Below are 86,546 nucleotides of genomic sequence, written 5' to 3'. Positions count from 1 at the left end.
GGCGCCGGCCCTGTTCGGTGCGCCGGCCCTGTTCGGTGCGCCGGCCCTGTTCGGTGCGCCGGCCCTGTTCGGTGCGCCGGCCCTGTTCGGTGCGCCGGCCCTGTTCGGTGCGCCCGCCCTGTTCGGTGCGCCCGCCCTATCCGGCGCGCCCGGCCTGCTCGTACTGGCGCGCCAGCCCGTCGAGCAGTGCGGTGAGCCCTGTCTCGAAGGCCCGCTCGTCGATCTTCTCCTGCTGGTCGGCGAGGAGATGGGCCTGCCCGAGGTGGGGATAGTCGGCGGGGTCGTAGGCGGTGGCGTCGTCCACGAAGCCGCCGGCGAAGGAGCCGAGCGCCGAGCCCATGATGAAGTACCGCATCAGCGCGCCGATCGACGTGGCCTGCGCGGGCGGCCAGCCGGCGGCGACCATCGCGCCGTAGACGGCGTCCGCGAGCCGCAGCGCGGCGGGCCGGCGGCCGGGGCCGCGCGCGAGGACCGGGACGATGTTCGGGTGGTCGCGCAGGGCGGCGCGGTAGGAGACGGCCCAGTCGTGCAGCGCGGTCCGCCAGTCCCGGTCGTCCTCGAAGACCGACAGGTCGACCTGGGCGCTCACCGAGTCGGCGACCGCCTCCAGGATCTCGTCCTTGGTCCGGAAGTGGTTGTACAGCGAGGGCCCGCTCACCCCGAGTTCCGCCGCGAGCCGGCGGGTGGAGACGGCCGCCAGACCCTCCGCGTCCACCAGCTCACGCGCGGTCGCCACGATCCGGTCGGTGCTGAGCAGGGGCTTGCGCGGTCGGGCCATGGCGCACATAGTAGGGCTGCGCACGGAAACTAGCAGTGCTAATTTAAAGGTACGGCTTTCAAGGTGCGGACTCCTTTCGGATTGGGTGGGGTGACTCGGCGTGAACCTGGAGCTCAGCGAGGAGCAGACGGCCGTACGGCAGCTCGCCCGGGACTTCGTGCGGCGCGAGATCGCCCCCCATGTCGTCGCCTGGGACCGCGCCGAGGAGGTGGACCGGTCGATCGTGAAGAAGCTCGGCGAGGTCGGCTTCCTCGGGCTCACCGTCCCCGAGGAGTACGGCGGCAGCGGCGGCGACCACCTCGCGTACTGCCTGGTCACCGAGGAACTCGGGCGCGGCGACTCCTCGGTGCGCGGGATCGTGTCGGTCTCGCTCGGCCTGGTCGCCAAGACCGTCGCCGCGTGGGGCACCGAGGAGCAGAAGCGGCGCTGGCTGCCCGGCCTCACCTCCGGCGCGTACGTCGGCTGCTTCGGCCTCACCGAGCCGGGCACCGGATCGGACGCCGGCAACCTCGCCACCCGCGCGGTCCGCGACGGCGACACGTACGTCATCAGCGGCACCAAGACCTTCATCACCAACGGCACCTGGGCCGACGTGGTGCTGCTCTTCGCCCGATCCACCGACGCCCCGGGCCACAAGGGCGTCTCCGCCTTCCTGGTGCCCACCGACACCCCCGGCCTGACCCGCCGCACCATCCACGGCAAGCTCGGCCTGCGCGGCCAGGCCACCGCCGAACTCGTCCTCGACGGCGTGCGGGTCCCCGCCACCGCCATGCTCGCGCCCGAGGGCAAGGGCTTCTCGGTCGCCATGTCGGCCCTGGCCAAGGGCCGGATGTCGGTGGCGGCGGGCTGCGTGGGCATCGCCCAGGCGGCGCTGGACGCGGCCGTGCGGTACGCGGGCGAACGTGAGCAGTTCGGCAAACCCATCGCCCAGCACCAGCTCGTCCAGGAACTGATCAGCGACATCGCCGTGGACGTCGACGCGGCCCGGCTGCTGACCTGGCGGGTGGCCGACCTGATCGACCGCGGCCTGCCGTTCGCCACCGAGTCCTCCAAGGCCAAGCTCTTCGCCTCCGAGGCCGCCGTCCGCGCCGCCAACAACGCCCTCCAGGTGTTCGGCGGCTACGGCTACATCGACGAGTACCCGGCGGGCAAGCTGCTGCGCGACGCCCGCGTCATGACTCTCTACGAGGGCACCAGCCAGATCCAGAAGCTGGTCATCGGCCGGGCGCTCACGGGCGTCTCGGCGTTCTGAGTACCTCAGCGCGCCGCCGCCGCGGGGTCTGAGTATCCGGGCGGATGCGGCGCGTGCAGGCTCCGGCCGATCCTTGCCCCATGAGTGAGACATCGGGCAAGCCGCAGAACACCGCCGCCTTCTACGGCCAGGCGGTCGCCTCCTTCGCCGTCGCCATGGGCGCGACCGCCATCGGCATCTTCAAGCTGCACGCGGACGCCTGGGTCCGGGCCTTCCTCGCGATCGCCGTCCTGTACCTGGTCACCTCGGCCTTCACCCTGGCCAAGGTCATCCGTGACCGGCAGGACGCGGCCGCGCGCACGTACAGCCCCTTCGAGAAGCTCTGACCGGGCCGTTGGGGAACCACCACTAAGCGCTCGCTCAGCTTCGGCGGTATGGTGTACCCCGTGCCGGTGAGAGGGGCGAACGAGCGATGAGTACGGCGGAGCAGACGGTCGGCGGAGAGCCGCAGCCGTGGGGCGAGGTCACGCCCGACGCGGCCCGGCGGCTGCTGGTCGCCGCGGTGGAGGCGTTCGCCGAGCGGGGCTACCACGCCACGACGACCCGCGACATCGCGGGCCGCGCCGGCATGAGCCCCGCCGCGCTCTACATCCACTACAAGACCAAGGAAGAGCTGCTCCACCGCATCAGCAGGATCGGCCACGAGAAGGCGCTGGAGATCCTGCGGACCGCGGCCGAGGGCGAGGGCGGCGCCACCGAGCGGCTCGCGGACGCCGTGAGCTCCTTCGTCCGCTGGCACGCCGGCGGGCGCACCACCGCGCGGGTCGTGCAGTACGAACTCGACTCCCTCGGCCCCGACGCCCGCGCGGAGATCCTCGCACTGCGCCGCCAGGTCGACGCCCAGGTGCGCGGCATCATCGAGGACGGCGTGGCGACGGGCGAGTTCGACGTGCCCGACGTCCGCGGGACCACCCTCGCCGTGCTGTCCCTGTGCATCGACGTGGCCCGCTGGTTCAACGTCGACGGCTCCTGGACACCGGACGAGATCGGCGACCTCTACGCCGACCTCGTCCTGCGGATGGTGGGGGCGAAGTAGCCCACGGGCGGCACGGGGGTGCGCGCCACCGGGCACCGCACTAGAGGTAGTAGCGGGACACCGACTCCGCCACGCACACCGGCTTGTCGCCGCCCTCGCGCTCCACGCTGAAGGCGACGGTCACCTGGATGCCGCCGGGCACGTCGTCCACGCCGGTGATGGCGGCGGTGGCGCGCAGCCGGGAGCCGACCGGCACGGGGGAGGGGAAACGGACCTTGTTGGTGCCGTAGTTGACGCCCATCCTCACGCCCTCGACCTTGATCAGCTGCGGCCCGAAGAGGGGCAGCAGCGACAGGGTCAGGTAGCCGTGCGCGATGGTCGTCCCGAAGGGGCCGGCGGCCGCCTTCTCCGGGTCCACGTGGATCCACTGGTGGTCGCCGGTCGCCTCCGCGAACAGGTCGATCCGCTTCTGGTCGACCTCCAGCCAGTCGGTGTGCCCCAACTGCTCGCCCACCGCCGCCTTCAGCTCGTCGGCGGACGTGAAGATCCTCGGCTCTGCCATGTCCCTGGCCTTCCGGTCGCATGTCGCGTCGGCGCGACACCAAATGTCTAAGCGACTGCTTAGCATGGTCGGGCGGGAGGCCCCTGTCAACGGATCGGGGGTGTGGCGCGGTCGGTAGGGTTCGAGGGGTGCCCCAGATTCCCGAGAAGATCCACGAGCTGACGGTCGGCCAACTCAGCGCCCGCAGCGGCGCCGCGGTCTCCGCCCTGCACTTCTACGAGGCCAAGGGGCTGATCAGCAGCCGCCGCACCACCGGCAACCAGCGCCGCTACTCCCGCGACGCGCTGCGCCGGGTCGCCTTCGTACGGGCCGCGCAGCGCGTGGGCATCCCGCTGGCCACGATCCGCGAGGCGCTCGCCGAACTGCCCGAGGAGCGCACCCCGACCCGCGAGGACTGGGCCCGCCTCTCGGCGGCCTGGCGGTCCGAACTGGACGAGCGGATCACGCAGTTGAACCGCCTGCGCGACCACCTCACCGACTGCATCGGCTGCGGCTGCCTGTCCATGGACACCTGTGTCCTGTCCAACCCGGACGACATCTTCGGTGACCGGCTCACCGGCTCCCGGCTGCTGGTCGAACGACGCGGCCCCCGCCCCCGCGGCGGCTCCGACGGGGAACCCGAAGGCGCCGCGCCCAACGGCCGGGACCCCGACGGCCGCGCACCCGACGGTCGCGCACCCGCGGGCCGCGCACTTGGCGGCCGGGCGTCCGAGGGTCGGGCGTCCGACGGCCGCGCACCCGACGGCCGCGCACCCCACGGCCGCTCACCCCACGGCCGCGCACCCCACGGCCGCTCACCCCACGGCCGCGCACCCGGCGGCCGCCCACTCGGCGACGGTGCACCCCAGGGACGCGCACCCGACGAGTACGCCCCGCGCGACTGCTGACCCGCGGATCCGGCGGGCGGGCCGGGTCGGGTCGGGTCGGCGGAACGGGCGACGCGTTCCACGGCGTCCGGGAGGAACAGGGGTGCGGCATCCCCGGCGCACCCCCGTCGCGCTAGGCCGACACCAACAGCCTCCCGCGCCTGGCGTCCGCCAGGGCCTCGGGCGTGAGCACGGGCCGCGGTACGAGAATTCCGCAGGCCGTGCAGACCGGACCGGTCGATGGTTCATGGTCCAGTTCGTACTTCCAGACGAGCCGCTCACCGCCGCACACCGGGCACTCCGCGCCCGGGTCCCGCTCCAGGGCGGAGGTCAGGCGGCGCAGCACCTCCCCGAGCGGTTCACGCGGGTGGACCCGCGGGTCGTCGCACCACGCGACCCCGAACCCGCCCCAGGTCAGCCGGTGCCAGTCGTCCACACTGCCCGGCCGGCGCAGCCCGTCGTGCTTCTCCTTCTTGCGCCGCTCGGCGAACTCGACCTCGTAGCCCAGCCACACCGACCGCGCTTCCTCCAGCTCGTCCAGTGCGGCCACGAGCCGCGCTGGATCGGCGGAGCGGTCCTCGGGGCCGAACCCCGCCCGGGAGCACAAATGGTCCCAGGTCGCCCTGTGCCCGTAAGGCGCGAACCGTTCAAGGCACTTGCGCAGTGAGTAGCGCCGCAGCGCCAGATCGCTGCGCGGATCTCGCACCTGTCTCGCCAGACTCCGGAAACCGGCCATCGCCCTGCACCTCCGTCACACCTGCACCTGTACTTCGGTCACTTCGGTGTCGTCGTACGGACTTCGCCGAATAGACGTATCGACAAGCGATTTGGCTCCATCCGTTTTCCGATGCCCTCCATAAGCCTTCGTACCGACTCCAAAAAGTGACGCATGTTCATCTTCACTCGCGGGGATACCGGCGGTAACGTCCAGCCCCACCCCCCGTCGGTAGGAGCACCCATGCCACGGCGTACCCCAGGCAGCACCCTTCTCGACAGACTGAGAACTCCCCACGGACTCCCCGGGTTCCTGAAGTCCGCAGCCATATGCGTCCTGATTGCCGGTCTTTTGTCTCCGCTTTCCCAGGCGGCGGCCGCGGCCGAGACGACAGCCGCCAACGACTACTGCGGCGGACAGTGCTCCGACATCCTGCCGCCCGGCGAGAACGGCAACGCCACCCTCGCGCAGGTCCTGCTCAACCAGGCCTTCGGCACCCAGCCCGCCCACGCCGACGACCAGCTCGGCCCCTACGCCAACCTGGCCAAGGGCTACTCCACGCTCACCGACGCGAAGATCAACACCTTCTTCAACGACGCCTCCTTCGGGGTCCCGTCCGATCAGGTCGCCTCCTCCGAGAAGCCGGGCGGCCGCGGTGACGTCACGATCGTCCGCGACAAGAAGACGGGCGTGCCGCACATCACCGGTACCACCAGATACGGCACGGAGTTCGGTGCCGGGTATGCCGCGGCTGAGGACCGGCTGTGGCTCATGGACGTGTTCCGTCACGTCGGGCGCGGCCAGGTGACCTCCTTCGCGGGCGGCGCCCCCTCCAACCAGGGGCTGGAGCAGGAGTTCTGGCGCAACGCGCCCTACACCGAGGCCGACCTCCAGGCGCAGATCGACAGCGCGGTCGCCGCGGCCGGCACCCGCGGCCAGCAGGCCCTCGCCGACGTCAACGCCTACGTGGCCGGCATCAACTCCTACATCGACGCCTCCGACAGCGGCCGGTACTTCCCCGGCGAGTACGTGCTGACCGGGCACAAGGACTCCATCACCAACGCCGGCACGATCGACCACTTCAAGACCACCGACCTGGTCGCGCTGGCCTCCGTCATCGGCTCGCTCTTCGGGTCCGGCGGCGGCGGCGAGGTCAACAACGCGCTGTCCCTGCTCGCCGCCCAGGCCAAGTACGGCGTGAGCGAGGGCACCCGGGTCTGGGAGTCCTTCCGCGAGCGCAACGACCCCGAGGCCGCCCTCACCGTCCACAACGGCGAGAGCTTCCCGTACGCCACCAAGCCCGACTCCCCGCAGGGCGAGGCGCTGCCCGACGCGGGGTCCGTCACCCAGGAGCCACTGGTCTACGACCGGACGGGCAGCGCTGCCGGCGCGAGCGCGACCGGCACGTCCAGCGCGGCGGCCACCACCGCCGTCACCTCGGCCCGGCGCGGGATGTCCAACGCCCTGGTGGTCAGCGGGAAGGCCACGGCGAGCGGGCACCCCATCGCCGTCTTCGGCCCGCAGACCGGCTACTTCGCGCCGCAGCTGCTCATGCTCCAGGAGATCCAGGGCCCGGGCCTGAGCGCCCGAGGCGCCTCCTTCGCGGGGCTGAGCATGTACGTCGAACTCGGCCGCGGCCAGGACTACGCGTGGAGCGCCACGACATCCGGCCAGGACATCATCGACTCGTACGCCGTCGAGCTGTGCCAGGACGACAACCACTACCTGTACCACGGCACCTGCACGGCCATGGAGCAGGTCCAGCAGAAGAACGCCTGGAAGCCCACCACGGCCGACGGCACCGCGGCCGGCTCGTACACCATGAAGGTGTGGCGCACGAAGTACGGTCCGGTCGAGTACCGCGCGACCGTCGGCGGCAAGAAGGTCGCCTACACCACTCTGCGCTCCTCCTATCTGCACGAGGCCGACTCGATCATCGGCTTCCAGATGCTCAACGACCCGGACTACGTGAAGAGCCCGCAGACCTTCCAGTCGGCGGTGCAGCACATCAACTACACCTTCAACTGGTTCTACGCCGACTCCACACACACCGCGTACTACAACAGCGGCGACAACCCGGTGCGGGCGAGCGGTGTCGACGCCGAGTTCCCGGTGTGGGCGCAGGCGGCCTACGAGTGGCGGAACTGGGACCCGGCGACCAACACCGCCGACTACACACCGGCGTCCGCCCACCCCAACTCCGTCGACCAGGACTACTACATCTCCTGGAACAACAAGCAGGCCAAGGACTACACGACCGCCTCCTGGGGCGACGGGTCCGTGCACCGCGGCGACCTGCTGGAGGACCGGGTCAAGAAGCTGGCCGCCGCCGGCGGGGTCACCAGGGCCTCACTGGCCAAGGCCATGGCGGACGCGGCCCTGGCCGACCTGCGGGCCGAGGACGTGCTGCCGAACCTCCTCAAGGTGGTCAACAGCTCCACGGTGACGGACTCCACCGCGGCGGCGGCCGTCGCCAAACTGTCGGCGTGGGTGTCGGCGGGCGCCAAGCGCACGGAGACGTCGGCCGGTTCCAAGACCTACGCCGACGCCGACGCCGTACGGCTGCTGGACGCGTGGTGGCCGCTACTGGTGAAGGCCGAGTTCGAACCGGGCCTCGGCAGCGACCTGTACACCGCCTTCGGCACCAACCTGCCCGTCGACGAGACACCGTCGGCGGCCCACGGCCCGACCGGCGCGCACGCCGGAAGCTCCTTCCAGTACGGCTGGTGGAGCTATGTCGACAAGGACATCCGGTCCGTGCTCGGCGAGACGGTCCAGGGGCCGCTGGCCCAGAAGTACTGCGGCGGCGGCAGTCTCACCGCCTGCCGTGACCTGCTCATCAGCTCCCTGAAGGAGGCCGCGGGCAAGACCGCCGCCCAGGTCTACCCCGGCGACGCCCTGTGCTCGGCGGGCGACCAGTGGTGTGCCGACTCGATCGTCCAGCGGACGCTCGGCGGCATCAAGCACGGCAACATCAGCTGGCAGAACCGGCCCACCTTCCAGCAGGTCGTGGAGTTCACCTCGCACCGGTGACGGGCGGGAGGTGACCGGTGACGTTCACCGGTCGCCGGTGGCGGCGGGCCCGATGCGGCCCGCCGCCACCACCACCCGCGCCAGCTCCGGGTGCACGATGTCGCTGTGCGCCCCGGACGGGGCCCCGCCCCGGCACACCACGGCGGCCGCGTCGATGTTCACGCACCCCGAGGTGGGCAGCGTGGTGCGCAGCGCGTCGGCGAGCGTCCACGCGCGCGTGCCCGGCACCGCCTGCACGCCGTCGTGCCCCATCGCACCCCATCTGGCACCCAGCACCCGGCCGAGGCCGAAGCCCGCGACGCCCTGCGCGTCGTCCGCCATCCGCGAGGCGAGCGGATAGATCGTGCCGAGAGCCGAGTCGAAGTGGGAGTAACAGCACACCAGGGGCCCGTCGATGCGGTGCTGCAGCCCTTGGAGCACCCCTCCCGCGCGCGGGTCGTGCGGCAGCCGGGCGGCGAACGCGTAGTGCGAGAAGGCCCCTTGGAGCAGCGTCACCGACTTCACGGTGCGCACCCCCTCCGGCAGCCCGCGCAGCGCGAACGACACCAGCCTGCCGCCGAAGCTGTGCCCCACCAGGTGCACCCGCACCTGCGGTGCCACCGCCGCGAGCCGGCCGACGAACGGCCCGAGTCCGCGCTCGCCGACGGTTCCCGCGCGCCGCTTCATCGCGTAGTACGTGGCCTGCCGCAGCAGTTCGTGGGCGCCCTCCCACGGGTCGGGCAACGCGAAGGAGGGCGCGCCACCGTCGGGGCCGTCGTCCGCGGGGCGATCGAGCCGGACCAGCGCCTCGGCGAACTGCTCGCAGGCCGCCGTCGTGGACCCGGAGAACATCTCCGGCTCGCCCTGCGGCACGCCCTCGGCCAGGGTGTCCGCCGCGAACAGCGCCTGCGGCCCGGGCGGTACGACGTCGACGAGCATCCGCACCAGCCGGCCGAACTCCTCCAGCCCTTCCTCGCCGGGCGGCCGCTGCTCCAGCAGCCGGTCGATCCGGTCGATCACGGTCGCCCGGCCCGGGAAGGTGTCCAGCAGCGCCTGCCGGGTGTCCTTGTCGAGCGCCGGCCGCCGGGTCGTCGCGGCGGCCACGGAGCGCGGGAAGTCGGGGATCGGCTCGTCCGAGAACCGCATCGACGGCCACACCACCCCCGCGTACCCGAGCCGGGCCGTCGGCGCGAGGCCGGGGAAGGGCGCGAGGAAGCGGCTGTAGAGCCGGGTGGCGCCGGTGCGGTCGCTGTTCCAGCCGTGCGCGAACACGACGAGGTCGCGCACACCGCGCTCCCCGGCCCCGGCGAGCAGCCGGTCACGCTGCGCCGCGTCCGGGTCCCCGTCCGCGTCGAAGGTCAGCTCCCAGTAGGGAGTCACACTCATCGCCGGTTCCGTCATGGCTCATCCCCTCGTCCCCGCAGTGGTGCGATGTGGGCGCATCGTCCTGCTACGGGGCGAGGTTGGCCATACGTCATGACTCATCCGGACGAGTCAGCCATAAAGGAGATACTCCCGGCGCACTGTCCGGAAGGCCGCAAGCTCCGTCCGCCAGCCCGCCGCCACCTCGTCGGCGTCCGCGCCGGCGTCGATCGCGGTGCGCACCCACGTCGAGCCGGTCAGCTTGTCGATCCAGTCGTCGGAGCGCCAGGCGAAGCCGCTCCACACCTTCTTCGCGGTGACGAGGAGGGTGATCGCGGTGTGCACGGGGTCGAAGGCCGCCCGGTCGTGCACATGGATCTGCACGCCTCCGACGGTCGTGCCCTGGAACTTCGAGAACGTCGGCGCGAAGTACGCCTCCCGGAAGCGCACCCCGGGCAGCGCGAGCTCGTTCGCCGCTGCCGCCCAGCGCCCGTCGATCCCGTCCGCGCCCAGCAGCTCGAACGGCCGGGTCGTCCCGCGCCCCTCCGACAGGTTCGTCCCCTCGAAGAGGCAGGTCCCCGAGTACACCAGCGCGGTGTCGGGCGTCGGCATGTTGGGGCTCGGCGGCACCCAGGGCAGCCCCTGCGTGTCGTAGAACTCCGACCGCCGCCATCCGGTCGTCGTCACGGTGTCGAGCTGCACCGGCGTGGCCAGGAACTCCCCGTTGAACAGCCGCGCCAGCTCGGCGACGGTCATCCCGTGGGCCTGCGCGATCGGCTGCCGTCCGACGAAACTGGCGAACTCCCTGTGCAGCACCGGTCCCAGGGCGGCCCGCCCGGTCACCGGGTTCGGCCGGTCCAGGACCACGAACCGCTTGCCGGCCAGCTGGGCCGCCTCCATGCAGTCGTACAGCGTCCAGATGTACGTGTAGAAGCGGGCGCCCACGTCCTGGATGTCGAAGACGACCGTGTCCACGCCGGACGCGGTGAACACCTCGGCCAGCGGCCGGCCGCTCTTCAGGTACGTGTCGTACACGGGCAGCCCGGTCGCGGGGTCGTCGTGGCGGCCCTCGGAGCCGCCCGCCTGGGCGGTGCCGCGGAAGCCGTGCTCGGGCCCGAACACGGCGACCAGGTTCACCCGTTCGTCGGCGTGCATGACGTCGACGATGTGGCGCGCGTCCCGGGTGACGCCCGTCGGGTTGGTGACGACGCCGACCCGCTGTCCGTCGAGCCGGTCGTAGCCGGCCGCGGCGAGCCGTTCGAAGCCGGTGCGGTGCCGCCCGCGGTGACCGGCCGCGGCCGCCGGGGGAGCGGGTGCCACTGCCGCGGCCGTCGCCGATGCGAGCAGACCTCGTCTTGACAGGCCCATGGGGTGACCTCCGTAGGGGGTGGACGGTGTGGGGGCGGCCGCCGGTGTCCGCGCGGTTTCCCGCGCCCTTCAGGGTGCTGCAATCACCCTTCCCCTCACACATACCGACCGGTTAGTCTGGCGCGGTAGAGCAGTGTCGCGCCGAAGGAGACCGATGGTGGGAGCCGTGCAGGATGCCGGAGTGGTCGTCACCGGAGCGGGAGGCGGCATAGGGGCCGCACTGGCCCGCCGCTTCGCGGCCGGCGGGGCCCGGGTCGTCGTCAACGACCTGGACGCCGGCCGGGCACGGGCGGTCGCCGAGGAGATCGGCGGCACCGCGGTCCCGGGCGACGCCTCCGCGATCGTCGCCGACGCCCGCGACGCGCTCGGCGGCACGATCGACGTCTACTGCGCCAACGCGGGCGTCGCGTTCGGCGGCCCGGACGTCGCCGACCTCGCCGACGAGGGGGCCTGGGCGGCCTCCTGGGACGTCAACGTGATGGCACACGTCCGCGCGGCCCACGCCCTGCTCCCCGCCTGGCTGGAGCGCGGCAGCGGCCGCTTCGTGTCCACCGTGTCCGCGGCCGGACTGCTCACCATGATCGGCGCCGCGCCCTACAGCGTCACCAAGCACGGCGCCTACGCCTTCGCCGAGTGGCTGTCGCTGACCTACCGTCACCGCGGCCTCAAGGTGCACGCCATCTGCCCGCAGGGCGTGCGCACCGACATGCTGGCCGCCACCGGCAGCGCCGGCGACCTGGTCCTCCAGCCGACCGCGATTCCCCCGGAGGAGGTGGCGGACGCCCTCTTCCAGGGCATCGAGGAGGACCGCTTCCTGATCCTGCCGCACCCCGAGGTCGCCGCGTACTACCGGGCCAGGGCCGCCGGACCGGACCGCTGGCTGACCGGCATGAACCAGCTCCAGCAGAAGTGGGAGGCGGGCCAGTGACCGACTCCCCGTACGCCGCCCGCCCCTGGGTGGACCTCCTCAACGACGCCCAGCGCGCCCCGGTCCACCCCGCCGCGTCCCTCGTGCACGCCCTGCGCCGGTCCGTCGCCGAGGCCCCCGACCGTGCCTGCCTCGCCTACTTCGACGGCCGCCTGAGCTACCGCGAGGTCGACGAGCTCAGCGACTCCGTCGCCGGTCACCTCGCCGCCCGCGGACTGGAGCGCGGCGACCGGGTGGCCGTCCTGCTGCAGAACTCCCCGCACTTCGTGCTCGCCGTCCTCGGCGCCTGGAAGGCCGGCGCGACCGTCGTCCCGGTCAACCCCATGTACAAGTCGGCGGAGGTCGCCCACGTCCTGCGGGATGGCGAGGTGGCCGGGCTGATCTGCTCCGACCGGGCGTGGGAGTCGTATCTGCGCGAGACGGCGGCCGACTCGCCCCTACGGATCGTGCTGACCGGCTGCGAGCTGGACTTCCAGACCCGCGGCGACGCGCGCGTGCTCACCTTCGAGCGGCTGCCGCAGGCCGACGACGCCGACGACCTGACGGCCGTCGCCCGGGCCGGCCACAAGGCGCCCGAGGGCCGCGACGCCGAGCCCCTGGACCTCGCGCTGATCAGCTACACCTCGGGGACCAGCGGCAAGCCCAAGGGCGCCACCAACACCCACGGCAACATCATGTACAACGCCGAACGGCAGCGGACCGGTCTCGCCCTGCCCGACGGGCCCGTGTACTACGCGCTTGCGCCCCTGTTCCACATCACCGGCATGGTCTGCCAGTTCGGGGCCTGTCTGAACAGCGCCGGCACGCTCGTGCTGACCTACCGCTTCGAACCGGGCGTGGTCCTCGACGCGTTCGCCGAGCACCGGCCGCACTACACGGTCGGCCCCTCGACCGCCTTCATGGCGCTGGCCGCCCAGCCGGCCGCCACCCCGGACCACTTCTCCTCCTTCGTCAACATCTCCTCCGGCGGCGCGCCGGTGCCGCCCGCCCTGGTGGAGAAGTTCCGGGCGGGCTTCGGGCCGTACATCAGGAACGGCTACGGCCTGACCGAGTGCACCGCCCCCTGCGCCTCCGTGCCGCCCGGCCTGGAGGCGCCCGTCGACCCCGCCTCGGGGACGCTCGCCGTCGGCCTGCCGGGACCGGAGACGGTCGTACGGATCGTCGACGAGCAGGGCGCGGAGGTGCCCTTCGGCGAGCAGGGCGAGATCCTCGTCCGCGGACCGCAGGTCGTGCCCGGTTACTGGCGGCGCCCCGAGGCGACCGCCGAGGCCTTCCCGGACGGCGAACTGCGCACCGGCGACATCGGGTTCATGGACCCGCAGGGCTGGCTGTACGTCGTCGACCGCAAGAAGGACATGATCAACGCCTCCGGCTTCAAGGTGTGGCCGCGCGAGGTGGAGGACGTGCTCTACACCCACCCGGCGGTGCGGGAGGCGGCCGTCGTCGGCGTGCCCGACGGGTACCGCGGGGAGACCGTGAAGGCGTACATCAGCCTGCGGCCGGGCGCCGACACGGACCCGGACGCGCTCGCCGCGTACTGCAAGGAGAGACTGGCCGCCTACAAGTATCCGCGTCAGGTGGAGATCCTGCCCGACCTGCCGAAGACGGCGAGTGGGAAGATCCTCCGGCGGGAACTCCGTTCCCGCCCGCGGAACGACCGGTAGACCGACGCGGGAAAAGCAGCAGAAAGCCCGGAAGGCAGGTGGCGGCACAGTGCCCAGGACGACGGACGGTGACGGTACGCCCGTCCCGCAGCGGCTGCTCGCCGCCGCCACACGGCTCTTCGCGGAGCGGGGCTACGACCGGACCTCCGTGCAGGAGATCGTGGAGGCGGCCGGCGTCACCAAGGGGGCGCTGTACCACTACTTCGGCTCCAAGGACGACCTCCTGCACGAGGTCTACGCGCGCGTGCTGCGCGTCCAGCAGGAGCGGCTCGACGCCTTCGCGGACGCCGACGAGCCGATCGAGAGGCGGCTGCGGGGCGCGGCCGCCGACGTGGTGGTCACCACCATCGACAACCTCGACGACGCCTCGATCTTCTTCCGCTCGATGCACCACCTGAGCCCCGAGAAGAACAAGCAGGTGCGCGCGGAGCGCCGGCGCTACCACGAACGCTTCCGCGCGCTGGTCGAGGAGGGCCAGCAGGCGGGCGTCTTCACCAAGGAGATCCCGGCCGACCTGGTCGTGGACTACCACTTCGGCTCGGTCCACCACCTGTCGACCTGGTACCGCCCCGACGGCCCGCTCACCCCGCAGGAGGTCGCCGACCACCTGGCCGACCTGCTGCTGCGGGCGCTGCGGCCGTAGTTGTCGCACCTGTTGTACGAGCACGGGTAAGGGGCGACCGCCCAGGCGGTCGCCCCTTACCCGTGTGTCACAGGTACTTCTTCAGCTCCCGCCGCGCCAGCGACCGCTGATGGACCTCGTCCGGCCCGTCCGCGATCATCAGCGTGCGGGCGCCCGCGTACAGCTCGGCCAGCGGGAAGTCCTGGCTCACACCGCCCGCGCCGTGCAGCTGGATAGCCCGGTCGATGATGCCGACGACCGTCCGCGGGGTGGCGATCTTGATGGCCTGGATCTCCGAGTGGGCACCCCGGTTGCCCACGGTGTCCATCATCCAGGCCGTCTTGAGCACCAGCAGGCGCAGCTGCTCGACGGCCACCCGCGCGTCGGCGATCCAGTTGTGCACCACGCCCTGCTGGGCCAGCGCCTTGCCGAAGGCGTCGCGGGACACCGCCCGCCTGCACATCAGCTCGATCGCCCGCTCCGCCATGCCGATCAGCCGCATGCAGTGGTGGATGCGGCCCGGGCCGAGGCGGGCCTGGGCGATGGCGAAGCCGCCGCCCTCCTCACCGATCAGGTTCGCGGCCGGTACGCGCGCGTGGTCGAAGACGACCTCGGCGTGACCGCCGTGGTAGTGGTCCTCGTAGCCGAAGACCTGCATCGCCCGCTCCACCGTGACGCCCGGGGTGTCGCGCGGGACCAGGATCATCGACTGCTGGCGGCGGATGTCGGAGCCGTCCGGGTCCGTCTTGCCCATCACGATGAAGATCTTGCAGTCGGGGTTCATCGCGCCGGAGATGTACCACTTGCGGCCGGTGACGAGGTACTCGTCGGCGCCGTCGGGGTCCCGCTCGATGTGCGTGGTGATGTTGGTGGCGTCCGAGGACGCCACCTCCGGCTCGGTCATCGCGAACGCGGAGCGGATCTCACCGGCGAGCAGCGGCTCCAGCCACTGCTTCTTCTGCCGTTCGTCGCCGAACTGCGACAGCACCTCCATGTTGCCGGTGTCCGGCGCCGCGCAGTTGGTCGCGGTGGGCGCCAGCTGCGGGGAGCGGCCGGTGATCTCGGCGAGCGGGGCGTACTGGAGGTTGGTGAGACCGGCGCCGTACTCGGTGTCGGGCAGGAACAGGTTCCACAGGCCCTGCCTGCGGGCCTCCGCCTTGAGGTCCTCGACCACGGCCGGGGTGTCCCACGGGGAGGCGAGCCGCTCCCGCTGCTCGTGCGCCACCTGCTCGGCCGGATAGACGTACTCGTCCATGAAGGCGAGGAGCTTTGCGCGCAGCTCTTCGGTGCGTGCGTCGAACGCGAAGTCCATGACGATCAGTCCTCCCGGGGACCTTCGTGAAGCGTGGTCAGGCCGTGCTCGATGAAGACGGGGACCAGGTCGCCGATGCGGTCGAAGCCCGGCCCGACCGTCTGGCCCAGCGTGTAGCGGTAGTGGATGCCCTCCAGGATCACGGCGAGCTTGAACCAGGCGAACGCCGTGTACCAGGACACCGCGGAGACGTCACGCCCCGAGCGGGCGGCGTACCGTTCGATCAGCTCCGCGGGGCTCGGGTGTCCGGCGGCCTCCGCGGTGGTCGAGACGGGCGAGTCGGAGGTGCCCAGCGGCATGCTGTACATCACCAGCAGCCCCAGGTCGGTGAGCGGGTCGCCGAGGGTCGACATCTCCCAGTCGAGGATCGCCCTGATCCGGTCGTCGTCGCCGATCAGGACGTTGTCGAGCCGGTAGTCGCCGTGTACGACGGCCGGCGCGGGGGAGCGGGGCAGCTCCCGGCCGAGCGCCGCGTGCAGTTCGTCGATGCCGGCCAGCTCACGGTTGCGGGAGGCGTCCAGCTGCTTGCCCCAGCGCCGCAGCTGCCGGTCCAGGAAGCCCTCGGGGCGGCCGAAGTCGGCGAGACCGACCTCGGCGGGGTCCACCGCGTGCAGCTCGACGAGGGTGTCCACCAGGGACAGCACCGCGCCCCGGGTGCGTTCGGCGCCCAGCGGGGCGAGCTGGTCGGCGGTGCGGTACGGCGTCCCCTCCACGAACTCCATGACGTAGAAGGGGGCCCCGAGCACCTCCTCGTCCTCGCACAGCAGCACCGGGCGCGGTACGGGCACGCTCGTCGGGTGCAGCGCGCTGATCACCCGGTGCTCGCGCCGCATGTCGTGCGCGGTGGCCAGGACGTGGCCGAGCGGCGGCCGCCGTACGACCCACTTCGAGGTGCCGTCGGAGACCGCGTAGGTGAGGTTCGACCGTCCGCCCTCGATCAGCCGGCCGGTCAGCGGGCCGTGCACCAGGCCGGGCCGCTCGCCGTCGAGCAGGCGGCGCAGCCGGTCCAGATCGAGTCCGGGCGGGTGATCGGGGCTCATGGTTCTCCTTACGTGTGCGGGACCTCAGCCGCGTGGACCGTCCACGCGTGCGTGCACGGGGCCACGTCCGCGTGAACGGGACACGACCAATGATGCCGACCGGTCGGTATGTCGTCCAGAGGGGAGACGGAACGTGATCGGAGCCACGATAGGCCGACGGCGCCCCGCGCGGAGCGGCGGGGAGCTGTCGGCATGGCGCGCCGGCGGGCTCCGGTCGGCTCAGTGGTCGTCCCGGTGACCTTGACGGCCTCGGACGGGCGGCCACGCGAACGGCGCATATCGGGGCATCCGGCTTGCGCGGCGTCCGTGTACCCCGGAGGGTCGGTGGCATGAAGGGCATCAGTTACACGCGGTACGGCGGACCTGAGGTGCTGGAGTACGGGGAGGTGCGCGACCCGAAGGTCGGGCCCGACAACGTGCTGGTGAAGGTCCGGGCGGCCTCCGTCAACCCGGTCGACTGGAAGTGCCGCGAGGGATATCTCGACGGGCTCCTGGACGCCGTCTTCCCCGTGATCCCCGGCTGGGACGTCTCGGGGGTCGTCGTGCAGCCCGGAGCGGCCGTGTCGGAGTTCGCCGTCGGGGACGAGGTCATCGGCTACGTGCGCGAGGACTTCCTGTGCCGCGGCACCTTCGCCGAGTACGTCTCCGCGCCGGTACGCACCCTCGCGCGCAAGCCGCGCAACTTCTCCTTCGAAGAGGCCGCCGGTCTGCCGCTGGTGGGGCTCACCGCCCACCAGGTGCTGCACAAGGTGCTCCATGTCAGGAGGGGCGACACGGTGCTCGTGCACGCGGCTGCCGGCGGGGTTGGCTCGATCGCCGTCCAGCTGGCCCGCCACGTCGGCGCCCGGGTGATCGGCACGGCGAGCGAGGCCAACCACGACTTCGTGCGCCGGCTGGGCGGTGAGCCGGTGACGTACGGCGAGGGTCTGGCCGAACGGGTGCGGGGACTGGCGCCCGAGGGGGTGGACGCGGCCTTCGACACCATCGGCGGCGAGACGCTGAAGGTCTCCGCCAACCTGCTGGCGCCCGAGGGCCGCCTGGCGTCGATCGCCGACCCCGAGGTCGTCGACTACGGCGGCCGCTACCACTTCGTACGCCCTGACGCCGAGGACCTGCTGCGGCTGACCGAGCTGGCGGAGTCCGGCGTGATCGCGGTGCACGTGTCCGACACCTTCCCCCTGGAACGGGCGGCGGAGGCCCACCGACTCAGCCAGGAGGGCCACACCAACGGAAAAATCGTGGTCTCGGTCACATGGGAGGCAGAACCGCAGCCGCAGCAGACGCCGTGAAGGGTCGCAGTGAGGGCGCGCCCGACAGGGGCGCGGGGAACCGCGCGACCAGCCACAACGGCGCCGCACACGACCGACGACACATCGCACCGCGCACATCGCACCGCGCACATCGCACCCCGCGCAACACACCCGCCCCCGCCCGGCACGGCTAAAGCACCAGCGCCCCCCCGCACACCGCCAGCGCCACCGTCAGCAGGGCCGCCGCCGTGGCGTGCCGCGGCGAGATCGACCCCGGGACGGCCGTGCCGCTCAGGACCCGGATGCGGTGGTGGGCGACGAGCAGGAAGGCCAGCCACAGCGCGCAGCACAGGGCGCACACGGCCAGCGAAACCGGAGAGGGCCCGCCGCGCAGGGCCGACTTCACGGCGAGCAGCGCGGCGACGGTGCCGGACAGGGTCGTACGCCGCCACGCCAGCCGGGTGCGTTCCGGCTGGAGGCCGGGGTCCCGGAGGGCCTCCGCGGCTTCGCTCACCCCTCCCACCCGAGGAACACGACGACGACCATGGCGACGGCCACCACCGCGACCACCAGGCTCAGCAGCGCCGGGAAGCGCGACACCGGAAGGTCCTCGCCCCGGCGCATCGCCTGCTCGCACCGCACCCAGTGGTTGACCGCGCGCAGTGAGCACAGCACGCCCGCCCCGAGCAGCGCGAGCGCGAGCCCCACCCGCCAGCCCCAGCGCAGGTCCGGCAGGAACTGGTCCACGGCGAAGCCGCCGCCGATCAGCGCCAGCGCCGTGCGCAGCCAGGCCAGGAAGGTGCGTTCGTTCGCCAGCGAGAACCGGTAGTCGGGCGTACCGCCCTCACGGCGGACCTCCTGGGGTGCGAACCAGAGCCGGGCGTTCCGTACGAATTCGATCACTCGGTGACCCTATCGAGCCGTTTTCCGCCCGTGGCGTGTGCCAAGGGTGCGGTACGCCACCCCGGCCACCGCCGCGCTCAGCCCCGCGCCCTGAACTCCGTCAGCCGCTCGTACGCCGCCAGGCCGTCCGGCACCCACTCCCACTCCGTGAGGCGGCCGCGCACCTCGTCCTCGGTGAGGAAGTCGTGCCAGGCCACCTCCTCGGTCTGGGGGTCGACCGGCAGGTCGCAGCGGACCTCGTACACCGCCGACCACCAGGTGCGGCCGGCCCCGTCGTCGTAGAGGAACTTGAAGAGGAAGGCGGGGCGGGGCAGGCCCGTGACGCCCAGTTCCTCCTCGGCCTCGCGCAGCGCGGCGTCGTCGTAGGACTCGCCGGCGCCCACCACGCCCCCGACGAACATGTCGTGAAGGGAGGGGAAGACCAGTTTGGTGGGGGTGCGGCGGTGCACGAAGAGGCGGCCCCGTGCGTCCCGGGCCTGGATGAAGACGCAGCGGTGGCGCAGGCCGCGCGCGTAGGCCTCGCCGCGCGGGGAGCGGCCGGTCACCCGGTCGTGCTCGTCGACGATGTCGAGGATCTCGTCAGCAGCGCTCATGCCCTCATCCAAGCAGGCCCCGCCGCGGCCGGGTCAGCGCGGCTGGAGGTCGCGGCGCGGGGACGGCACCGCGACGCCCCTGGGCATCGCGGGGTGCAGTCCCAGCAGGACGATGCCCGAGACCACCGCCGCGAGCCCGGCCGCCTCCCAGGCCAACGCGCCGGTGTCGGTGTGCAGCCGGTCGCCGAGGAAGCCCACGCCGCAGACGATGCCGGCCAGCGGCTGGGCCGCGGTGAGCGCGGGCAGGGACATGCGCAGGGAGGCCGTCTCGAAGGCGCTCTGGACCAGCAGCAGCCCGGTGACGCCGAGCGCGAGGACGGCGTACGGCTGCCAGCCGGTCAGCAGTTCCGCCATGCCGCCCTCGGAGAACCGCTGCCCGCTGACCCGGGTCAGCGCGTCCTGCAGCCCGTAGAGCAGGCCCGCGGCCAGGGCCAGCAGGAGCGGGCCGGAGCTGAGCCGGGAGCGTTTCGCGTACGTGGTGAGCAGCAGGGCGAGTCCGACCATGACGCCGATGATCAGCCAGTGGCGCAGCGGGTCGGTGACGGCGCTGCCGCCGCGCGGCTGGCCCGCGACGATGAACGCGGTGACGCCGCCCGCGAGCAGTGCGAGGCCGGCCCAGCCCTGGCGGCCCAGCGGCTGTCTGGTCTGCCGGCGGGAGAGGGCGAGCGCGAAGAGGAGGTTGGTCGCCAGCAGCGGTTCCACGAGGGACACCTCGCCCTGGCCCAGCGCGATCGCGCCGAGCACCATGCCGGCCACCATCAGCCCTGTGCCGCCCAGCCAGCGCGGGACCTTCACCAGGTCCAGGAGCAGGCGGGGGGAGAGGAAGTCGCTCAGTGGTGCCTGCTGGGCCGCGTTCTGCTGGAGCACGAACCCGAAGCCAAGGCAGCAGGCGGCGCTCACGGCGAGAATCAGAACCAGTAGGGACACGCTTCGTACCTCGATCGTCCGGCCGGGTTACGGGTGCGGTGGGGCCGACTGTAGCGTCCCAGCGCCCGGCGTGGTCCTGGGAGTACCCGGATTCGGGCAGTCGACCCGGTCGCGGTGCCCGCGGGTTCCGGGCGGCGGCGCGACCTGTCCAGCCATGGTGCGGTGCCGGAGCGCGAGATGCCATGGCGTGGGCCACAGCGTGACAAGGAGCGCATGCGCCGGGAGGGGTCCAAGCACCTCAACTTCCCCTGCCGTCACACTGGTTGACGTGTGAAACACCTGGCTCACCCTTGACGCCAAGCTATGGCTGGGGGTTTGCTGTGCGTGATCAGTTGATGGCAAGCCGACAACAGACGACGAGCCACGTCGCGTGAGGAAGTCTCCGCGGTGTCCCCACCTCCGCCACCCCTGGGCCGCGGCCGCAGACGCGCCGCCAGGGCACTCGACGCCGCCCTGGACGACGCCGAGCTCGTCACCGCACGGGCCGCGTTGGCCCAGGGCCGCTGGCAGGCCGCCCGCACCCTGCTCGCCCACACCGGGGACGACTGGGACCGGCGCGGGCACCGGCTCGCGGTCCTCGCCCTGGAGCCGTACAGCGCCCCCTGGGCCCGCGACTGGCTGCTCGCCGAGCCCGAGTCCGCCGACGCCTCGGCGCTGCTGGCCCTCGCCCTGGTCCAGCGCGCCCTGCGCGGCAAGGACGAGCCGGTGCTGGCCCGCGAGGCCTGCCGCGGCGCCGCCGCCCGTGCGCCCGCCGATCCCACCCCGTGGCTCGGCCTGCTCATGCTGGAGTGCGTCCTGGGCGCCGAGGACGCGGCCCTGCGGCTCTTCGGCGAGGTCCGCGAGCGCTACGCCGACCATCACCACGCCCACCACCTGATGATCGCCCGGCTCGCCGAGCGCCGGGCCGGCGCCGGCCCGGACCCGCTGCACGAGGTCTACGACTTCGCCAACGCCTGGGCCGAGCAGGCGCCCGCCGACTCGCCGCTGGCGATCCTGCCGGTCGTCGCGCACGCCGAGCGCTACCGCGCGCTGGCCGCCGCCGGGCACGAGCCCGCCGAGCCGGCCGGCTCCGCGCACTGGACCGGGCGCCGGGCCCGCCAGGTGATGAAGGCCGCCTTCGACTGGTGGCTGGAGTGGGAGCACGACGGACATCCGCGCCGTCTGGTCGACCTGAACTTCCTCGCCCACGCCAAGGTCTGCGAGGGCCGGGGCGCGGAGGCCGCCGCCTTGTTCCACCGCATCGGCGACCATCCGACCGCCGCCCCCTGGGCCTACCCGGACCGTGATCCCTACACCGCCTTCCGTGCCGCACGCGAGACCGCGCTCGGCATGGCGTAGAGCCCACCCCGCAGCTTCCCGCAGCTCCACCGACCCAGCCCGACCCCCGCGGCCCCACCCCGCCGCGATCCCCCGAGCAGAAGGACGGTCTCCATGACGACGGGCAGTTCCAGCACGAGCAGACCCACCGCCGACGACGGCATCAGCACGTTCAGGGGGCGGGAGCGCGCGCTGAGCGCCGACCGCCTCGGCACGGGGGGCCTGCTGCTCTCCGTCCTCGCGGCGACCGCCCCCCTCATGGTCGTCGCGGGTGTCATGCCCACCACATTCGCGGTGATGGGCATCGTCGGACAGCCGCTCCTGTTCGTGGTCCTCGGCGTGGTCCTGGTCCTCTTCAGCGTCGGCTACGCCGAGATGAGCCGCCACGTCCACAACGCCGGCGCGTTCTACGCGTACATCTCCCGCGGCCTCGGCGCCACGGCCGGCGCGGGCGCCGCCCTGGTCGCCCTCGTCGCCTACAACGCCCTCCAGGTCGGCATCTACGGCATCTTCGGCTACGAGGTCTCCGGACTGTTCGACACCTACGCCGACCTGCGGATCGCCTGGTGGATCCCGGCCCTGGCGGCGGCCCTGGTCGTCGGCGCCCTCGGCTGGCTGAAGATCGACGTCAACGCGCGCGTGCTGGGCGTGCTGCTGGTGATCGAGGTGGCCCTGGTCGTCGTCTTCGACATCGCCGCCGTCGCCGACCCCGCGCGCGAGGGCCTGTCCCTGCACGCCTTCAACCCGGACACCCTCAGCGGCGCCGGCGTCGGCACCGCCCTGTGCTTCTGCATCGCGGCCTTCCTCGGCTTCGAGCAGGCACCCGTCTACGCCGAGGAGACCAGCCGGCCGCACATCCTCGTGCCGCGCGTGATGTTCCTCGCCGTCGGCGGGGTCGCCGTCTTCTTCGCGCTCAGCAGCTGGGCCCTGACCGTCGCCGCCGGACCCTCGGCGATCGTCGGCGAGTCGCAGAAGCAGAGCGCCGGCCTGCTCTTCTCCCTCACCGACTCCCGGCTCGGCGGCACCTTCACCGACGTCCTGCACGTCCTGTTCGTGACCGGCATGTTCGCGGCCCTGCTCAGCTTCCACAACGTCGTCGCCCGGTACGCCTTCGCCATGGGCCGCGAGGGACTGCTGCCCGCCGCCTTCGGCCGGACGACCGGCGCGAGCGGCGCGCCCGGCACCGGCTCGCTGCTGCAGACCGCGGTCTCGGTGGTGACGGTGACCGCCTTCGCGATCGCCGACGACAAGCCGGCCGGCGACCCGACCGAACCCGTCCTGCACCTGTTCACCTGGTTCGGCAACGTCGGCGCCCTCGGCGTGATCGTGCTGATGGCGGCGGCCTCCGCCTCCGTCGTCGTGTTCTTCGCCCGCCGGGGCGCCGCGGGCGCGCAGGCCTGGCGGCTGGTGACCTCCGTGGTCGCCGGGATCGCCCTGCTGGTGATCGCCGGCTACACGGTCAGGGACTTCGACGTGCTGGTCGGCGCCGGCCCCGACTCCGTGCTCAGCTGGCTGCTGCCCGGGATCATCGGACTCGCCCTGGTCGTGGGCCTCGCGCAGGGGCTGCTGCTGCGCTCCCGCCGGCCCGAGGCGTACGCCCGGATCGGCCTCGGCAACGAGGCGTTCCAGCTGGACAAGGCCGCCGGGAAGGCGCCGTAGCCCGGCCGCCGTCTGAGAGCCGCGTAAGAAGTGCTTACGGAACCCTGACGAGCACCCGCCCGCCCTGGCCCCGCCGGGGTGGCGGGTGTTCGAATGGGGGAGTGAACCAGCAACAGCCCGAGGAGCGGGGCACGCCCGTGGGCCGCCGCGTCGTCCTCGGCACTCTGGGCCTCGGCGCCCTCGGCATCGTCGCCGCGCCCACCCTGCAACGCGGTCTGGAGGCCTTCCTCGGCAGCGCCGCGGACAAGGACCCCACCGGCCTCACGGGCCTGCTCCCCAACGGCGGCGGCTTCCGCTACTACTCGGTCACCTCCTCGGTTCCCCACAAGGACGCCGAGAACTACCGCCTGACCGTCGACGGCCTGGTGGACCACCCGAAGGACTACACCCTCGCCGACCTGCGGGCGCTGCCCCAGACGCGGCTGGTGAAGGACGTCCAGTGCGTCACCGGCTGGCGGGTCCCCGGCACCCCCTTCGAGGGCGTGCGCCTGTCCCGTCTGCTGGACGCGGCCGGGGTCCGCTCCTCGGCGGGCGCGGTGCGCTTCCGCTGCTTCGACGGCGCCTACACCGAGTCCCTCACCCTCGCGCAGGCCCGCCGCTCCGACATCCTGGTGGCGCTGCGCATGCAGGACAAGGACCTCGGGCACGACCACGGCGGCCCGGTCCGCCTGTACGTGGCCCCGATGTACTTCTACAAGTCCGCCAAGTGGCTCTCCGGCATCACCGTCACCGAGGACGTGAAGCCCGGCTACTGGGAGGAGCGCGGCTACGACGTCGACGCCTGGGTCGGCCGTTCGAACGGGCGGGACGATGAGCGTACGAGCTGAGGCGGCCACGCCGTCGGTCTCCCTGATCCGCCGCTTCGGCCGGGCCCAGCGCTGGGTGCACCGCACGACGGCCGCCCTGATGGGCGTCTGCGTGGTCACGGCGGCCTGTCTGTACGTGCCCCAGTTCGCCGAGCTCGTCGGGCGCCGCGAACTGGTCGTCCGCGTCCACGAGTGGGCGGGGCTCGCCCTGCCCGTGCCCGCCCTGGCCGGACTGGTCTCCCGCGGTTTCCGCGCCGACCTCGGCTTCCTCAACCGCTTCGGCCCGCACGACCGGGTCTGGCTGCGCGCCGCCCTGCACCGCGACAAGCGGCGGTCGTCGCGCCCGGCGGGCAAGTTCAACGCCGGGCAGAAGATCTACGCCGCCTGGATCGCCGGGGCGACGCTCGTGATGCTCGGCACCGGCCTGCTGATGTGGTTCACCCACCTCACCCCGCTGATGTGGCGCACCAGCGCGACCTTCGTCCACGACTGGCTGGCCCTGACCGTCGGGATCGTGGTGGCCGGCCACATCGGCATGGCGCTCGGCGACCCGGGAGCCCGCCGGGGCATGCGCACGGGCTCGGTGAGCAAGGAGTGGGCGGACCGGGAGCATCCGCTGTGGCGGCCGTGAGCGCGTCCGAGGGGGCCTGAGCACGTCCGGCCCGGGACCGCGGCGGCAGCCCGGCGGTCCGCGTGCCCCCTTCGCGGCGACCGGGCGCCCCCGTTCTCAGCCCTCGCCGAAGTCCAGCAGCACCTTGCAGGACCGGCTCCGGTCGGCCGCCAGGGCGAACGCCGGCTCCGCTTCCGTGACCGGGAGGACCGCGCTGATCAGGGAGTCGAGGGTGGACTCGGCCGCGAGCAGGTCGAGCGCCCGGCCGAACTCGTCGTCGAAGCGGAACGCCCCGCGCAGTTCGATCTCGCGGCTCACCACCAGGTTGCCCGCGAACGGACTGGGCCCGGGCGGCAGCATGCCCAGCTGCACCACGACCCCGCCGCGCCGCACCCGCCGCAGACAGGTGTCGAGGCCGGCGGCCGCCCCGGACGCCTCCACGGCCGCATCGGCCTCCGCGGGCCATCCGGCGTCGTCCGGGTCGTCCGCCCGTACGACGGTGTCGGCGCCTGCGCCACGGGCGTATCCCAGGGCCGCCGGAAGCAGGTCGGTGACCGTCACGTGAGCGGCGCCGGCCGCCTTGGCCGCCGCGACCACCAGACAGCCGATCGGGCCCGCACCGGTGACCAGGACGTGCCTGCCGGTGACGTCCCCGGCCCGCCGCAGCGCGTGCAGGGCCACCGAGAGCGGTTCGGCGAGGGCGGCGCGCCGCATCCCGAGGCCCTCGGGGAGCGGCCGCAACTGCCGTACGGGTACGGCCAGTCGGGCCGCGAACCCGCCCTGCACGTGGGGAAAGCGGGCCGCGCTGCCGAGGTGGCGGGTGTCCCGGCAGACGTTGCGCCGGCCGTCCGCGCACTCCGGGCAGACCCCGCACGGCGTGGCCGGGTGCACGGCGACAGCCGTACCGACCAAGGGTTCTGACGGCCCGTCACCCACGGCGACGACCGTCCCCACCACCTCGTGCCCGAGCACCATCGGCTCCCGGAGCCGGAAGTCCCCGACCCCGCCGTGCCGCCAGTAGTGCAGATCCGACCCGCACACCCCGCCGTAGCGGACGGCGACGAGCGCCCGGCCGGGGCCGGGCACCGGTACCGGCAGCTCCTCGACCCGCAGGTCTCCCGGACCGTGGATCACACAACCCAGCACGGCACGGCTCCTCTCACAGCACGCTCGTCATACCGCCGTCGACGTACAGCACCTGTCCGCCGACGAAGTCCGCGGCGGGCGAGGCGAGGAAGAGCAGTCCGCCCACCAGGTCCTCGGTGCGGCCCCAGCGGCCGGCCGGGGTCCGCCCGCGCACCCAGGCGCTGAACTCCTCGTCCTCCACCAGCGGTCTGGTCAGCTCGGTCTCGATGTAGCCGGGGCCGAGACCGTTGACCTGCACGCCCGAGGGACCCCAGTCCGCGCACATGCCCTTGGTGAGCATCTTCAGCGCGCCCTTGGTGGCCGCGTAGGGCGCGATGCCGGGCCGGGCCACCTCGCTCTGCAGCGAGCAGATGTTGATGATCTTGCCGTGGCCGCGTTCCGTCATCCTGCGGGCCGACTCCCGGCCCACCAGGAACGCGCTCGTCAGGTTGGTGTCCAGCACGCGGTGCCAGTCGGATTCGCTGAACTCCAGGAGCGGGGCCCGCAGTTGCATACCCGCGTTGTTGACCAGGATGTCCAGCGGGCCCACCCGCTGTTCGACGTCGGCGATCCCGGCCGCCACCGAGGCGCCGTCGGTCACGTCGAACACCGCGGTGCGGACGTCGCCGGGCAGTTGTGCGGCCGCCTCGCCGAGACGCCCACCGTCCCGCCCGTTGAGGACGACCGTGCAGCCCGCCTCCAGCAGCCCGCGGGCCAGGGCCAGGCCGATGCCCCGGCTGGAGCCCGTGACCAGGGCCGTACGACCGGCGATGTCGAACAGCGGATGACTCATCGCCGTACCCCTAGACGACCAGTGAAAGGAGCATGACCAGGCCGCCGGCGACCACCGAGATGATCGTCTCCATCACGGACCAGGTCTTGAGGGTCTGGCCGACACTCAGCCCGAAGTACTCCTTGACCAGCCAGAACCCGGCGTCGTTGACATGGCTGAAGAAGAGCGAGCCGGAGCCGATTGCCAGGACCAGCAGGGCCGTGTGCGCCGTCGACATGTCGGCGGCGAGCGGGGCGACCAGACCGGCCGCCGAGATGGTGGCCACGGTCGCCGAACCCGTCGCCAGGCGGATCGCCACCGCGATCAGCCAGGCAAGGAGCAGGGCCGGGATCGACCAGTCCTTGGAGATCTCCAGGATCATCTGGCCCACGCCGGAGTCGATCAGCGTCTGCTTGAAGCCGCCGCCCGCACCGACGATCAGCAGGATGCTCGCGATGGGCGCGAGGCCCGACTCGACGGTCCGCGAAAGCCGTTCCCTGCTGAACCCGGCGGGCCGTCCCAGCGTGAACATGCCGACGATGACCGCGGCGAGCAGGGCGATCAGCGGGGAGCCGATCACGTCGAAGACACGCTGCACGGAGTGTGTCGGGTCGTCCACGACGATGTCGACCAGTGCCTTGGACAGCATCAGGACGACCGGCAGCAGAACGGTGGCGATGGTGGCGGCGAAGCCCGGGCGGTTCTCCAGCTCCTCGGACGGGCGCTGCGGAACCATGCGGTCGGGGACCGGGACGTCCACCCAGCGGGCGGCGAACTTCGAGAACACCGGACCGGCGATGATCACCGTCGGGATCGCGACGAGGATGCCGAGCGCCAGCGTCACCCCGAGGTTGGCCTTGACCGTGTCGATGGCGACCAGCGGGCCGGGATGCGGCGGGATCAGGCCGTGCATCACCGACAGCCCCGCGAGGGCAGGGATGCCGATGCGCATCAGGGAGTAGTTGCCGCGCTTGGCGACCATCAGCACGACCGGGATCAGCAGCACGATGCCGACCTCGAAGAACAGCGGCAGCCCGATCACCGAGGCGATCAGCACCATCGCCCACGGCATCGAGCGGCCCCCCGCCTTCGCGAGGATGGTGTCGACGATCTGGTCCGCGCCGCCGGAGTCGGCGAGCAGCCTGCCGAGGATCGCGCCGAGGGCGATCAGCACGCCCACGCCGGCGACCGTGGTGCCGAGGCCGGTGGTGAAGCTGACGATGACCTTGTCGAGCGGGGCGCCGGCGAACGCGCCCAGCGCCAGCGACCCGATGGTCAGCGCCAGGAACGCGTGGACCTTGAACCGCGTGATCAGCAGGACGATGACGGCGATGCCCGCCAGCACGGCTATGCCCAGCTGGGCGTGGCCGGCCGAGGTGATCGGATCGACGGTGTCCGCTGCCAGCATCTCGACGCTGAGTCCGGTCACGGGGATGTCCTTCTACAGGTGTGGGAGGGGAGGGAGGCCGGGGAGAACGGAGTGCGTGTGGAAGGGGAGCGGCCCGTCAGTGCAGGGGCTCGGGAAGACCGGCGAGAGCCTTCGCGGCCCGCTCGGTGATCTCCTCGGGGCTCCCGGAGACGTCCACGGCGACCCCGGCCTCGTCCGCGCCGAGCGGCTGGAGCGTGGCGAACTGCGAGTCCAGCAGCGCCGTCGGCATGAAGTGACCCCGCCGGTGCGCCATCCGGTCCTCGATCAGCCGCCGGTCGCCCGCGAGGTGCACGAACGTGATCCGGGGGGCCGCGGCCCTGAGCCGGTCACGGTAGGACCGCTTCAGCGCCGAGCAGCTGACCACGCCGCCCAGCCCGGCCCGGCGGTGCGCCCAGGAGCCGATGGCGTCGAGCCAGGGCCACCGGTCCGCGTCGTCGAGCGGGGTACCGGCCGACATCTTGGCGATGTTGGCCGGCGGGTGGAAGTCGTCGCCCTCGGCGTACGGGACGCCCAGCCGGGCCGCCAGCAGGGGACCGATCGTGGTCTTGCCGGTGCCCGCCACGCCCATCACCACCACCACGTGCGGGGTACGCATCACTGCCTCGCTGTCTCCTCGACGGCCGACGCCGCCATCCGGCGTCGGCCACACTGAAACGCATTAGGTACGACGAATTCAAGTGTCTGTGACAAATAAGTCTGACTTTTTGGGGCGTGAGCTGCCCCGTACTCTGAGTGCATGAGCACACCGGGCCGGGGTCTGCACGGCCATGTACTGGACACCCTCGGCCCCGCGATCACCGCGGGCGAGCACCCGCCCGGCAGCGTTCTGCGGACGGACGAACTCGCGCAGCGCTTCGAGGTGTCACGTTCGGTGATGCGCGAGGCGGTCCGCGTCCTGGAGTCCATGCACCTGGTCGAGTCCCGCCGCCGGGTCGGTGTGACGGTGCGCGCCGAACGCGAGTGGAACGTCTACGACCCGCAGGTCATCCGCTGGCGGCTGGCCGGCGCGGACCGCCCGCGGCAGCTGCGCTCACTCACCGTGCTGCGCTCCGCGATCGAGCCGGTCGCCGCGGGCCTCGCCGCCCGCCACGCCACCGCCGAGCAGTGCGCCGAACTCACCGAGTGCGCCCTCGGCATGGTCGCCCACTCCCGCGGCCACCGCCTCCAGGACTACCTCGTCCACGACGTGGCGTTCCACCGGGTGATCCTCGGGGCCTCGGGCAACGAGATGTTCGCCCGCCTCGGCGACGTCGTCGCGGAGGTCCTCGCCGGCCGCACCCATCACGAGGTCATGTTCGAGGACCCCGACCCCGCAGCCGTCACCCTGCACGTCCAGGTCGCCGAGGCGGTCCGCGAGGGCGACGGGCCCCGCGCCGAGAAGTTGACCAGGGAGATCACGGTGGGAGCGCTCCAGGAACTGGACATCCTCGCGCCGTGACGGCCCTCCCGGCCGCCGGCCGGGTCAGTCCAGGAACTCCCCGTCGACGTACACCCACGCCCCCTCGACCCGCTCGAACCGGCTCCGCTCGTGCAGGTGACCGCCCCGGAACGACGCCCGGAAGGTCACCGTCCCCGTCGAGTGGAAGGCCGAGCCGTCCTCGGTGGCCAGGATCTCCAGACCGGTCCACCGCATGCCCGGATCGGGTTCGGCCCGCGGCGGCCGCGTCCGCGGATGCCAGGTCCGCAGCAGATACCCCTCGTCCCGACGCACGAAGGCGCTGTAGCGCGACCGCATGAGCGCCTCCGCCGTGGGCGCGGCCCCCTCACCCCGGTGGAACCGGCCGCAGCACCGCGCGTACGTGTCGGGCAGGCCGCAGGGGCAGGGCTGTTCGGTGACGGAGGCGGAGCCGTGCTGCCGCCCCGGGCGCGGGGTACGTCGGGACATGGCGTCCATCCTGCCGCACCCCGCCCCGCTACCGCTCCGGGCCCCGGGGCAGCGGCGGCAGCGCCGTGCCGTACACCCAGGCGTCGAACAGCTCCTCGTGCGACTCGGCCGCGAACCGGGCCACATGCGCGGTGAAGGTCGCCGTGGTCACCGAGCCGCCCCGGTGCAGACCGGCCCAGCCGCGCAGCATCCGGAAGAACGCCTCGTCACCCAAGGCGCAGCGCACGGCGTGCACCGTCAGCCCGCCCCGCTCGTAGAGCCGGTCGTCGAACATCGACTTGCGGCCCGGGTCGGCCAGCTTCAGGTCCTGCGGCAGCGAGGACAGCGACCGGTGCGCGGCGGCGGCGAGTTGCTGGGCCGAACGGCCGCCCGAGCGCTCCGACCACAGCCACTCCGCGTACTTGGCGAACCCCTCGTTCAGCCAGATGTGCCGCCAGTCCGCGATGGACACACTGTTGCCGAACCACTGGTGCGCCAGCTCGTGCGCCACCAGCCGCTCCGAACCCCGCGCCCCGTCCACGTGGTTGGCGCCGAACAGCGACAACCCCTGTGCCTCGACCGGGACATCGAGCTCCTCCTCGGTCACCACGACCGCGTACTCGTCGAACGGGTACGGCCCGAAGAGCTGTTGGAACAGGTGCATCATCCCGGGCTGCCGCGCGAAGTCCCGGGAGAACTCCGGCAGCAGATGCGCCGGGATGTGCCCGTGCTGCGGCACCCCGCCGAGCCCGGGATCGCCCAGCAGCACCGTCTGGTACTTCCCGATCGACAGGCCGACCAGATAGCTGGACGTCGGCGCCGACTGCTCGTACACCCAGGTCGTCGTGCTCGCCTTCGTCGTCCGGGTCAGCAGGCGCCCGCCCGCCACCACCGCGTACGCCGAGGGCGTGGTGATCGAGATCTGGTACGACGCCTTGTCGGCCGGCCGGTCGTTGCACGGGTACCACGACGGCGCCCCGACCGGCTGGCTCGCCACCAGCGCCCCGTCCGTCAGCTCCTCCCAGCCGAGACCGCCCCAGGGGCTCGCGACCGGTTTGGGATTGCCCGACCACTGCACCTCGACGGTGAACGTGGCCCCCGCCCGGACGGGCTTCGCGGGACGGATGCGCAGCTTGCCGCCCCGGTGCGTGTAGTGCGGCTGCCGGCCGTCCACCCGGACCCGGCCCACCCGGAAGTCGGCCAGGTTCAGCTGGAACTCGGCGAGTGGCGCACGCCCCGCTATGGCGTTGATCCGGGCCGTCCCCGACAGGCGGTTGGGGCCCGGTCGGTAGTCCAGCGCGAGCTCGTAGCGGTGCACCCGGTAACGGGGATCACCGTTGGCCGGGAAATACGGGTCCGCGCCCACGGACTGCTGAACTGCCACTGCTGCGTCTGCTCCCTGCGCTGTGCTCGTACGTGGTGCCGGATCGCGAGATCGCGCACCGTCCTCCGGCCCCTGACGAGCCGCGCTCAGGGGCGCCATGCCTCGATCGGGTTGCCGAGCCAGCGGGTGTCGTCGGGGACGGACTCCGCAGCCATCACGAGCGACGCGGGGCCCAGGGTCGTACGGGCTCCGACGGTGCTGCCGGGCAGGACGATTCCGCCAGGGCCCAGCGTCGCGCCCTCACGGAGGACCACAGTATCCGTCCGCAAGATCCGGTCGTGGAAGAGGTGTGTCTGCAGGACGCAGCCGCGGTTCACGCTCACCGCGTCCTCCAGCGTCACCAGGTCGGTCTCGGGCAGCCAGTAGCTCTCCACCCAGGCGCCCCTGCCGATGTGCGCGCCGAGGCCGCGCAGCCACGCCGTCAGCACGGGCGTGCCCGGAACGGAGCCGGCCAGCCACGGCACGGCCACCACCTCCACGAACGTGTCCGCCAGCTCGTTACGCCACACGAACCCGCTCCACAACGGGTGCTCCCCGGCCCGGTGCCGGCCCACCAGCAGCCACTTCGCCACGATCGACACCAGGGCCGCCGCGGCCCCCGCCCCCAGCAGAACCAGGCCGGACAGCAGCGGCGCCCACGCGCCCAGCGCACACAGGGCGGCCACCGTCAGCACGGCCAGCGCCGCCGAACAGAACACCGGCACGATCCGGCACAGCTCCACCAGCGCCCGCGCCCACAGCAGCCGCGCCGGCGGGTCGTACGTCCGGCTCTGATCACCGCCGGCCGAACTGCGCGGCAGCTTCATCGGCGGCAGCCCCAGATACGAGCTGCCCTTCTTCGCCTTCTTCGGCGTCGCCGACAGCACACCCACCAGGCCGCCGTCGGGCACGCTGCGCCCCGGCGCGGTCATCCCCGAGTTGCCGAGGAACGCCCGTCGCCCGATCTCCGCGCGCCCGATCCGCACCCAGCCGCCACCGAGTTCGTACGGCGCGGTCAGCGTGTCGTCGGCCAGGAACGCGCCCTCGCCGACCGTGGTCAGGCTCGGCAGGGCGAGGACGGTCGACACCTCGGCGCCCCGCCCGATCCGCATCCCGAGCAACCGCAGCCACACCGGCGTGACCAGTCCGGCGTACAGCGGGAACAGCGTCTCGCGCGAGCGGTCCATCAGCTGGGTGACGGTCCACGCCTGCCAGCCGATCCTGCTGTGCGTGGGATGCGTGCCCTCACGCAGCCGGACACTCAGCAGCCGCACCGCGACCAGCAGCAGCACCGCGTACGCCAGCCCGAAGGCGAGCGTCGCCGGCACCAGGGCGAGGACCGCGCCCCGCAGGGCCTCGGCCGGCGTCCCGCCGGGCGTCACGAACAGGCGCGCCACAAGGAGGGCCGCCCCGCCCGCGACCACCGGCAGCCCGGTGAGCGCGAGACCCGTCAGGCCGTACATCACCCGCCAGTACGTGCCCCGGCGCGGCCGCTCCCTGGGCCAGTTGCGCTTGGCCTTGCCGAGCTTGACCGCGGGCGCGCCCGCCCACCGCTGACCGGTGGGAACCTGCCCGGTGACGGCCGAGCCGGGCGCCACCTCGGCGCGCTTGCCCACCCGGGCTCCGGGGAAGAGCACGCCACGCGTACCGACCACGGCGTGCGCGCCCACCCTGACCGGGCCGATCTCCAGCCGGTCACCGTCCAGCCAGTAGCCGGAGAGGTCCACCTCGGACTCGACGGCGGCACCCCGGCCCAGGCGCAGCATGCCGGTCACCGGCGGCAGCGAGTGCAGGTCCACGTCCGGACCGACCCTGGCGCCCAGCGCCCGCGCGTACCGCTCCAGCCAGGACCCGGTCAGCGAGGTCGCCCCGCTGAACTCGGCCAGCCGCTCCGCCGCCCACAACCGCAGATGCACCCCGCCACCGCGCGCGTACCGGCCCGGCCGGACACCCCGCAGCAGCAGCCGCGCCCCGCCCGCGGCGATCGCGAGCCGTCCGGGCGGGCTGAACAGCAGCACGCCCGCGCCGGCGACCAGCCACCACGGGGCGGTCGGCAGCCAGGCGTACCCGGGCAGCAGGTTGCCGAGCGCGGCCAGCGGCACCCACCAGCGCAGCCCCAGCAGCGTGAACAGCGGCACCAGGGCGAGCGTCTGGATCACCTGGGCGCGCACCGGGACCGGCGCGATCTCCCGGGCCGCGCCGTCGTCCTGCGCGGACTTCTCCAGGCGGCGGGCCAGCTTGCGCAGGGTCGGCTGCTGGTAGATGTCCAGGACGGCGGCGCTCGGATAGCGGGCGCGCAGCCTCGTGGTCAGCTGGGCGGCGGCCAGACTGCCGCCGCCGATGGCGAAGAAGTCGTCGCGGGAACCGGTGACCGGGATGCCGAGGACTTCCGTCCACTGCTCCGCGAGCCACGCCTCGGTTCCGTAGAGCCGCTCGGCCGGGCCACCGGTCTCCAGGCCCTCCAGCGGCCACGGCAGCGCGGCCCGGTCCACCTTGCCGCTCGTGCGCGTCGGCAGGTCGCCGACCGGCGCGAGCAGCGGGACGAGCGCGGCGGGCAGAGCGGCGCGCAGCTTCTCCACGGCCGCGGCCTGGTCCCAGCCGTCCTGGGTGACGACATAGCCGACCAGCAACTGGTTGCCGCCGCGCGCACTGCGCACGGCCGCCGCGGCGCCCGCCACCCCGGGCAGCGCCTGCAGGGCGGCGTCCACCTCACCCAGCTCGATACGGCGGCCGCCGAGCTTGATCTGCTCGTCGGCCCGCCCGAGGAACACCAGGCCCTCGGGTTCCGCCTTGACCAGGTCACCGCTGCGGTACGCCCGCTCCCAGCCCAGCGACTGAAGCGGCGCGTACTTCTCCGCGTCCTTCTCGGCGTCGAGGTACCGGGCCAGCCCGACCCCGCCGATCACCAGCTGCCCGCTGCCGCCCATCGGCACCGGCTCACCGGCGTCGTCGACGACGGCCAGCTCCCAGCCGTCCAGCGGCAGCCCGATCCGGATCGGCTCCGCACCGGACAGCAGCGAGGCGCAGGCCACCACGGTCGCCTCGGTGGGCCCGTAGGTGTTCCACACCTCGCGCCCCTCCGTCACCAGGCGCTGCGTCAGCTCCGGCGGGCAGGCCTCGCCGCCGAAGATCAGCAGGCGTACGTCGTTGAGGGTCTCCGGCTCCCACAGGGCCGCCAGCGTGGGCACCGTCGACACCACGGTGATCTCCTGCTCGACCAGCCAGGGCCCCAGGTCGGCCCCGCTCCTGACCTGCGAGCGCGGCACCGGCACCAGACAGGCTCCGTAGCGCCAGGCCAGCCACATCTCCTCGCAGGAGGCGTCGAACGCGACGGACAGCCCGGCCATGACCCGGTCGCCGGGCCCGATCGGCTCCTCGGTCAGGAACAGCGCGGCCTCGGCGTCCACGAAGGCGGCGGCGCTGCGGTGGCTGACCGCGACGCCCTTGGGTCTGCCGGTGGAGCCGGAGGTGAAGATGATCCAGGCGTCGTGCCCGGTCCCGGGCCGGGCGGCGGCGGAGCCGGAGGAGCCGTGGACGGTGATCTCGTGACCGGCGCCGATCACGGCCCGCACGTCCGCCTCCCCGAAGACCAGCTCGGCGCGCTCGTCGGGGTCCTCGGCGTCCACCGGGACGTAGGCGGCTCCGGCGGCCAGGACGGCCAGGACGGCGACGTAGAGGTCGTTGGTGCCCGAGGGGACGCGGACGCCCACCCGGTCGCCGAGGCCGACACCCGCGGCGGCGAGGTCACGCCGCAGGTTCTGCACCTCGACGGCCAGCGCCCGGTAGGTGAGGCGGACCGTGCCGTCGTCCAGGGCGAGCTCGTCGGGGTGGGAACGCACGGACGCGTCGAAGATGTCGACGAGGGTGCGCGGGGAGGCGGCCGGTCCGCCGGAGAAGCGTGCCGTGTCGCCGAACCGTTCGCGTATCTCTTCGTCGAGCAGACCGAGAGCACTGCTCTCGTGTATGGCTGCCATCGGGTCCTCGCGTCTCGATCCCGGAGCCATCCGGGGCGCTGGCGGGCCCGCACCCACAGGTCTGCCTGGGGTTGTCCGGCACCAGCTCCGTAACAAGCCGGAAATTTTAGTACGAAGCTAGGTCCGCCCTCCCGGATCGGCCACCCGGGACGACCGTCCGGGACCGGTCGGCGGCGCGCCGCACCCGGCGTGACCTGGTGATCTTGACCGCGGGGGAGAGATGGCCCACATCGGGCGCAAAGGGGCCCTCGCGGGCCTGGAGTGACGAATCCCCCGGCCGCTGAGCGGCCGGGGGATTCGGCTGGTGTCCGAGGGGGGACTTGAACCCCCACGCCCGATAAAGGGCACTAGCACCTCAAGCTAGCGCGTCTGCCATTCCGCCACCCGGACAAGGTGCGTGCCGTGCGGAGTTTCCCCCGCGGCGACAGGTGAAACATTACCAGGCTTCCGGGAGTGACCGATCACCCCGCCCGGCCCCCCGCGCCCCCGCCCCGCGTGAACGGCGTGTGACGGGCCGGGACCGGTCTTGGGGCGCGGGCCGGGAGCGGGGGAGGATGAAGGCGACCACCAGCAGGGACAGCGGGAGGAAGCAGCGTGAGCGAGACGGACACGGCCAGCAGCGTCACCGGCCAGGACGAGGTCGTGGACCTCTGCCGCGAGCTGATCCAGATCGACACCAGCAACTACGGCGACCACTCGGGACCGGGCGAACGCAAGGCTGCCGAGTACGTCGCCGAGAAGCTCGCCGAGGTCGGCCTCGACCCGCAGATCTTCGAGTCGCACCCGGGCCGCGCCTCCACCGTGGCCCGCATCGAGGGCGAGGACCCCTCCAGGCCGGCGCTCCTCATCCACGGCCACACCGACGTCGTACCGGCCAACGCCGACGACTGGACCCACCACCCCTTCTCCGGCGAGATCGCGGACGGGTGCGTGTGGGGCCGCGGCGCCGTCGACATGAAGGACATGGACGCGATGACCCTCGCGGTCGTCCGCGACCGGCTGCGCAGCGGACGCCGGCCGCCCCGCGACATCGTCCTCGCCTTCCTGGCGGACGAGGAGGCCGGCGGTACGTACGGCGCGCGGCACCTCGTCGACAAGCACCCCGGCCTGTTCGAGGGCGTCACCGAGGCCATCAGCGAGGTCGGCGGCTTCTCCTTCACCGTGAACGAGCAGCGCCGGCTCTACCTGATCCAGACGGCCGAGAAGGGCATGCACTGGATGAAGCTGACCGTGGCCGGCACCGCCGGGCACGGGTCGATGATCCACCGCGACAACGCCATCACCGAACTGTCGGAGGCCGTCGCCCGGCTCGGCCGGCACACCTTCCCGGTGCGGGTCACCCGGACCACCCGGGCCTTCCTCGACGAGCTCGGCGACGCGCTCGGCACCGAACTCGACCCGGAGAACATGCAGGGGACGCTCGCCAAACTGGGCGGCATCGCCAAGCTCATCGGCGCGACCCTCAGCAACACCGCCAACCCCACGCAGCTGAACGCCGGTTACAAGGTCAACGTCATCCCGGGCGAGGCCACCGCGCACGTCGACGGACGGTTCCTGCCCGGCTTCGAGGAGGAGTTCCTCGCCGACGTCGACCGCATCCTCGGACCCCACGTGCGGCGCGAGGACGTGCACTCCGACAAGGCGGTCGAGACGACCTTCGACGGCACGCTCGTCGCGGCCATGCAGTCCGCGCTGCTCGCCGAGGACCCGGCGGCGAAGGCCATCCCGTACATGCTCTCCGGCGGCACGGACGCCAAGTCCTTCGACGACCTCGGCATCCGCGGCTTCGGTTTCGCCCCGCTGAAGCTGCCGCCGGAGCTGGACTTCGCCGGCATGTTCCACGGCGTCGACGAGCGGGTGCCGGTGGACGCGCTGCGGTTCGGCGTGCGGGTGCTCGACCGGTTCATCGACGCGTCCTGAACTCCCGTAATTCGACCGCGCGTACGGAACCGACTGAGAAGAGTGAATGCGACCATAAGCTCGTAGCTCCATTACTCCTTCCTCGTTACAGGTGATGCGATCCGCTGCTTGGGATCGCATTGCCAACAAGGAGGAATAATGATCAAGAAGGTCGTCGCTGCTGCGGCTGCCACTGGTGGGCTGGTTCTCGCGGGAGCGGGCCTGGCTGTCGCCGACGCGGGTGCCCAGGGTGCTGCCGTGCAGTCCCCGGGTGTCCTGTCCGGCAACGTCGTTCAGGTTCCCGTGCACATCCCGGTGAACGTCTGCGGCAACACGGTCTCCGTGATCGGGCTGCTGAACCCCGCCTTCGGCAACACCTGCGTCAACCACTGACGTTGTGCCTCGCCCCGTGAGGGCCTGAGCCGGCCGGCCCCGGAACGCACGCCATGCGCTCCGGGGCCGACCGGCCTTTTCGGAATGCCGGGAAAGCCATGAGGATTTCGGTCTCCGCTCCCGGTTTCCGGATGTCGGATTTCGCTACACAAGGTCGAAGGCAGGGATTCAGTAATGCGACAGGTCACCCGCAAGGGTCTGATGACCGTGGCGGCCGCGACCGGCGTGCTCGCCGCCGCCGGGGGCGCCGCCCACGCCGACTCGGGCGCGCTCGGCTCCGCCTCGAACTCGCCGGGCGTACTGTCCGGCAACACCGTGCAGGCGCCGGTGCACGTGCCGGTGAACGCCTGCGGGAACACGGTGAACGTCGTCGGGGTGCTGAACCCCGCGATGGGCAACAAGTGCGCCGACCGCAGCGGCGGCAACGGCCCGGCCGGGGGATACGGCGGCTCCGGCGCCCACGGAGGCGGGTACGGAGGTCACGCGGGCCACGGGGCCCACGGAGGTTCCGGGGGCTCGCACGCCGGCGGACACACCGGTGGCTCTCCCGGCGTCGGCTCGGGCAACCACGTCGAGGTGCCGATCGACGCCCCGGTGAACCTCTGCGGCAACAGTGTGGACGTCATCGGCATCGGCAACCCCGCGATGGGCAACGACTGTGCGGACGACGGGGGTTACGGAGGTCACGGGGGCGGCCAGGGCGGCCATCACTGGGGCCATCAGTGGGGCGGCCACGGCGGCCATCACGGCGGCGGCCACGGTCACGACGGCTGTCACGAGCACGGCGGGCACGGGCACGGCGGGCACCACGGGCACGGCGGGCACCACGGGCACGGCGGGCACCACGGGCACGGCGGCGGTCACTCCACCCCGCCCGGAACGCCGGGTCACCCCGGCACCCCCGAGCACCCGGGCCACCCCGGCACCCCGAACCAGCCCGGTCACCCCGGTCTCCCGGGAACCCCGGCCGCCCCCGGAGGGCACGCGCCGGGCGGCTCCTCGCACGTCAGCCGGCCGGGCGCCCCATCCGTCGTCCAGCCGCAGGCCGCCGCGCAGCTCGCCCACACCGGCAGCGACCTGCCGATGGGCCTGGTCCTCCCGGTGGGCGCGGGAGCGCTGCTGGCGGGGGCGGTCCTGTACCGCAAGGGACGCGCCGCGGCGTGACCACGCGAGGGACGCGCCCCGGGGTGATCACCGCAGGGCAGGCACCCGGGTGCGACCGGGTGCGAACCCGGTGAACGAACACCGCGCTCACCGCACTCCCACGGGCGGTGAGCGCGGGGGTACGGGCCTCGCCTCGGCGGGGCCCGTCATGCTGTACGCCGTCTCACCAGGTGGCACGGACCTGGCGGATGATCCGCCGTCGCAGCCGCACCCTGCGGCTGCCGTCACGGAGCAGACTCAGGCGGTCCAACTCCCAGTGTCCGTACTCTGCGTGGTCTGTCAGCAGGCGTGTCGCGTCCTTGCGGGAGACCCCGCGCGGTACGTACACGTCGACAAATTCGTATTCCGGCATCGCATCTATTGTGCGGGCACACGCCCGGTACGGATAGCGTCTGCACTATGTCTGATGCTGCGCAGCCCACCGCTGCCGAGGTACGCGCCGCCGCCGAGGCGGTCAAGACCGCGCTCGACCGCCACCTGGCCGCGGTCGAACGCAGGTCCGGGGAGGACGATCCCGCCGTCTACGAGGCGTTCAACCAGCTGGCCGCCGCCGCCGAGGTGTACGACGAGCTGCTCTACGACCGCTACGACGAGGTCACACCTTTCGAGATCCCCGGTGCGGACGACTCGCTGCCGCCCTACACGGGCCCCGAGGAGCCCAACGCGCTGAGCGTGCTGATCCGCCGCGACTACGCCGTGGTGGAGCCGCAGCGGCTGCTGGCCCAGGCCGAACGGATCGAGGCGGTCGACGACATCGGCACGGAACCGGAGACCTCCGCCACCGTCCACGGGGCGCTGGGCATACTGTTCGGCGAGTTCGAGGCCGACGAGATCGCCTCCCGGCACAAGGAGTTCGGCCTGGAGGAGGGCGACTCCACGCTCTGGGTGACGGCCGCCGACGAGTCGGCGGAACCCGGTGAATGGCTGGCGGCACCCTTCGAGCAGATCGACCCGCAGCGGGTGGTCTGCCGCTTCGACGTCAGCGCGGTGTTCGACGACGAGATCGACGACGACGTTCACCTCGTGGAGGCCGAGGAGGACGAGGACCTCGAAGAACTCGAGGAGGGCGTGGACGACGACGCCGACGACGACCTGGAACCGCACGACGCGGACCGCTGAACGGGCGCGCCGGCCGGTAGGACGACGACTGCGGCGGCACCTGGGCCCAGGCCCGGTGCCGCCGCCGTACGTCCAGCCGTCCGTCGTGTTCAGCCGGCCGCCGGGACCTGTGCGCCGAGCAGGGCGGGCAGCCGGGTCGTGCGGGGCTTCGCCGCCACCTCCGCCACCGCCTTCGGCAACGCCTGCTCCACGCCGTGGACCACGGACAGATGACGGTCCGCCCGGCCGAACGCCGTGTACACCCAGGGGCGGCTGAGCGACTGCGCCGCGTCCCCGGGCAGCACCACGACCGCCGCGGACCACCGGCACCCGACCGCCTGGTGCGCGGTCAGCGCCCACCCGTGCCGCACGCTCTGCTCGACCCGCTCCTTCGGTACGACGACGGTCTCGCCCCCGCACGACAGGTGCAGCCCCTCGGCGTCGGCCTTCTCCACCCGGCCGGGCAGCGTACGTCCCGGAGCGGGCGAGTAGGCGATCCGGTCGCCGGGGTCGAAGCCGCCGAACCGGCCGGGCCCCGGGTTGAGCCGTTCCTTGAGCGCGGTGTTCAGCACCCGGGTGCCGGCCGCGCCGCCGTGCCCGGGGGTGATCACCTGCGTCTCCTCCGCCGGGATGCCGATCGCCCGCGGCACTGAGTCCGCGACCAGCTGCACCGTGCGATGCACGGCCTCGCCCGCGTCCCGCACCGGCACGATCACGACCTCCTTGCCGGGCGCGTCGACCTGGTTCAGCTCGCCGACGCCGATGCCGGAGACCAGCTCGCCGAGCGGCCCCGGGTCCGGCCGCCGCGAGGCGACCTGGGGGCAGACCCGCGCCGCCAGCAGGTCCGCGAAGACCCGCCCCGGTCCGGCCGACCACAGCATCGCGGGGTCCCCGGCGAGCACCAGCCGGGCGCCGTCCGGCAGCGACTCCGTGACCAGGGCCGCCGTCTCGACATCCAGCTGGGGCGCGTCGAGGACGACGAGCAGGTCCAGGTCCAGCGCGCCGTCCGTGTCCCGGCCCGGGCCCTCGACGCCGGCCAGCAGCCCGGCGACCGTGGCGACACCGGGGCCGGCGCCGTCGGGGGTGCCATCCGGTGCGGCGGCCCGCGCGGTCAGGGCCGCGAAGCGGGCGCGGCCGAGCGGGGTGTGGGCCGCGGCCCAGGCCCGCAGCCCCAGTGCGTGCGCGGCGCGCAGCAGCGCCGCCGGTTCGGCCAGGGACGCCTCGGCGCCGGTGTGCAGCACCAGGCCGTGGCCCGCGACCGCGCGGATCAGTTCCACGCCGGCGCCGTCGGCGGACGCGGCGGCCCCGTCCCAGTCGGCGGCCGAACCGTCCTCCTTGGGAACGGAGTTGATCAGCCGGGCCAGGCCGTCGGCGAGGCTCTCCTCGGCCAGGGCGTACCGCTCCAGGCCGACGAGGACGCGCACCGGCCGCTCCTCGTCCTCGTCCTCGGCCGCCTCGGTCTCCCGCCGGCCGGGCGCCCCGGACTGTTCCAGTGCGTCCTGGAAGAGCAGGGCCTCGCCCTCCGCGACGGTGTCCTGCACGGCCGCGTCCGGGTCCGGCACGGCCTGGCGGCCCAGCGCGGCGACGAGCGCCGGCAGGTCCAGCGCGGTGTGTCCGGCCAGCGCCGCCTGCTCCAGCAGCCAGACGGTCAGCGACCGGCCCCGCCGCTCGTCCCGCGGTCCGCTCTCCGCGCCGAGCAGGGCCCGCGCGAACCCGTCGGCCTGCTCCGGCCGCACCCCGCCGACCCGCAGCAACTGCCAGGGATCGGCCCGCAGCAGGTCGTCCGCGCCCTCGCCCAGGGCGGCGACGACCTGCGGGGCGAGCGCCTCGGGCGCACCGCCGTCGGTCAGAACGCGCCGTACGGCACCGACGGTCTCCGGCGCGGCAGCCGAGGGCGCGGCGGCCTGCGCCACCACCGGCTGGGGCCTGGGCTCGGGGGCCGCCCGGCGCGGTGCCGGGGCGGGTTCACGGAATGCGGTGGCGACGGGCTTCTCCCCGCTCTCCACGGCCCGTACGGCCGCGAGCAGGTCGGCCGCCGTGCCGCTGAGCTTCGTCCCGCTCGCCACGGGCTGCTTCCGCTCGGCTTTGCGCCGCTCGATCCGCTCCCGCTCCACCCGCTGTGCGGCCAGCTCGGCCTCGGCCTCGGAGAGCTTCGCGGCGCTCTCACCCTCGCCCGCGCCCTCAGCCGGGGAGGCACCCTCGCCCTCGCCCGCGCTGTCCTCCCCGGTGTCACCGGTGTCACCGGCATCGGCGACCGGAACGGCCCCCGCGTGCTCGCCCGCGCCGTCACCGTCGCCCCCGGCTTCCGGCGCGCCGTCCCCCGCGGAGGCGTCCGGCGCTCCCCGCCCGGTGTCGAGAGCGCCCTCCGTGTCGAGAGCGTCCTCGGTGTCCTGAGCGTCCTCGGTGGGCTCCGGCTCCGTGCTCACAGCGTGCTCCAGTCGTGATCGGGATAGCGGTGCAGCGGCGCCGACACATCGTCGAGCGCCCGGCAGATCTCGTCAGGAAGACTAAGGGCCTCCACTGACAACGCCGCCGTGAGCTGCTGCGCGTTGCGCGCTCCGACGATCGGCGCGGCCACACCGGGCCGGTCGCGGACCCAGGCGAGGGCCACCTGGAGCGGGGTCACGGCCAGGCCGTCCGCCGCGGTCGCCACGGCGTCCACGATCCGGCTGGCCGTGTCGTCGAGGTACGGCGCGACGAAGGGCGCCATGTGCGCCGAGCCGCCCCGCGAGTCGGCCGGCGTCGCCTGGCGGTACTTGCCCGTCAGGACCCCGCGGCCGAGCGGCGAGGAGGGCAGCAGGCCGATCCCGAGGTCCAGGGCGGCCGGCAGCACCTCGCGTTCGACGCCGCGCTGGAGCAGTGAGTACTCCAGCTGCGTGCCCGCCAGCCGGGTCCGGGTGCCCGGGGCCGCGAGCTGCCAGGTCGCCGCCTTGGCGAGTTGCCAGCCGCTGAAGTTGGACACCCCGGCGTAGCGGGCCCGGCCGCTGCTGACCGCCAGGTCGAGGGCCTGGAGTGTCTCCTCCAGCGGTGTGACCGGGTCGAAGGCGTGGACGTGCCACAGGTCGACGTAGTCCGTGCCGAGCCGGGTGAGCGAGTCGTCCAGGGCGGCGAGCAGGTGGCCGCGGGAGCCGTCGGAGCGGCGGTCGGGGTCCGGCACGCTGCCGGCCTTCGTGGAGATGACGAGGTCGCGGCGGGGGACGAGCCCTTCCATGAGGCGCCCGAGCAGGTACTCGGCGTCTCCGTCGCCGTACACGTCGGCGGTGTCCACGAGGGAGCCGCCCGCCTCCCAGAACGTCTTGAGGAGGTCCGCCGCGTCGTGCTCGTCCGTGTCCCGGCCCCAGGTGAGGGTGCCGAGCCCGATGCGGGACACGCGCAGGCCGGTACGACCGAGATGCCTCTGCTCCATGGTCGCCGAGATTACTGGCCAGAGCCTGTCGCGTGGGTGCCTGTGGACAACCGGTTTCCCCGCCGTGACCGGCGCGGGACCGTTCCGGGAGCGGCCGCGGGCGACCGGTCCGCGCCCCGACCGCGGCCTGCCCCGATCCGCACCCCCGCGCTATGGTTCCGCCCAAGGGACGTTACTGATCGGTAAGGGGAGTCGGCATGGAGCTCGGGATCAACCTCGGCTACTGGGGCGCCGGAATGGACGGGGACAACCTCGCCGTGGCCCAGGAGGCCGACCGGCTCGGGTACGCCGTCTGCTGGGCCGCCGAGGCGTACGGCTCCGACGCGGCCACCGTGCTCGCCTGGGTCGCCGCCAAGACCGAGCGCATCGACGTCGGTTCGGCCATCTTCCAGATCCCGGCCCGCCAGCCGGCGATGACCGCGATGACCGCCGCCACGCTCGACTCGCTGTCCGGCGGCCGCTTCCGGCTCGGTCTCGGCGTCTCGGGCCCGCAGGTCTCCGAGGGCTGGTACGGCGTCAAGTTCGACAAGCCGCTCTCGCGCACCCGCGAGTACGTCGAGATCGTGCGCAAGGCGATGACGCGCGAGCGGCTGTCCTTCGAGGGGGAGCACTGGACGCTGCCGCTGCCGGGCGGCCCCGGCAAGCCGATCAAGCTGACCGTGCACCCGGAGCGCGAGCACATCCCGCTCTACGTCGCCGCCATCGGGCCGAAGAACCTCGAACAGACCGGTGAGATCGCCGACGGGGCCCTGCTCATCTTCCCGTCCGCCGACCACATCGAGGACACCGCGATCCGGTACCTGCGCGCGGGTCGCGAGAAGGCCGGCAAGACCCTCGACGGCTTCGACGTCTGCCCCACGCTGCCGCTGGCCGTCGGCGAGGACAAGGACGTGGCCCGGCTCGCCGACACCTTCCGCCCCTACACTGCGCTGTACGTCGGCGGCATGGGCAGCCGAAAGCAGAACTTCTACAACCAGCTCGCCCAGCGCATGGGATACGAGAAGGAGGCCGCCGAGATCCAGGACAAGTACCTGGCCGGCGACAAGCAGGGCGCCGCTGCCGCCGTACCGCACGACCTGATCGACAGGACGACCCTGCTCGGCAGCGTCGACCGGATCGCGGACCGGATGAAGGCCTACGCGGCGGCCGGGGTCACCACCCTGACCCTCGCGCCCGCGGGCTTCACGCTCGACGAGCGGATCGCCTCGCTGCGGGCCGGCACCGAGGCCCTGGAGCGCGCCGGACTGGCGTGACCCGACGGCCGCGCGACGCGGCCGTGGCGCAGCGAAGTTTCCGCGGCCGTGGTGGGGGCTCGGGGGTCTTCCCCGCCACGGCCGTCACACGGAACAACGCGCGGCGGGCCGCCCGGTTACGCCCCCGTCGTGACCGTGGCGCTCCTCCTTTTGGCGCAGTCGTCCGACACAGCTGTTGCGGCGCCTCTTCCACCGCATTTGACTCGATCTCCGGGGATTCCCGCGGAATCGCCCAGAACGCTGCGGAGAGGTGCTCACGATGCTTTCGGCGAAGAGTCTGTTCCGGGAGATCCTCGACGACGACGAGTCCTTCCGGCTGTTCTGCTCCATCGCGGCCGGCGGGGAGGCGCAGGGCGGCTGGGAGAACGGGCGCATCGCCGCCCTCGTCCCGGCCGCCGCACGCGAACTCGCCCCCAAGATCACCCGGCACGGCGCCGACGAGGACAAGCACGGGCGGATCTTCCACGCCCTGCTGAGGAAGCGCGGTCTGCGGCCCGTCCCCGTGCCGCCCGAGACCGACTACACGATGCTCCTGGAGAAGCACGGCATCGGCCTCGCGCACGAGCGGCTCCGGGACGACCGGCCGCTGAGCGTGCGGGACGTCGTCGTCTACCTCGCCCACAGCCGCGTCACCGAGCAGCGCGCCTCCGAACAGATGCGCCTGCTGCGCAGACACTTCGCCGGCCACCCCGACATCGGGCGCGCCGTGCGCATGATCTCCGACGACGAGGACAACCACCTCGCGTACTGCCATGAGGAACTGCTGCGCCTCGCGTACGCCGGACACGGCCGCGCCATCCAGCGCGCGCTGCGCGAGTGCGCGCTCGCCGAGATCCGCGTCTACCGGGACGTCAGCCTCGCCGTGATGGACCACATGGGACGCATCCTCGGCTGGCCGCGGACCAAGGCAGCCGTCCTCGCCGCCGGTATCCACGCCGTGTACGCCTACGAGCGGCTCGCGGGCTGGCGCCGGATGGTCAGCCTGCGCATGCCCGAGCGCCGCGACGCGCTCGGCGGACCAGCGGTCACCGCCCCCGGGTTCGCCTGACGCGGCAGCACCGCCGTCCCGCGCTCCCTCGACCCGCACCGCCGTCCCGCGCGCCTACATCCAGCCCCGGCGCTTGAACAGCCGGTACAGCCCGTACTCCAGCACGACCATCACCGCAATCACCGCGGGATAGGACCAGACCCAGTGCAGCTCCGGCATGTGGTCGAAGTTCATGCCGTAGACGCCCGCGATCATCGTGGGCACCGCGGCCATCGCCGCCCACGCGGAGATCTTCCGCATGTCGTCGTTCTGCCGGACGCTCATCTGCGCGAGATGCGCCGACAGCACGTCCGAGACCAGCCGGTCCAGGCCCTCCACGGACTCGTTCACGCGCGTGAGGTGGTCGTTGACGTCCCGGAAGAAGGGCCGCGCCCTGTCGTCGACGAAGGGCACCTCCGCGCTGAACTGGCCGACGCCCGACAGCCGCGTCAGCGGCGTCGTCAGGGGTCCGGTGGCGCGGCGGAACTCCAGGATCTGCCGCTTGAAGGTGTAGATCCGCGACGCGGTGTTCCGCGAGCCGCCGCCACTGGGCGAGAAGACCTCCGTCTCCAGCTCCTCCAGGTCGGTCTGCAACTCGGTCGCCACGTCCAGATAGTGGTCGACGACGGAGTCCGTGACCGCGTACAGCACCGACGTGGGGCCCTTGCCGAGCAACTCGGGCTCCCGCTCCAGCCGGTCCCGCACGGCACCGAGCGAGGAGCCCTCGCCGTGGCGGACGGTCACCACGAAGGAGTCGCCGATGAACAGCATCAGCTCACCGGTGGAGACGGCGTCGCTGTCCGGCTCGTAGACGACCGGTTTGAGGACCAGGAACAGCGAGTCGTCGTACACCTCCAGCTTGGGCCGCTGATGGGCCTTCAGGGCGTCCTCCACGGCCAGCGGATGCAGCCCGAACTCCTCGGAGACGTGGTCGAACTCCTTCTCCGACGGCTCGTGCAGGCCCACCCACACGAACGTGTCGCCCTCGGCGCGCGCCCGGTCCAGGGCGTCCGAGAGATCCTCGGAACCCTCCGTCCGGTGCCCGTCCCGGTAGATGGCACAGTCGACGATCACGAACCGTATTCTCCTTCCGCCCGGCGGCCGCCACCATCAGGCGGACGCCTACGCTGGTTCGCATGCCCACTCTGATCCTTGTCAGGCACGGACGCTCCACCGCCAACACCGAGGGACTCCTCGCCGGGTGGACGCCCGGGGTCGCCCTCGACGAGCGCGGCGTGGCCCAGGCCGCCGCGCTGCCCGGGCGGCTCGCCGGGCTGCCGATCGCCGAGGTCGTCGCCAGCCCGCTGCAGCGCTGCCAGGAGACGGTCGCCCCGCTGCTCCGGGCCCGTCCCGGACTGCCGGCGCACGCCGAGGAACGGATCGGGGAGTGCCACTACGGCGACTGGTCGGGCCGCAAACTCGCCGACCTCAAGGACGAGCCGCTGATGGAGGTCGTGCAGGCGCACCCGTCCGCGGCCGCGTTCCCCGGCGGTGAGTCGATGCGGGCGATGCAGACGCGGGCTGCCGAGGCGGTGCGCGAGTGGAACGCGCGCGTGGAGCGCGATCACGGCGCCGACGCGGTCTACCTCATGTGCTCCCACGGCGACGTCATCAAGTCCCTGGTCGCCGACGCGCTCGGCCTCCATCTCGACCTCTTCCAGCGCATCGCGGTCGAACCGTGCTCCGTCACGGTGATCCGCTACACCCGGCTGCGGCCGTTCCTCGTCCGGCTCGGCGACACCGGCGACTTCGCGTCACTGGCCCCGCGCGAACAGCCGCCGGCGGACGACGCCCCGGTCGGGGGTGGTGCGGGCGCACCGTGATCGTCGGGCGCAGTAGGGTGAAGCGGTCGCAAGCGCGCCGTACCTGCCCCGCGGTGACGCGGAGACGGGGCCGGCCGGTCCCATGCCGATCCACGATTCCACTGGAGACAGGACGTGTCCCGTCAGGTGTTCCTCTACGACCCCCCGGACCGTTTCGTGGCCGGTACGGTCGGACTGCCCGGACGCCGTACCTTCTTCCTCCAGGCCACCGCCGGTCCCCGGGTGACCAGCGTGGCCCTGGAGAAGACGCAGGTCGCCGCGCTCGCCGAGCGCATGGACGAACTCCTCGACGAGGTCGTACGCCGTAGCGGCGGCAACGCGGCGGTCCCGGCCGTGGCCCCCGCCGACGTCCCCGACACCGCGCCCCTGGAGGCGCCCGTCGAGGAGGAGTTCCGCGTCGGCACCATGGCGCTGGCCTGGGACGGCGAGGAAGAGCGCATGATCGTCGAGGCGCAGGCCCTGGTGGAGCTCGACGCCGACACCGACGAGGACCTCGCCGAGGCGGAGGAACGTCTCCTCCAGGACGAGGAGAACGGCCCCCCGATGCTGCGGGTCCGGCTCACCGGCGTACAGGCGAGGTCCTTCGCCAAGCGCGCCCTGGACGTCGTCAACGCGGGGCGCCCGCCCTGCCCGCTGTGCAGCCTCCCGCTCGACCCGGAAGGACACGTATGTCCGCGCCAGAACGGATACCGCCGCGGAGCGTGAGGCCCGGTCCGCTGCCGCCCGCCGAACTCCTCGCAGAGGGCGAGCTGACCGTGCGCGGCCGCATCCGCGAGGCGTCCAACGCGGCGCTGTACTGCGCGGTGAGCCTCGACGGGCAGGAGGCGTTCTGCGTCTACAAGCCGGTCGCCGGCGAGCGCCCCCTGTGGGACTTCCCGGACGGCACGCTGGCCCAGCGCGAGGTCGCCGCCTACGAGGTCGCCGAGGCGACCGGCTGGGGTCTCGTACCGCCCACGGTGCTGCGGGAGGGCCCTTACGGCGAGGGGATGTGCCAGCTGTGGATCGAGGTGACGCCCGAGACCGAACTGCTCGCCCTGGTCGACGGCGAGGAACCCGGTCCCGGCTGGAAGGCGATCGGCTTCGCCGAGGTCGGTGAGGGGAAGACGGCCCTGCTGGTGCACGCCGACGACGAACGGCTGCGGCGGATGGCCGTCCTCGACGCCGTGATCAACAACGCCGACCGAAAGGGCGGCCACCTGCTGCCCACCGAGGGCGGCCTGCTGTACGGCATCGATCACGGCGTCACCTTCAACGCCGAGAACAAGCTGCGCACGCTGCTGTGGGGCTGGGCGGGCGAGCCCCTGACGGACGAGGCGATCACGGTCCTCAAGGGCCTCCAGGAGGCGCTGACGGCCTCGGGCGCGCTCGCCCGGCGGCTGACCACGCTGATCACCGGAGCCGAGCTGGACGCCACCCGGGCCCGCGTCGACGCCCTGCTGGCCTCCGGGAAGCACCCCGAGCCGAGCGGGGAGTGGCCGGCGATCCCCTGGCCGCCGGTGTAGCGCGCGGGCGGGCGTTTTCCGGCGCATCCGGACAGAGCGGACGCCGCTCGAATCCGCAGCACAGGTGCCGGTACCGCGCAAGATCGCCTTACCGGCCGTCCGGACCGGTCCCGTTCGTATACGCCACTCGTGGCCGGTTACGCTCATGACATGCATGCCTGGCCCGCTTCCGAGGTCCCCGCCCTGCCTGGTCAGGGCCGCGACCTGAGGATCCACGACACCGCGACCGGCGGTCCGGTCACCCTCGACCCCGGTCCCGTCGCCCGTATCTACGTCTGCGGCATCACTCCGTACGACGCGACCCACCTGGGTCACGCGGCGACCTACAACGCGTTCGACCTCGTCCAGCGCGTGTGGCTCGACACCAAGCGGCAGGTTCACTACGTCCAGAACGTGACCGACGTCGACGACCCGCTCCTCGAGCGGGCCGAACGCGACGGCATCGACTGGGTGGCCCTCGCCGAGAAGGAGACCACCCTCTTCCGCGAGGACATGACCGCCCTGCGGATGCTGCCGCCGCGGCACTACATAGGCGCCGTCGAGGCGATACCCGGCATCGTGCCGCTCGTCGAGCGGCTGCGGGACGCGGGCGCCGCCTACGAACTCGACGGGGACGTGTACTTCTCCGTCGAGTCCGACCCGCACTTCGGCGGGGTGTCCCACCTGGACGCCTCAGCGATGCGCCTGCTGTCCGCCGAACGCGGCGGCGACCCGGACCGCCCGGGCAAGAAGAACCCCCTCGACCCGATGCTGTGGATGGCCGCCCGCGAGGGCGAGCCCAGCTGGGACGGCGGTTCCCTCGGGCGCGGCCGGCCCGGCTGGCACATCGAGTGCGTCGCCATCGCCCTCGACCACCTCGGCATGGGCTTCGACGTCCAGGGCGGCGGATCCGACCTCGCCTTCCCGCACCACGAGATGGGCGCCTCCCACGCCCAGGTGCTGACCGGCGAGTTCCCCATGGCCAAGGCCTACGTGCACGCCGGCATGGTCGCCCTGCACGGCGAGAAGATGTCCAAGTCCAAGGGCAACCTCGTCTTCGTGTCGAAGCTGCGGGAGGACGGCGTCGACCCCGCCGCCATCCGGCTCGCGCTGCTCGCCCACCACTACCGCGCCGACTGGGAGTACACCGACCAGGTCCTCCGGGACGCCGTCACCCGCCTCGGGCGCTGGCGCGCGGCCGTGTCCCGGCCCGACGGTCCGTCCGCCGAGGCGCTCGTCGAGGAGATCCGCGAGGCACTCGCCGCCGACCTGGACGCCCCCGCCGCGCTGGCCGCCGTGGACCGCTGGGCCGCGCGCCAGGAGGAGCACGGCGGCACGGACGAGGGCGCGCCGGGCGTCGTCTCCCGTGCGGTGGACGCGCTGCTGGGCGTGGCGCTGTAGGGACCCCGGGCTCGGGCAGGCACCCGGGCACTGAGCCAGAGGGGCGCTTCTCCGTGGAGATCACGGGGAAAGCGCCCCTCTTTCGTCGTGTCACCCGGAGCCCGGGGCCCAGAGCCCGGAGCCCGGATTTCGCGATCGAGTCCTGCAACGGACCGTGCGGCCGGCCCTCCGCTCAGTCCTCGGGCGGCTCGTCGTCGTCCGTGCCCGGCTTCGGGGGCTTCGGCGGCTTGGCGCGCGGACCCGGGTTGTCCCGCAGGTAGGGCGGGGCGTCACCGCCGTCCGCCGTGGCGTGGCCGCCGGAGCCCGCCGGACCGGACCCGTCCCGGCGCCGCAGATACCGCTCGAACTCCCGCGCGATCGCCTCGCCGGACGCCTCCGGCAGCTCCGCGGTGTCCCGGGCCTCCTCCAGCGACTGGACGTACTCGGCGACCTCGCTGTCCTCGGCGGCCAGTTGGTCCACCCCGACCTGCCAGGCACGCGCGTCCTCGGGCAGCTCGCCCAGCGGGACGCGGATGTCGATCAGGTCCTCCAGGCGGTTCAGGAGGGCCAGCGTCGCCTTCGGGTTGGGCGGCTGCGACACGTAGTGCGGTACGGCGGCCCACAGCGACACCGCCGGGACGCCCGCGTGCGTGCACGCCTCCTGGAGGATGCCGACGATGCCCGTCGGGCCCTCGTACTTGGTCTCCTCCAGGTCCATCCGCTGGGCCAGGTCCGGGTCGGACGTGACGCCGCTGACCGGGACCGGACGGGTGTGCGGGGTGTCACCGAGCAGGGCGCCCAGGACGACCACCAGTTCCACGCCCAGTTCGTGTGCGAAACCGAGGAGCTCGTTGCAGAACGAGCGCCACCGCATGGACGGTTCGATGCCCCGGACGAGCACGAGATCGCGCGGCTTGTCGCCGCCGACCCGGACCACCGAGAGGCGGGTCGTGGGCCAGGTGATCTTGCGCACCCCGCCGTCCATCCACACCGTGGGACGGTTCACCTGGAAGTCGTAGTAGTCCTCGGCGTCCAGCGCCGCGAAGACCTCGCCCTTCCATTCCTTGTCCAGATGCGCGACCGCGGTGGAGGCGGCGTCGCCGGCGTCGTTCCAGCCCTCGAACGCGGCCACCATGACCGGGTCGATCAGCTCGGGAACCCCCTCGAGCTCGATCACCCAGCGCCTCCTTCCGACGTGCCCTCGCGTACGCCCCAACCTTACGGCGTGCGCAGGGGGCGCCCGCAGCCCCCTTGCACGGGGGAGTGAACGGATCACTGCCCCGATAGCCACCCCGGAACACCCCTCAGTCATCCGAGCTGTGACGGCAGCCGCGGAAGCCGTCGTCCGAGCCGCCAGGCCAGGGGCTCGCCGCGTGCGTGCGGACCGGCCGCCCGGGACGGAGGGTGCGGTGCGGTCTCGCCCGGCCGTGCGGGGGCGGCACGGACGGGTCACGCGCGCGTGCGGCGGTGGGCGAACCCGCGCCGCCCTCACGGCCGTACGGGCGCTCACAGTGTCGAGCGCAGCCACTGCTCGACGCTCGCGATGTGCACGGTCGCCCAGGACCGCGCCGCCTCCGCGTCCCGGTCCCGCAGCGCGCCCAGGATCGCCCGGTGTTCACGCAGGGTGCCGGTGACGGCGTCCTCCTGGGTGAGGCCGCGCCAGATCCGCGCCCGCGTGGTGGGGCCGGAGAGTCCGTCGAGCAGGGAGCACAGCACCGAGTTGCCGGAGCTCTGCACGATGCCACGGTGGAAGTCGAGGTCGCAGGCGACGAGTTCCTCCACCGAGGGCGCCTCGCCCAGCTTGTCCATCTGGGCGTTGAGCGCGTCCAGTTGCTGCTCGCTGATGCGGGTGGCCGCCATCGCCGTGGCGGCCGGCTCCAGAATGCGCCGTACGGCGAGGAACTCCAGGACGGTGTCGTCGCGGTGGAAGTCCACGACGAAGCTGAGCGCCTCCAGCAGCAGTTGCGGATCGAGGCTGGTCACGTAGGTGCCGTCGCCCTGCCGCACGTCCAGGATCCGGATCAGGGACAGCGCGCGTACCGCCTCCCGCAGGGAGTTGCGGGACAACCCCAGCTCGGCGGCGAGTTCGCTCTCCTTGGGCAACCGGTCGCCGGGACGCAGCGCGCCGGAGACGATCATCCCCTTGATCTTCTCGATCGCCTCATCGGTGACTGCCACGGCCGCCTCCCTGTCGCCCGGACATCGGATGTCTCAGCACATTATGGGGCCTGTTCAGGCGACTGTTGCCAGATCGGCGATCACGGGCCGCCCGCCGGGCGTCGCCGGTACCGGCGACGGGCCTCGCCGACGCCCGATCCGGCCCGGCGTCCGCCGGTCGGCGCCGGTGTCCTGCACGCGTCCAGCGTCTCGACGGGTGAGACGCGAGAATCCTGGCCGCCTCCGCCTCCGCCTCCGCGTCCGAGGCATCGGGGGAGCGCCCGGGGGCGCTTTCCCGCCCTGCTGGGCACAGGCGTCCGGCAGGAGGCGTACGGCGCGTGCGAGCGAGGGGCGGCCCCCCTGACGGGAGCCGCCCCTCGCTCTGCGCGGACGCCGGGGCGCCCGCTCCTCGCCTGCTTCTCGGCGCCTACTTCTTGTCGAGCAGGTCCTGCACCTTCGCCCGCACGTCGTCCGTGGCCAGACCGCGGATCGTCAGGGTCGTACGGCGGCGCAGCACGTCGTCCTGCGTCTCGGCCCACTCGTGGTCGCGGGCGTAGACGACCTGCGCCCAGATCTCGGGCGCGTCCGGGTGGACCCGCTCGGCCAGTTCCGGGTTCTCGTTCGCCAGCCGGGCGATGTCGAAGGCCAGCGAACCGTAGTGCGTCGCCAGGTGGCGCGCGGTGTCGGCCGCCATCCGCGGACCCGGCGCCGGGTTGTCCACCAACAGACGGTGGGCCACGGCCCGGGGGTTGGCGACGCCCGGCAGCGGCAGCTTCTTCGGCAGCGAGGCGATCGGCTCGAAGTCCTCACCCAGCGGGTGACCCGGCAGCGCCTCCAGCTTCTGCATCACCGTACGGCCGATGTGCCGGAAGGTGGTCCACTTGCCGCCGGCCACGGACAGCATGCCGCCCCTGCCCTCGGTCACCACCGTCTCGCGCTTGGCCTTCGCCGTGTCACCGGGACCACCCGGCAGCACTCGCAGACCCGCGAAGGCGTACGTGATGAGATCCCGGCTCAGCTGCTGGTCACGGACGGAGAACGCGGCCTCGTCGAGTATCTGGGCGGTGTCCTTCTCGGTCACCGCCACGTCCGCCGGGTCACCCTCGTACTCCTCGTCGGTCGTGCCGAGCAGCAGCATGTCCTCCCAGGGCAGGGCGAAGGTGATGCGGTACTTGTCGATCGGGGTGGCCAGCGCGGCCTTCCAGGGCGAGGTGCGCTTCAGCACCAGGTGCGCGCCCTTGGACAGCCGGATGGACGGCGCCGCGTTCGCGTCCTCCATCCTGCGCAGGTGGTCGACCCACGGGCCGGTCGCGTTGAGCACGAGCCGGGCGTTGACGCCGAACTCGTCCCCGGAGGTGCGGTCGCGCAGGTCGGCGCCCGTCACCCGGCCCTTGGTGAAGCGCAGACCGGTCACCTCGGCGTGGTTGAGGACCACCGCGCCCGCCTCGACGGCCGCGCGGACCGTCATCAGCGCCATGCGGGCGTCGTTCATCTGGTCGTCGCCGTACACGGCCACGGCCTTGAGGTTGTCGGTGCGCAGCTCGGGCACGTCCTGCGCGGCCTTCGCCGGAGACAGCAGGTGCCCGACGCCGTCACCGAACGCCGACAGCGCGGAGTAGGCGAACACGCCCGCCCCGAGCTTCGCCGCGCCGTGCGGCCCGCCCTTGTACACGGGGAGGTAGAACGTGAGCGGGTTCGCCAGGTGGGGAGCCACCTGACGGGAGACCGCACGGCGCTCGAAGTGGTTCTCCGCCACCAGCTTCACCGCGCCGGTCTGCAGGTAGCGCAGACCGCCGTGGAGAAGCTTGGAGGAGGCGGAGGAGGTGGCGCCGGCGAAGTCGCCGGCGTCGACCAGAGCCACCCGCAGACCGGACTGCGCGGCGTGCCAGGCGGTGGAGATGCCCAGAATGCCGCCGCCGATCACGAGAAGGTCGTACGACGCCTTGGAGAGCTGCTCCCGGGTCTCGGCGCGGCTCGGGAGGGAGCCGGAGGCCGGGTGCGTCCCCAGGGCAGGCACGGACTGCAGGGTGGACTGACTGGTCATGTGGGGTTCTTACTCCTCGTCCTCGAGCCAGCCCATGGTCCGCTCGACGGCCTTGAGCCAGCTCTTGTACTCACGGTCGCGGGTTTCCGCGTCCATGCGGGGGGTCCACTCGGCGGCCCGTCGCCAGTTCGCGCGCAGGTCGTCGGTGCTGTTCCAGAAGCCGACGGCGAGGCCGGCGGCGTAGGCGGCACCGAGGCAGGTGGTCTCGGCGACCATCGGACGCACCACCGGCGCGTCCAGGAAGTCGGAGAGCGTCTGCATCAGCAGGTTGTTGGAGGTCATGCCGCCGTCGACCTTGAGAGCCGCGAGTTCGACGCCGGAGTCCTTCGTCATGGCGTCGGTGATCTCACGGGTCTGCCAGGCCGTGGCCTCCAGGACGGCGCGCGCGAGGTGCGCCTTGGTGACGTACCGGGTGAGGCCGGCGATCACACCGCGGGCGTCGGAGCGCCAGTACGGGGCGAACAGACCGGAGAAGGCCGGCACGAAGTACGCGCCGCCGTTGTCCTCGACCGAGAGCGCGAGCGTCTCGATCTCGGCGGCGGTGGAGATCAGGCCCATCTGGTCGCGCATCCACTGCACCAGCGAACCGGTGACGGCGATCGAGCCCTCCAGGGCGTAGACCGGCGCGGCGTCGCCGATCCGGTAGCCGACGGTGGTCAGCAGCCCCGAGTACGAGTTGATGATCTTCTCACCGGTGTTCAGCAGCATGAACGTGCCGGTGCCGTACGTCGACTTGGCCTCGCCCTCCGCGAAGCAGGTCTGGCCGAACAGGGCCGCCTGCTGGTCACCGAGCGCGGAGGCGACCGGGATACCGCCGAGCAGGTCGCCCAGCTTGCCGCCAGTGACCTCGCCGTAGACCTCGGCGGAGGAGCGGATCTCCGGGAGCATGTTCATCGGGACGCCGATGGACTCGGCGATCTTGTCGTCCCACTCCAGCGTGTGCAGGTTCATCAGCATGGTGCGGGAGGCGTTGGTGACGTCGGTGTAGTGCTTGCCGCCGTTGACACCGCCGGTCAGGTTCCAGATGACCCAGCTGTCCATGGTGCCGAAGAGGATGTCGCCCGCCTCGGCGCGCTCGCGCAGCCCCTCGACGTTGTCGAGCAGCCAGCGGGCCTTGGGGCCGGCGAAGTACGAGGCGAGCGGCAGGCCCGTCTCGCGGCGGAAACGGTCCTGGCCGACGTTGCGGCCGAGCTCCCGGCAGAGGGCGTCGGTGCGGGTGTCCTGCCAGACGATGGCGTTGTGGACGGGCTCGCCGGTGTTCTTGTCCCAGAGGAGCGTGGTCTCCCGCTGGTTGGTGATGCCGATGGCCTTGATGTCGTCGCGGGTGATGCCGGCCTTCGCGATGGCTCCCGCGACGACCTCCTCGACGTTGGTCCAGATCTCGGTGGCGTTGTGCTCGACCCAGCCCGGCTTCGGGAAGATCTGCTCGTGCTCCTTCTGGTCGACGGAGACGATCCGGCCGTCGCGGTCGAAGACGATGCAGCGGGACGAGGTCGTGCCCTGGTCGATCGCGGCGATGAACGGGCCGGCGGTGTGCGCGTCGGTCACTGTCTGCTCCTGGAGTTCCGTGGGTGAGGGGCGGTACGTACGGCGCGTGCTGTGGGGCTCGGTGCTCCCTGCTCGGCGGACGAGGCGCGGGGCCTCGTCCGGAGCCTGGACGTTCGATGCTCTAAGCGAAGGCGACGTTGTAGATGCCTGCGGCGACGGCTCCGCCGATCAGCGGGCCGACCACCGGTATCCAGGCGTAGCGCCAGTCGGAGCCCCCCTTGTTGGGCAGGGGCAGGAGGGCGTGCACGATGCGCGGACCGAGGTCACGGGCCGGGTTGATCGCGTAGCCGGTCGGTCCGCCGAGGGACAGACCGATCGAGACGACCACGAGCGCGGTGATCAGGGCGCCCAGGGTGCCCAGGCCGTTGCCCTTGTCGTTGAGGCCCTGGGTGAGGACCGCGAGCACCAGCACGACGGTGCCGATGATCTCCGTGGCGAGGTTCTGCCAGACGACCCGGATCTCCGGGCCGGTGGAGAAGACACCGAGCACCGGACCGGCGCCCTGCTCCTGGGCCTCTACGGCCTTGGCCTGCGTGGCCTGCGCGCCCGGACCGCCGACGATCTCCTTGTCGGTGAGGTGCGCGTGGAACTGGCCGTAGTAGGCGACCCAGACCAGGGTCGCGCCGATCGCGGCGCCGAGCAGCTGACCGGCCCAGTAGACCGGAACGTTGCTCCAGTCGTCGTCCTTGATCGCGAGTGCGAGCGTGACGGCCGGGTTCAGGTGGGCGCCGGAGAGCGGCGCCGAGGTGTAGACGGCCGTCAGTACGGCGAAGCCCCACCCGAAGGTGATGGCGAGCCAGCCGGCGTTGCGCGCCTTGGAGGCCTTCAGCGTGACGGCGGCGCAGACGCCACCGCCGAGCAGGATGAGTATGGCGGTACCGATGGTCTCGCCGATGAAGATGTCGGAGCTGGACACCCGCGACTCCTTTGTCCTTCGTCCAGGGGACCGAACCCCGGGTCCCTCCGGGAGTTCGAGCTTGCTCTCGGGAGTGAGAGCGGTACGGCCCTTGGCTTGTCACACTCTAACGCGTATTGCCGGTAGGTGTTCGACAATGCCGACCGATGGACGGGAGTCTTGCTCCGGGGTTCCCTGCACGTCAAGAGCCCGGTTGCCCAAAACGCGATCGTTATTGATCGCCGTACGACATCGACACGAAATCGATCTTGCGTTCGGTTGCCCAGGGCCCGCTCGCGAGCACCCCGTGTGCGGATCGGCTGGTTTGCCCTCTGTGTCTGGGCATGACAAAAGGGCCGGAACGTCACACCCGTTCCGGCCCGCCGCGCACAGGGGTTCTCAGAACCGCCCGGCGCCCAGGTCCCGCGACACCGCGCGGGCGCAGTCACGGACGGCTGCGATCAGCTCCGGACGCAGCTCTCCGTCCCGGCACAGCCGCTCCACGGCGCCAGTGATGCCGACCGCGCCGACCGGCATCCGCCGCCGGTCGTGAATGGGCGCCGCGACCGACGAGATGCCCTCCCAGGTCTCCTCGACATCCGCCGCGTAGCCGCGTGCCCGCGTCAGGTCGAGGATGTGCTCGAAGTCCTCCGGCTCGTACACCGTCCGGTCGGTGAACGCCTTGCGGTCCGCCTCCAGCGCCTCGCTGTGCGCGACCGGGTCGTAGGCGGACAGGACCTTGCCCAGGGCGGTGGAGTGCAGCGGCTGCATGGCCCCGATCTCCAGGACCTGCCGGCTGTCGTCGGGCCGGAAGACGTGGTGCACGATCAGCACCCCGCGCTGGTGGAGCACGCCCAGGTGCACGCTCTCCCCGCTGGAGCGGGCCAGGTCGTCCGTCCACACCAGGGCGCGCGCCCGCAGCTCGTGCACGTCGAGGTAGGTGGTGCCAAGGCGCAGCAGCTCGGCGCCCAGCTGGTAGCGCCCGGAGGCGTCGTCCTGCTCCACGAAGCCCTCGTGCTGGAGGGTGCGCAGGATGCCGTGGGCGGTGCCCTTGGCGAGGCCCAGCGAGGAGGCGATGTCCGAGAGGCCGAGCCGCCGCTCGCCGCCCGCGAGCAGCCGCAGCATCGCTGCCGCCCGTTCGAGCGACTGGATGTTCCGTGCCATCGCCGTGCTGCCTCCGTCCCCTTCGACCGTCGACCCGCGACGTCGCTGCCGCCGTTCGGCAATGTCGAACACTACCGGTCGGGCCCGACCTCCCGCCAATGGTCGGTCCGCATCTGTTGCGTCACTGGTATCCCGCCGGTGGCCCGCCCGTCACCCGGGTCCGCCCCGTGGACGCCCCCGGCATCTCCTCGCGGTCCCGGTTACCCTGGCGGCGTGCGCCGACCGCGGAGAGTTCCACGGCCGGGCGCAAAGCCGACAGCCGTCGCACCTAGAGGGAGCCCTTTTCATGGCCTCGTCGCCGCTGACCCCTTCCGCCGACAGCCGGACCCGCGTGTCCGAGCTCCGTGACGCGCTGGCCACCCGTGTGGTGGTAGCCGACGGAGCGATGGGCACCATGCTCCAGGCCCAGGAGCCCACGCTCGAGGACTTCGAGAACCTCGAAGGCTGCAACGAGATCCTCAACCTCACCCGCCCGGACATCGTCCGCTCGGTGCACGAGGCGTACTTCGAGGTCGGCGTCGACTGCGTGGAGACGAACACCTTCGGGGCGAACCACTCGGCGCTCGGTGAGTACGACATCGCCGACCGCGTGTACGAGCTGTCCGAGGCGGGCGCCCGCATCGCCCGCGAGGTCGCGGACGGCTTCGGTGCCCGTGACGGGCGCCGCCGCTGGGTGCTCGGCTCCATCGGCCCCGGTACGAAGCTGCCCACCCTCGGCCACGTCGCCTACGGCACTCTGCGCGACGGCTTCCAGAAGAACGCCGAGGGCCTGCTCGCCGGCGGCGCCGACGCCCTGATCGTCGAGACCACTCAGGACCTGCTCCAGACGAAGTCCTCGGTCCTGGGCGCCCACCGCGCGATGGAGGCCACCGGAGTCCAGGTACCCCTGCTGGTGTCGATGGCCTTCGAGACCACCGGCACCATGCTGCTCGGCTCGGAGATCGGTGCCGCGCTGACCGCGCTGGAGCCGCTCGGCATCGACATGATCGGCCTCAACTGCTCGACCGGCCCCGCCGAGATGAGCGAGCACCTGCGCTACCTCACGCGCCACTCCCGCATCCCCCTGCTGTGCATGCCGAACGCCGGTCTGCCGGTACTGACCAAGGACGGCGCCCACTTCCCGCTCGACCCCGAGGGCCTGGCCGACGCACAGGAGAACTTCGTCGGCGAGTACGGTCTCTCGCTGGTGGGCGGCTGCTGCGGTACGACGCCGGAGCACCTGCGTCAGCTCGTGGAGCGGGTCCGCGAGGTCACGCCCCCCGAGCGGCGTCCGCAGCCCGAGCCGGGTGCCGCCTCCCTCTACCAGAGTGTGCCGTTCCGGCAGGACACGGCCTATATGGCGATCGGTGAGCGGACGAACGCCAACGGGTCGAAGAAGTTCCGTGAGGCGATGCTGGCGGGTCGCTGGGACGACTGTGTGGAGATGGTCCGCGACCAGATCCGTGAGGGCGCGCACATGCTGGATCTGTGTGTGGACTACGTGGGCCGTGACGGTGTGGCGGACATGCAGGAGCTGGCGGGCCGGTTCGCGACGGCCTCGACGCTGCCGATCGTGCTCGACTCCACCGAGGTGGAGGTGCTGCGGGCGGGTCTGGAGAAGCTGGGCGGCCGAGCGGTCCTCAACTCCGTCAACTACGAGGACGGTGACGGTCCGGAGTCGCGTTTCGCGAAGGTCACGGCGCTGGCGCGGGAGCACGGGGCGGCGTTGATCGCGCTGACCATCGACGAGGAGGGCCAGGCCCGGACCGTCGAGACGAAGGTCGCCATCGCCGAGCGGCTCATCGAGGACCTGACCACGAACTGGGGTGTGCACGAGTCGGACATCCTCATCGACTGTCTGACCTTCACGATCTGCACCGGTCAGGAGGAGTCCCGCAAGGACGGCATCGCCACCATCGAAGCGATCCGGGAGCTCAAGCGGCGCCGTCCGGACGTACAGACCACGCTGGGCCTGTCGAACATCTCCTTCGGCCTGAACCCGGCCGCCCGGGTCCTGCTCAACTCGGTGTTCTTGGACGAGTGTGTGAAGGCGGGTCTGGATTCGGCGATCGTGCACGCGTCGAAGATCCTGCCGATCGCCCGGTTCGATCAGGAGCAGGTGGCCACCGCCCTGGACCTGGTCTACGACCGGCGTGCGGAGGGGTATGACCCGCTGCAGAAGCTGATGCAGTTGTTCGAGGGTGCCACCTCGAAGTCGCTGCAGGCGGGCCGGGCGGAGGAGCTGGCGGCGCTGCCGCTGGACGAGCGGTTGAAGCGGCGGATCATCGACGGGGAGAAGAACGGTCTGGAGGCGGACCTCGACGAGGCGCTGCAGGCCCGGCCGGCGCTGGACATCGTCAACGAGACGCTGCTGGACGGCATGAAGGTGGTCGGTGAGCTGTTCGGGTCGGGGCAGATGCAGTTGCCGTTCGTGCTGCAGTCCGCCGAGGTGATGAAGACGGCCGTGGCCCATCTCGAGCCGCACATGGAGAAGTCGGACGCGGAGGGCAAGGGCACCATCGTGCTGGCCACGGTGCGTGGCGACGTGCACGACATCGGCAAGAACCTGGTCGACATCATCCTGTCCAACAACGGCTACACCGTCGTCAACCTCGGTATCAAGCAGCCGGTCTCCGCGATCCTGGAGGCCGCCGAGGAGCACCGCGCGGACGTGATCGGGATGTCGGGTCTGCTGGTGAAGTCCACGGTGATCATGAAGGAGAACCTGCAGGAGCTCAACCAGCGCAAGCTCGCCGCGGACTACCCCGTCATCCTCGGCGGCGCGGCCCTCACCCGCGCCTACGTCGAACAGGACCTCCACGAGATCTACGAAGGCGAGGTCCGCTACGCCCGCGACGCCTTCGAGGGCCTGCGCCTGATGGACGCCCTCATCGGCGTCAAGCGGGGCGTTCCCGGAGCGAAGCTGCCCGAACTCAAGCAGCGCCGGGTGCGCGCCGCCGCCGACACGATCGTCGAGGAACGCCCCGAGGAAGGCCACGTCCGCTCCGACGTGGCCACCGACAACCCGATCCCCCGACCCCCCTTCTGGGGCACCCGGGTGGTCAAGGGCATCCAGCTCAAGGAGTACGCGAGCTGGCTGGACGAGGGCGCGCTGTTCAAGGGCCAGTGGGGCCTCAAGCAGTCCCGCACCGGCGAGGGACCCACCTACGAGGACCTCGTCGAGACCGAGGGCCGGCCCCGGCTGCGCGGTCTGCTGGACCGGCTCCAGACGGAGAACCTGCTGGAGGCAGCCGTCGTCTACGGCTACTTCCCCTGTGTGTCCAAGGACGACGACCTGATCCTCCTGGACGAACAGGGCAACGAACGCACCCGGTTCACCTTCCCTCGCCAGCGCCGCGGCCGCCGCCTGTGCCTGGCCGACTTCTTCCGCCCGGAGGAGTCGGGGGAGACGGACGTGGTCGGCCTCCAGGTCGTCACCGTGGGCTCCCGGATCGGCGAGCGGACAGCAGAGTTGTTCGCCGCCGACGCCTACCGCGACTACCTCGAACTGCACGGCCTGTCCGTGCAGTTGGCCGAGGCGCTCGCCGAGTACTGGCACGCCCGGGTGCGTTCGGAACTGGGCTTCGCCGGTGAGGACCCCGGCGTGATGGAGGACATGTTCGCCCTCAAGTACCGCGGCGCGCGCTTCTCCCTCGGCTACGGCGCCTGCCCGAACCTGGAGGACCGCGCCAAGATCGCCGAGCTGCTCCAGCCCGAGCGCATCGGCGTCCACCTCTCCGAGGAGTTCCAGCTGCACCCCGAGCAGTCCACCGACGCCATCGTCATCCACCACCCGGAAGCGAAGTACTTCAACGCCAGGTGACGCCCGGTGCGAGAGGCCCCGGACCCCGGGCACGTGGCCGCCCGGGCCCCCGGCACGTGGCCGCCCGGATCCCCAGCACGTGACCGCCGGGGACCCCGGGGGCCAGAAGGCCCGGGGCCCCGCAACACGCGCGATGATCGGTGAAGACGCACACTGATCGGATAAGTCGTACACTGGTCGGTCCACCGCAGGCCGGTTCCCTTCTTGGGAACCGGCCTGGTCGTCCCTCAAGGAGGTGCGCCAGGATGACCAGTACGGTCCCCGCGCTCGGAACCCTTACGGCCGAAGGCTCAGCCCTGCAGGCCGTTCTCCTCGACATGGACGGAACCCTCGTGGACACCGAGGGGTTCTGGTGGGACGTCGAGGTCGAGATCTTCGCCCGCCTGGGCCACACCCTCGACGACTCCTGGCGCCATGTCGTGGTCGGCGGTCCCATGACCCGCAGCGCCGGCTTCCTGATCGAGGCCACCGGTGCCGACATCGCCCTCCCCGAGCTCGCGGTCCTGCTCAACGACGGCTTCGAGGACCGCATCCGCAGCACCCTCCCGCTGATGCCGGGCGCCGCCCGGCTGCTGGCCGAACTGGCCGCCCACGGCGTCCCCACCGCCCTGGTCTCGGCCTCCCACCGGCGGATCATCGACCGGGTCCTCACCTCCCTCGGGCACCCCTTCGGACTGACGGTCGCCGGTGACGAGGTCCCGCGGACGAAGCCGCACCCCGACCCGTACCTGTTCGCCGCCGCCGGACTCGGTGTCGATCCGGCCAGATGCGCGGTCGTCGAGGACACCGCGACCGGCGTCGCCTCGGCGGAGGCCGCCGGCTGCCATGTGGTGGTCGTGCCCTCCGTGGCCCCGATCGGCCCGGCCGCCCGGCGCACGGTCGTCGGCTCCCTGGAAGACGTCGACCTGGCATTCCTGCACGGACTGATGACGGAAATGCGCTAGCCGTTCACCCAGCGTGCCAACCGGATAGGCGGGAATTCCCCCGGCGTCGGGATCGAAAGAATTCGAAACCTGCCGGATGGCTGAATTCCGGTACGGTCCCGCATCGCCGCGACTGTGAGCTTCCCCACGTGGACAAGGGTCGACAGTGGGCCCCCGGTGTGCTGTTCACCCCGTTTCGGGCACCGTGGGCGCGCCCTTGTGTCCCGATTAATGGAACGCTGCACTAATCCTTCCCCTGTCGGGTTTTCGGTCTGTCCGCACCCGGTTTCGCTCCGTGATGGGCCCTTCATCGTGATGACGGCGAACCCCCGTGCCGGTCCGGACTAATCTCGTCGCGAGAACATCGCCCCTACCCCCGTGATCCGCCGCGACACCCCTGCATGCCGGGTACACGGACCTGAACAGCTCTGGAGAAACTCGAGCATGAACCGCAAGACTTTGGTGCTGCCTGCCGTGGTCGGCCTGCTCGCTCCGGTGCTCGCCGCCTGTGGCGGGTCCGGAAGCGGAAGTGGCGGGGACGCGATCAAGGTCGGCACCACGGACCGGTTCATCGCCTCCAAGGACGCGCCGGCCCCCCTCGACCCGGCCTACGCCTACGACGTCGGCACCTGGAACATCCTGCGCCAGACCGTGCAGACCCTGATGATCCAGCCCAAGGGCGAGGGCGACCCCGTCCCCGAGGCGGCGGAGAGCTGCGGCTTCACCGACAGCGGCAACGAGCGCTACGCGTGCAAGCTGCGTGAGGGCCTCAAGTTCGCCAACGGCGACGCCATCACCGCCGCGGACGTGAAGTACTCGATCGACCGGGCCCTCGCGATCAAGGCCGACAGTGGTGTGTTCGCCCTGCTGTCCACCATCGACACCGTCGAGACCCAGGGCGACCGCGAGGTCATCTTCCACCTCAAGACCGCCGACGCCACCTTCCCGTTCAAGCTGTCGACCCCGGTCGCCGGCATCGTCAACCCCGACGACTACGCGAAGAACAAGCTGCGCGACGGCTTCGACGTGGACGGCTCCGGCCCCTACACACTGCGGGCCGAGGTCAAGAACGACGAGATCACCAACGCCGTGTTCACCAAGAACCCCAACTACAAGGGGACGCTCAAGGTGAACAACGAAGAAGTCGACATGCGCTCCTTCGAGACCGCGGACGCCATGGGCGACGCCCTCGCCAAGGGCGACCTCGACGTCATGACCCGCACCATGTCCCCGGCGCAGATCAAGAAGCTCACCGACGACTCCGACGGCAACGTCGACCTCGTCGAGATGCCCGGCCTGGAAATCCGCTACCTGGCCTTCAACACCAACGACCCCGGTGTGAAGACCAAGGCCGTCCGCCAGGCGATGGCGCAGATCATCAACCGCAGCGAACTGACCTCCAAGGTCTACGGCTCCGCCGCGCAGCCCCTGTACTCGCTGGTCCCGGCGTCCATCACCGGCCACTCCAACGCCTTCTTCAACAAGTACGGCGACCCCAGCGTGGGCAAGGCCAAGACGATGCTGGCGGACGCCAACATCACCACCCCGGTGAAGCTGACGCTGAACTACACGACCGACCACTACGGCTCCGCCACCAAGCAGGAGTTCGAGCTTCTCCAGAAGCAGCTCAACGACAGCGGCCTGTTCGACGTGACCATCAAGGGCACCGCCTGGGACGCGTTCGTGCCGGCCGAGCGCAAGGGCTCCTACGAGGTCTGGGGCATGGGCTGGTTCCCCGACTTCCCCGACGCCGACAACTACCTGGCGCCGTTCCTCGACAAGGACAACTTCCTCAAGCTGCCCTACGCCAACGCCCAGATCCGCACCAAGCTGATCCCGGAGTCCCGCCGCGAGGCCGACCGACTGGCCGCCGCCTCCAGCCTGACGCAGATTCAGGACATCGTCGCCGACGAGGTCCCGCTCCTCCCGCTGTGGCAGGGCAAGCAGTACGTCGCCGCCCGGGACAACGTCACCGGCACCGCCTACGCGCTCAACTCCTCCGCCACCCTGCAGCTGTGGGAGCTCAGCCGCGGCGTGAGCTGAGCACCCCCGCACACGACGAAGGGCGCCCCCTCCACCGAGGGGGCGCCCTTCGCGTCGTACAACCGCTTCCTACTGCGCCCCGGGACGCACCAGACCACTCTCGTACGCGTACACCGCGGCCTGCACCCGGTCCCGCAGCCCCAGCTTCGTCAGGACGTGGCCCACGTGCGTCTTGACGGTGGTCTCGCTGACGAACAGGTCGGCGGCGATCTCCGCGTTCGACAGCCCCCGCGCCACCAGCTTCAGCACCTCCACCTCACGCTCGGTCAGCGTGTGCAGGGTGTCCGGCACCGGCTCGTCACCGGACGGCAGATGCGTGGCGTACTTGTCGAGCAGCCGGCGCGTGATGCTCGGCGCGAGCATCGCCTCGCCCGCGGCCACCACCCGGATCGCCTGGACCAGCTCGTCGGCCGGGGCGTCCTTCAGCAGGAACCCGCTGGCACCGGCCCGCAGCGCCTCCACCACGTACTCGTCGAGATCGAACGTGGTCAGCACCAGCACCTTCGCCGGACCGTCCCGGCCCGGACCGGTGATCTGCCGGGTCGCCTCCACGCCGTCCATCCGCGGCATGCGGATGTCCATCAACACCACATCGGGCTGAAGCGCCCGCACCTGATCCAGAGCCTGCAGGCCGTCTCCGGCCTCGCCGACGACCGCGAGGTCCTGCTCCGCCTCCAGGATCATGCGGAAGCCCGTACGCAGGAGCGGCTGGTCGTCGACCAGTAGGACGCGGATGGCCACGTAAGTCTCCTTCGGCTAGTCCGGCCCCATTCTGCCCTGCTCGGCGGCGCCGGACTCGGCCGCCCTGACCTCCAGCGGATACGGCGGGGGAGTACCACCGAATTCCGGGCAGTGCGCCTGGTGATCGCACCAGCCGCACAACTTGGTCGGCCGCGGTCGCCACTCACCGGTCTCCGTCGCCAGCCGGATCGCCTCCCACAGCGCGAGCAGCTTGCGCTCGACGCGCTCCAGGTCGGCGAGGACCGGGTCGTACGTCAGCACGTCCCCACTGCCGAGGTACACCAGTTGCAGCCGCCGCGGAACCACGTTCTTCAGCCGCCACACCACCAGCGCGTAGAACTTCATCTGGAACAGCGCGCCTTCGGCGTACTCCGGCCGCGGCGCCTTGCCGGTCTTGTAGTCGACGATCCGCACCTCACCGGTCGGCGCCACGTCCACCCGGTCGATGATCCCGCGCAGCCGCAGCCCCGAGTCCAGTTCGGCCTCGACGAACAACTCCCGCTCCGCCGGCTCCAGCCGGGTCGGGTCCTCCAGCGCGAACCAGCGCTCCACGAGCCGCTCCGCCTCACCCAGCCAGCGCGCCAGCCGCTCGCCGTCCGGATCCTCCGCGAACAGCTCCACGACCTCCGGCCGGCTCTCCCGCAGCCGGTCCCACTGGCCGGGGACGAGGGACTTGGCGCGCGGCGCGGTCCGCTCGGCGGCCGGCGCGTCGAAGAGCCGCTCGAGCACCGCGTGCACCAGCGTGCCCCGGGTCGCCGCCTCGCTCGGCTTCTCCGGCAGCCGGTCGATCACCCGGAACCGGTACAGCAACGGGCACTGCATGAAGTCACTGGCCCGCGACGGCGACAACGAGGCCGGCGCCCTGGCGACGACCACCACCTCGGCGTCCGCGACCGCACCGCTCGCACCGGCGCCGGCCGTCCCCGCACCGGCCGCCCGCTCCCCGGCCGCCACCGTCACCCGGGGGCCCACGACCGCCGCCTCCGCCACGGCGCCACCACTGCCGTGGGCCTCCGCGCCGTCCTCCGTACTCGTCTCCATGACCACAGACCATACGGCCCGCCACTGACAGTGACCCAGCCGCGAGCACCTCCTCCCGGTGCCGGACCGCGACCGCGAACCGGTGCGACAGCGGGCGAACACGGGGGGTGCCGGGGCGGAACGTGCGGCGACGGCCGCATACCATCGACCCGAGATGCTCCCACCGGGCAGGCGGGAGACGCTTCGAACGAGGGGACATCGTGGACGAGAGCGGCGGGAGCGGGCAGCCGCGGTCCGGCACCGACGAGCCGGCCGAGCAGCGCCCGGGCTCCGCGACCCCGGCACCCGGCCCCGCACACCCGGACCCGGCCCCCCACGACTCCGCGACCGACGACACGTCCTCGACCGAGGGGTCTGCGAGCGGTGAGTCCCCGAGCCATGAGTCTGCGAGCGGTGAGAAGGCGACCGCTGACGACCCGACCGGTGACAGCCCGACCGGCGAGCCCACCCCCGGCACCCCCGCCACCACCCCCACCGGCGACAGCCCCCACGGCACCGGCACCGGACCCCGCACCGGACCCCACGCCGAGACACCGCCCGGCCCCGCTCCCGAACACCACGAGCGCACCCTCGCCCACGCCGGCGTGACCAAGAGCCGCCCGCCCCGCCGCCCCAAGGAACCCGGCGGCGGACTGCTCATGGGACGGCCCTTCGGCGTCCCCGTCTACGTCGCGCCCAGCTGGTTCCTCGTCGCCGCCCTCATCACCTGGGTGTTCGGCGGCCAGCTCGACCGCGTACTGCCCGAACTCGGCGCCCTCCGCTACCTCGTCTCCCTCTTCTTCGCGGTGGCCTTCTACGCCTCCGTCCTCGTCCACGAACTCGCCCACACCGTCGCCGCCCTCCGCTTCAAGCTCCCCGTCCGCCGCATCCAGCTCCAGTTCTTCGGCGGCGTCTCGGAGATCGAGAAGGAGGCCGAGACCCCCGGCCGCGAGTTCGTCCTCGCCTTCGTCGGGCCCCTCCTCTCCCTGATCCTCTCCGGCCTCTTCTACCTCGCCATGCTGGGCGTCGAGCCGGGTACCGTCCCCGGCGTCCTGCTGGCCGGCCTGATGGTCTCCAACCTCATCGTGGCCGGATTCAACCTGCTGCCCGGCCTGCCCCTCGACGGCGGCCGCATGCTCCGCGCGGTCGTCTGGAAACTCACCGGCAGACCCATGACCGGGACCGTCGCCGCCGCCTGGGTCGGCCGGGCCCTCGCCGTCGTCGTCCTCATCGGCCTCCCCCTGCTCACCCAGTCCGGCGCCCTCGGCTCCAACGCCGAGGACAACGTCGGCATGGACACCGTCATGGACGCCCTGCTCGCCGCGATCCTCGCCGCCATCATCTGGACCGGCGCCGGAAACAGCCTCCGCATGGCCCGGCTGCGCGAACACCTGCCAGACCTGCGCGCCCGCAACCTGACCCGGCGCGCGGTCCCCGTCCAGACCGACACCCCCCTCTCCGAGGCCCTGCGCCGCGCCAACGACGCCGGAGCCCGCGCCCTGGTCGTCGTCGACGCCGACGGCGAACCCCTCTCCCTGGTCCGCGAGGCCGCCATCGTCGGCGTACCGGAACACCGCCGCCCCTGGGTCGCCGTCGGCGGCCTGGCCCAGGACCTCACCGACGGCATGTGCGTCTCCGCCGAACTCGCCGGCGAGGACCTCCTGGACGTCCTGCGCGCCACCCCCGCCACCGAGTACCTCGTCATCGAGGACAGCGGCGAGATCTACGGCGTCCTGTCCGCCGCCGACGTGGAACGCGCCTTCGTCCAGGCCATGGCCCGGCCGTCCGCCTCCGCGTAACCCCCTGCGGGGCGCCCCGCAGGCCCGCCCCGCGCCCGGCAGGACCGGCCCGCCCGTGGTCGGGTGCCCCCGCAAAGGCCGGTAGGCTGGTCACATGTCCGAACCGACCGGTGCCGCCCGCAGGCGCGGGCCCTTCAAGGTCGGGGACCAGGTTCAGCTGACCGACCCCAAGGGCCGCCACTACACGTTCACGCTCGAGGCCGGGAAGAACTTCCACACCCACAAGGGTTCCTTCCCGCACGACGAGCTGATCGGCGCTCCCGAGGGCAGCGTTGTCCGCACCACCGGAAACGTCGCCTACCTCGCGCTGCGCCCCCTGCTCCCCGACTACGTCCTGTCCATGCCCCGCGGCGCCGCCGTGGTCTACCCCAAGGACGCGGGGCAGATCCTGGCCTTCGCCGACATCTTCCCCGGCGCCCGCGTCGTGGAGGCGGGCGTCGGCTCCGGCTCGCTCAGCAGCTTCCTGCTGCGCGCCATCGGCGACCAGGGCATGCTGCACAGCTACGAACGGCGAGAGGACTTCGCCGAGATCGCCCAGCAGAACGTGGAACGCTACTTCGGCGGCCCGCACCCCGCCTGGCAGCTCACCGTCGGCGACCTCCAGGACAACCTGAGCGACACCGACGTCGACCGCGTCATCCTCGACATGCTCGCGCCCTGGGAGTGCCTGGAGGCCGTCTCCAAGGCCCTGGTCCCCGGCGGCATCGTCTGCTGCTACGTGGCGACCACCACCCAGCTCGCGCGGACCGTCGAGTCCATCCGCGAGATCGGCTGCTTCAACGAGCCGAGCGCCTGGGAGTCGATGATCCGCAACTGGCACGTCGAGGGCCTGGCCGTCCGCCCCGACCACCGGATGATCGGCCACACCGGCTTCCTCCTCACCGCCCGCCGCCTCGCCGACGGCGTCGAGCCGCCCATGCGGCGCCGCCGCCCCGCCAAGGGCGCCTACGGCGAGGACTACACCGGCCCCAACGCCGACGGAGGCGCCGGCCGCTGAGCCGGTCCCCCTCCCCGCCAACGCGACGACGCCGTGGCCGAGTTCCCGACCAGTACCGGGAACTCGGCCACGGCGCTGTCGCCTTGACGCGACGCCACCCGGGCAGCGGCCGCCCCGGCCGCACGCACCCGGGCCCGGCCGCGCGGAGGCGCGGCTCCGACGCCACAAAGTCCCGACCCCGCCGTTCCCCCGTCCTGTGACGTGTGGCACCATGCTGGCCACCCCACCGGCACAGCCCTCACAGGAGACACTTCCTAGTGCAGCAATCCGCCGTCCCGGAACTGGCTCACACGCACACCCGACCGATCCACTGGGTCGCGACCGCCACCGCCGTGGCGGGCGTGGTCGCCCTGTCCTCGATGCTCCAGCCCAACCCCGCCACAGCGGCCCAGACAGCCGGCCCGGCGGCCCCGAGCACCCACGCCCCCGCGCCCGCCGCCGCCACGGCACCCGACCCCGCCGGCGTCACCTTCCCCCTCCAGTGCGGTCCCCTGAAGGTCCGTGTGCAGAAGAAGGCGTCCGGAGACCTCGACGGCGACGGCAGGCCGGAAACAGTCGCCGTCGTGCACTGCGACTCCGCCATGGGCACCCCACCCGACGCCGTGTACGTCCTCACCGCCGCCAGGAACTCCGGCACACCGCGCGTCGTCGCGACCCTCGTCGACCCGAAGGACCGCCTCACCGTCAGCGAGTTCACCGTCCGTGACGGAGCCGTCGAGGCCACCCTCCTCGGCTACTCGAACGACGACGTGCCCAACTGCTGCCCGGACACGAAGGACAGCGCGAAATGGCAGTGGAAGAACGGCGCGTTCCTGCGCTCGACACCCGCCGGATCCCACACCGTGTGACCCGCGACACCCGCTGTGAGATATCAGACAGTCATCACGCAGGGTGCTTTTTCGGTCACTCCGCGTCCGGACCGTAGACCTCGACCCCGTCCAGCACCCGGCGCACGTGGATGCAGTCGCCCGGACACTCCTTCGCGGAATCGACCACGTCCGTGAGCAGCGGCAGCGGCACGGGCGTTGTCGCGCCCCGGTCCTGCAGCAGTTCGTCGTCCGCGCCCTTCACATAGGCCAGACCGTCGATGTCCAGCTCGAACACCTCGGGCGCGTACTGGGCGCAGATGCCGTCGCCGGTACAGAGATCCTGGTCGATCCAGACCTCCAGCGCCCCACTGCCGGCCCCGGCCTCCTGCTGCACGCTCATGTCTCCCTGCCGTTTCAGCGCCGAGCTGAACGGGAATCCGGCCAGCTCTGACGGGTGTTGAACACTTCGACCCTACCTCCGGCAGCTTTCCAATCATGTTCGGTGGGTATTCCCCTGGCGTGAGGGAGAGCGCAAGGGTGAAGATCGGACACACCCCGACAGTCTTTGTGATCTAGGGGTTTCAATCGACACCCGCCCAGGTAGGGTCTGGAAGCGTCCAGCTCCCCTTGGAGGAGGTGAGGACCGTGGCAGCCCACGACGACGACATGAACCGCGGCATCCGCCCGGGACGAGGGTCCGACGACCCGTCCGGGCAGATTGCCTACCTTGAGCAGGAGATCGCCGTCCTGCGACGCAAGCTCGCCGACTCTCCGCGACACACGAGGATTCTCGAAGAGCGGATCGTCGAGCTGCAGACCAACCTGGCCGGCGTGTCCGCCCAGAACGAGCGACTCGCCAACACGCTCCGTGAGGCCCGCGACCAGATCGTGGCCCTCAAGGAGGAGGTCGACCGGCTCGCACAGCCACCGGCCGGCTTCGGAGTCTTCCTCATGGCGAACGAGGACGGCACGGCCGACATCTTCACCGGCGGCCGCAAACTCCGCGTGAACGTCAGCCCCAGCGTCGAGCTCGAAGAGCTCCGGCGCGGCCAGGAAGTGATGCTCAACGAAGCCCTCAACGTGGTCGAGGCCATGGAGTACGAGAGCGTCGGCGACATCGTCACCCTGAAGGAGATCCTCGAGGACGGCGAACGCGCCCTCGTGGTCGGACACACCGACGAAGAACGGGTGGTAAGGCTCGCCGAACCCCTCCTCGACGTCACCATCCGGCCCGGCGACGCCCTCCTCCTCGAACCCCGCTCCGGCTACGTCTACGAAGTGGTCCCCAAGAGCGAGGTCGAGGAGCTCGTCCTCGAAGAAGTACCGGACATCGGCTACGAGCAGATCGGTGGCCTCGGGGGCCAGATCGAAGCGATCCGCGACGCCGTCGAGCTCCCGTACCTCTACCCCGACCTCTTCAAGGAGCACGAACTGCGGCCGCCCAAGGGTGTGCTGCTCTACGGGCCCCCCGGATGCGGCAAGACGCTCATCGCCAAGGCCGTCGCCAACTCGCTGGCCAAAAAGGTCGCCGAGGTCACCGGCCAGGCCACCGGCAAGAGCTTCTTCCTCAACATCAAGGGACCCGAACTCCTCAACAAGTACGTCGGCGAGACCGAGCGGCAGATCCGCCTCGTCTTCCAGCGTGCTCGCGAGAAGGCCAGCGAGGGCACCCCCGTCATCGTCTTCTTCGACGAGATGGAATCCCTCTTCCGCACCCGCGGATCCGGCGTCAGCTCGGACGTGGAGAACACCATCGTCCCGCAGCTGCTCGCCGAGATCGACGGCGTGGAAGGCCTGCAGAACGTGGTCGTGATCGGCGCCTCGAACCGCGAGGACATGATCGACCCCGCCATCCTGCGCCCCGGCCGGCTCGACGTGAAGATCAAGATCGAACGTCCGGACGCGGAAGCCGCCAAGGACATCTTCGGCAAGTACCTCACCGAGCGCCTGCCCCTGCACTCCGACGACCTCGGCGAACACAGCGGCAGCAGGACCACCACCGTCCAGAGCATGATCCAGACGGCCGTGGAACACATGTACGCCGAATCCGAGGAAAACCGCTTCCTGGAAGTCACCTACGCCAACGGCGACAAGGAAGTCCTCTACTTCAAGGACTTCAACTCCGGCGCCATGATCGAGAACATCGTGGGCCGCGCCAAGAAGATGGCGATCAAGGACTTCCTCGAACACAGCCAGAAGGGCCTCCGCGTCTCCCACCTCCTCCAGGCCTGCGTGGACGAGTTCAAGGAGAACGAGGACCTGCCCAACACCACCAACCCCGACGACTGGGCTCGCATCTCCGGCAAGAAGGGCGAACGGATCGTCTACATCCGCACCCTCATCACCGGAAAGCAGGGCGCAGACACCGGACGCTCCATCGACACGGTGGCGAACACCGGACAGTACCTGTAAAACACAGGGCGGCTGCGGGTGCCCTCACCGGGTATCCGCAGCCGACTGCTTTCCGGGCCACGGCCGGAGCAGGGCAATGACTCAAATGATCTCCCCGTCGGCGCGGAGGCGTTCTAGGCTCTTCGGTACCGCCGAGTCGCGCAGTGCGGGGACGGGCACCGCACACGCACCGGAGCGCCAGCGGTACGTGAGCGGCACCCCCGACCGAGGGCGCCGCCGGGCAAGGAGGGCCGCATGACCGTACGGCGAGTAATGGGCATCGAGACGGAATACGGGATCTCCGTCCCCGGCCACCCCAACGCCAATGCCATGCTCACCTCGTCCCAGATCGTCAACGCCTACGCGGCGGCGATGCACCGGGCCCGCCGGGCCCGCTGGGACTTCGAGGAGGAGAACCCGCTGCGCGACGCGCGAGGCTTCGACCTCGCCCGCGAAACCGCCGACTCCAGCCAGCTCACCGACGAGGACATCGGACTCGCCAACGTCATCCTCACCAACGGCGCACGGCTCTACGTCGACCACGCACACCCCGAATACAGCTCACCCGAGGTCACCAACCCCCGCGACGCCGTCCTGTGGGACAAGGCCGGCGAACGCGTCATGGCCGAGGCCGCCGAACGCGCCGCCCAGCTCCCCGGCGCCCAGCCCATCCACCTCTACAAGAACAACACCGACAACAAGGGCGCCTCCTACGGCACGCACGAGAACTACCTGATGAAGCGGGAGACCCCCTTCTCGGACATCGTGCGCCACCTCACCCCGTTCTTCGTCTCCCGCCAGGTCGTCACCGGCGCCGGCCGCGTCGGCATCGGCCAGGACGGACACGAGCACGGCTTCCAGCTCAGCCAGCGCGCCGACTACTTCGAGGTCGAGGTCGGCCTCGAGACCACCCTCAAGCGCCCGATCATCAACACCCGCGACGAGCCGCACGCCGACGCCGAGCGCTACCGCCGCCTCCACGTGATCATCGGCGACGCCAACCTGTCCGAGATCTCCACCTACCTGAAACTCGGCACCACCGCCCTGGTCCTCTCGATGATCGAGGACGGCTTCATCGCCGTCGACCTCGCCGTGGACCAGCCCGTCCGCACCCTGCACCAGGTCTCCCACGACCCGACGCTCAAGCGCCTGGTCACCCTGCGCAGCGGCCGCACCCTCACCGCCGTACAGCTCCAGATGGAGTACTACGAGCTGTCCCGCAAGTACGTCGAGGAGCGCTACGGCGCGGACGCCGACGACCAGACCAAGGACGTCCTCGCCCGCTGGGAGGACACCCTCAACCGCCTCGAGAACGACCCGATGAGCCTCGCCGGCGAACTCGACTGGGTCGCCAAACGGGAACTCATGGAGGGCTACCGGCGCCGCGACGGCCTCGACTGGGACGCCGCCCGCCTGCACCTCGTCGACCTCCAGTACGCAGACGTACGGGCCGACAAGGGCCTCTACAACCGCCTCGCGGCCCGCGGCCGCATCAAACGCCTGCTGGACGAGGACGACGTCGAGCGGGCCCGTACCAAGCCGCCCGAGGACACCCGCGCCTATTTCCGCGGCCGCTGCCTCGAGCAGTACGCGGACGACGTCGCCGCGGCCTCCTGGGACTCCGTGATCTTCGACCTGCCGGGCCGGGACTCGCTCCAGCGCGTCCCAACCCTGGAGCCGCTTCGCGGAACGCGTAATCACGTCAAGGAGCTCCTGGACCGCTGCCGCACCGCGGAAGACCTGGTCAGGGTGTTGTCGGGCAACTGAACCACTATCCGGGGCCGGCTCGGTCCGCAGGGTGGAAATGTCGGCGCGAGGGAATCATCGAGGTGGTCCCCGGACGTTGACGCAACTGCGGGGCCGATGTCGGACCCTGCTTGTAGGGTCTGATCAAGAACGTCGAACCGAGCGGGGTGAGGGTTATGGCGACCAAGGACACCGGCGGCGGCCAGCAGAAGGCGACGCGCTCGACCGAAGAGGTCGAGGAGCAGACACAGGACGCCCAGGCGACCGACGACCTCAAGGAACGCCAGGAAAAGCTGAGCGACGACGTCGACTCGGTATTGGACGAGATCGATGATGTACTCGAAGAGAATGCTGAGGATTTCGTGAGGTCATTCGTGCAAAAGGGTGGCCAGTAGCAAATCCTGCCTTTGAAACTAAGGTGAGATTCGAGGGAGTCCGGATTGCCTGAGGGCTCGGGGCTGCGGCGGTGTTCGCGGTGCAAGCAGGACCTGCCGCGGGCGGAGTTCGCCGGCAACAAGTCCATGTCCGATGGTCTGCAGGCGTACTGCCGGCAGTGCTCCGCCGAGTACTACCGGCAGCGCCAGGAGGCCAAAGGCAAGTCGGTGCGTGTCAGGGTGCCGGTGCCGCGAGGGCACAAGCGCTGCCCCCAGTGCACCGAGGTGAAGCCGCACTCGGAGTGGGAGCGCAACAAGTCCGCCTCCGACGGCTGGTCGAGCTATTGCCGGGAGTGCCGGGCCGTGCGGAACCGGATCAGCTACTTCCGGCGCAAATACGGCCTGTCCCCCGCCGAGTTGGACGCGATGATCGCGGAGCAGCGGGGAGTCTGCTGCATCTGCCTCGAAGCCCCGGCCGAGCATGTGGATCACTGCCACGACACGGGTAGGGTCCGAGGCGTACTGTGCTTCAGCTGCAACGCCGCGCTGGGGCAGTTCAAGGATCGGCCCGAGGCCATAAGGCGGGCTGCTGCTTACGTGGAAGGAAACGCGTGGAAGCCAACACTCGTAGCACCGGGCGTCTACCAGCTGCCTTCCTGACGCCCGGGTCGTCGTCCTTCATGGACTTCCTCTCCGAGCATCAGCCGGAGATCCTGCCGGGCAACCGGCAACTGCCGCCCACCCAGGGCGTGATCGAGGCGCCGCACGGCACCACCATCGTCGCGGTCACCTTCCCGGGCGGTGTGGTGCTCGCCGGTGACCGCCGGGCCACGATGGGCAACGTCATCGCGCAGCGGGACATCGAGAAGGTCTTCCCGGCGGACGAGTACTCGGCCGTCGGCATCGCCGGTACGGCCGGCCTGGCCGTGGAGATGGTCAAGCTGTTCCAGCTGGAGTTGGAGCACTTCGAGAAGGTCGAGGGGGCGCAGCTCTCGCTGGAGGGCAAGGCGAACCGGCTGTCGACGATGATCCGGTCGAATCTCGGTATGGCGATGCAGGGTCTGGCGGTGGTTCCGCTGTTCGCCGGGTTCGACGTGGACCGGGCCAAGGGGCGGATCTTCTCGTACGACGTGACGGGTGGTCGTTCGGAGGAGCACTACTACGCGGCCACGGGGTCGGGTTCGGTGTTCGCGCGCGGGGCGATGAAGAAGCTGTTCCGTGAGGATCTGACCGAGGACCAGGCCACGACACTGGTGGTGCAGGCGCTGTACGACGCGGCGGACGACGACTCGGCGACCGGTGGTCCCGACGTGGCGCGCCGGATCTACCCGATTGTCACCGTGATCACCGAGGACGGTTTCCGTCGGCTCGACGACGAGGAGTCCGCCGGGATCGCCCGTTCGATCCTGGAGCGGCGTCTGGAGCAGCCGGACGGCCCGCGGGCCGCGTTGCTGTAGGCGAGGGCGCGTGCTTATCCAGGTGGTCCAGTGACTTCGACAGAAAGGGACGGTTAACCGGTGTCGACGCCGTTCTATGTCTCACCCCAGCAGGCGATGGCGGACCGGGCGGAGTACGCCCGTAAGGGCATCGCGCGTGGCCGCAGCCTGGTCGTGCTGCAGTATGCCGACGGCATCGTGTTCGTCGGCGAGAATCCGTCCCGTGCGCTGCACAAGTTCAGCGAGATCTATGACCGGATCGGTTTCGCGGCCGCCGGCAAGTACAACGAGTACGAGAATCTGCGGATCGGTGGTGTGCGGTATGCCGATCTGCGGGGCTACACGTATGACCGGGACGATGTGACCGCGCGCGGTCTGGCGAACGTGTACGCGCAGACGCTGGGCACGATCTTCTCGTCGGCGGCGGAGAAGCCGTACGAGGTGGAGTTGGTGGTCGCGGAGGTCGGGGAGACTCCGGAGGGTGACCAGATCTACCGGTTGCCGCATGACGGGTCGATCGTCGACGAGCACGGTTCGGTGGCGGTCGGTGGTAACGCGGAGCAGATCAGTACCTACCTGGATCAGCGGCATCAGGACGGTATGAGTCTGGCGGAGGGTCTGAAGCTCGCTGTGCAGGCGTTGTCGCGTGACACGAACGGCAGTGAGCGGGAGATTCCGGCGGAGCGTCTTGAGGTCGCGGTGCTGGACCGTACGCGTCCGCAGCAGCGGAAGTTCAAGCGGATCGTCGGTGGGCAGTTGTCGCGGTTGCTGGAGGCGGGCGGTGCGACGACCGAGGCGGAGAGCGCCGAGGAGCCGGACGAGAAGTAGTCTTCGGTTTTTTCTGTGCCCCGGTCGCTGTGCGGTCGGGGCACAGGTGTGTCAGGGGGCGCTAGGGGGCGCTGTGGAGCCGCGTACGACGAGTTCGACGGGGATGTCCCCGGCGGCCGGTGTGCGGCCGTCCAGGACGGCCAGGAGGGCGTGCATGCCGTGTTCGCCGAAGAGTTCGGCGTCGAGTCGGACGGTGGTGAGTTCCGGGTCGAGGGCGGTGGCGAGGGCGAGGTCGTCGAGGCCGGTGACGGAGAGGTCGTCGGGGATGCGCAGGCCGAGGCGGCGGGCGGCCTTGTAGGCGCCGGCGGCGAGTTTGTCGTCGTCGCAGACGATGGCGGTGGGCCGGGGGCCGGGGCGGGTGAGGGCGGTCTCGGTGGCGGTGCGGGCGTCGTCGATGGTGAGGGGGGCGCGGGCGGTGCGGAGTGTGGTGCCGGGGGTGGTGCGGACGCGGGTGGCGAGTTCGCGGGCGCGTACGTCGAAGGTCCAGGAGGGTACGTCGGCGGCGAGGTGGAGGAAGCGGCGGTGTCCGAGGTGCAGGAGGTGGTCGGCGATCCGGCGGATGCCGTCGGTGATGTCGAGGTTGACGGTGGCCGCGCCGAGGCTGCCCTGGGGGTCGCTGTCGAGCATGACGAGGGGGAGCTGGTCGCCGTGGATGGCGGTGAGGGCGTCGGCGGCCATGGAGGAGGCGATGACGCCGTCGAGGGCGGCCTGGGCGGAGGCGAAGGGGTCGCGGGCGGGGCCGACGCCTTCGGGGGAGGGGTAGAGGACGACGCCGAAGCCGTGGTCGGCGGCGACGCGGGCGGCGCCGGTGTAGACGCCGGCGAAGAACTCGGTGGTGAGGGCGGGGACGACGAGGAGGACGGTGCGGGTGTGGCCGAGGCGCAGGTTGCGGGCGGCTAGGTTGGGGCGGTAGCCGAGGTCGCGGGCGGCTTCGCGGACGCGCTGAGCCGTGGTCTCGGAGACGCGTCCGCGCCATTTGTCGCCGAGGACCAGGGAGACGGCGGCCTGGGAGACGCCGGCGGCCTGGGCGACGTCACGGCTCGTGGGGCGGGTGCTGCCTCGTGCCACCGTGGGTCCGCTCCTTCGTCTGGACGGGTGAACAGCGCACATGGTACGTATGACGAAGGACGTTATACGTAAAACCTCCTGCGTCGCAGCAGGAGCCACCGGCAGCGGAAGGGCGGACATGGCCGCGGGGTATCTGGAGATCCTCAGGGCGAGGCATGCCACCCGGCTGCTGGTGGGCACCCTCGTGGGGCGGTTGCCGAACGCGACCGCCGCGCTGGCGATCGTGCTGTTCGTGCGGGCGGAGGGCGGCTCGTACACACTGGCCGGGGGACTGGCGGCCACGTACGGGGTCGCCAACGCGGTGGGGCAGCCGGTGCTGGGGCGGCTGGTGGACCTGTACGGGCAGCCGCGGGTGCAGCTGCCCGCGGCGGTGCTGTCGGCGCTGGCGATGGCCGGCTTCGCGTTCGCGGGTACGGCTCCGCTGTGGCTCGCCCACGTCTGTGTCGCGGCGGCCGGGCTGTTCACGCCGCCGCTGGAGGGCGGTCTGCGGGCGCTGTGGCCCGGTGTCCTGCGCGGCGAGGGGCAGGTGCACACGGCGTACGCGATGGACGCCGTGGCGCAGGAAGTGATGTTCACCGTCGGGCCGTTGCTCGTGACGCTGTGCGTGTCGCTGTGGTCGGCCCGGGTGGCGCTGCTCGTGCTGGGTGTCATCGGGGTCCTCGGCGCGCTGTCCGTGGTGGTCTCGCCGCCCTCGCGCGCGTGGCGGTCGGCTCCGCGCGAGGCGCACTGGCTGGGCGCGCTGCGCTCGCCCGGACTCCTCGCGCTGCTCGGGGCGTTCCTCTTCGTCGGGATGGCGCTCGGCTCCATCACGGTCGCCTCGGTGCCGTACGCCGACGACCACGGCGGGGACGCGGTGTACGGCTGGCTGATGGCGGCCCTGGGGATGGGCGCGCTCGTGGGCGGGCTGTTCTACGGGGCGCGCCGGTGGGCCGGTGACCCGGCGCGGCGACTGCGGTGGCTGGTGGCGCTTCTGGCGGTGTGTTACCTGCCGCTGATGCTGATGCCGGGAGCTGTGGAGATGACGCTGCTGACGGTCCTGGCGGGTGTCTTCCTGGCGCCGGCCATCGCGTGCGCGTTCGTCCTGGTCGACCGGCACGCGCCGGCGGGGACGGTCACCGAGGCTTTCTCCTGGCTCGTGACGACGTTCACCGTGGGCGCGTCGGTAGGAACGGGCCTGACGGGGCCGGTCGTGGAGGGGGGTGGCGCGTTGTGGGGCTTCGCCGTGCCGGGTGTCGCGGGGGGTGTGTCCCTGCTGGTTGTGCTGGCGACCGGACGGGTCCTCGCAGCTCCCGCCGGGCGGGCGGTGGTTGCGGCTTCATCGGAAAATGATCCAAACCGTGCTGTCGAACCCCGTTTGCGGTCAGGGGATCGGGCGTAATGTTCAGTCATGGACCGCCGCATTTTCGGGCTGGAGAACGAGTACGGCGTCACGTGCACGTTCAGGGGACAGCGCCGCCTGTCTCCTGACGAGGTGGCGCGGTACCTCTTCCGCCGTGTCGTGTCATGGGGCCGTAGCAGCAACGTCTTTCTTCGAAACGGCGCCCGGCTTTATCTCGACGTGGGTTCGCATCCGGAATACGCCACACCCGAATGTGACAACGTGACGGAACTCGTCACCCACGACAAGGCCGGCGAGCGCATTCTCGAGGGACTCCTGGTGGACGCCGAACGACGCCTGCACGAGGAAGGAATCGCGGGCGACGTCTACCTCTTCAAGAACAACACCGACTCGGCGGGAAACTCCTACGGGTGCCACGAGAACTACCTCGTCGCCCGGCACGGGGAGTTCTCCCGGCTCGCCGACATCCTCATTCCGTTCCTGGTCACCAGGCAGTTGCTGTGCGGTGCCGGCAAGGTGCTGCAGACCCCGCGTGGCGCGGTGTACTGCGTCAGCCAGCGCGCCGAGCACATCTGGGAGGGCGTCTCCTCGGCGACGACCCGGTCGAGGCCGATCATCAACACGCGCGACGAGCCGCACGCGGACGCGGAGCGTTACCGCCGTCTGCATGTCATCGTGGGCGACTCGAACATGTCCGAGACGACCATGCTGCTGAAGGTCGGCGCGACCGACCTGGTGCTGCGCATGATCGAGGCGGGCACGGTGATGCGTGACCTGACGCTGGAGAACCCGATCCGGGCGATCCGCGAGGTCAGCCACGACATCACGGGCCGGCGCAAGGTGCGCCTGGCCAGTGGCCGGGAGGCCTCCGCGCTGGAGGTGCAGCGCGAGTACTACGAGAAGGCCGTGGACTTCGTGGAGCGCCGCGGTGTCCGTACGGGCACCGTCGACCAGGTCCTGGAGCTGTGGGGCCGCACGCTGGACGCGATCGAGGCCGAGGACCTCGACCGGATCGGGACCGAGATCGACTGGGTCATGAAGTACAAGCTCATCGAGCGGTACCGGGCCAAGCACAACATGACCATGTCGCATCCGCGGGTCGCGCAGATAGACCTCGCGTATCACGACATCCACCGCCGTCGAGGGCTGTACTACCTTCTGGAGAGGAAGGGTCAGGCCGCCCGGATCTGCAACGACTTGAAGATCTTCGAGGGCAAGTCGGTGCCGCCGCAGACCACTCGGGCCAGGCTGCGCGGCGACTTCATCCGCAGGGCTCAGGAACAGCGCCGTGACTTCACGGTCGACTGGGTCCATCTCAAGCTCAATGACCAGGCTCAGCGCACGGTGTTGTGCAAGGACCCGTTCCGTTCGGTGGACGACCGGGTGGAGAAGCTGATCGCCGGAATGTAGCGATGCGGTCCGGAGTGGGTTCCGGAGCGCAACACGGGCGCCGTACGTTTCCCGTACGGCGCCCTTCGCACGCCGTAGAGTTGCGCGCACGCCATCATCAAGATCGACCGATACGAGGCTTTCACTGTGCGCCGACGCTCACTTCTCATCGCCGTACCCGCTGGACTGGTCACGCTCGCCGGATGCGGCGACGACAAGACGGACTCGAGCAAGGCAAGTGACAGCGCCTCGCCCTCTCCTTCCGCCTCGGCCACGTCCGCCGCGCCGCCGCCGAAGATCGTCGACGGTCCGGTGCCGGCCATCACGGCGGGGACGAAGTTCGACGAGAAGCCGACGGTGGCCAAGGGCAGTGGCGATCCGTCGAAGAACCTCGCGGTGAAGACGGTCATCGCGGGCAACGGGCGGGCGGTGGCGGAGGGCGACTACGTCCAGGTCAACTACCTCGGTCAGATCTGGGCCACGGCGAAGGTCTTCGACAACTCCTACGACCGTAAGTCCCCGCTGGTCATCCAGCTGGCGCAGGGCGGCATCATCGACGGCTGGCGGTACGGTCTGGCGGGCCGGAAGGTGGGCAGCCGGGTCGAGATGGCCGTCCCCCCGACCTGGGGCTACGGCACGCAGGGCAACGCGCAGGCGGGGATCAAGGGCACCGACACGCTGGTCTTCGTGATCGACATCCAGGACGCTTTCAACGCCAAGAGCTCCGCCAAGGGCAAGGTCGTCGCGCAGAACGACGCGAGCCTGCCGAAGGTGGGCACCAACACCGACGGCAAGGCGCCCTCGATCAAGGTCCCCAAGGGCGACGCGCCGACGAAGCTCGTGGCGAACTACGTCCTGGAGAGCGACGGGGCGCCGGTGAAGGCGGACCAGACGGTGCTGGTGCAGTTCGAGGGCGTGGTGTGGGACGGCGGCAAGGAGTTCGAGTCGACGTACGCCCGCAAGCAGCTCAGTTCCTTCTCCCTGACCCAGATGCAGCAGCTGGTCAAGGGGCTCGCGCAGGGACTGGAGGGCAAGAAGGTGGGCAGCCGGGTGCTGTTGGTGATGCCCCCGAAGCTGGGGTACGGCGACAACCCGCCGACGGGTGGGGCCATCAAGAAGGACTCCACGCTGGTGTTCTCCGTCGACATCCTGGCCGCTATGTGAGGGGCCGGATCTGTAAGACTGTCCGCGTTGCCTTTCGTACACAAGCAGGAGTCAAGACGTGAGCATCGAGAAGCCCGAGATCGACTTCCCGGGCGGCGAGCCCCCGGCCGACCTCGAGATCAAGGACATCTGGGAGGGCGACGGCGCCGAGGCGACCGCCGGCCAGACCGTCAGCGTCCACTACGTCGGTGTCGCCTTCAGCACCGGTGAGGAGTTCGACGCCAGCTGGAACCGTGGCACCCCGTTCCGTTTCCCGCTGGGCGGCGGCCGGGTCATCAAGGGCTGGGACCAGGGCGTCCAGGGCATGAAGGTCGGTGGCCGGCGTCAGCTGACCATTCCGGCGCACCTCGCCTACGGCAACCAGAGCCCGACCCCGGCGATCAAGCCCGGCGAGACGCTGATCTTCGTCGTCGACCTGCTCGGCGTCTGATCGTCGTACCGGAGTCGTAAGTGATCACATAGCGGTCCGATCGTCGTACGGCGTCCGTACGGGATGCGGTCGGACCCGGTCACCAGTGGCCCATGCCCGTGCGGGCATGGGCCCTCGGCTTTTGCCCGGCCACTTCGGAGCGGTACGGTCAACGATCGTAAGCACCATAGGGAGGCGAAGGGCGTCGATGGCCATTGCCAAGGCCGAGCGGCTGATGAACCTGGCGCTGTGTCTGCTCGGAACGCGCCGGCCGCTCAGCAAGCGTGAGCTGCGCGAGTCCATCGAGGCCTACCTCGAAGCGGGCAGCGACGACTCCTTCAACCGCATGTTCGAGCGGGACAAGGACGACCTGCGGGAACTCGGGCTGGTGATCGACACCGTCGAGAACCTCGACGGTGAGGTCGGCTACCTGGCGCGCCGCGACAGCAACCGCCTGCCGCCCGTCACCCTCGACGCCGAGGAGGCCGCCGCCCTGGGCCTGGCCGCCAAGGTGTGGCAGCAGGCCCGGCTCGCCGGCGCGGCCAGCGGCGCGCTGCAGAAGCTGCGGGCGGCCGGGCTGCCCGAGGACTTCGACGCCTATGAGGCCCACGGGGCGCTGGAGCCGCGCATCCCGGTGCACGAGGCGGCGTTCGAGCCGCTGATGCTGGCCTGCCGCGACCGCCGCCCGGTGCTCTTCGACTACCGCAAGTCCAACGCCGCCCACCCCGAGCCCCGGGCCGTCGAGCCGTGGGCGCTGGAGTGCTGGCGCGGGCACTGGTACCTGGCGGGCTGGGACCGGGACCGGGGCGCCGAGCGGGTGTTCAGGCTGTCGCGCATCACGGGGAAGGTGCGTTCGCGCGGCGCGCGTTTCACCGCGCCGGTCCCCGACGTGGTCACCGTGCGGGAGACCGTCGCGAGCTGGGCGGGGGAGAGCGCCGACCGCTCCGCGCTGATCCGGCTGCGCAGGGACGCGGGCTACCCGCTGCGGGCCAAGGCCACCGCGGTGCGGGCGCTGGGGGACGGCTGGGACGAGCTGGAGATCCCCTACGGCCACGGACTCGACGCCTGGCTGGTGGAGTTCGGGCCCGACGTGGTGGTCCTGGAGCCCGCCGAACTGCGGGCCGACGTGGTGGACCGGCTGCGTGCCGTGGCCAAGGGCTGAGGGGGAACGGACAACACAGTGGCAGGCAAACCGGTCAGGCCCACGAACGCGATCGACCAGACCCGGCGGATGCTCTCGCTGGTGACGTATCTGAAGGAGCGCCCCGGAGCGAGGGTGGAGGACGTCGCCCGAGCCTTCGGGATCACCGAGGACGAGCTGGTCTCCGACCTCGACGTGCTGCCCATGTGCGGCACCAGCTTCCGCGGCGGCGACCTGCTCGACATCGACACCGACGGCGAGCGCATCTGGTGGCACAACCCCGCCGCGCTCGGCGAGGAGACCGCGGAGCCGCTGCGGCTGGCCGCGGACGAGGCGACCGCGCTGCTGGTGGCCGCCCGCGCCGTGTCGACCCTGCCCGGGCTGCGCGAGAGCGACCGGCAGGCGCTGCTGCGCGCCACCGCCAAGGTGGAGGCCGCGGCCGGTGAGCAGGCCGGAGCCAGCTCCCGGCTGTCGGTGACCTTCGAGTCGGAGGGCGGTGTCTTCGCCGACGTCGACCGGGCGATCTCCGAGCGGCGCCGGCTGTGGATCCGCTACTACTCGCCCGCCCGTGACGAGCTCAGCGAGCGCGAGATCGACCCGATCCGCCTCGTCAGTGTCGGGCACACCTACGTCGAGGCGTGGTGCCGCCGCTCCGAGGCGCGCCGCACCTTCCGCCTCGACCGGGTCGCCGAGATCAAGATCCTCGACGAGCCGTCGGCGCCGCCCGAGATCGAGCTGCGGGACCTGTCGGAGGCGCTGGTGCAGCCCGCGGCCGAGGACCCGGAGGTCGTCGTCGAGGTCGGCCCGGGCGGCCGCTGGGTCGCCGAGTACTACCCGCACGACAGTGCGGATGAGCTTCCCGACGGCGGACTGCGTATCACTCTGCGAACCCCGGACCCGACGTCCCTGCGGCGGCTGGCGCTGCGGCTGGGGCGCGACGGCCGGATCGTGTCGCCGCGCGACCTCGCCGACAGTGCCCGTGAGGCGGCCCGGGACGCGCTCGCGGCGTACGACGGGGTCCAGGCGCGGGACGCCCAGGGCGCGCCCGCGGTGACCGAGGGGCAGTACGGCAGGCAGGAGCAGGCGCTGTGAACGAGTCGTCGACGGCCGGGGTGCGGGACATGACGGTGGCGGCCGCGTTCTCCGGGATGAGAGGGGTGGACCCCGTGTGGTTCCGGGCGGGCTGCCCGGACTGCCGGGGCCGCTTCGAGCTGGCCGCGGGCGCCCTGCGACTGGTCATCGGCGCCACGAGCCGCACCACCTTCTACTCCTTCACCTGCCCCGACTGCGGCGCCGCCGTCCGCAAGCCGGCCGGTGAGCGGGTCGTCGAGCTGCTCACCGGGGGCGGGGTCAGCACCCTGCGGCTGCACTCCGCGCTGTAGGCGCGCCGGGCGGCTGCGCACCGGGCCGGCGGACGGTCTAGGCTCGGCCCCATGTTCTGGCCGATGTTCGCGGTAGCTGTGGGTTTCCTGGGTCTCGCCGTTCTCGGTGTGCTGGCCGTGCGGGTCTTCCTGGAGGCGCGGCGCCTCGGCAGGCAGGTCAGTGACTCGGCGCTGCGCATCAGCCGGGCGGCGGAGGACCTGGAGCGGGCGGCCGTGAGCACGGCCCGCGCTGTGGACTCGCTGTGAGTCCTGTTGTGTGCAGGGTGTGAGTCGCGCGCCGGATGCGTTTTGGGCCACTTCGCCCTGTCGACCTGACGGTTCGGACAGGTACGCTGCTGATCGCGGCCCGCAGAACGAGGCGCGGACCGCGGACCGGGAGTACGCACAGGGATTGCCAGACGTTCACCCCTGAGCGTTACGATCGCTGTCAGAACGATTGATCGGACGTATGTCCGACCGGTCGGACGGCATCCCCACCCCAGCCGCCTCGGTGAGAAGGTAAAGACTTATGTTCGGAAGGCTCGGCGCCCCCGAGATCATTCTCATCCTCGTCGTCGTCATCCTGCTGTTCGGCGCGAAGAAGCTTCCCGACATGGCGCGCTCGCTCGGCAAGTCCGCTCGCATCCTCAAGAGCGAGGCGAAGGCGATGAAGGACGACGGCAACAGCACGGCCACCCCGGCCGGCCCGCCGCACACCGACGAGCAGTCCCCGTCTCAGCGCACCATCCAGGCCTCGCCCGGCGACGTGACCAGCGCGCGCCCGGTCACCGAGCCGACGGACACCACGAAGCGCTGACGCAGGGCCGGTGACCTCCGGCCCGCCGCACGAGATGGGAACGTGGGTTGCTGAAGCCCGCCCGCAAGCAGGAGAAGGACCCCGAGGGGCGAATGCCCCTCGCCGATCACCTGCGAGAGTTGCGCAACCGCCTGGTGAAGAGCCTCCTTGCGATCGTCGTCACCACGATCGTGGCGGCGTTTTTCTACAAGGACATCATCCAGTTCTTCACCGATCCCATCCTGCAGGCGGTGGGGTGCAAGTACAGCTTCGCCGAGCTGCAGAACACCGGCAACACCCAGTGCGCGCGTATCGTGCAGAACGGTCTGCTCAGCCCGTTCACGCTCGCCCTCACGGTCTCGTTGTCGTCAGGTGTGGCGCTCGCCGCCCCGGTGTGGCTTTACCAGCTCTGGGCGTTCGTGGCGCCGGGTCTGCACCGAAGTGAGAAGCGGTACGGCCTCGCCTTCGTCGGTGCGGGTTTTCCGCTGTTCCTCACCGGCGCGTACTTCGCCTACTGGTCGCTGCCCAAGATGGCGACGGTGATGCTGCAGTTCTCCATCATCGGAAGCGACAACCAGCTTCCCCTGGACGAGCTGCTGCAGTTGATCATGCGGATGATCATCGTCTTCGGCCTCTCCTTCGAAATGCCGTTGCTCCTGGTGATGCTGAACTTCGGTGGCGTGCTCTCGGGCAAGAGGCTGGTCGGCTGGTGGCGCGGCATGATCATGGGCATCACGCTGTTCGCCGCGATCGCCACACCCAGCACCGACCCGATCTCCATGCTGGCGCTGGCGGGTCCTATCTGGATCATGTATTTCGGAGCGACGGCCATCGCCCTTGTCAACGACCGGCGTCGGGCTGCCCGCGATGCGGCAGGGCCGGCGGACGACGAGGCCTCGGACCTGGATCTCACCCCGGAGGACATCGGGGAGATCGAGACCGTCTCCACGCCCCGGGCACTTCCCGAGCAGGTCGGCCCGGACCGGGTCAACGGCTACGACGACGTGACGTAGCCCTGTCGAACGCGGCTCGACGAGCGGCCGCCTGCCTCGCTACGGCGTGCGAGTCGGGCTCCGCTCACCTTGAACACTTGTGGGGGGGGGGCCGCGGGGGGGGGGGGGGGGGCCCCCCCACAGTGGGGGGGTGGGGTGTGTTTTTGGGGGGGGGGCCCGGGGGGGGGGGCGCCCCC

77 protein-coding genes, 1 tRNA gene and 1 pseudogene are annotated in these 86,546 nt (G+C 71.5%); 46 read left to right on the top strand and 33 right to left on the bottom strand.

Features of this window, described 5'->3' with window-relative positions; genetic code table 11:
* Positions 1 to 136 precede the first annotated feature (136 nt).
* Positions 137 to 778, bottom strand: a complete 642-nt coding sequence (locus ABZT03_RS22180; protein WP_356041816.1) for a TetR/AcrR family transcriptional regulator — start codon at positions 776 to 778, stop codon at positions 137 to 139.
* Between the two features lie 100 nt (positions 779 to 878).
* Here ABZT03_RS22180 and ABZT03_RS22175 point away from each other — a divergent pair, with 100 nt between their 5' ends.
* From ABZT03_RS22175 to ABZT03_RS22165, 3 genes are all read left to right on the top strand, one after another.
* Entirely contained in the window at positions 879 to 2,030 is a 1,152-nt protein-coding gene (locus ABZT03_RS22175; RefSeq protein WP_356041814.1) for an acyl-CoA dehydrogenase family protein, read from the top strand.
* Positions 2,031 to 2,110: 80 nt separating this feature from the next.
* The gene (locus tag ABZT03_RS22170) at positions 2,111 to 2,356 is read left to right on the top strand and encodes a YiaA/YiaB family inner membrane protein (RefSeq protein WP_356041812.1); all 246 of its coding nucleotides are present in this window, start codon (positions 2,111 to 2,113) and stop codon (positions 2,354 to 2,356) included.
* A gap of 86 nt (positions 2,357 to 2,442) precedes the next feature.
* Positions 2,443 to 3,066, top strand: a complete 624-nt coding sequence (locus ABZT03_RS22165; protein ID WP_356041810.1) for a TetR/AcrR family transcriptional regulator — start codon at positions 2,443 to 2,445, stop codon at positions 3,064 to 3,066.
* A 40-nt stretch (positions 3,067 to 3,106) separates the two neighbouring features.
* Here ABZT03_RS22165 and ABZT03_RS22160 read toward each other — a convergent pair whose 3' ends face one another.
* Positions 3,107 to 3,568: a MaoC family dehydratase gene (locus ABZT03_RS22160; RefSeq protein ID WP_356041808.1), complete on the bottom strand. Its 462-nt coding sequence runs from the start codon at positions 3,566 to 3,568 to the stop codon at positions 3,107 to 3,109.
* A 128-nt stretch (positions 3,569 to 3,696) separates the two neighbouring features.
* Here ABZT03_RS22160 and soxR point away from each other — a divergent pair.
* Positions 3,697 to 4,149, top strand: a pseudogene (gene soxR / locus ABZT03_RS22155) (redox-sensitive transcriptional activator SoxR); the annotation flags it as partial.
* A gap of 418 nt (positions 4,150 to 4,567) precedes the next feature.
* Here the strand turns inward: soxR and ABZT03_RS22150 are convergent.
* Positions 4,568 to 5,170 carry a hypothetical protein gene (locus tag ABZT03_RS22150; protein ID WP_356041806.1) on the bottom strand — a complete coding sequence of 201 codons (603 nt, stop codon included), beginning with the start codon at positions 5,168 to 5,170 and terminating at the stop codon, positions 4,568 to 4,570.
* Positions 5,171 to 5,392: 222 nt separating this feature from the next.
* On the opposite strand from ABZT03_RS22150, the gene ABZT03_RS22145 reads away from it, so the two are divergent.
* Positions 5,393 to 8,182 carry a penicillin acylase family protein gene (locus ABZT03_RS22145; protein ID WP_356041804.1) on the top strand — a complete coding sequence of 930 codons (2,790 nt, stop codon included), beginning with the start codon at positions 5,393 to 5,395 and terminating at the stop codon, positions 8,180 to 8,182.
* Positions 8,183 to 8,206: 24 nt separating this feature from the next.
* Here the strand turns inward: ABZT03_RS22145 and ABZT03_RS22140 are convergent, their stop codons facing one another.
* Both ABZT03_RS22140 and ABZT03_RS22135 read right to left on the bottom strand, forming a co-directional pair.
* On the bottom strand, positions 8,207 to 9,562 hold the full coding sequence (locus ABZT03_RS22140) for a serine-threonine protein kinase (RefSeq protein ID WP_356041803.1): 1,356 nt from the start codon (positions 9,560 to 9,562) through the stop codon (positions 8,207 to 8,209).
* A gap of 93 nt (positions 9,563 to 9,655) precedes the next feature.
* Positions 9,656 to 10,891: a DUF1343 domain-containing protein gene (locus ABZT03_RS22135; protein WP_356041801.1), complete on the bottom strand. Its 1,236-nt coding sequence runs from the start codon at positions 10,889 to 10,891 to the stop codon at positions 9,656 to 9,658.
* A 154-nt stretch (positions 10,892 to 11,045) separates the two neighbouring features.
* On the opposite strand from ABZT03_RS22135, the gene ABZT03_RS22130 reads away from it, so the two are divergent.
* The 3 genes from ABZT03_RS22130 to ABZT03_RS22120 are packed head-to-tail and all read left to right on the top strand — an operon-like array spanning position 11,046 to position 14,126.
* Positions 11,046 to 11,819 (top strand): SDR family oxidoreductase, encoded by a 774-nt coding sequence (locus ABZT03_RS22130; protein ID WP_356041800.1) that lies wholly within the window; start codon positions 11,046 to 11,048, stop codon positions 11,817 to 11,819.
* Positions 11,816 to 13,483, top strand: a complete 1,668-nt coding sequence (locus ABZT03_RS22125) for an AMP-binding protein (RefSeq protein ID WP_356041798.1) — start codon at positions 11,816 to 11,818, stop codon at positions 13,481 to 13,483. The genes ABZT03_RS22130 and ABZT03_RS22125 overlap by 4 nt, the downstream gene beginning before the upstream one ends.
* 49 nt (positions 13,484 to 13,532) lie before the next feature.
* Entirely contained in the window at positions 13,533 to 14,126 is a 594-nt protein-coding gene (locus ABZT03_RS22120) for a TetR/AcrR family transcriptional regulator (RefSeq protein ID WP_356041796.1), read from the top strand.
* Positions 14,127 to 14,193: 67 nt separating this feature from the next.
* Here ABZT03_RS22120 and ABZT03_RS22115 read toward each other — a convergent pair whose 3' ends face one another.
* Together ABZT03_RS22115 and ABZT03_RS22110 are read right to left on the bottom strand one after the other, a co-directional pair.
* The gene (locus ABZT03_RS22115) at positions 14,194 to 15,417 is read right to left on the bottom strand and encodes an acyl-CoA dehydrogenase family protein (RefSeq protein ID WP_356041794.1); all 1,224 of its coding nucleotides are present in this window, start codon (positions 15,415 to 15,417) and stop codon (positions 14,194 to 14,196) included.
* A gap of 5 nt (positions 15,418 to 15,422) precedes the next feature.
* Positions 15,423 to 16,457 carry a phosphotransferase family protein gene (locus ABZT03_RS22110; RefSeq protein ID WP_356041793.1) on the bottom strand — a complete coding sequence of 345 codons (1,035 nt, stop codon included), beginning with the start codon at positions 16,455 to 16,457 and terminating at the stop codon, positions 15,423 to 15,425.
* A 329-nt stretch (positions 16,458 to 16,786) separates the two neighbouring features.
* On the opposite strand from ABZT03_RS22110, the gene ABZT03_RS22105 reads away from it, so the two are divergent.
* Positions 16,787 to 17,746 (top strand): NADP-dependent oxidoreductase, encoded by a 960-nt coding sequence (locus ABZT03_RS22105; protein WP_356041791.1) that lies wholly within the window; start codon positions 16,787 to 16,789, stop codon positions 17,744 to 17,746.
* A 151-nt stretch (positions 17,747 to 17,897) separates the two neighbouring features.
* Here ABZT03_RS22105 and ABZT03_RS22100 read toward each other — a convergent pair whose 3' ends face one another.
* From ABZT03_RS22100 to ABZT03_RS22085, 4 genes are all read right to left on the bottom strand, one after another.
* Positions 17,898 to 18,221: a DUF202 domain-containing protein gene (locus ABZT03_RS22100; protein ID WP_356041789.1), complete on the bottom strand. Its 324-nt coding sequence runs from the start codon at positions 18,219 to 18,221 to the stop codon at positions 17,898 to 17,900.
* Positions 18,218 to 18,610, bottom strand: a complete 393-nt coding sequence (locus tag ABZT03_RS22095; protein ID WP_356041788.1) for a DUF202 domain-containing protein — start codon at positions 18,608 to 18,610, stop codon at positions 18,218 to 18,220. Before ABZT03_RS22095 ends, ABZT03_RS22100 begins: the two co-directional genes overlap by 4 nt.
* A 77-nt stretch (positions 18,611 to 18,687) precedes the next feature.
* On the bottom strand, positions 18,688 to 19,203 hold the full coding sequence (locus tag ABZT03_RS22090; RefSeq protein WP_356041786.1) for an NUDIX domain-containing protein: 516 nt from the start codon (positions 19,201 to 19,203) through the stop codon (positions 18,688 to 18,690).
* 33 nt (positions 19,204 to 19,236) lie between these two features.
* Entirely contained in the window at positions 19,237 to 20,130 is an 894-nt protein-coding gene (locus ABZT03_RS22085; protein WP_356041785.1) for a DMT family transporter, read from the bottom strand.
* 387 nt (positions 20,131 to 20,517) lie between these two features.
* Here ABZT03_RS22085 and ABZT03_RS22080 point away from each other — a divergent pair, with 387 nt between their 5' ends.
* The 4 genes from ABZT03_RS22080 (at position 20,518) to ABZT03_RS22065 (ending at position 24,543) form a co-directional block, all read left to right on the top strand.
* Positions 20,518 to 21,468 carry a hypothetical protein gene (locus ABZT03_RS22080; protein ID WP_356041783.1) on the top strand — a complete coding sequence of 317 codons (951 nt, stop codon included), beginning with the start codon at positions 20,518 to 20,520 and terminating at the stop codon, positions 21,466 to 21,468.
* Positions 21,469 to 21,561: 93 nt separating this feature from the next.
* Positions 21,562 to 23,106 (top strand): APC family permease, encoded by a 1,545-nt coding sequence (locus tag ABZT03_RS22075; RefSeq protein ID WP_356041782.1) that lies wholly within the window; start codon positions 21,562 to 21,564, stop codon positions 23,104 to 23,106.
* A 101-nt stretch (positions 23,107 to 23,207) separates the two neighbouring features.
* A complete protein-coding gene (locus ABZT03_RS22070; RefSeq protein WP_356041780.1) occupies positions 23,208 to 23,933 on the top strand; it encodes a molybdopterin-dependent oxidoreductase in 726 nt (241 codons plus the stop codon).
* Positions 23,917 to 24,543 carry a cytochrome b/b6 domain-containing protein gene (locus ABZT03_RS22065; protein WP_356041778.1) on the top strand — a complete coding sequence of 209 codons (627 nt, stop codon included), beginning with the start codon at positions 23,917 to 23,919 and terminating at the stop codon, positions 24,541 to 24,543. Before ABZT03_RS22070 ends, ABZT03_RS22065 begins: the two co-directional genes overlap by 17 nt.
* A gap of 96 nt (positions 24,544 to 24,639) precedes the next feature.
* Here the strand turns inward: ABZT03_RS22065 and ABZT03_RS22060 are convergent, their stop codons facing one another.
* From ABZT03_RS22060 to ABZT03_RS22045, 4 genes are all read right to left on the bottom strand, one after another.
* Complete coding sequence (locus ABZT03_RS22060) at positions 24,640 to 25,668, bottom strand: L-idonate 5-dehydrogenase (protein WP_356041776.1); 1,029 nt, start codon at positions 25,666 to 25,668, stop codon at positions 24,640 to 24,642.
* 13 nt (positions 25,669 to 25,681) lie between these two features.
* Positions 25,682 to 26,440, bottom strand: coding sequence for an SDR family oxidoreductase (locus ABZT03_RS22055; protein WP_356041775.1), 759 nt, complete (start codon positions 26,438 to 26,440; stop codon positions 25,682 to 25,684).
* Positions 26,441 to 26,450: 10 nt separating this feature from the next.
* On the bottom strand, positions 26,451 to 27,848 hold the full coding sequence (locus tag ABZT03_RS22050; RefSeq protein WP_356041773.1) for a gluconate:H+ symporter: 1,398 nt from the start codon (positions 27,846 to 27,848) through the stop codon (positions 26,451 to 26,453).
* 76 nt (positions 27,849 to 27,924) lie between these two features.
* Positions 27,925 to 28,443, bottom strand: coding sequence for a gluconokinase (locus ABZT03_RS22045; protein ID WP_356041772.1), 519 nt, complete (start codon positions 28,441 to 28,443; stop codon positions 27,925 to 27,927).
* 141 nt (positions 28,444 to 28,584) lie between these two features.
* Between ABZT03_RS22045 and ABZT03_RS22040 the strand changes: the two genes are divergently transcribed.
* A complete protein-coding gene (locus ABZT03_RS22040) occupies positions 28,585 to 29,286 on the top strand; it encodes a FadR/GntR family transcriptional regulator (protein ID WP_356041771.1) in 702 nt (233 codons plus the stop codon).
* Between the two features lie 24 nt (positions 29,287 to 29,310).
* Here ABZT03_RS22040 and ABZT03_RS22035 read toward each other — a convergent pair whose 3' ends face one another.
* The 4 genes from ABZT03_RS22035 to ABZT03_RS22020 form a co-directional block, all read right to left on the bottom strand.
* Entirely contained in the window at positions 29,311 to 29,733 is a 423-nt protein-coding gene (locus ABZT03_RS22035; RefSeq protein ID WP_356041770.1) for a YchJ family metal-binding protein, read from the bottom strand.
* Positions 29,734 to 29,761: 28 nt separating this feature from the next.
* Positions 29,762 to 31,096 (bottom strand): M1 family metallopeptidase, encoded by a 1,335-nt coding sequence (locus tag ABZT03_RS22030; protein WP_356041769.1) that lies wholly within the window; start codon positions 31,094 to 31,096, stop codon positions 29,762 to 29,764.
* Between the two features lie 86 nt (positions 31,097 to 31,182).
* Positions 31,183 to 35,049 carry a Pls/PosA family non-ribosomal peptide synthetase gene (locus tag ABZT03_RS22025; RefSeq protein WP_356041768.1) on the bottom strand — a complete coding sequence of 1,289 codons (3,867 nt, stop codon included), beginning with the start codon at positions 35,047 to 35,049 and terminating at the stop codon, positions 31,183 to 31,185.
* A 302-nt stretch (positions 35,050 to 35,351) separates the two neighbouring features.
* Positions 35,352 to 35,439 (bottom strand) — tRNA-Leu (locus tag ABZT03_RS22020).
* A 204-nt stretch (positions 35,440 to 35,643) separates the two neighbouring features.
* Here ABZT03_RS22020 and ABZT03_RS22015 point away from each other — a divergent pair.
* The 3 genes from ABZT03_RS22015 (at position 35,644) to ABZT03_RS22005 (ending at position 38,505) form a co-directional block, all read left to right on the top strand.
* Positions 35,644 to 36,969, top strand: coding sequence for a M20/M25/M40 family metallo-hydrolase (locus tag ABZT03_RS22015; RefSeq protein WP_356041767.1), 1,326 nt, complete (start codon positions 35,644 to 35,646; stop codon positions 36,967 to 36,969).
* A gap of 138 nt (positions 36,970 to 37,107) precedes the next feature.
* Positions 37,108 to 37,341 (top strand): chaplin ChpH, encoded by a 234-nt coding sequence (gene chpH / locus ABZT03_RS22010; protein ID WP_356041765.1) that lies wholly within the window; start codon positions 37,108 to 37,110, stop codon positions 37,339 to 37,341.
* A 174-nt stretch (positions 37,342 to 37,515) separates the two neighbouring features.
* The gene (locus ABZT03_RS22005) at positions 37,516 to 38,505 is read left to right on the top strand and encodes a chaplin family protein (protein WP_356041763.1); all 990 of its coding nucleotides are present in this window, start codon (positions 37,516 to 37,518) and stop codon (positions 38,503 to 38,505) included.
* Between the two features lie 163 nt (positions 38,506 to 38,668).
* On the opposite strand, the gene ABZT03_RS22000 is transcribed toward ABZT03_RS22005, so the two are convergent.
* A complete protein-coding gene (locus ABZT03_RS22000; protein WP_005485166.1) occupies positions 38,669 to 38,857 on the bottom strand; it encodes a DUF5703 family protein in 189 nt (62 codons plus the stop codon).
* A gap of 47 nt (positions 38,858 to 38,904) precedes the next feature.
* On the opposite strand from ABZT03_RS22000, the gene ABZT03_RS21995 reads away from it, so the two are divergent.
* Complete coding sequence (locus ABZT03_RS21995; protein WP_356041761.1) at positions 38,905 to 39,624, top strand: hypothetical protein; 720 nt, start codon at positions 38,905 to 38,907, stop codon at positions 39,622 to 39,624.
* A gap of 89 nt (positions 39,625 to 39,713) precedes the next feature.
* On the opposite strand, the gene ABZT03_RS21990 is transcribed toward ABZT03_RS21995, so the two are convergent.
* Together ABZT03_RS21990 and ABZT03_RS21985 are read right to left on the bottom strand one after the other, a co-directional pair.
* Positions 39,714 to 42,029, bottom strand: coding sequence for a helix-hairpin-helix domain-containing protein (locus tag ABZT03_RS21990; protein ID WP_356041759.1), 2,316 nt, complete (start codon positions 42,027 to 42,029; stop codon positions 39,714 to 39,716).
* Positions 42,026 to 43,009, bottom strand: coding sequence for an aldo/keto reductase (locus ABZT03_RS21985; RefSeq protein ID WP_356041758.1), 984 nt, complete (start codon positions 43,007 to 43,009; stop codon positions 42,026 to 42,028). The genes ABZT03_RS21990 and ABZT03_RS21985 overlap by 4 nt, the downstream gene beginning before the upstream one ends.
* 197 nt (positions 43,010 to 43,206) lie before the next feature.
* On the opposite strand from ABZT03_RS21985, the gene ABZT03_RS21980 reads away from it, so the two are divergent.
* Together ABZT03_RS21980 and ABZT03_RS21975 are read left to right on the top strand one after the other, a co-directional pair.
* On the top strand, positions 43,207 to 44,262 hold the full coding sequence (locus tag ABZT03_RS21980; protein WP_356041756.1) for an LLM class F420-dependent oxidoreductase: 1,056 nt from the start codon (positions 43,207 to 43,209) through the stop codon (positions 44,260 to 44,262).
* 259 nt (positions 44,263 to 44,521) lie between these two features.
* Positions 44,522 to 45,310: a ferritin-like domain-containing protein gene (locus tag ABZT03_RS21975; protein WP_356041755.1), complete on the top strand. Its 789-nt coding sequence runs from the start codon at positions 44,522 to 44,524 to the stop codon at positions 45,308 to 45,310.
* Positions 45,311 to 45,364: 54 nt separating this feature from the next.
* Here the strand turns inward: ABZT03_RS21975 and corA are convergent, their stop codons facing one another.
* Positions 45,365 to 46,363: a magnesium/cobalt transporter CorA gene (gene corA, locus ABZT03_RS21970; protein WP_356041753.1), complete on the bottom strand. Its 999-nt coding sequence runs from the start codon at positions 46,361 to 46,363 to the stop codon at positions 45,365 to 45,367.
* 62 nt (positions 46,364 to 46,425) lie between these two features.
* On the opposite strand from corA, the gene ABZT03_RS21965 reads away from it, so the two are divergent.
* From ABZT03_RS21965 to mshC, 4 genes are all read left to right on the top strand, one after another.
* Positions 46,426 to 47,112, top strand: coding sequence for a histidine phosphatase family protein (locus ABZT03_RS21965; protein ID WP_356041751.1), 687 nt, complete (start codon positions 46,426 to 46,428; stop codon positions 47,110 to 47,112).
* A 114-nt stretch (positions 47,113 to 47,226) separates the two neighbouring features.
* Positions 47,227 to 47,817: a DUF3090 domain-containing protein gene (locus ABZT03_RS21960; RefSeq protein ID WP_356041750.1), complete on the top strand. Its 591-nt coding sequence runs from the start codon at positions 47,227 to 47,229 to the stop codon at positions 47,815 to 47,817.
* Positions 47,781 to 48,614 carry an SCO1664 family protein gene (locus tag ABZT03_RS21955; protein ID WP_356041747.1) on the top strand — a complete coding sequence of 278 codons (834 nt, stop codon included), beginning with the start codon at positions 47,781 to 47,783 and terminating at the stop codon, positions 48,612 to 48,614. Before ABZT03_RS21960 ends, ABZT03_RS21955 begins: the two co-directional genes overlap by 37 nt.
* Positions 48,615 to 48,764: 150 nt before the next feature.
* Positions 48,765 to 49,994 (top strand): cysteine--1-D-myo-inosityl 2-amino-2-deoxy-alpha-D-glucopyranoside ligase, encoded by a 1,230-nt coding sequence (gene mshC, locus ABZT03_RS21950; RefSeq protein WP_356041745.1) that lies wholly within the window; start codon positions 48,765 to 48,767, stop codon positions 49,992 to 49,994.
* Positions 49,995 to 50,166: 172 nt separating this feature from the next.
* On the opposite strand, the gene ABZT03_RS21945 is transcribed toward mshC, so the two are convergent.
* The 6 genes from ABZT03_RS21945 to ABZT03_RS21920 form a co-directional block, all read right to left on the bottom strand.
* Positions 50,167 to 51,150, bottom strand: coding sequence for a PAC2 family protein (locus ABZT03_RS21945; RefSeq protein ID WP_356041743.1), 984 nt, complete (start codon positions 51,148 to 51,150; stop codon positions 50,167 to 50,169).
* Between the two features lie 329 nt (positions 51,151 to 51,479).
* On the bottom strand, positions 51,480 to 52,151 hold the full coding sequence (locus tag ABZT03_RS21940; protein WP_356041741.1) for a FadR/GntR family transcriptional regulator: 672 nt from the start codon (positions 52,149 to 52,151) through the stop codon (positions 51,480 to 51,482).
* A 406-nt stretch (positions 52,152 to 52,557) separates the two neighbouring features.
* On the bottom strand, positions 52,558 to 54,174 hold the full coding sequence (locus tag ABZT03_RS21935) for a glycerol-3-phosphate dehydrogenase/oxidase (RefSeq protein ID WP_356041739.1): 1,617 nt from the start codon (positions 54,172 to 54,174) through the stop codon (positions 52,558 to 52,560).
* A gap of 9 nt (positions 54,175 to 54,183) precedes the next feature.
* Positions 54,184 to 55,722, bottom strand: coding sequence for a glycerol kinase GlpK (gene glpK / locus ABZT03_RS21930; RefSeq protein WP_356041737.1), 1,539 nt, complete (start codon positions 55,720 to 55,722; stop codon positions 54,184 to 54,186).
* 121 nt (positions 55,723 to 55,843) lie between these two features.
* Positions 55,844 to 56,638 (bottom strand): MIP/aquaporin family protein, encoded by a 795-nt coding sequence (locus ABZT03_RS21925; RefSeq protein WP_356041736.1) that lies wholly within the window; start codon positions 56,636 to 56,638, stop codon positions 55,844 to 55,846.
* A gap of 378 nt (positions 56,639 to 57,016) precedes the next feature.
* Positions 57,017 to 57,781, bottom strand: a complete 765-nt coding sequence (locus ABZT03_RS21920; protein WP_356041734.1) for an IclR family transcriptional regulator — start codon at positions 57,779 to 57,781, stop codon at positions 57,017 to 57,019.
* Between the two features lie 286 nt (positions 57,782 to 58,067).
* Here ABZT03_RS21920 and metH point away from each other — a divergent pair, with 286 nt between their 5' ends.
* The 3 genes from metH (at position 58,068) to ABZT03_RS21905 (ending at position 64,549) form a co-directional block, all read left to right on the top strand.
* Positions 58,068 to 61,583, top strand: a complete 3,516-nt coding sequence (gene metH, locus ABZT03_RS21915) for a methionine synthase (RefSeq protein WP_356041732.1) — start codon at positions 58,068 to 58,070, stop codon at positions 61,581 to 61,583.
* A 245-nt stretch (positions 61,584 to 61,828) separates the two neighbouring features.
* A complete protein-coding gene (locus ABZT03_RS21910; RefSeq protein WP_356041730.1) occupies positions 61,829 to 62,527 on the top strand; it encodes an HAD family phosphatase in 699 nt (232 codons plus the stop codon).
* Between the two features lie 423 nt (positions 62,528 to 62,950).
* Entirely contained in the window at positions 62,951 to 64,549 is a 1,599-nt protein-coding gene (locus tag ABZT03_RS21905) for an ABC transporter substrate-binding protein (RefSeq protein ID WP_356041728.1), read from the top strand.
* A gap of 69 nt (positions 64,550 to 64,618) precedes the next feature.
* On the opposite strand, the gene ABZT03_RS21900 is transcribed toward ABZT03_RS21905, so the two are convergent.
* Positions 64,619 to 65,290: a response regulator transcription factor gene (locus ABZT03_RS21900; RefSeq protein ID WP_086728460.1), complete on the bottom strand. Its 672-nt coding sequence runs from the start codon at positions 65,288 to 65,290 to the stop codon at positions 64,619 to 64,621.
* A gap of 15 nt (positions 65,291 to 65,305) precedes the next feature.
* Positions 65,306 to 66,331 carry a RecB family exonuclease gene (locus ABZT03_RS21895; protein WP_356041726.1) on the bottom strand — a complete coding sequence of 342 codons (1,026 nt, stop codon included), beginning with the start codon at positions 66,329 to 66,331 and terminating at the stop codon, positions 65,306 to 65,308.
* Positions 66,332 to 66,531: 200 nt separating this feature from the next.
* Here ABZT03_RS21895 and ABZT03_RS21890 point away from each other — a divergent pair, with 200 nt between their 5' ends.
* From ABZT03_RS21890 to ABZT03_RS21880, 3 genes are all read left to right on the top strand, one after another.
* Positions 66,532 to 68,109, top strand: coding sequence for a site-2 protease family protein (locus ABZT03_RS21890; protein ID WP_356041724.1), 1,578 nt, complete (start codon positions 66,532 to 66,534; stop codon positions 68,107 to 68,109).
* A 94-nt stretch (positions 68,110 to 68,203) separates the two neighbouring features.
* Positions 68,204 to 69,106, top strand: coding sequence for a tRNA (adenine-N1)-methyltransferase (locus tag ABZT03_RS21885; RefSeq protein ID WP_356041722.1), 903 nt, complete (start codon positions 68,204 to 68,206; stop codon positions 69,104 to 69,106).
* A 257-nt stretch (positions 69,107 to 69,363) separates the two neighbouring features.
* A complete protein-coding gene (locus ABZT03_RS21880; protein ID WP_356041720.1) occupies positions 69,364 to 69,954 on the top strand; it encodes a hypothetical protein in 591 nt (196 codons plus the stop codon).
* Between the two features lie 55 nt (positions 69,955 to 70,009).
* Here ABZT03_RS21880 and ABZT03_RS21875 read toward each other — a convergent pair whose 3' ends face one another.
* Positions 70,010 to 70,315 carry a ferredoxin gene (locus ABZT03_RS21875; RefSeq protein WP_356041718.1) on the bottom strand — a complete coding sequence of 102 codons (306 nt, stop codon included), beginning with the start codon at positions 70,313 to 70,315 and terminating at the stop codon, positions 70,010 to 70,012.
* A gap of 245 nt (positions 70,316 to 70,560) precedes the next feature.
* On the opposite strand from ABZT03_RS21875, the gene arc reads away from it, so the two are divergent.
* The 6 genes from arc (at position 70,561) to prcA (ending at position 76,690) form a co-directional block, all read left to right on the top strand.
* Positions 70,561 to 72,327 (top strand): proteasome ATPase, encoded by a 1,767-nt coding sequence (gene arc, locus ABZT03_RS21870; protein WP_356041716.1) that lies wholly within the window; start codon positions 70,561 to 70,563, stop codon positions 72,325 to 72,327.
* A gap of 234 nt (positions 72,328 to 72,561) precedes the next feature.
* Positions 72,562 to 74,073 (top strand): depupylase/deamidase Dop, encoded by a 1,512-nt coding sequence (gene dop, locus ABZT03_RS21865; RefSeq protein ID WP_356041714.1) that lies wholly within the window; start codon positions 72,562 to 72,564, stop codon positions 74,071 to 74,073.
* Positions 74,074 to 74,228: 155 nt separating this feature from the next.
* Positions 74,229 to 74,447, top strand: a complete 219-nt coding sequence (locus tag ABZT03_RS21860; protein ID WP_266756831.1) for a ubiquitin-like protein Pup — start codon at positions 74,229 to 74,231, stop codon at positions 74,445 to 74,447.
* A 45-nt stretch (positions 74,448 to 74,492) separates the two neighbouring features.
* Positions 74,493 to 75,086, top strand: a complete 594-nt coding sequence (locus ABZT03_RS21855) for an endonuclease VII domain-containing protein (RefSeq protein ID WP_356041712.1) — start codon at positions 74,493 to 74,495, stop codon at positions 75,084 to 75,086.
* On the top strand, positions 75,038 to 75,883 hold the full coding sequence (gene prcB, locus ABZT03_RS21850; RefSeq protein ID WP_356041710.1) for a proteasome subunit beta: 846 nt from the start codon (positions 75,038 to 75,040) through the stop codon (positions 75,881 to 75,883). Before ABZT03_RS21855 ends, prcB begins: the two co-directional genes overlap by 49 nt.
* Before the next feature lie 60 nt (positions 75,884 to 75,943).
* Entirely contained in the window at positions 75,944 to 76,690 is a 747-nt protein-coding gene (gene prcA, locus ABZT03_RS21845) for a proteasome subunit alpha (protein WP_356041708.1), read from the top strand.
* A gap of 51 nt (positions 76,691 to 76,741) precedes the next feature.
* On the opposite strand, the gene ABZT03_RS21840 is transcribed toward prcA, so the two are convergent.
* Complete coding sequence (locus ABZT03_RS21840; RefSeq protein ID WP_356041706.1) at positions 76,742 to 77,758, bottom strand: LacI family DNA-binding transcriptional regulator; 1,017 nt, start codon at positions 77,756 to 77,758, stop codon at positions 76,742 to 76,744.
* A 118-nt stretch (positions 77,759 to 77,876) separates the two neighbouring features.
* Here ABZT03_RS21840 and ABZT03_RS21835 point away from each other — a divergent pair, with 118 nt between their 5' ends.
* From ABZT03_RS21835 to tatC, 10 genes are all read left to right on the top strand, one after another.
* Complete coding sequence (locus ABZT03_RS21835; RefSeq protein ID WP_356041704.1) at positions 77,877 to 79,136, top strand: MFS transporter; 1,260 nt, start codon at positions 77,877 to 77,879, stop codon at positions 79,134 to 79,136.
* Between the two features lie 9 nt (positions 79,137 to 79,145).
* Complete coding sequence (pafA, locus tag ABZT03_RS21830; protein WP_057607036.1) at positions 79,146 to 80,507, top strand: Pup--protein ligase; 1,362 nt, start codon at positions 79,146 to 79,148, stop codon at positions 80,505 to 80,507.
* 126 nt (positions 80,508 to 80,633) lie between these two features.
* Entirely contained in the window at positions 80,634 to 81,650 is a 1,017-nt protein-coding gene (locus tag ABZT03_RS21825; RefSeq protein ID WP_356041702.1) for an FKBP-type peptidyl-prolyl cis-trans isomerase, read from the top strand.
* A gap of 58 nt (positions 81,651 to 81,708) precedes the next feature.
* A complete protein-coding gene (locus ABZT03_RS21820; protein WP_356041700.1) occupies positions 81,709 to 82,080 on the top strand; it encodes an FKBP-type peptidyl-prolyl cis-trans isomerase in 372 nt (123 codons plus the stop codon).
* A gap of 187 nt (positions 82,081 to 82,267) precedes the next feature.
* Complete coding sequence (locus ABZT03_RS21815; protein WP_356041698.1) at positions 82,268 to 83,221, top strand: WYL domain-containing protein; 954 nt, start codon at positions 82,268 to 82,270, stop codon at positions 83,219 to 83,221.
* An 18-nt stretch (positions 83,222 to 83,239) separates the two neighbouring features.
* Positions 83,240 to 84,292 (top strand): WYL domain-containing protein, encoded by a 1,053-nt coding sequence (locus tag ABZT03_RS21810; RefSeq protein WP_356041696.1) that lies wholly within the window; start codon positions 83,240 to 83,242, stop codon positions 84,290 to 84,292.
* A complete protein-coding gene (locus tag ABZT03_RS21805; RefSeq protein WP_356041694.1) occupies positions 84,289 to 84,582 on the top strand; it encodes a hypothetical protein in 294 nt (97 codons plus the stop codon). The genes ABZT03_RS21810 and ABZT03_RS21805 overlap by 4 nt, the downstream gene beginning before the upstream one ends.
* Positions 84,583 to 84,633: 51 nt before the next feature.
* Positions 84,634 to 84,828: a hypothetical protein gene (locus ABZT03_RS21800; protein ID WP_356041692.1), complete on the top strand. Its 195-nt coding sequence runs from the start codon at positions 84,634 to 84,636 to the stop codon at positions 84,826 to 84,828.
* 262 nt (positions 84,829 to 85,090) lie between these two features.
* Complete coding sequence (gene tatA / locus ABZT03_RS21795) at positions 85,091 to 85,378, top strand: Sec-independent protein translocase subunit TatA (RefSeq protein ID WP_356041690.1); 288 nt, start codon at positions 85,091 to 85,093, stop codon at positions 85,376 to 85,378.
* 47 nt (positions 85,379 to 85,425) lie between these two features.
* A complete protein-coding gene (gene tatC / locus ABZT03_RS21790; protein ID WP_356041688.1) occupies positions 85,426 to 86,370 on the top strand; it encodes a twin-arginine translocase subunit TatC in 945 nt (314 codons plus the stop codon).
* Positions 86,371 to 86,546: the final 176 nt, after the last annotated feature.

Origin of the sequence: Streptomyces sp. NPDC005574 (genome assembly GCF_040605435.1) — a bacterium.
Lineage (GTDB): Bacteria > Actinomycetota > Actinomycetes > Streptomycetales > Streptomycetaceae > Streptomyces.
This window is presented reverse-complemented; position numbering and strand designations above follow the sequence as displayed.

Coding starts and splice junctions, on each gene's coding strand:
- ABZT03_RS22180 (WP_356041816.1), bottom strand. CDS start 778: ATGGCCCGACCGCGCAAGCCCCTGCTCAGCACCGACCGGATCGTGGCG.
- ABZT03_RS22170 (WP_356041812.1), top strand. CDS start 2,111: ATGAGTGAGACATCGGGCAAGCCGCAGAACACCGCCGCCTTCTACGGC.
- ABZT03_RS22165 (WP_356041810.1), top strand. CDS start 2,443: ATGAGTACGGCGGAGCAGACGGTCGGCGGAGAGCCGCAGCCGTGGGGC.
- ABZT03_RS22160 (WP_356041808.1), bottom strand. CDS start 3,568: ATGGCAGAGCCGAGGATCTTCACGTCCGCCGACGAGCTGAAGGCGGCG.
- ABZT03_RS22150 (WP_356041806.1), bottom strand. CDS start 5,170: ATGGCCGGTTTCCGGAGTCTGGCGAGACAGGTGCGAGATCCGCGCAGC.
- ABZT03_RS22145 (WP_356041804.1), top strand. CDS start 5,393: ATGCCACGGCGTACCCCAGGCAGCACCCTTCTCGACAGACTGAGAACT.
- ABZT03_RS22140 (WP_356041803.1), bottom strand. CDS start 9,562: ATGACGGAACCGGCGATGAGTGTGACTCCCTACTGGGAGCTGACCTTC.
- ABZT03_RS22135 (WP_356041801.1), bottom strand. CDS start 10,891: ATGGGCCTGTCAAGACGAGGTCTGCTCGCATCGGCGACGGCCGCGGCA.
- ABZT03_RS22130 (WP_356041800.1), top strand. CDS start 11,046: ATGGTGGGAGCCGTGCAGGATGCCGGAGTGGTCGTCACCGGAGCGGGA.
- ABZT03_RS22115 (WP_356041794.1), bottom strand. CDS start 15,417: ATGGACTTCGCGTTCGACGCACGCACCGAAGAGCTGCGCGCAAAGCTC.
- ABZT03_RS22110 (WP_356041793.1), bottom strand. CDS start 16,457: ATGAGCCCCGATCACCCGCCCGGACTCGATCTGGACCGGCTGCGCCGC.
- ABZT03_RS22105 (WP_356041791.1), top strand. CDS start 16,787: ATGAAGGGCATCAGTTACACGCGGTACGGCGGACCTGAGGTGCTGGAG.
- ABZT03_RS22090 (WP_356041786.1), bottom strand. CDS start 19,203: ATGAGCGCTGCTGACGAGATCCTCGACATCGTCGACGAGCACGACCGG.
- ABZT03_RS22075 (WP_356041782.1), top strand. CDS start 21,562: ATGACGACGGGCAGTTCCAGCACGAGCAGACCCACCGCCGACGACGGC.
- ABZT03_RS22065 (WP_356041778.1), top strand. CDS start 23,917: ATGAGCGTACGAGCTGAGGCGGCCACGCCGTCGGTCTCCCTGATCCGC.
- ABZT03_RS22055 (WP_356041775.1), bottom strand. CDS start 26,440: ATGAGTCATCCGCTGTTCGACATCGCCGGTCGTACGGCCCTGGTCACG.
- ABZT03_RS22045 (WP_356041772.1), bottom strand. CDS start 28,443: ATGCGTACCCCGCACGTGGTGGTGGTGATGGGCGTGGCGGGCACCGGC.
- ABZT03_RS22040 (WP_356041771.1), top strand. CDS start 28,585: ATGAGCACACCGGGCCGGGGTCTGCACGGCCATGTACTGGACACCCTC.
- ABZT03_RS22035 (WP_356041770.1), bottom strand. CDS start 29,733: ATGTCCCGACGTACCCCGCGCCCGGGGCGGCAGCACGGCTCCGCCTCC.
- ABZT03_RS22025 (WP_356041768.1), bottom strand. CDS start 35,049: ATGGCAGCCATACACGAGAGCAGTGCTCTCGGTCTGCTCGACGAAGAG.
- chpH (WP_356041765.1), top strand. CDS start 37,108: ATGATCAAGAAGGTCGTCGCTGCTGCGGCTGCCACTGGTGGGCTGGTT.
- ABZT03_RS22005 (WP_356041763.1), top strand. CDS start 37,516: ATGCGACAGGTCACCCGCAAGGGTCTGATGACCGTGGCGGCCGCGACC.
- ABZT03_RS22000 (WP_005485166.1), bottom strand. CDS start 38,857: ATGCCGGAATACGAATTTGTCGACGTGTACGTACCGCGCGGGGTCTCC.
- ABZT03_RS21995 (WP_356041761.1), top strand. CDS start 38,905: ATGTCTGATGCTGCGCAGCCCACCGCTGCCGAGGTACGCGCCGCCGCC.
- ABZT03_RS21985 (WP_356041758.1), bottom strand. CDS start 43,009: ATGGAGCAGAGGCATCTCGGTCGTACCGGCCTGCGCGTGTCCCGCATC.
- ABZT03_RS21980 (WP_356041756.1), top strand. CDS start 43,207: ATGGAGCTCGGGATCAACCTCGGCTACTGGGGCGCCGGAATGGACGGG.
- ABZT03_RS21975 (WP_356041755.1), top strand. CDS start 44,522: ATGCTTTCGGCGAAGAGTCTGTTCCGGGAGATCCTCGACGACGACGAG.
- ABZT03_RS21965 (WP_356041751.1), top strand. CDS start 46,426: ATGCCCACTCTGATCCTTGTCAGGCACGGACGCTCCACCGCCAACACC.
- ABZT03_RS21955 (WP_356041747.1), top strand. CDS start 47,781: ATGTCCGCGCCAGAACGGATACCGCCGCGGAGCGTGAGGCCCGGTCCG.
- mshC (WP_356041745.1), top strand. CDS start 48,765: ATGCATGCCTGGCCCGCTTCCGAGGTCCCCGCCCTGCCTGGTCAGGGC.
- ABZT03_RS21935 (WP_356041739.1), bottom strand. CDS start 54,174: ATGACCAGTCAGTCCACCCTGCAGTCCGTGCCTGCCCTGGGGACGCAC.
- ABZT03_RS21920 (WP_356041734.1), bottom strand. CDS start 57,781: ATGGCACGGAACATCCAGTCGCTCGAACGGGCGGCAGCGATGCTGCGG.
- metH (WP_356041732.1), top strand. CDS start 58,068: ATGGCCTCGTCGCCGCTGACCCCTTCCGCCGACAGCCGGACCCGCGTG.
- ABZT03_RS21910 (WP_356041730.1), top strand. CDS start 61,829: ATGACCAGTACGGTCCCCGCGCTCGGAACCCTTACGGCCGAAGGCTCA.
- ABZT03_RS21905 (WP_356041728.1), top strand. CDS start 62,951: ATGAACCGCAAGACTTTGGTGCTGCCTGCCGTGGTCGGCCTGCTCGCT.
- ABZT03_RS21895 (WP_356041726.1), bottom strand. CDS start 66,331: ATGGAGACGAGTACGGAGGACGGCGCGGAGGCCCACGGCAGTGGTGGC.
- ABZT03_RS21885 (WP_356041722.1), top strand. CDS start 68,204: ATGTCCGAACCGACCGGTGCCGCCCGCAGGCGCGGGCCCTTCAAGGTC.
- ABZT03_RS21875 (WP_356041718.1), bottom strand. CDS start 70,315: ATGAGCGTGCAGCAGGAGGCCGGGGCCGGCAGTGGGGCGCTGGAGGTC.
- dop (WP_356041714.1), top strand. CDS start 72,562: ATGACCGTACGGCGAGTAATGGGCATCGAGACGGAATACGGGATCTCC.
- ABZT03_RS21860 (WP_266756831.1), top strand. CDS start 74,229: ATGGCGACCAAGGACACCGGCGGCGGCCAGCAGAAGGCGACGCGCTCG.
- ABZT03_RS21835 (WP_356041704.1), top strand. CDS start 77,877: ATGGCCGCGGGGTATCTGGAGATCCTCAGGGCGAGGCATGCCACCCGG.
- pafA (WP_057607036.1), top strand. CDS start 79,146: ATGGACCGCCGCATTTTCGGGCTGGAGAACGAGTACGGCGTCACGTGC.
- ABZT03_RS21815 (WP_356041698.1), top strand. CDS start 82,268: ATGGCCATTGCCAAGGCCGAGCGGCTGATGAACCTGGCGCTGTGTCTG.
- ABZT03_RS21800 (WP_356041692.1), top strand. CDS start 84,634: ATGTTCTGGCCGATGTTCGCGGTAGCTGTGGGTTTCCTGGGTCTCGCC.
- tatA (WP_356041690.1), top strand. CDS start 85,091: ATGTTCGGAAGGCTCGGCGCCCCCGAGATCATTCTCATCCTCGTCGTC.